Below are 109032 nucleotides of genomic sequence, written 5' to 3'. Positions count from 1 at the left end.
GCGTCCGATCATCGACAATCGCCGCCCCGGACGCGTTGGCGGCCGCTCCTAGCAGTCGGCCCCTTCTATTCCCGGGCAGCACAGACTATATTGGTCCTGTCCGGGTTCGCCCGGACTATGGCGATAAACGCGCTTGTAATAAGCGGACCGGACCCGGGTGCGATTCCCGGCGGCTCCACCATTCCTTCCCCGCGTTATCGGCGGAGCGAGCATGCCGTCCTGGCCCACCGTATCGGGCCATTTTCTAACTGCGAACGATAACTTCGCTGGAGAAGTCCGCCTCGCCGCGTAATGCGGTTCGGTTGATTTCGAACACTTAAGTCCTCAGGGATCAGTTCCTGGGGCGGGGCCGCCAGGGGGCCTGCCAACAGAACCCCTGGCACTTCTCCCGATCCGCGATCAGCCTGCGACAAAATACGGCGCTTTCACCACGTCGCCATCTTTCGCCGGCCCTCCCGCACAGCTATCAGTTCGCCCGAACCCTTGAGGCGACCCATGGCCGACGAAACACCTCCAGTCGACGAGATGCACTACGAGCAGCTTGCGCAGGACGCCCTGCGCGGCGTTGTGCGGTCGGCGCTGGAGCGCGCGGCCCTGCCCGAGGGCATCCCCGGCGCGCACCATTTCTATGTCACCTTCAAAACGCGGGCGCCCGGCGTCAGCGTGCCGCCCGACATCATGGCCAAATATCCTGACGAGATGACGGTCGTGCTCCAGCATCAGTACTGGGACCTGAAAGTCGAGCCGACGCGGTTCTCGGTGATGCTGAAATTCGGCGGCATGCCCAAGGTGCTGTCCATGCCCTATACGGCCGTGACCCGCTTCTACGACCCGTCCGTGCAGTTCCTGCTACAATTCGAGGCTCCGGCCACGGTCGACGAGATCGCCGCGGAAGTCGCCGCCGCCGAACCGCCCCGTACTGATCCGGTCGACACCGGCGACGACGGCCCCAAGGTCGTTTCGCTGGACCAGTTCCGCAAGAAGTAGCCTCTTCCCCTTCCCGCAACGTCGGATAACCTCGGGCTGTTCGGAGCCCGGGGGAAACGGTCATGGGACGGGTGTTTGTCATCGTACTGGCGATGTGGATCGCCCTCGCCTCGCCGGCCGCGGCCCAAGCCGGGCGAATTCCGTCCAGCCGGTTCGAAGGCTGGACCTCGGCGATTATCGCCGCCGACTGGCGAGACGGCCGCGGCCGCCCCATCGAGGCCTTTGACAATGCGCGCCGCGACCTGGTGAAGGGGTTTCTGGGCGCCGGCTTCCCCCGCGCGACCATGGTCGACTACAGCCTGAGGCCGGACGCGCCGACCCCGGCGACACCCCAGATCGTGCTGGACGGCCTGTATGATGCGGCGACGCGCGGAAGCGCCGGCTGTCTGCTGTATTTCACCTCGCACGGCGTGCCGACCGCCATGGTGTTCGGCGACGCCCCGCGCATGACGCCCGACATGATGGTCAACATCGTCCGCCGGGCGTGCGGCGCCCGGCCCACCGTGGTGATCGTCTCGGCCTGCTATTCCGGCATTTTCGTGAACACCCTGTCGGCGCCGAACCGGATGGTCCTCACGGCCGCGAGCCGTGAGCGTACGTCGTTCGGATGCGGCGCAGACGAGACCTATCCCTGGTTCGACGGCTGCGTAATCGAGGCCCTGCCGAGCGCGACCGACTTCCTGGCGCTGGCGGCGGGCGCCCGCGCCTGCGTGGCGCGCAAGGAGCAGGAACACGCGGTCGCCCTGCCGTCGGAGCCACAGCTGTTCGTCGGCTCCGAGATGCAACTGCGGCTGCCGACGCTGCGGTTCAACCGTCCGACCGGCTGAGGGGGCTGGCGCTTTCGATCCGGAACATATAAGGAACATCCATCATTCGAGGAGGAGGGTTCCATGCTGTCCGGAGGATGCCACTGCGGCGCTGTGCGCTATCAGATGCCCGAGGAAGTGGGGCATCACGCCCTGTGCCATTGCACCGACTGTCGCAAGGCCAGCGGCGCGCCCGTTGTCGCCTGGGCCCTCGCTCCGACCGACCAGATCACGATCACCGGCAACCCGCACGCCTATGCCTCTTCGGAAAACGGCCGGCGGTATTTCTGCGGCGCGTGCGGGACCGGCCTGTTCTACACCAATGAGGCCATCTTCCCCGGCATGACCGATGTGCAGAGCGCCACGCTGGACGCGCCGGACGCCCTGCCCCTGCAGGCCCAGATCCAGACGGCAGAGCGGATTGGCTGGATGGCCACGGCGCACGACCTGCCGGCGTTCGACCGTTATCCGGGACCGTCTGAGGGCTGACGCGGAAAGGCCCGGATGGTGATCCGTTCGCGCTCGCCCTCGCGGCGTTCGACCAGCAGGCGCGCGACCTGGGCGTCATCGTGGAACAGATAGCCCTTGATGGCGTCCAGCAGGGCCTTGGCGAGGTTGTCGAGGTCCATCCACGGCGGATCGCCGACGTGCTCCATCAGGATCTCGACGGTGTAGTCGCCGTATGAGGGCCGCGACGACCACTCCTTGCGCATGAACTCATAGACCAATGGCTTGTAGTATTTGGCCTGGGTGGTCAGGCCGTCGATGGTGATCTCGACGGCGTCGCCGACCTCGCGGGCGCGGACCTTTCCGATGCCAATCCAGCCAGCGGTCATTCAGCGTCCTCATCCGAGCGCCTTGTTCGCTCGCGGCCCCGTGCTACACCGCCGCGCATTCTCCCGCCACGCCTGACGAGCTTGCCCCATGACGAACCGCACCGAAACCGACACCTTCGGCCCCATCGAGGTCGCTTCCGACCGCTACTGGGGCGCACAGGCGCAACGGAGCCTCGGCAACTTCAGGATCGGCTGGGAGAAGCAGCCTCTGCCCATCGTGCGCGCGCTCGGCATCGTCAAACGCGCCGCGGCAGAAACCAATATGGCGCTGGGCAAGCTGGACCCGACGATCGGGAACACGATCGTCGCGGCGGCCAACGAGGTCATCGAGGGGAAGCTGAACGACCACTTCCCGCTGGTGGTCTGGCAGACCGGCTCGGGCACCCAGTCGAACATGAACACAAACGAGGTGATCTCGAACCGGGCCATCGAGATGCTGGGCGGCGAGATGGGCTCCAAGAAGCCGGTCCACCCCAACGACCACGTCAACATGAGCCAGTCGTCAAACGACACCTATCCGACGGCCATGCACGTCGCCTGCGCCGAACAGGTGGTCAACGATCTGCTGCCGGCGCTGAAGCATCTGCACGCGGCGCTGGACGCCAAGGCGAAGGCCTGGGCCCACATCATCAAGATCGGCCGCACCCACACCCAGGACGCGACGCCCCTGACGCTGGGTCAGGAGTTCGGCGGCTATGCGCAGCAGGTCGCCAACGGCATCGAGCGGATCGAACTGACCCTGCCGAAACTGATGGAGCTGGCCCAGGGCGGCACCGCCGTCGGCACCGGGCTGAACGCCCCGATCCGTTTCGCCGAACAGGTGGCCGAGCGGATCGCCGCCATCACCGGCCTGCCCTTCGTCACGGCGCCCAACAAGTTCGAGGCCCTGGCCGCCCACGACGCCATGGTGTTCAGCCACGGCGCGATCAACACGGTCGCCGCCAGCCTGTTCAAGATCGCCAACGACATCCGCTTCCTCGGTTCGGGCCCGCGTTCGGGCCTGGGCGAACTGGCCCTGCCGGAGAACGAGCCGGGTTCGTCGATCATGCCGGGCAAGGTCAACCCGACCCAGTGCGAGGCCCTGACCCAGGTCTGCGTGCAGGTGTTCGGCAACCATGCGGCCGTCACCTTCGCCGGGTCGCAGGGGCATTTCGAGCTGAACGTCTTCAACCCGGTGATGGCCTACAACTTCCTGCAGTCGGTGCGGCTGATGGCCGACGCCGCCATCAGCTTCACCGATAACTGCGTGGTCGGCATTGAGCCGCGCGAGGACAACATCAAGCGCGGCCTCGACAACTCGCTGATGCTGGTCACGGCCCTGAACGGCAAGCTGGGCTACGACGCCTGCGCCAAGATCGCCAAGACGGCGCACAAAAACGGCACCACACTGCGCGAGGAGGCCGTCGGCGGCGGCTATCTCACCGACGCCGAGTTCGACGAGGCGGTGCGGCCCGAGAAGATGATCTCGCCGGGGTGATCAGTCCGGCTTCCGTAAAATAACGCCGGCCTTCCTGCGAAGGCCGGCGTTTTCGATTCAGGGCTTTTCGCGGATCGTGCGGCCAATGGGCGCCAGCGCCAGCTTGGCCAGCTCCAGGTCCTTCAGCGCGAAGGGGATGCCGATGATCGAGATGAACTCGGCGATGGCGATGAGCAGGTGCGACAGGGCGATGTACCAGCCGGCGAAGAGGAACCAGACGACGTTCAGCACCAGACCGACGCCGCCCGTGCCGATGTCATGCTGGCCGGTGAACTCGTCGCGCCAGACGACCTCTCGGCCGAACGGCCAGAAGGAGTAGCTGGCGATTCGCCAGGCGGCGAAGGTCCACGGCAGGCCGACGATGGTCAGGGCCAGGATCGCGCCTCCGAACAACCACAGCAGGCCGGCGAGCCAGCCTCCGAAGATGAACCAAAGCACGTTCAGGATCAGGCGGATCAAGGCGGTCGTCTCCACGCGTCCCGAATCGGACGCCACCTCATAGATATGCAAAGGCCCCGTCGATATCAGCGGGGCCTTCGTGAATTCGCGGTAAGCCGGCGGCCTAGTGTTTCTCGGTCCAGCGCGCCTTCGCGTCGTCCTTCGTCACATTCAGATGGACGTGCTCGTCGACGTGGTCGACCCAGCTGACGGGGATCAGATGGTGTTTGAAGCCGCCGGCGAGATCGAGCTTGGCCAGTTCGATCTGGTCGCCGAGGACGTGATCGACGCGGCCGACGTGTTCTCCGTCCGAGCCCACGACTTCGAGGTGTTCCTTGATCTGAGAGACGTCTACCATGTGAAGCTCCTGTCCTGATGGCGTGGGAAATCAACGCCGTAAGGATCGCCGGGTTTCGTCAGCGGAGGTCATGATGGGTGAAATCGTCAACCTGAACCGGGTCCGGAAGGACCGGGCCAGGGCTGAGGCGAAGGTCGCCGCAAAGGCCAACCGCGCCAGTCACGGACAATCGAAGGCCGACCGTACGGCGGCCGAAAAGGAGCGCGAACGGGCGAACCGGCTTCTGGACGGATCAAAGCTGGAGGACTGAGCCATGGCCGATCCGCGTCAGGACCCGCGCGTCAAACACGGGCTGATCCCCATCCTGGTCGCCATGCGGGTCAAGGCCGAGCGCGAACGGCGCGAGGCTGAAGCGGTGAAGAAGGCGGCGACGCCGGCGAAGAAGAAGCGCGGATGGTTCGGCTAGGCCGCCTTGGGCGCGCGGATCAACAGCGCCTGGCCTGACAGCACCAGCAGCAGGCCGACGAGCGCCGTCCAGCCGAACTGCGCGCCCTCGAACAGCACCGACACCAGCATGGCGATCGGGGGCGTCAGGGCCGAGATATAGCTGGCCATGGCGTAGCCGATGGTCCGGGCGATGGTGAAGTACAGGCCGAAGGCGATCACCGAGCCGAAGATCGAAAGATAGAGCAACGAGCCGACGTAGGTGAAGGTCGGGTCGATGCGGAACTCAACGCCCGTCACGAGTCCGTAGAGCGCCAGCAGGCCGGTGCCATAGGCCATCGCCCAGGCGGTCGAGGGGATGGCCTCGGAGCCGCGGTTCTGGCCGCGCCAGGCGAAATAGTTGCCGAAGGCCGAGGCGGTTGTGGCGATGAAGGCCAGGCCGACGCCGAGGGCCGCCCGCCGGTCGAAGCCCGCGCTCAACACCTCGCCGCCCGACAGCACGGCGACGCCGAACAGGCCGAGGATGGCGCCGCCCCATGCCGCCGCTGCCGCCTTCTGGCCGGCGGCGATGCGGAACAGGACCAGATTGAGGAAGGTCAGGGAGGCGAAGGTGACCGCGACGATGGCCGAGGCCACATGCCCCTCGCTGGCGTAGGTGAAGCTGTAGCTGATCGAGAAGGCGAATGCCCCCTGCCCCAGCGCGGCCAGATGCTGGGCCCGGGTGAGGCGCAGGTTCTGGCGGAAGATCAGGCAGCCGAGGAACAGCAGGGCCGAGGCCAGACCGAACCGCCAGACGATCGAGGCCAGCGGCGGCACCGTCCCCAGCTGCAGGGTGATGGCGTACCAGGTCGTGCCCCAGATCATGGCGCAGATGATCACGCCTCCTACGCCCAGAAGCGTGGCGCGGGACAGGGGCGGGCGACCGGCGGGGGCGGCTTCAGTCGGGGAGGACATGGTTCGCAGATGAACCGCGTCGGGACGGGGCGCAAGCCGGGTTATCGCGGCCCGACATAAGGGAGACTTATGATCCCCGGACGCCGCCCGTCAGGCGCGAAGTTTCAGCCCCGCGCGCACCTCCTGGGGCACGGCGTCATAGACCGTTGCGGGCCGGATGTTCAGCTGCTCGCGCACCTGTTCCAGCGGCTGCTCGAACAGGGCCTCATAATCGAGCCCGGGCAGCCAGCGCGCGGCCTTGCCGTTGCGATAGGCCTGCCAGACCGCGCGCCGCGCAGGCACGGTGCGGACCTCGCGCTGGATTTCCCGGGCCGCGCCCCAACCAATGAAGGCGAAGCCGAGGTTGCGGGTCTGGCCGTAAGAGAAGGACACCACGCAGGCCTCGCCCAGAGCGTCGGTGCCGTACCCGGTCAGCACGTGCCAGATGTCATGGACGTCTCGCAGGCGGCGCGAATACCAGATGACAGGGTGTGGCGCGTCGACCAGCGGCGCGACCTTGCGAGCCTCATCGGCCAGACCCTCGGCGGTGAAGCCGCGGGCTTCCCGAAAGGCCCGGTAGGCCCCGCCGACCGAACCGGCCGGGAACTGCGCCAGCCAGACGGGATCGTCGAGCTTGTGCGCCAGTTCCTCGCGCAGGAAGGCCTGCCGACCGCCTTCCATCGTGGCGAGCATCCGGTTGTAGCCGCGGGCGATCGAGCCGCCCGACAGCGCGCGCATGATCTCGAAGACCTGGGCGGTGTCCTCCTTGTTCCGGACAAGGCGCCGGAAGGCGCGGAGCGCCGTGATCGGCTCGAGCTTCGGGGGATCGAAACGGCTGGAGGTCTGGAAGTCGGCGGTGGCGGTCATGGCGGATCCTGTCCCTGGCATGATCATACCGCGATCCTTCCAGCAGGTGAACGTCGTTCACGTCGCATCCCGCGCGGCCGTGTGCCAAGGTTCCGGCATGCTAAAGAAGCGCTCCATCTCCCTGTCCGGCCACGCCACCTCCGTGGCGCTGGAGCCCGCATTCTGGGCCGTGCTGGATGAGGTCGCGGTCGCGTCAGGGCTCTCGCAGGCCGGGCTGATGAAGCGGATCGACGAAAGGCGCGGGCGCACCCCCCTCGCCTCGGCCTGCCGGTTGCTGGCCCTCGCCTGGGCCGGCGGCGACCGGTCTTTCGCCGAACAGGGATCGGCGGATTGACAGCAGCCAAGGTTGGCGCATCCTCCGAAGCGGAGAGCGTCCCATGGCCAATGAAAAACTCATCCCTGCGCTGGTGTTCGGCGGGCTGATCGCCGCTGGATTGGTCGGGAGCGGCGCCCTGATCGGGCAAGGGGTGGTCAACGCCCGCGTCGGGGACCGCTCTGTCAGCGTCCGCGGCCTGGCCGAGCGCAATGTGAAGGCCGATCTGGCCGTCCTGCCGCTGCGCTTCACCGCGTCGGGCGATGTGCTGTCAGACGTTCAGGCCCGGGTGGATGGCGATCTGGCCATCGTGCGCAGCTTCCTGACCGCGCAGGGCTATCCCGCCAATGCAGTGTCGCTGGGACGGCTGGAAGTGGCGGACACCCAGTCCCGCGAATACGCCAACCAGAACGGCGGCCCGCGCTTCATCCTGGCCCAGACCGTCATCGTCCGCACGACCGACGTGGACCGCGTTCAGGCCACGACCCGCGCCCTCAACGACCTCGTGCGGCAAGGCGTGGTCCTGCAGGACTTCACCGGCCCCACCTATGTTTTCACCAAGCTCAACGCCGTCCGGCCGGCCATGATCGCCGAGGCGACGGCCGCCGCCCGGACCGGCGCCGAGCGGTTCGCGCAGGATTCCGGCGCGCCGCTCGGTCCGATACGTCAGGCGACGCAGGGGTCGTTCGAAATCCTCGCGCGCGACGAGATCGGCGACGAGAGCCAGTCCCCGGACAAGAAGGTCCGGGTCGTGACCACCATCAGCTATCGCCTGCGCTGACGATCAGGCCTGCGGCTCGGGCGACGGAGTCGGCACCGACGGCGGCTCGACCGACGGCACATCGGGCAGGTCCGGCATCTTCGGGGCGTCGGGCATGGTCGGACGCGGCAGGTCGACGTCGATGTCGACATTGGTGTCCTTGGCTCCGCCCATACCGCCGCCGTTCGTGAAGACCACGAAGGCGATGATCAGCACCACCACGACCAGACCGCCGACCAGAAGGCCGATCCAGCTGCCGCCGCCACTGCGGGCCGGCGGGTTGTTGATGGTGGTATGATGGACCTCGGTCCGCGGCGTCGGCTCGACGGGCGGGGGAATGTTGGGGTCTGTCATGGCTCAGTTCGTGCTCGGAACGGCCGGAGCCGAGACTTCGGGCAGATTGACGTCGACGTTGACTTCCTTGGTGTCGGGCGCGCCGCCCCGTGCGAAGACGAAATACGCAACGATCGCCAGAACCACGACGATGGCGCCGACGATGAAGGCGAGGCCCGTGTTGCCGCCGCCGCTGCCGGTGTTGTTGATGTTGTCGGCCATGGAAGACCCCTTCCCTGATTGTGGATGCTGCCGGAACGACGGTCACGCTTGACGGTTCCGCGAGGTCAGGCGCACGCAGCCGCTGACAGATGGCTTCGTGCCCCTTATGTTCCGCCGATGAGTCTGCCTGAAGTCCCCGCTCCACGTATTTCCGACCTCGCCCGCTCGCGCGGCCCAAACGGCGTGGAGGCGGCGCCGGCCAACTATCTGGCCGGCCTGAACCCCGAACAGCGCGAGGCGGTGGAAACTGTCGACGGCCCCGTACTGGTGCTGGCGGGCGCGGGCACGGGCAAGACGCGGGTGCTGACCACCCGGCTGGCGCACATCCTGGCCACGGGCCGCGCCCGGCCGTGGGAGCTTCTGGTCGTCACCTTCACCAACAAGGCCGCGCGCGAGATGCGCGAGCGGATCACCCATCTGATCGGCCCATCGGCCGAAGGGCTGCGCTGGCTGGGCACCTTCCACAGCGTCGCCGCCCAGATCCTGCGCCGGCACGCCGAACTTGTCGGGCTGAAGTCGACCTTCACCATCCTCGACACCGACGATCAGGAGCGGGTCTGCAAACAGCTGCTGGAGGCCGCCAACCTCGACACCAAGCGCTGGACGCCGCGTTCGCTGAGCGGCCTGATCGACCACTGGAAGAACCGCGGGCCTATCAGGCGCGGTTGGTCAGTCTGAACGCCTGCGACTTCGGCGACCTGCTGCTGCATAACCTTACCATCCTGTCGCAGCATGCGGATATCGCTGACGAATATCGCCGTCGCTTCCGCTACATCTTGGTCGACGAATATCAGGACACCAACGTCGCCCAGTATCTGTGGCTGCGGCTGCTGACCTCCTCGACCGGGAACGTCTGCTGCGTGGGCGACGACGATCAATCCATCTACGGCTGGCGCGGCGCCGAGGTGGACAACATCCTGCGCTTCGAACGCGACTTCCCCGGAGCCAAGGTCGTAAGACTGGAGCGTAACTATCGCTCTACGCAGCATATTCTCGGGGCGGCGTCGGGTCTGATCGCCTCCAACCGCGACCGTTTGGGCAAGACGCTCTGGACCGAGGATCTGAGCGGCGAGAAGGTCCGGGTGCGCGGCGTCTGGGACGGCGAGGCCGAGGCCCGGCTGATCGCCGACGAGATCGAGACCGCCCGCCGGTCCGGTGTCGCCTACAAGGACATGGCCGTTCTGGTCCGCGCCTCGTTCCAGATGCGGGCGTTCGAGGAGCGGTTCGTCCTGCTGGCCGTCCCCTACACCGTCATCGGCGGCCCGCGCTTCTTCGAACGGGCCGAGATCCGCGACGCCCACGCCTATCTGCGGCTGATCCTCTCCGAGGGCGACGACCTGGCCTTCGAGCGGATCGTCAACGTGCCCAAGCGCGGCATCGGCGACACCAGCGTGCAGAAGGTGCTGCAGATCGCCCGCCTGTCCGGCGTCTCGGCCATGAGCGCCGTGCGCGACCTGATCACCTCGGACGAACTTCAGGCGCGGACCCGCACCGCCCTGTCCAACTTCGTGCGCGACATCGACCGCTGGCGCGCTCTGGCCCAGACCACGACGCATTGGGAGCTGACCGAGGCCGTGCTCGAGGAGAGCGGCTACACCGATATGCAGAAGGCCGACCGCGCCACCGGTCAGACGCGACTGGATAACCTCAAGGAGCTGACGCAGTCGATGCAGCAGTTCGAGACCCTGACCGCCTATCTGGAGCACGTCTCGCTGGTCATGGATCTCGATCGCGGCGGTTCGGACGACGCCGTCCAGATCATGACCCTGCACGGCGCCAAGGGGCTCGAGTTCCCGCTGGTCTTCCTGCCGGGCTGGGAGGAAGGGGTCTTCCCCAGCCAGCGCAGCATCGACGAGAAGGGTGAAAAGGGCCTCGAGGAGGAACGCCGCCTCGCCTATGTCGGCGTGACCCGGGCCAAGTCGGATGCGCGCATCTCGTTCGCCGCCAACCGGCTGGTCTACGGCCGCTGGACCTCACAACTGCCCAGCCGCTTCGTCGACGAACTGCCCATCGCCCACGTCGAGGCCGAGAGCGACACCGGCTACTACGGCGTCACGCCCGGCATGAAGGACGCCAAGAGCCGCTGGGACGACATGCCGACGTTCGGCTCGGGCTATTCCTCGCCGGGCTGGAAACGGGCCCAGTCCTTTACCGCGGGCCGTTCACCGGATGCGCGCCCTGCCCGCCACGCCCTGATCGAGGGTGACGGCCGGCTGGTCGCCACAGCGGACCCGAAGGCGGGCTCCAACTGGTCGAAGGGCGAGCGCGTCTTCCACCAGAAATTCGGCTACGGCCTGATCACCGGCATCGAGGGCAACAAGCTGCTGGTCGAGTTCGAGAAGGCCGGCGAGAAGAAGGTGATCGACAGCTTCGTGGAGAAGGCCTGAGCCGACACGTCAGTGGCCGACTTCGGTGTCCACCGGCGACCGGTGTCTGACCAAGGTCTCCCAGGCGCCCACGCCGACCAGCACCGCAGTGGCGCAGATGGCAAGCCCGAGCGGCGTCAGCACCGGCACCGCAAAGGTAAGCGCACCGAGCGCCGCGATCCCGCTGAGCCGTGACGGCGACCACAGGCCGAACGCCGCCAGCTTGAACACCTGAGCCCCGATCAGGAACAGCATCGGCCCGCCGATCAGGACCGCAGCCATGGGAAAGTCAATGACGCCGCCCGGATGGCTGAGAGACATCTCGTCCCCCACCGCGGTTACGACGATGCCGGCGACGACGAGGATCGGCGCATAGGTGTAGGCGCGTCGGGCGACGCGGCCCGTGTCGCTGGAGTGCTCGATAACCGCCGATGCGGCGTCATGGGCCTTGCTGAACCATATCCACCACATGGCGAGAGTTCCGACGAAGGCCGCAGCGAACGCGCCCACGACCGAAGGCGTCCAGTCCAGTCCGGCGAACGTTGCGCCGGTCACCAGAATGGATTCGCCCAGGCAGATGATGATGAAGAGGCCGACGCGCTCCGCCAGATGGGCGCCCTCGACCTCCCAATCGGCCGTATGCGAGCGGCCCAGCCCGGGCACCCAGAAATAACAGGCGGGCGCCGCGAACGCGATGAGCACCGCGACCAGCCACAGGGCCAGACGAGCCTGCCCCTCGAGAAATCCGCCTGCGATCCAGAGAACGCCGCCGCCGATGGCCCAGAGACTGATGCGCTGGAAGTTGGGGCGAAGCACCTCGTGCGCCCGCACCGCCCACAGTGTGAACAGGCTGCGCCCGACCTGCAGCGCCGCGAATGCGCAGGCGAAGATCAGACCTTTCTCGCCGAACGCCTCCGGCAGCGAGGTCGACATGACCAGTCCCGCGCCCATCAGAAGGAACAGCAGGGCGCGGACCGGCGCATGATCCGGATCGAGCCAGTTGGTGATCCAGCTGGTGTCGATCCAGGCCCACCACAGGGCGCCCAGCAGGATGGTCGCCTGCAGCACGCCGATCCACGTCAGATGGGCCAGCAAGCTATGCGAAAGCTGGGTGATGGCGAAGACGAAGACCAGGTCGAAGAACAGTTCGACGAAGCCGACCCGGGCGTGGGCCCCGTCCCGGGTCCTCAGAAGATCGCCCGCCATCCGATTCCAACCCTTCGTTAAGCCTGAGGCCTGACCCTGCATGGGTGCATGAGTCCCGTCCAGAAGCGGTCCTGACCGAACCGGTTCCCAGCCTGTGGGAACGGGCGATCTCGATCGGGATCATCGCCATGCTGACCGGCGCCCTGATCGGACCCGTCTTCGCGCCCCTGCAGGAAGAGACGCCGGTGCTGCGGCTGGTCTGGCTGCCGGCCTATGCGGCCATCTTCGGCATGGCGGCGTACCGGATCGACCGGCTGTGGCGCGCCTGGCCGGCGGCGCTGGCCATGGTCGCGGTTGTCGGCCTGGCCTTCGCCTCGAAATACTGGTCGATCGACTATGGCGTGACGAGCCGCCGGGTCATCGCTCTCGCCATCAGTTGCGTCTTCGCCCTGTATCTCGGCGCGGTGTTCCGCGGGCCGCACCTGCCGCGCCTGCTGATGCACGCCGCCCTGCTGATGGCGGTGGGCAGTCTGGTGATGGTCTTCGCCTTCCCCTCCATCGGCGTCCACCAGTACGACAACGCCGGCCTGTGGCGCGGCCTCTGGTACGAGAAGAACCAGATGGGGGCCGTCATGGTGATCGGCGCCACCGCCTCGGCCGCCTGCCTCGCCTCGCCGGACCCGCGTCGCCTGCTGCCCGCCATCGCCCTGGGCCTTGCGTCGATCCTCGTGCTGGCCACCCAGTCCAAGACCTCGTTGCTGTGCCTGATCGTCGGCCTCGGCCTCGTCGGCGCCTTCTGGTCGATGAAGCGCGGCGGCCCGGCCTTCAGCGTCGCGGCTATCTGGATCCTGATGGTGTTGGCCGGGCTCGGCATCTGGACGTGGGAAACCCACTCGGTCGCCGTGCTCGAGGCGCTCGGCAAGGATCCGTCCCTGACCGGCCGGACCGAGATCTGGGACAGTCTGATGCGCAAGGTCGCCGACCGTCCGTGGACGGGCTACGGCTACGGCGCCTTCTGGGGCCGGGCGGGCGAATCCATCCCCGCCGACTGGGTGCGCAAGGAGACCGGCTGGAGCGTCCCGAGCGCCCACAACGGCTGGATCGACCTGCTGGTGCAGCTGGGTTGGCCGGGCGCGGTGCTGGTCGGCGTTCTGATGGCGACCACGGGCCTGATTACAGTCCTCCGGTCCATGGGATCCGGCGCACGCGAAGGCTGGTGGGCGCTGGGATTCCTCGCCGCCTTCTTCGTTCTGAGCCTGTCGGAGAGCATTCTGGTGCAGCACCAGAGCCTGCCCTGGGTGCTGTTCCTGGCGGTCCTGACCCGCGCCGTCCTGCCGTCTCCCGCCCCGGTCGCCGTTCCGCTTGTGGAGAAGCGCCGCGGGGCCTACCAGACCCCCTCCCGAATCGCCGCACAGTATCCGCATGGGCCAGTCCGCCGACCTCCTTTCGCTGTTCGATGAAGAGCCGACGCAACCGCGTCCCGCCGATCTCGTCGCCACGCCTGAACCCGCGCCCGAGCCGGCGCTGACGCAGCAGGCCGCCGCGCCGAAGCCGGCCGCCGAGCCCGTCCGGGCGCCCTCGCCCGCTGAGCCTTCAAGCCCGCCGGTCGCCGGAAATTATTCCGCCTCGTCGATCGAGGTGCTGGAAGGGCTGGAACCCGTCCGCAAACGCCCCGGCATGTACATCGGCGGCACCGATGAGCGGGCGCTGCACCACCTGTTCGCCGAAGTTCTCGACAACGCCATGGACGAGGCCGTGGCCCGCCACGCCCGGCTGATCACCGTCGATCTCGACGCCGAGGGCTGGCTGTCCGTCCGCGACGACGGCCGCGGCATCCCCGTCGACCCGCACCCGAAGCATCCGGGCAAGTCGGCGCTGGAAGTGGTCATGACCGTCCTCCACTCGGGCGGCAAGTTCTCGGGCAAGGCCTATGAAACCTCAGGCGGTTTGCACGGCGTCGGCGTCAGCGTCGTCAACGCCCTGAGCGAACAGCTGGACGTCACCGTCTGGCGCGACGGCCATGAGTGGAAGCAGTCGTTCAGCCGCGGCCTGCCGCTCGGCTCCATCGTGCAGGGTCAGCCATCGAAGAAGAAGGGCACCCTGATCCGGTTCAAACCGGACGAGGAAATCTTCGGCGTCGGTGCGGCCTTCAAGCCCGCCCGCCTGTTCCGCATGGCCCGGTCCAAGGCCTATCTGTTCCGCGGCGTCGAGATCCGCTGGACCTGCGCCGCCGAGCGGATCACCGACCACACGCCGACCGAGGCCGTCTTCCACTTCCCCAACGGTCTGGCCGACGCCCTGGCCGAGCGGATCGGCACGCTGGAGACTGTCACCCCGACCTTCGCCGGCCGCGTCGAGCGCAAGGGCGAGGCCGGAGCCGTCGAATGGGCCGTGACCTGGTCCCCGATCGGCTTCGGCGAGGCCGACGGCTTCGTCTCCTCCTACTGCAACACCGTCTCCACGCCCGACGGCGGCACCCACGAGGCCGGCTTCCGCGCCGCGCTGGTGAAGGGTCTCAAAGCCTATGGCGAACTGACCAACGAGAAGCGCGCCAACCTGATCACGGCCGAGGACGTCATCGCCAACGCCGGCGCGATGATTTCCGTCTTCATCCGCAATCCCGAGTTCCAGGGCCAGACCAAGGACCGCCTCTCCTCCCCCGACGCCCAGCGTCTGGTCGAGCAGTTGATGCGCGACCCGCTCGACCATTGGCTGACTGAAAGTCCCAAGCAAGCCAACACCTTGCTGGGCTTTGTTATCGAACGGGCCGAGGATCGTCTGAAGCGGCGCAAAGATAAGGAAGTCCAGCGCGCCCAGGCCACGCGCAAGCTGCGCCTGCCCGGCAAGCTGTCGGATTGCTCGCGCCAGTCGGCCAACGGGACCGAACTGTTCATTGTCGAGGGCGACTCAGCCGGCGGCTCGGCCAAACAGGCGCGCGACCGCACCACCCAGGCCATCCTGCCCCTGCGCGGCAAGATCCTGAACGTCGCCTCGGCCACGGCCGACAAGCTGCGCGCCAATATCGAACTGTCGGATCTGGCGCTGGCGCTGGGCGTCCAGCCCGGCAGCCGGTTCAACATCGACGACCTGCGCTACGAGCGGATCGTCATCATGACCGACGCCGACGTGGACGGGGCCCACATCGCCGCTCTGCTGATCACCTTCTTCTACCGCTCCATGCCCGAGACGATCCGTCAGGGTCGGGTCTATATGGCCCTGCCCCCGCTCTACCGGATCAGCGCCGGGCCGCTGTCCGAATACGCGCGCGACGACGCGCACCGCGACGAGCTTCTGGCCACCGTGTTCAAGGGGAAGAAGACCGAGATCGGCCGGTTCAAGGGTCTGGGCGAGATGATGGCCTCCCAGCTCAAGGAGACCACCATGGACCCGAAGAAGCGCACCCTCGCGCGGGTCACGGTGCCGGAGTCCGAGGACGAGATCGAGGATCTGGTCGAGCGCCTGATGGGTCGCAAGCCCGAGGCGCGCTTCCAGTTCATCCAGGAAAACGCGCGCTTCGCTGTGGCTGATCTGGACGTCTAGCTCAGGGGCAGGTCGTCGGCGCGCCGTAGCGGGTGACCTGGCCATGGGCGGCGTCGCCCATAAGGTGCAGCATCGTCATGCGGTCGTATTCGCACTCGGGCATGTCGGCCGCCTCTGCATAACCCAGCGCGCGCGCGATCAGCGGAATGGTGTTGCTGTGGCCGACCACCAGCACGACCGCGTCGTCCGGCAGGGCGCGAACGCGTTCGGCGATCGACGCCACGTGTGCCGCCGCGCCGCCGTCGAAGCCGACCGGCTCGATCGTCACCGAATGGAGGGCCGCTGTCGGCTCGGCCGTCAGACGGGTCCGTTGCAGCGGGCTGGTGAAGATATGGCCGGGATGAGCGTCGGCCATCGCGAGCATCAGCGCACCCGCCCGGGCCTGTCCGGCTTCGGACAGCACGGGATCGGCGCTGGCGTCGGCCTTCTCGGCGTGACGCACGAGATAGACCGTCTGGGCCATGGCGGAGGTGGCGGCGAGCAGCGAGACGGCGGCTGCGAGCAGAAGGCGTTTCATCATCTCAAATCCCCGATTTCGTTCGAGATTGACCGCGCCGCGACCGCCTGTCGAGAGGCAGGTCTCAGTGGGCCTTCAGTTCACCGGGCTGGGCGAAGGCCGTCTCGCCGCTGACCTCGGCATAGACCGAGCTGAGATCCTCGAAGACCCGGTTCCAGGCGAAGCGTTCGACCGTCCGCACCCGGGCGGCCGCGCCGATGGCCTCGATGTCGCGTGCGAACAGCGCCTCGACGGCGGCGGCGTACTGGATCGGATTGGCGCTCTTCGCCAGCTGGCCCACGGTGTCGTCGACGGTTTCCTTGACCCCGCCGGCGTTGACCCCGACGACGGGTCGGCCGCAAGCCATGGCCTCGAGCACGATCAGGCCGAACGGTTCCTTGTCGTTGGCGTGAACGAAGGCGTCACAGGAGGCGATGATCTTGGCCACCGCCTTGGGGTTGGCTTCGTATGGCAGGGAGATGACCCGCTCTTCCGCCGGCATGCCCGCGCCCGCGCCCACGAGGACGAGATAGTAGGGATCACCCAGCTTCTGGACCGCCTCGATCAGGACATCGATGTTCTTTTCCCGGGCGGGACGGCCGGCGAAGCACAACAACCGCGCCGACGCGGGCAGGCCCAGCTTCTTCAGCAGCCAGTCGCGATCGCCGCGGTCGGGGCGGAAGGTGTCGATTTCCACGCCCAGCGGCCGGATGACGATATTGCCCACGCCGGCCTCCTCCAGACGACGGGCGATGAACCGGCTTGGCGAAACCACCTTGTCGAACTGGCCGAACAGCCGGGCCCAGCGCTTCTCGACGGGCTTCTTGGCCCATTCGCCGAAATGGAGGGCGGCGAGGCCCGCGGGATCGGAGTGGCAGAAGCCGACGACGGGGCAGCCCGCCCGTTGACCGGCCTCAAGCGCGCCCTGCCCCGGCGTATAGGGATCGCCGGCCTCGATGATCGACGGGTTCAGCGACGCCACCCAGGCGCCCCAGCGCCGCACCGAGGTCGGCCAGCGATAGCCGTCGCCGAATGGCAGCTTGGTGGCGTGCAACTGGACGATGCCGTCGTCGCCCGCCTTGTGGTGCGCGCCCGGCACGACCAGCGAGTGGGTCACGCCCGGACGGTTGGCCTCAAGCCAGGCCTTCTTGGACAGCAGATAGCGCTTCACCCCGCCTGAGCGGGGCGCGTACAGCATGGTGGTGTCGACCAGACGCGGCCGGCCGTCTTCTCCCGCGGCCTTGGTGGCGGCCAGGGTCTCGGAGACTTCCTCGTCCCAGCCGGGGATCAGGCGCAGTTCGCCTTCCTGCACCTCCAGCCCGGCCAGACTCACCAGTTCGCGTTCCGCCTCGCTGATGCTGGCGGCGCCGCGCGCGATCCGTTTCTGGATGCGGCGGGCCTTGCGAACCTTCGACATATGCGACTTGACCATCCGCCGCCCGTAGCGCCGCTGGCAGCCAAGCTCAAGCGTCGTCCGCTTGCGGAGGGTCCTCGGACGGCGTGACCCCCCGGCGATGCAGGGCTTCGCGCAGGAGGGTTTCGAGCTGGGCGTTGACCGAGCGCAGCTCGGCGGCGGCCAATCGCTCGACCGCCGCCATCACGCCCGGGGACGCGCGCATCAGGAAAGGCTTACGCGGACGCGCCATGAATCAACCGTACAGGGTTCCGGTGTTTACGACCGGCTGGGCCTCCCGGTCGGCGCAGAGGACGACCAGCAGGTTGGACACCATGGCCGCCTTGCGGTCCTCGTCCAGTTCGACCACGCCGCGCTCGTTGAGATCGGCCAGGGCGTTCTCGACCATGCCGACCGCGCCGCGGACGATCAGGCGGCGGGCGGACAGGACCGCCTCGGCCTGCTGACGCTTCAGCATGGCTCCGGCGATCTCGGGGGCATAGGCCAGGTGAGCCAGGCGGGCTTCGTCGATAGCTACGCCCGCGACGCTGACCCGGCCGACCAGTTCGTCTCGCAGGCGGCCGGCGACGTCCTCGGCGTCGGCGCGCAGGGTCATTTCCGGCTCGTCCGTCTCATCGCCGTGGTCGTAGGCGTAGTGCGAGGCGATGTCGCGCAGGGCCGTATCGACCTGGATGTTCACAAACGCCTGATAATCATCGACATCGAACAGGGCCATGGCCGAGTCCTCGACGCGCCATACGACGTTGGCCGCGATCTCGATCGGGCTGCCGCGTTTGTCGTTCACCTTCAGCTTGTCCGAGGTCAGGTTGCGGACGCGCAGGCTGACTTTTTTCCGGCTGTACCACGGCAGAACCCAACGCAGACCGGTCTTGCGGTCCGTGCCGCGATAGTCACCGAACAGCAGGATCGCCATCCCCTCGTTCGGTTGCAGCGAGTAGAGACCGCAAAGCAGCAGCAGGCCCAGAACCGCGGCGGTGATGCCGGCCACGACCCGCAGGGCGGTGTCCGGATCCTGCGCGATACTCACCGGGCCGAGAATCAGCAGCGCCAGGCCGATCAGAAGCACGATCACGCCATTGGCGGTCTTCGCGGGACGTTCGACGGATCTCGAATGGGTGGTTGCGGTCATGGGAGCCCTCCTCAAGCAATATGAAAGTGATATCACTTTGATGCCACATTAGGCAATAGCCCCGCTTGATGTGTGGCCTCGAATACCGGCTTCGGCCTTGCATTCGCCTCAAATTCGAGAAACTTGAGGCAGGCTGGCGTGGTCCCTGTTAGAGGATCGCCCGCGTCTCTGGCGTATCGTCCACAGGGGTTTCTACCGAATGCGTATTCTACTCGCGACCGCGGTTGCGATCGCTCCCGTGATTTCGACCGCCCGCACCACGGCGATCACGACGTCGAACCCGGCCGGCGCCGGGCCTGATGACATTCGCATCGCCAGCGGCGGCGCGATCAACGTTTCCTCCGGCGCGGCCGTCACTGTCGACGCCAGCGAAAACCTTACCGTGGATGCGAGCGGCGCGATCAGCATGACCGCGGCCGCCGACGGCGCGACCGGCGTGCTGGTCAACCCGGGCCTGACCTCAACCCTGACGATCAACGGCTCCATCAATGTGGTCGACAGCATCGGCGCCTACCCCGACACCGACAATGACGGCGACCTGGATGGCCCGTGGGCGACAGGGACCGGCCGTTACGGCGTCCGCTACGCGGCAGGCGCGCCCGTAACCGGCGACCTGATCATCGGTTCAGCCGGCGTCATCAGCGTCGATGGCAACAACTCCTACGGCATCTCGATTGAATCGGGCCTGAACGGAAAACTGCAGAGCCAGGGCGCGGTCCGGGTGTTCGGCGACAATTCCATCGCGATCCGCACCCAGGGGACCATCACCGGTCCGGTCACACTGATCGGCGCCGTCAGCGCACGCGGCGCCAACGCATCTGCGGTCTCCATCGGCGGCAACGTCGGCGGGCGTCTCTCGCTGCAGGGCGAAATCAGCGCCTCGGGCTACCGCTACACATCGCTCGGCAGCGACGCTTTCGAAGGTCGACTCGACGCCGAGGACAAGTTGCAGGGCGGACCCGCGGTGATCGTGGCCGCCAATGTAGCCGGCGGCGTGGTCGTCGATCGCCCTCCCGTCGACGCGGACACCGCGAATGCGGACGAGGACGCCGACGGGATTCCGGACGCCAACGAATCCACGGGCGCGATCACCAGCTTTGGCGCCGCTCCGGCCATCGCGATCGGCTCGGCGACGAGTTCGATCTCGCTCGGCGCCGCAGGCACGGGCGCCAGCGCCTATGGTTTCATCAACCGCGGAACGATCGGCGGCCAGGGCGTTTATTCCGGCGTCAACGCCAACGGCGTCCTGTTCGGCGGCAATGCCGGACAGACGGTGACGGTGGCGGGGGGCGTCCGCAACGAGGGAACCGTGTCGGCCCTTGCCCGGGACGCGAACGCTACGGCGATCGGGATCGGGGCCGGAACCACGGCTCCCGAGATCTTCAACTCCGGCAACATCACGGGCGCCGTCTCCAGCGAACTGGCCGGGACTTCGGCCACCGCGATCCGGATCGACGCCGGCGCCACGGTCAACAGCCTGGTCAACAACAACTCGATCCTGGCCTCGGCCGGGGGCGGCGCGGCGACGGTCACCGGCATTCTTGATCTCAGCGGCACTCTGACCTCGATCACCAACACCCGGTCGCTCCAGGCGACGCTCAGCGCGAATGACGACGGCGACCCGATCACGGGCACCACGACCGCCATTGACGTCAGCGCCAACACGACCGGCGTCACCCTCCTGCAGAACGGTGTGGCCGCCACGCCGACGGCGGCCAATCCCGACACGGACGGCGACGGCGTGCCGAACGAGAACGAACCCCGGATCATCGGGGCCATCAAGCTGGGCTCCGGCGCTGATACCGTCGACATCCGCAACGGCGACGTTCTGGGCGACATCAGCTTCGGCGCCGGCGCTGACCGTCTGGCTATCACGGGCGGCGCGTCCGTTCGCGGAGCCCTGTCTGACAGCGGCGGCGATCTGACCATCGACGTGACGAACGGCACGCTCGATGCGCGCCAGACCTCGCGGATGAATATCACCAGCCTGAACGTTGGCGGTGACGGCAATCTGATCGTTACCCTGGATCCGGCCAACAACGCCGGCGGCGGCTTCAATGTTTCCGGCACGGCGACGCTGGCCAACGGCGCAGGTCTCGGCGTGCGCTTCGCATCACTGCTCACGACGCCGAGCCGGTTCACGCTGATCGACGCCGCGACGCTGAACTTCGGCGCCATCGACCTGGACTCGATCGAAACCAACTCCCCCTACCTCTTCAAGGTCGACGCGGGAGCCAACGTCCCGGCCGGCGAGGTCTTCGTCGACGTCCGCCAGAGGACCGCCGAGGAAGCCGAACTGATCCCGGTCGAAGCCGAGATGTACGACGCCTTCTACACCTCGCTCGGCGACCCCGACGCGGTGGAAATGCGCAACGCCTTCCTGGCCCAGAACGACCGCGAAGGCTTCATCAACCTGTACGAACAGCTCCTGCCCGAACACTCGGGCGGTCCGCTGCTGTCGCTGGCGTCGGGCGTCGACGCCGTGACGCGCGCCCTGACGGGCCGCAACGCCTCGGCCGCGCCGGGCGAGACCAGCGCCTGGGTGCAGGAGATCACCTTCTACGCCGACAAGGACAAGACCGACACCTACGGCTTCCGCTCGGAAGGCTTCGGCGTCGCCGGCGGCGTCGAGCGCGGCACCGGCTTCGGCAATATCGGCATCACGGCGGCCTTCACGTCCTCGGACCTCGAAGACCCCGAGGCCGAGGCAGAGGAAGTGCTGTCGGCCAACCTGTTCGAACTGGGCCTCTACTGGCGCGCCCAGGGTCAGTACTGGACGACCTGGGCTCGCGCTGCGGCCGGCTATGCGACCTTCAACTCGGAACGCCGGTTCGTCGGCGGCGGTCAGAACCTGACCAACACGTCTGACTGGAGCGGCTTCAGCCTGGCCGCGGCCGGGGGCGCCTCGTACGAGCGCACCTACGGACGCTTCAACATCCGCCCCGAAGTCTACGCCGAGTATTTCGGCCTGAGCGAGGACGGCCACGTCGAAGAAGGCGGGGGCGACGGCTTCGATCTGGAGATCGACGACCGCGAAGGTCACCTGTTCTCCGCCACCGCCGCGATCAACATCGGCATGGCGATGGGCGAGAACAGCTGGATGCGTCCCGAGCTGCGCGTCGGCTGGCGCCAGAACATCTCGGTCGATCCGGGCGAGACCATCGCCCGCTTCCGTTCGGGCGGTCCGGACTTCACCCTCGACGGCGGCACGATCGAAGGCGGCGGGCCGCTGGTCGGCTTCCGCCTCAACATCGGCAACGAACTGGGCATGCTGTCCATCAGCGCCGACGCCGAGATGATCGAGGACTATGTCCGCTACATGCTGTTCCTGCGGGCCAGCTTCCGGTTCTAGGTCAGGCGCGAAGGGTCAGGGCGGCTAGCTCAGCTGGTCAGAGCACCTCGTTTACACCGAGGGGGTCGGGGGTTCGAACCCCTCGCCGCCCACCACGCCCCATCATGTCCTCAATGCCCGGTCAGGATGCGTTCACGTCTGCGGGTTAACCCTGACGGTCAGGAGAGATTCGCATGTCCATGTCCCCTACCCGCGTCGCCGCGCTTTCAGGCGTCATTGGTTGCGCCATGATGCTGCAAGGCTGTCTGGTGGGCGCGGTTGTGGGCACGGCGGGCGCGGTCGTCGGCGGCGCGGCCCAGGTCACGGGCGCCGTGGTCGGGGCAGGTGTCGATGCGGTCACGACCTCGGACGAGGAGACCAGGGCCAAACGCGAGCGTGAACAGCGCGAGTACGAACGCGAACAGCGCCGCTGCGAACAGCGTCAGCGCCAGGGCCGCGACTGCTAGAACAGGCGTTCCATGGCGTAGTTGTGGATCGGCACGCCGCCGATCTCGAAGTCCCGACGCTCGACGACCGTATAGCCGCGCTTCACGAAGAACCGCTTAGCCGGCTCGCTGGCTTCCACATACAGGCGTGACAGACCGCTTGCGCGCGCGGCCTGCTCAAGAACCTCGAGCAACACCGTCGTAACGCCCTGCCCCGCCACATCGGGGTCGGCGAACAGGAAATCGATGTGTCCGTCGGGTTCCAGATCGGCAAAGGCCGTCACGCGATCCGTTGCGTCCACCGTCACCCAGCAGCGGCGGCCATCCGCCATCTTGTCGCGAAAGCGCGCTTCGCGTGGCTCACGGCCGATCCAGGCCTCGATCTGGGCCGGCGCATAGTCGCGTGACGCGATACCCCGCACCGCCCGCTCGAACACGGCGGCCAGAGCCGGGGCGTCGCCGTCGCGGTAGGGGCGGACCGAATTCACAGGCTCAGCGTACAGCGCTCGTGGATGGTGGGTCGCGCCACCGTAATCCGGCTCAGCCCCGGCCATTCCGGCTTCAGCCGCTCCGCGAACCACAGGCACAGGTGTTCCAGCGTCGGAAGTTCCAGCCCCGGCTTGTCGTTCAGCAGACCGTGATCCAGCTCTTCCGCAGCGTCCTTCAGCGCACGGTCCAGCGCGCCGAGGTCTGCAACCCAGCCATGGCCGTCAAGCGCCTCGCCCCGCACCGTGGCCTCCACGGAGAACGAATGGCCATGCATGCGCCGGTACGGGCTGCCGTCGGGCTCGTTCGGAAAATGGTGGGCCGCGTCGAAGGTGGCCGCCTTGGTGATCTCGAAAACGCTCATCTTACGCCGATGTATTTGTGGGTCTGGACGCTGAGCCGCCACTTGGGATGGGTCAGGCAATAGTCGATGGCCGCCGCCGTATTGGCCGCCTGATCAGGGCCATCCATCGGCTGCAGCCAGAATCGTTCGAAGGCCAGATGCTCGAACCGGTCGGGCATGGCCTTCGCCTGCGGAAAGACCAGCTTCAGCTCCTGACCGGAGGTCTGCTCGACCGGCGCATCGGCCTTGGGGCTGACGCAGATCCAGTCGATCCCCGCCGGCGCCGCCAGCGTGCCGTTGGTTTCGATCGCGATTTCGAACCCGCGCGCATGCAGGGCGTGGATCAGGGGCGTATCCAGCTGCAGCAACGGTTCGCCGCCGGTGCAGACGACCAGCTTCGGATCCCCTGCCCGCCCCCGCCACCTCGCATCGATATGATCGGCCAGGGCCCCGGCGCTGGCGAACTTCCCGCCGCCATCGCCGTCCACGCCCACGAAATCCGTATCGCAGAAGGTGCAGACCGCCGTCGCCCTGTCGCGCTCCAGCCCGTTCCACAGATTGCAGCCGGCGAAACGCAGGAAGACGGCCGGTCGCCCGGCCTGTCCGCCCTCGCCCTGAACAGTCAGAAACACTTCCTTGGCGGAATAGGTCATGCGCCCGCCCATTCCGAATGTCCCGCCGCCCGCAGCTCGCAGGCCGGGCAGTCGCCGCAGCCATAGCCCCATGCGTGCCGATGGTCCCGGTCGCCGCGGTAGCAGGTGTGGGACGCCTCGATGATGAGCTCGACCAGCGGCGCGCCGCCGATCCGGTCCGCCAACGCCCAGGTCTCCGCCTTGGTCAGGGCCATCAGCGGCGTCTCGATCACGACCGGCTTGTCCAGCCCGAGGCTGAGCGCCGTCGCCATGGCGTCGATCGTGTCGCGGCGGCAGTCGGGGTAGCCCGAGAAATCCGTCTCGCACATGCCGCCGACCAGGACGTCCAGCCCCCGCCGATCCGCCAGAGCGGCCGCACAGGTCAGGAACACCAGATTCCGCCCGGGGACGAAGGTGGTGGGCAGGCCCCGCGCATCCAATTCGATAGCCCGGTCCGCCGTCAGGGCGCTCTCGGCGATCCGACCGTAGCCCGTCAGGTCGACAACATGGTCGGGACCCAGACGACCGGCCCACTGCGGCAGGACGGCCTGCATCCCCTCGCGCACCTTCAGGCGTGCTTCCATCTCGACGGCATGGCGCTGGCCGTAGTCGAAACCCACGGTCTCGACGCGCGAAAACCGCTCCAGCGCCCAGGCCAGGCAGGTGGCGCTGTCCTGCCCGCCCGAGAACAGTGGCCGCGCGCATAAACAAGGGGATGGGCCGCCTCGAGTGGCGGGCGGGCCTTCTACACCAGCGCAGGACGCAGGGCAAAGACGGCCCAAAAACGGCGGTTACTGACCTTAACGCTTCTGCAAAGGCTTGTCGGGCAAAGGTGCCCACGTCGCAGTGGAGTTATGGCCGGATATGCCGACCATCGAAGTCTTGACCGAGCGCGCCGAGGCGGTTTCGCCCCAGACGTTGGGCAGCGCTGTTTTCCAGCGCTTCGAGCGCGAACCCGACACCCTCGTCATTCCCGTCGTCGACGCCGGCAAACCGGTCGGCCTGATCGAGCGGAACGCCTTCCTGCTGAAGATCGCCGCCCCGTTCGGCCATGCCCTCTACGCGGGCCGGCCAGTCCTGCATCTGATGGATGATGAACCGGCGGTGGTCGAAGCCGGCGTCGCCATCGACGCCTTCTGCGACGTCCTGTTGAAAAGCGGTCCCGGCGCCCTGATGCGCGGATTCATCGTCACGCGGCAGGGCAAATACCTCGGGATCGGCACCGCCGTGTCCCTGCTGCAAGCCGTCAACGACCGGCAGCGTCGTCACAATGAGGAGCTGGCCGAACAGACCCGCGTCCTCGGCGACGCCCGCACCCAGGCTCTCGCCGCCGCACGCGCCAAGAGCCAGTTTCTCGCCATCATGAGCCACGAGCTGCGCACGCCGATGAACGGCGTACTCGCCGTCGCAGAACTGCTGCGCCGTCAGCCGCTGAACGCGCAGGCCCACGCTCACGTCACCACCATCGTGGATTCCTCCGAGACCCTGCTGCGCATCCTGCAGGACGCCCTGGACCTGTCGCGCGCCGAGGCGGGCGAACTGGAGCTGCACGCCGCACCCACACCCCTGCGGGGCCTGATGGACGACGTCCAGTCCCTGTGGGAGCCCCGCGCCTCGCAAGACAACGTCACCCTGATGGTGAGCTACGAGGGCGACACCGATCTGACGGCTGTTATCGACGGCGTACGAGTCAAACAGCTGTTCAACAACCTGATCGGCAACGCGCTGAAATTCGCCCGCAACGGCGTTGTCGAGGCGGGACTGAAGGCCGTCGCGAACGGCGGCCGGATCCAGCTCGAGGCGCGGGTTCGCGACGACGGACCGGGCGTCGACCCTGATCGTGTCGATGAGATTTTCGATCCGTTCGTTCATGGCTCCGGTCCTGACGGGGCCGGTCTGGGCCTGGCGATCTGCCGGCAGATCGTGGAACGGATGGACGGGCGCATCTGGGCGGAAAACAATCGCGGGCCGGGCGCGACCTTCGCCTTCGACGTCGATGTCCCCCGCGCCCAGGCCGAAACGGTCGCGCCTTCCAATGTCGAAAGCATCGGCGATGGCGAACTGCTGTCCAACCCTCACATCCTGATCGTGGACGACAACGCCACCAACCGCGTGGTCGCCCAGGCGCTGTGCGAGATGTTCGGCTGCACGTCCGAAACCGCCGAGGACGGCGTCGAGGCGCTGGAAGCCGTGCAGGAACGCCGGTTCGATCTGGTCCTGATGGACATCAAGATGCCCCGCATGGACGGGGTTCAGGCGACGATGGCCATTCGAGCCCTTGACGGTCCCGCCTCCACCCTGCCGATCGTGGCCCTGACCGCGAACGCCGATCCTGACGACGCCCGGAAATACGTTGAGATCGGCATGGCCGCCGTGGTCGAGAAGCCGATCAAGCCCGAGCGCCTGCGCATGGCGATGAATCTGGCCCTCGAACAGGCCACCGCGACGGCCCGAGCCGAGGCCAATCCAGCGACAGGGCCAGCCCGTTCGGTCGCCTAGCTGACCGCTTCATCTGCCGATCCCGCCTCGTCGTCCTCTTCCTCATAGCCGACCAGCCGAAGAGCCCTCGCCGTCTGGCCGTTCAGCTCGCACCAGCGCAGCAGGCCCTCCTCCCGACCGTGAGTGATCCAGACCTCCTCGGGCTTCAACTCCGTGAAGGTGGCGACCAGTTCGGGCCAGTCCGCGTGGTCCGACAGCACCAGCGGCAGTTCCACGCCTCGCTGGCGCGCCCGCGCCCTGACCAGCATCCAGCCTGAAGCGAACGCCAGCACCGGGTCGGCGAACCGACGCGCCCAGCGGTCCTGTGTCGCCGAAGGCGGCGCGATCACAACCTCCCCGCCCAGCGCGTTCGGTTTCAGGCCGGTTGCGGGCAGGATCGGGCCCAGATCGACGCCTTCCCGTTCGTAAAGCCTGTTCAGGCGCTCCAGCGCGCCATGGACGTACACCGGACGATCCCATCCTGCCTCGCGCAGCAGCCGGATGACCCGCTGCGCCTTGCCGAGGGCGTAGGCTCCAACCAGATGGGCCCGGTCCGGAAACTGGCGCAGGGACTGCACCAGCCGGGCGATCTCTTCGCTGTCGGGCGGGTGGGTGAAGACCGGCAGGCCGAAGGTCGCCTCCGAGATGAAAACGTTGCACGGCACGGGCTCGAAAGCCTGACAGGTCGGGTCGCGCCGGCGCTTGTAGTCACCGGAGACGACCATGGTGATCCCCTTCCAGCGGATCACAGCCTGGGCCGAGCCGAGTACATGACCCGCCGGCGCCATGCCGATCTCGACGCCGTTGTGGACCATCGTCTCGCCATAGCCCACGGACTGCCGCTGACCGGTGAATTCTTCCCCATACCGCTCGGCCATGATGGCCAGGGTCTGGGGTGTGGCCAGCACTGTTCCATGGCCCGACCGCGCATGATCGGCATGGCCGTGCGTAATCACGGCGCGATCCACCGGCTGGACCGGATCGACGTAGAAGTCGCCGGGCGGGCAATACAGGCCTGCCGGCGTGGGCCTGAGCAGGTCTTCAAAGCGGATCATGGAGGGCATATGGCGGTCATGGCGCAGCAGACAACGCGCGGGGCGGGCTTGCGCTCATTTCCCGTCCGAACCAGAAGCGCATCATGACTTCCGCCATCCTCGACCTGTTGCCCCAACTGGCCAGCGGCGCGGCTCACACCCATGCGCTCGGCTTCGTCTTCGACGGCGTGGAGGGAGACCGCGTCCGCATCCGCGTGCCGTGGCGGGAGGATCTGGTCGGCGACCCCGAAACCGGCGTCCTGTCCGGAGGGTTGGTCACCACCCTGCTGGACCATGTCGGCGGGCTGGCGACCTGGGTGGCGCTGGGCCGGTTCGAACCCCTCGCGACCCTCGACCTCCGCGTAGACTACATGCGCGCGGCGGCGCCCCGCCGGGACCTGATCGCCGAAGCGCGCTGTTACCGACTGACCCGGTCTGTCGGCTTCGTCCGCGCCTGGGCCTTCGAGGATACGGCCGAAGACCCCGTCGCAGCCGCCCAGATGGCCTATATGCTGGGTTCCGGCGAGGGTCGCGGCGCCGGCGTCAACCTGCGCGCGGGCGGAGCGGCGGCATGACCGATCTTCTCCACCGCCTGCCCTACGCCCGCTTCCTCGGCCTCCTGACCGAGGCCGACGGCGACAATCTGACAGTGACCATGCCCTTCGCCGACAGGCTGATCGGCAACCCGGTCCTGCCCGCGCTCCACGGCGGCGCCACCGCGGCCCTGCTTGAGCTGACGGCGGTGGCCCAGGTGGCGGCCCTGTATCCGCGTCTGCGCCTGCCCCGGCCGATCAACGTCAATGTGGCCTACCTGCGGTCGGGCCGGCCCGTGGATGTCCACGCCAGCGCGCGAATCAGCCGGGCCGGTCGCCGTGTCGCCCACGTCCTGGCGGAAGCCTGGCAAGACGACCGCGCCCAGCCGATCGCCGCCCTGACCGCACACTTCCTACTTGCGGTAGGCGACCTGGAGTAGCGTTCTAGTAGCACGCATGCTCGGCTCCTCCTGTGACGCTTGGTCACCGGAGGAAGAGCATGACGAGACAATCCATCGGCGAAAACCTCGCCGCCCGGCTCTATGCAGCCGAGACCGCAATCGACCTCGCCCTGATAGAGACGGCCATGCTGGCGGCCGAGCTCCCGGCCGCCCGCGCTGACGCCTATCTTTCGGCTGTCACTGGACAGCGGGCCTTCGACGGCGCCGCGGGGGCCCTGAGCGCCCTCTCCACCGCACGATCCCAGATGGTTCAGACCCACACCGCCCTCGCCGCCCTGGCGCGCAAGCTCGGCCTCGACGCCCTGGCGATGGGTCCCGTCGACAAACCCGGCGACACGCCCCCGGTCGGTGGCGGCGGCGGGGACGGTCCCGGGATCCGGGCAAACATGGTCAATGAGACCCTACCAAACGCGGTCAACAAAACCCTACCGTACACAACGGAACCGTGTTAAAGGCTCGTTCACCTAGTTTTCTCAGTGGGAGGCTTTTCGTGACCAAGAACGAAGTGATCAACAGCGTCGCTGACGACCTGAACGCAACCGAGCAGGCCGTTGACGCTGCTATCGCCCGCGCCACCTCGCTGGTTCAGGCGATGATCGGCGCCCGCGCGTCGCTTAACCTTTCGCCGGTGCTCGGCGCTGACGCCCAGACCAAGGCTCTGGAAGCGATCGCGGGCCTGAGCGCCGCCCGCCAGGCCATGGTCTCCTGCCATGCCGAACTGGCCAAGGATCACCGCCGTCTGGGCTGGGGCACCCTGGCTCGTCCGCCGATGGACAAGGGACTGGAGGAAAATCCTCCTGTTACCGGTCGCTTGCGGGCAGTTTAACTCTACGTAATGTCGACCGCCGGACATTTCCCCGGCGATCTACTTCAGGCATGATCGCCCCCGGGCTTGCGGCTCGGGGGCGATTCTGTGTTTGAAACGACGTATTCGCAGATCCTCACGGGGCTCATCGTCCTTGTGGTCAGCTTTGCCCTGATCAAGGGCGACGAGCCTGAACGGATCGGCGGCGCCGCCTATGCCCTGATCATGATCGCCGGCGTGATGACCTGGGAAGGCGGAAACGTGAGTCTTCCGGCGTGGGGGCCGATGGCGCTCGACATGCTGCTGCTGGCGGTCCTGGTGGGGCTGGCCTTTCATAGCCGCCGGGCCTGGCCCGTCTGGGCCGCCGCCTTCCAGGCCCTGATCGTGACAAGCCATGTCATGCTCGCTGTCGACCTGCGGCCGCCTGCGGACGCAGTCGCTGCCGTAAACAACCTCGCCAACTACGGCGTGCTCATCGCTATGGCCGTCGGCACCTTCTGGGCATGGCAGGAGCGTCGTGCGCTTCGCCCCCTGTAGACCTGCTCCCGGTCGTCGTTGAAGGGCCGGGCAGTTGTTTGACACCCTCTACGCCCAGATCGGGACGGCGATATCCCTTGTCGTCGTCGCCTTCGCCTTTCTGAAGGGCGACGAGCCGGAGCGCGTCGGCGGGGGCGCATTCGCCCTGGCGCTGTTGGCGTCGCTGCTGCTTCAGGACGACAGCCGGCTGTCCGGACCCCAATGGGGACTGATGATCGTCGATACGGCGATGCTGTGGGTCTTCGCCGCACTGGCGTGGAAAAGCCGGCGATCGTGGCCCGTGTGGTCCGGCGGGCTTCAGGCCCTGATCGTCATGAGCCACCTGTTGACCGTCGTCGACCTGCGCCCGCCCATGGCGGCCTTCTACGCCGTAATGAACATGGCCAATTACGGGATTCTGCTCACCCTCGCGCTGGGGACTTTTCGATCCTGGCGGGACCGGCGCACAGACGGACTGGAGTAGGCGGATATTCCTAGATAATCTCGATCCGAATCACTTCTCTGGCTCTGCCGAAATCTCATGCCCCTGTCCCATGCCCAGCTGTGGAAGGCGATCGACGGCCTCGCCCGACGCGAAGGCCTGAGCGCCTCGGGTCTGGCGTTGCGGGCCGGCCTTGACGCGACCAGCTTCAATCCCTCCAAACGGTTCGGCGCGGGTGATCCGCCCCGGCCCCGCTGGCCTTCAACCGAGAGCCTGACCCGCATCCTTCAGGCCACCGGGATGTCGCTGGGCGATTTCGCCACCCTGGCCCTGGACGCCCCCGAGCGGCCGGCTACCGCTCCGATGCTGGGCATGGCCCGGGCTGGCGAGGACGGCTTCTTCGACGACGCGGGATTGCCCGCCGGCGACGGATGGGAGCAGACGGAACTGCCTCAGCCCAGGGACACCCTGTTCAGCCTCAGGATCGACGGCGACTCCATGGTCCCCCTGTATCGGGAGGGCGATCGGGTGCTGGTCGACCGCGACGCGACCCGGGTCCGCAAGGGGGACCGCGTCGTCGTCCGAACCACCTCCGGCGAGACCCTCGCCAAGGAGTTGGCCGCGATCACGGCGCGGTCGGTGACATTGGCCTCGATCAATCCGGCCTATGAGCCCCGGACCCTCGCCCGCCGCGACATCGTCTGGATGGGCCGGGTCCTGTGGGTCAGCCAGTAAGCAACAAAAAAGGCCGCCCCTTTCGGAGCGGCCTTCGATGTCTCTATGTCAGTTCGCCCTAGTAGGCGGTGACGTAGTTGGCGTTGACCCAGCCGCCACCGGCGATCTGAACCCATTCACCCTGCGAGCCGATCACCGCGAACGGTTGGCCGGCGCGCAGCGAGCCAGCCTGGCGGTAGCTGGTGCCGGGTCCCGAGCGGATCCGCAGATTCGACGTTGCGCGGTACTGGGCGCCGCTGCTGGCCGTGGACTCGGCCCTGGCGCGCTGCTGGTTACAACCGATGTAGGAACCGGCGGCGGCGCCGGCGCCCGCGCCGGCCACGGCGCCAAGGGTGCGTTCGTTCTTCGAAATCTGGCTGCCGGCCAGACCGCCGATGACTGCGCCGATCAGGGCGCCGGTGCGTTGACGGCCGCCGGGGGCGTCGCAGTTCGTGATGCCGTTAGCCTGCGCCAGGGCGGCGGTGGGAGCGGCGGTGACCAGGGCCGCCAGGGCGGCGGCGGTGGCCAGGGTGGTGTTCATGATCTTCGACATGGCTCTCTCCATTCATCGAGGTTGGTCGATGGCATGCACAATGCGCCACGCTGGATGAAGGCTCCCGGAGGCTCGCCGTTATATTCGGTTCATGTACGTTACCGCACGCGCACCGCCCCGAAGGTCACGCCGAAGCGAGCTCGCCGTTTGCGCCCGCCTCGATCAGCGCGACGGTCTGCGGCAGACCATAGATCGCCGCGAACGAGCCGAACCGCGGTCCCTGCGGCGCCCCCAGCAGCACCTCGTACAGCGCTCCGAACCACCCGCGCAGCGGCTCGAACCCATGCTCCTTGCCCACGGCGTAGACCTCGCCCTGGATCAGTTCGCCGTCGGTCGTGCCGGCCGGCAGGGCCTTGAGCCGCGCCGCCAGATCCAGCAGGGCCGCCTTCTCCTTGTCGTCGGGCAGTCGGTAGGACTTCGTCGGCTTCACGAAGTCCTCGTAATAGTTCAGCGCCCGCTCCATCAGCTGGTCGAGCAGCGGCTCGTTCCGGGGCGTCGCCTCGGGCAGGTATCTGGCGAAATAGGCCCACAGCTGGTCCTTGTTCGACGCATTGGCCACGCCGACCAGGTTCAGCAGCAGGGCGAACGACACCGGCGAGGTATGCGTCGGCGGCGCGCCCGAATGGATCGACCACACGGCGTTGTCGATCTGCTTGGCCGGCTCCTGCGTCTTGAAGGCCTCGATGGCCGCCAGATAGTCGTCGATGGCCCGCGGAATGACGTTGAAATGCAGGCTCTTGGCCGACTTCGGCGACTGGAACATGTACCAGCTCAGCGATTCCGGCGTGCCGTACCGCAGCCATTCGTCCATCGTCAGGCCGTTGCCCTTGGACTTGGAGATCTTCTTGCCCTCGATGTCGAGGAAGAGCTCGAAGTTGAAGCCCTCCGGCGGCGTACCGCCCAGCGCCCGACAGATCTTGCCGCTCTCGCGCACGCTCTCGATCAGGTCCTTGCCGGCCATCTCATAGTCGACGTCCAGCGCCGTCCAGCGCATGGCCCAGTCCGGCTTCCATTGCAGCTTCACATGACCGCCAGTGACCGGAAGCTCTGTGCGCCCGCCCGCCGGATCGTCGAAGGTGATCGTCCCCTTCTCCACGTCGCGGTCAAGCGTCGGCACCTGCAGCACATGGCCGGTGACAGGGCTGACCGGCAGGAAGGGCGAATAGGTAGCGCGCCGTTCCTCGCCCAGCGTCGGCAGCATGATGGCCTGGATGGCGTCGAACCGCTCCAGCAGGGTCAGCAGCGTCGTGTCGAACCGTCCCGATCGGTACTGCTCGGTCGACGACAGGAATTCGTAGTCGAAGCTGAAGCTGTCGAGGAAGGCACGCAGACGGGCGTTGTTATGGGCCCCGAAGCTGTCATGCGTCCCGAAGGGATCGCGCACCACAGTCAGAGGCCTGTGCAGGTCCTCACGCAGCATCTCCGGGTTCGGAATGCCCTCCGGGACCTTGCGCAGCCCATCCATGTCGTCGCTGAAGGCGATCAGGCGCGTCGGCCAGTGGTCGCCTGTCAGGGCGCGGAACGCGTTGCGCACCATGGTCGTGCGCGCGACCTCGCCGAAGGTGCCCATGTGCGGCAGGCCGGAAGGGCCGTAGCCGGTCTCCAGAATGACCGGCCGCTGCAGTTCGGGGAAGGCCGCAAGCGCCTCGTCCGCCTTGCCGGCGTCGAACAGCAGCTTCGCCGCAGTCCGGTCGGCGTCCGACAGCCGCTTCTTCAGCACATGGGCCAGAAGATTGCGGGCCTGTTCGAACGGCCAGGATTTGGCGTCGCGCGCGAGGGTTTCGAGGTTCTGCAGCATGGGGCGCGGTTTGACGCTTCCCGCGCCTCCGGTCAACGCGGCTGCGTTCAGCGCCTGACGGCGTAAGCGACCACGGCGATCCCCGCCGCGACGATCAGGGCGTCCTCGATCAGCCCGCTTCGCGTCTGGCCGATCTCATCCATCGCCCGCTTGCGACCCGCCAGTGTCAGATACGCCATCGGCACGGCTGTCCCGACGGCCAGCCCCGCCCCTTCCCGCTCGCGCCCTCGCGGCGCCAAGGCTGCGCCGGCGATGCCCGCGCTCATGATCCGCGCCAAGAGCCCCAGGAACACCGTGCGATCCGGCGCCGACTTCATCTTGTCGCCCAGCAACTCGCCGACGCCCATGGCCAGCGCGCCCGCCGTGAACAGCGGATGTCCCAGCAGGACCAGTCGCCCGGGCGTCCTGCGTCCTGCCAGATGGGCGCGCGCGAGCGCCGCCATGGGAGTCATGGACCGGGCGCTGGCCACGGCGCCGATGAGGACGGATGGGAGGAGACCAGAAATGCGCATCCCCCATCGAACCCGTTCCCGCCTACGGGGTTCAACGCCGTGTGCAACCTCGTATCGCGTGGACGGTTGTTCGGGTCACAGTGGAGAACCCCATGCCCGATCAAACGACCTTCAGCCTCGACGAAGCCATCAAGGCCCAGCGCAGCCTCCGTCAGGCCCTCGGGCTGGGCGAGGAGCGCTTTGAAGTCTCCGAATTCGTCGAGATGATCAGCGACGAGATCGAGCAGATGCGCGATGCGGGCAAGACCAACGACGACATCGCCGCCATCGTCGCTGAAGCCACCGGTCAGCGGATGGACCCGGCCGACCTCGACCGCCATTACGTCGCGCCGGAGGACCGGCACGGCGGCCAGGGCGAAGCCTAGCCCTCTTCGGCGGCCGGTTGTTCGATGCCGGGAATAGCAATGCAGCGCTGACGCGTGCCGCCTTCGGGCGACGGCTCGACGCGCGGCGCGATCGAACTGACCGTGCGCCCGTCGGCGGCGTAGGTGCCCAGGAACTGACATCCGGTCTGCAGATCGGTCAGAACATAGACTCCCGCCTGATCGGTAGCGGTCCGCGTAAACGTCGCCCCGATGGCGCCGCGCATCGCCCCGACGGGATCGTCGATGGCCTGCTGCACCTCGGCCGAGCGCGCGTTCAGTTCAGAGGCGGTCGAATGGGCCTTGGCCGCTGCGTCTTCGAGATCCTTCAGCGCTGAAGTGTCAATGGGATCGCACGCCGCGATGGCGACGGTCGACAGGGCGAGGGTGACGGCGACGAGATGGTTCATCGTCAGGGCTTGCCCGAAACCGGCCTCCCGGTCGCCGGGACACAAGGTCTCACAGCCTGCCCGCCCCCGCCGACTTGACCCCGCCCCGCCCCCGTGGCCTTTGCGCCGCCTGATGAAGACCGCCGATTTCGACTTCGATCTGCCCGACGACCGCATCGCGCTTCGCCCCGCGGAACCGCGTGATTCCGCGCGCCTGCTGATCGTGAAGGACGACGCGCTCGAAGATCGCATCATCCGCGACCTGCCCGGCTTTCTCGAGCCCGGCGACGCCCTGGTCTTCAATGACACGCGCGTCATTCCCGCCCGCCTGTCCGGCGTCCGCCAGCGAGTCGGGCCCGAGAGCGAAACCCTGACGGTCGCCGTCGAGGCCACCCTGCATCATCGCGACGCGCCCGACGTCTGGTCCGCCTTCATGAAACCGGGCAAGCGGATCAAGGCTGGTGACCGCATTCGTTTCGGCGCCCATGGCGACGGAGCCTGCGAGCTCGGTCGTCTCGACGCGACTGTCGTCGACAAGGGCGAGGACGGGCTTGTCACCCTGCGCTTCGACCTCGCCGGCCCCATGCTGGACGAGGCCATTCGCGCCGTGGGCGTCATGCCCCTGCCGCCCTACATCGCCGCCAAGCGGGCCGAGGACGACCGCGACCGGTCGGACTATCAGACCATGTTCGCGCAACTGGACGGCTCGGTCGCCGCCCCGACCGCGGGGCTGCACTTCACCCCTGCCCTGCTGGCCGCCATCCGCGCCCGCGGCGTCTCGACCCACGCCCTGACCCTGCACGTGGGCGCCGGCACCTTCCTGCCGGTCAAGGCCGACGACACCGCCGACCACAGGATGCACTCCGAATGGGGTGAGGTTTCCGCCGGAACCGCCGCCGCCCTGAACGCCGTCCGCGCTGCGGGCGGCCGCATTGTCTGCGTTGGCACCACGAGCCTGCGCCTGCTGGAAAGCGCCACGACCGAGGACGGTGAGGTGCGGCCCTTCCACGGGGACACGGCCATCTTCATCACCCCGGGCTACCGCTTCCGCGCCGCAGACGTGCTGATGACGAACTTCCACCTGCCGAAATCGACCCTGTTCATGCTGGTCTCGGCCTTCGCGGGCTTGGAGACGATGAAGGCGGCCTACGCCCATGCAGTGCAGGACGGCTACCGCTTCTATTCCTACGGAGATGGCAGCCTGCTATTCCGCGCCCGCTGATGCCCTTCCCCTTCGACATCTCCGCCACAGAAGGCCGCGCCCGCACCGGCGTCCTCAGGACCCCGCGCGGCGACATCCGCACGCCTGCCTTCATGCCCGTCGGCACCGCCGCCACGGTCAAGGCCATGACGGTGGATCAGGTCGTCCAGACGGGCGCCGACATCATTCTGGGCAACACCTACCACCTGATGCTGCGCCCCGGCCCCGAGCGGATGGAGCGGCTGGGCGGTCTGCACAAATTCATGGGCTGGACCAAGCCTATCCTGACCGACAGCGGCGGCTTCCAGGTCATGTCGCTGGCCGGCATTTCGAAGGTGAAGGAGGAGGCCGTGACCTTCTCCAGCCATATCGACGGCTCGAAATACGTCCTGACCCCCGAACGCTCGATCGAGATCCAGGCCGACCGTATCGGCGCCGACATCTCCATGCAGCTGGACCAGTGCGTCGCCTGGCCGGCGGAGGAACCCGCCGCCCGCGCCGCCATGGAACTGTCGGTCCGCTGGGGCGCTCGCTCGAAAGCCGCGTTCGGCGCGCGCGAGACCCAGGCCCTGTTCGGCATCCAGCAGGGATCGACCTTCCAGAACCTGCGCCGCGAGTCCTCGGATCGGCTGCAGGAGATCGGCTTTGACGGATACGCCATCGGCGGCCTGGCCGTCGGCGAGGGCCATCAGGCGATGTGCGATGTGCTGGACTACGCGCCCGAGATGCTGCCTGCGGACCGCCCGCGCTATCTGATGGGCGTCGGCAAGCCGGTCGATCTGGTCGAGGCGGTGTGGCGCGGCGTCGACATGTTCGACTGCGTCCTGCCCACCCGCGCCGGCCGCCACGGTCAGGCCTGGACGTGGGAGGGGCCGATCAACCTCAAGAACGCCCGGTTCGCCGAGGATCAGGACCCGCTGGACGCTACGATCGCCTGCCCGGCTTCGTCTCAATATTCAAAGGCTTACCTGCATCACCTGATCCGCGCCGACGAGATTCTCGGCAAGGTGCTGCTCAGCTGGCACAACATCGCCTTCTTCCAGACCCTGACCGCGGCGATGCGGGCGGCGATCGCCGAGGGCCGGTTCGAGGCTTTCCGCCGCGACTTCCACGCCCGACACACCTCGAACTAGGCGCCAGAACGGAGCACCCGACGTGAGAATAGAAAGGTCCGGGTTCCACGCCTACAACACCTATCTCGAGGAGCCATCCCGACCGCCAAGCCAGGGCGGCAACGCGACGGCGCTCCATCGCCATGTCATCATCATAGGCGGCGACAAGTATTCGTTTTTCGCACCCTGGTCCGGGAAGTTTGCCTACAAAGGCGAACTGATCTCTTTTGACTGGGACTGGGACAAAACCGGGACATTTCGGAATATCGACAAGCAGTCCTTCGAAGCTTTCACCAAGGACGGCGACCGCGAAATCAGAGGCGACCGCAACGACAAGGTCCGCCGTACGGCTGGCGCGAGACCGCCCGGCCGTCGAAGCGAATGACGTGACTAGCCTCGGAATGAGTTGGCTGACTGGTCACCAGGTTTACCTCTGACTCCGGCCCCGCGGCCGGAACCAGCCCGGGGCGGCTGGAGGGGCGCAGTTCCGCTGCATCCCCGTCCCCTTGAGGAAGGCCCGCCGCAGCCGTCCCGCCTCGATGGCCGACTGGACATGTCGACTGTGCTGCTCGGCGCCCGACAGGACACGGATCCAGCTCCGCCCCGGGATGAAGTCGGTCGTGGCGTCCCGGATGGCGTCCAGCGCGGCCTTCGCCGCCGCATCCGCCGCCCGCTCGCTCAGGAATGAGCCATCCGGCGCGGTCGGCTCGTCGCTGTCGGGGCCGAGCGCCTCGTTCAGCCGCGCGATCTCCGCCCCGATGGTCGAGCAGTGGTTCAGATTGCGCAGGTCATACGGATTGGCCTCGGCCTGCAGCAGGACAGTCGGAATATGCTGACGGCGCAGATTGAGATCATCCAGCGGCGCCGTCGCCGCGGCCCCGACCCCCGCGCCGAATTGTCGGGCTCCGTCCATCGCCGAACCGCCGGCGTGGCACCCCGCCAGGGCGGCGGCGATCAGAAGGGAAAACACGATCCTGCGCATCAGTTCTTCAACCATGCCCCACCAGCAGGTGAAAGCGCTTCCCGGGGAAGCAAATCCCGTTAAGGTCCGCCGCATGTTTCAGTTTTTCACATCCTGGCTCGCCCAACTGCGTTGCCAGCACGACTTCAAATACAGCCGCACCAAGCCGGGCACGCTGGTTTGCAAGAAATGCCGCGCCCGCAAGCCGAAGCCGCACTGACGCCAGGAAATTGAAAGAAAAAGGGGTGGTACGTCCTCTCGGGCTCGAACCGAGGACCCTCTGATTAAAAGTCAGATGCTCTAACCAACTGAGCTAAGGACGCACACCTGTCGGGACGCGCTTGCGACCCGGCGACGCGCCTTCTGTTGCAATCCGGCCCCCGGGTCAAGCGTCGGGTCGACGGAATGCGGGCGCCGGGCTAGGCATTTCGCATGAAACCGCTGTCCGGACTGCGCATCCTCGAGTTTGACGGCCTCGGCCCGGTGACCTTCGCCGGCATGGTCCTGGCCGATCTCGGGGCCGAGGTGCTGCGTCTGACCCGCAGCGCCGACGCCGGCGCACCGGTGTTCAGCGACGTGGGCGGAGAGGTTCTGCATCGCGGGCGTTCGTCGGTCGCCGTCAATCTGAAGGACCCGGACGACCGGGCCCGCATCCTCGATCTGATTGATGCGGCTGACGGTCTGATCGAGGGCTTCCGACCCGGCGTCATGGAACGGCTGGGCCTGGGACCCGAAGTTTGCGCCGCACGCAACCCCCGGCTGGTCTACGGTCGCGTCACCGGCTGGGGCCAGACGGGGCCCAAGGCGGCCGAGGTCGGCCACGACATCAACTACATCGCCCTCAGCGGCGCCCTGCACGCCATGGGAGAGCCCGACCGGCCGCCGCGCGCGCCGCTGAACCTCGTCGGCGACTATGGCGGCGGCGCCATGATGCTGGTCACCGGAGTGCTGGCCGGCCTGATCGAAGCCCAACGGACCGGCGCCGGGCGTGTCGTGGACGCCGCCATGACCGACGGGTCGGCCCTGCTGATGAGCCTGTTCCACGCCCTTGCGGCTCGCGGCCTCTGGCGCGAGGCGCGCGGCGGGAACCTGCTCGACGGCGGCGCGCCCTTCTACCGCTGCTTCACCTGCCGCGACGGCCGGTTCGTGGCCGTGGGAGCGCTGGAGCCGCAGTTCTACAGCGCGCTTCTGTCGGGACTTGGCATGAGCCACGACGAAGCCCCGCAGTACGACATGGCGAATTGGCCTGCCCTCCACGCACGTCTCGAGGCGATCTTCGCCACGCGAGACCGTGACGACTGGGCGGCCCTGTTCGAGGGCACGGACGCCTGCGTCACGCCGGTGCTGACGCTCGCCGAGGCCCCGGTCCACCCCCACAACGCCGCTCGAAATACCTTCATTGCAGGCGGGACGCCCCAGCCCTCCCCAGCCCCGCGATTCGCCGGTTCAGACGGCCCGCCCAGCGCCGAGCGACCCGTGGTTACGGTCACAGAGGCCCTGGCGCTCTGGCGGTGAGGGATCGGCCCGATGGACTCCGTCGAAGGCCGATCGCAAAATCTCGTCCCCACCCCCTCTGGCGTGGTGACCGTTCGCGCGTTCAAGGCTATGGAACGGGCGAACCGGTCGCGCGTTGGAAGGCCGATCCGGGGGAGACGCCATCCATGAAACGACTGATTGCCTGTCTGGTCCTGACCAGCGCCCTGACCGCCGCCGCCTGCGACGATCCCCAAGCCTCGAACGAGCCTGAAACCGCCGATGTCGCGATGGAGGCGCCCGTCGCGCCCGCCGCCGAGGATGCCGGCGTGCCCGTCGCCGAGCCCAGCGCGGTCGACGCCCCGCCTGTGGATTCGACCACCCTGCCGCCCGAAAAGCGGTCCTCCGAAGAGTCGGTCAAACCCGAAAGCGAAACCCTCTTCTACTGATCTGCCTGATGATTGGCGGCGGCTCGCCGTCCTGACGAAAGTTCCAGTTTGACGCCACGGCTCGCCCTGTTTCTCGTCAGCACGGCGGGTCTCGCTTTTCTCGCGTCCGCCGCCCATGCAGACCCGCGCGCCCAGATACGCGGGGAGATGGACGCCGAGTTGCGCGAACAGCTGACCCGGGCCGTGGGCGAGGTCGATGCGCCGCCCTCAAACCGCTTCGAGGCGAGACGGCGTGCCCGCGGGGCGATGGAAGCCGCAGAAGCCCTTCTTAGATCCGAGGGCTATTATCAGCCCGTGCTGGAGGACATCGTCGAGGGCGAGGAAACCCCCGTCGCCATCGTTCAGGTCACGCCGGGCCGGCGGTTCATGCTCAGCGATCCGCGCGTCCAGTGGACCGCTCCGGCGCCCGATCCCGCTTCGGAGGCGGCTGCTCTGGGCGAGGTCGCGGTCAAGGCGGAACAGGCGGGCCGCGCCGGCGACGTCATCGCCGCCGAGGGGCGCGCCGTCGCGGTCCTGAACCGTCGCGGCTACGCGGACGCGGCGGCCCAACCCCGGCGGGTCGTCGTCGACCACGCGACCTTCACCGTCCAGCCCAACTATCGTATCTCATCCGGCGCGCTCGTGCGTCTGAACGGCGTCCGGCTCGAAACACGCGGCCCCACCAACGCCGCATGGGTGGCCGGCCTGGCGCCCTGGTCGGAAGGCGATGTCTACGATCCCGAGGATGTCGCCGAGCTGGAACGCCGGCTGCTCGAGACCGGCGTCTATGACGGCGTCGGCGTGGCGCTCGCGCCTGCGGACCAGACGCTGGCCAACGGCAACCGGCCCATCGTCGTCACCCTGACGGATCGCCCTCGCCGGATCCTTGAGGCTGGCGCCACCTTCTCGACGTCTGACGGTTCCGGCGTGGACCTGCTCTGGACCTGGCACAACCGGTTCGGACGGGCAGACACGCTCGTCTGGCAGGCCCGCGCGGCCGACATCGACAGCCGGATCGGCGGCACGCTCAGCCTGCCGCACTGGCGGCGACCGGGCGAGACGCTGAAACTCTCCGCCGCCGTCGTGAACGAGGACACTGACGCCTATATCCGGACAGCCCTCGCCCTCTCCGCCGACCTGCAGCAGCGCATCGGCAAGACCTCCTACATCAGCTACGGCGTCGGCTTCGACGCCGGCCAGTACGAGGAAAGCCGCTTCGATCCGGTCACCCAGCTGCCGGTCGTCCTCGACCGGGACCTGATGATCCTGACGGGCCGCGCCAGCGCCTATCTGGACCGGTCCAACGACCCGCTGAATCCGACGACCGGCTGGCGTCTGTCGATCTGGGCCCAGCCCACGGGCGTGAGCGGGGACGATTCGCTGGCCTTCCTCCGCGCGGAGACCCAGATCTCCGCCTATCTGCCCTTGCAGGACGGCGCCAGGACGGTTCTGGCCGGGCGTTTCCGGCTGGGTTCCATCGTGGGCGGCGACGAACTGGCCATCCCGTCCGACCGCCTGTTCTACTCTGGCGGCGGCGGCTCGGTTCGCGGCTACGAGTATCAGGGCGTGGGCCCGCGCCTGCCGGACAATACGCCGCGCGGCGGCCTGAGCCTGGTCGAGGCCGCGATCGAGATCCGCCGCGATGTCTGGCGCAGTTTCCAGGCGGTCGCCTTCATCGACGCGGGCGCCATCGGCTTTCAGGAGACGCCGAACTTCAACAACCTTCGCTACGGCGCGGGGGTCGGCGTGCGGTACATGCTGCCGTTTGGACCGATCCGGGCCGACATCGCGGTCCCGCTGGACAAGCGTGAAGGCGACGCCGACTTCCAGCTCTACGTCAGCATCGGACAGGCGTTTTGATCGCCGCCTCGCCGCCTCCGGAGACGCCCGACACGCCGGCTGAAGCGGCGAAGAAGAAGCGCACGCGCCTGCAGGCCCTTGCCTTCTTCGGCGGCATCGGCGCGGCCATCCTCGCCGCCATCCTGATCGTCGCCCTGGTTGGCGGGCGCATGTACCTGCTGTCCGGCCCGGGCCGCGAACTGGTCACCAGCTTCGTCGCCGGCAAGAAGATCGGCCGCTACGGCCGCATCAATGTCGAGGGCGTGCGCGGGGACCTGTTCGACGACTTCACCATCGACCGCGTCACCGTCACCGACGCCAAGGGCGTCTGGCTGGAAGCCCGCAAGGTGCGCGTCGACTGGGACTGGTGGCCGCTGATGGCGCGCGAGTTCCACGCGACCAATGTGGAAGCCCAGGTCGTTCGCCTGATCCGCCGCCCGGAGGTCGAAGCCTCGACCACCCCGCCCGGACCACAGCCCCTCTCGGTCGATATCGATCGCTTCTCGGCCGACATCGAACTGCTGGAAGGCTTCAGCCAGGAGTATGGCCGCTGGCGTCTGACCGGCGAGGCCGATGTGCCGCGCGCGGGTCCGAAGAAGGCGATCCTCAACGCCGCCAGCAACAGCCGACCGGGCGACTACCTGCGCATTAACGCCACGCTCGGAGCGAAGATCACCGATCTGCGCCTGAACATGCGCGCCAACGAGGCCCAGGGCGGCCCCATAGCGGGCGCGCTCGGCTACTCTCCCGACCGGCCCTTCTTCGCGACCGCCGTCGTCAACGGCTCGGTCGTCGACGCCGTGGTGCGCACCGGCGACTTCGTCCCGCTGGTGATCAAGGGCCGCTACGGCGACGACCGCACCCGCATCGCCGGCTTCGCCGACTTCTCGGGCTCGGACCTGCTGGCTCCGTTCGCCCAGCGCGTCGGCCGCACAGCGCGGTTCGGGTTCGCCACCTCGCCCGACAGCGACAAGGACGGTCTTCACGGCGTGGGCTGGCGGCTGATTGCGGACAATCTGAACGCCAGCGCCAGCGGCGACATCCGCCTCAGTGACCGCAGTAGCCCGGACGGCATTACCCTCGATATTTCGACCCCGTCGCTGACCCGACTGGTCGGCCAGCGCGCCGCAGGCCCCGCGGCCTACAAGGGCGTGTTCAAAGGCGACCCCTCGACCTGGACGCTCACCGGATCGGCCGATCTGCTGGGCGTCGAGGTTTCGAGCTATCGGGCGCAACGTATCCGCGGTCCCCTGAACGCCAGCATGAAGCTGGGGCGGCTGGACCTCGACGGCGACATCCGGGCCGCTGGAGGCTCCAGCGCCGGGATCGTCGGCGGACTTCTCGGAAGCCAGCCCCGCGTCACCTTCGAAGCGGCCCGACTGGCTGACGGCGCGATTCTGCTGGAGCGGGTTCAGGCGACCGGTCAGGCGCTGACCCTGTCCGGGTCGGGCGGGCGCAACCTGCTGGGCGGACTGGGTTTCCGCGGCGAGGCCCGGATCACCGACGTCTCCCGTTTGCGCAAGGGCGCCCGCGGCGCGTTCGGCGGTCCGATCACCGCCTCCATGGCGCGGGCGGGTCAACCATGGCGGCTCAGCTTCGACGCGCGCGGACGCGGGCTGGCCACCGGCATGGCCGAGCTGGATCGCCTGCTCGGCCCCACGCCGCGGCTGCAGGCGACCGGCGCCCTTAATGGCGGACGAATCGAGATCGAACGGGCGGCGCTGACCGGCGCCCAGGGAACTGCGGGAGCGCGCGGCCTGATCGAAGGCGACGGCCGGATGCGGCTCGCCCTGAACTGGAACGCCAACGGCCCGTTTGGCGTCGGCCCGGTGGCCATCGATGGGGTAATGAGCGGCAACGGCGCCCTGACCGGCACGCTGGCGCGGCCGCGCGCCGATCTTACGGCGAAGTTCGGCAAGCTCAGCGCAGGCGCCCTGGTCCTGACCGATGCGGACATGATCCTGAGCTTCCGCCGCGGCGCGGACGCGTCCGACGGGCGCATCGCCCTGACGGCCGGATCGAACTATGGCCCCGCGCGGGCGAGCGGGAACTTCTTCCTCGGCGGCGACCGCATCCGTTTGACGGACGTCGACCTGAATGCGGGTGGCGTCACGGCCCAGGGCGCGGTCGCCCTGTCCAACAGTTTCCCGTCCAGCGCCGACCTGACCTTCACCGCGCGGCCCGGCGCCTTCCTCGCCTCCGGAACCGCCGACGGCCGCGTTCGCCTGACTGACGGCGACGGCGCCGAGACGGCGATCCTGGACGTGACGGGCCGCAATGTTCGCCTCACCGGATCCACCTGGGTCATCCGCACCCTCGACCTCAACGGTCGGGGAACCCTGTCCCGCCTGCCCTTCACGCTCAAGACGGACATCGGCGGCGCGACGCCGGTCTCGTTCGACGGAACAGGCGTCTATTCGCGCGACGGCGCCGCCCAGTCGGTCGTGCTTGAAGGAAGCGGGCGCGTCCGCGAGATCGCCTTCACGACCCGCAATCCGGCCGTCATAGCCCTGGCGGGCGACGGACGCGTGGCCCGCGTCGATCTCGGCATCGGCGGGGGCGTCCTGCTCGGCGAGTTGCGTCAGGATTCCCGCGCGTCCGTCATCGAGGCCAATCTGACCAGCGTCGATCTGGGTACTGTGGTCCGCGACATGCGGGGATCTGTGACCGGCCGCCTGTCCTTGCGCGGCGCCGGCGACGATCTCTCGGGCTCGGCCAATCTGACGGCCCAGGACATCCGCAGCGTCGATGCGCCGCGTGGCCTCGCCGTCGATGGAACCCTCAACGCTGTTCTGGTCAACGACAGCCTGCGGATTCAGGCCCAGGCCAATGACGGCGACGCCGTCCGGGCGACGGCCGACCTGACCCTGCCTGTCGAGGCGTCGGCGGCGCCGCTTCGGCTGGCCATCGTGCGGACCCGCGAAATGTCCGGCGACATCTCCATCCAGGGCCAGATCCAGCCCATCTGGGACCTGCTGGCCGGCGGCGAGCGGTCGCTGACCGGTCAGGTCAACGCCCGCGCCAGCGTGGCGGGATCGCTGGCAGAGCCGCGCATCAACGGACGGCTGGATCTGCAGCAGGGCTCGTTCCGCGACAGCGCCACTGGCGTCCGGCTCGAGAACGTCACTCTGGCCAGTCGTTTCGACGACACCACGGGCCTGGTCGAAACCTTCAGCGCGGTCGACGGCGCCGGCGGGTCCGTTTCCGGCAACGGCCGTATCGGCCTGCGTCAGGGATCGGGCTCCAGCTTCCAGCTTCTGTTGAACCGGTTCCGGATCATCGACAACGACATCGCCGAGGCCAAGGCCTCCGGCCCGCTGACCGTCACCCGCGGCGAGGACGGCAACATCACCCTGAGCGGCGAGATGGATATTGACGAGGCCCGGATCGAGGCCAACCCGCCGGGATCGACCGGCATCGTCCGCATGGACGTGGTCGAGATCAACAAGCCGGGCGGCGACATTCCGGAAGAGGACCAGAACCGTCAGCGGGGCCTTCAGTTCGGCCTCAACATCGGTCTGCGCTCGCCGGGCGGCGACGTGCGCGTGGTCGGCCGCGGCCTGAATGTCGAGATGAACGTCAACGCCCGCGTCACGGGCACGATCAGCCGCCCGATCCTCAGCGGTACGGCCCGGGTCGTGCGCGGCGACTACGATTTCGCCGGCAAGCGGTTCGTCTTCGACCAGCGCGGCTCTGTCAGCCTGTCGACCAATCCCGAACTGATCCGGCTCGACCTGTCAGCGACGCGCGACGACCCGGCCCTGACGGCCACAATCCGCGTCACGGGCACGGCGGCGCGGCCGGAAATCGCGCTCACCTCGACGCCTTCCCTGCCCCAGGACGAAATCCTGTCGCAGGTGCTGTTCGGCCGGTCGGCCTCGCAATTGTCCGGGTTTGAGGCGGCGCAGCTCGCCGCCGGCGTCGCGGCCCTGGCGGGCGGTGGCGGGTTCGACGTCATCGGCAATCTGCGCGAACTGGCCGGCCTCGACCGGCTGTCGTTCGGCGGCGAGGCCTCCGGCCTGACCGTCGCGGGCGGCCGCTACATCAGCGACGATGTCTATCTGGAAATCATCGGCGGCGGCGAAAGCGGCGCGGCCGTGAACGTCGAATGGCAGGTGCGTCGCAACCTGACCATCAGCTCGAAAGTGAGCGGGACGGGCGACGCCAGCCTGTCGATCCGCTGGCGCCGCCAGTCGCGGCAACCGGGCGCCGGCCGCGAGGACCGACGCCCGAATCGTTAGCGCCTAGTAGTTCTGCGCTGCGGCCATCCGCAGCTTGTCCAGCTTGCTGGCGCCACGGATGCCCGTGATGTGCAGCAGCAGTTCGATCGCCATGATGATGAAGCTCCCCCAGATCTGCCACATCGGCGTCTGGGCGGCTTCAGGCATGCCCTCCTGGCCCGCCATCATCTGACCCAGCACCCCCGAAACGAGTCCGAAGGCGACCAGAATCGCGAAGATGATCGGGATGACGATGTTGGGCTTGCTCCATTGGACGAAACCCAGGATCGCCTGGATCACGACGAAGCCGACCGACATCCACAGCGCCGTTTGCGCCATCATGCCCGCCATGCCTGCGGCGTCCGGGTTCTGGGCCGTGGCCTGGGCGACGGCGGCGTCCATGACCGCCTGACCGGCCGTCATCAGATAGATAACCCCGACAACGCCCCACAGGACGCCGAGGAAGATGGCGATGGCGCTGGCCCTCGCCGCGGCGACGGCCTCGGCTTCGGTCGTTATCGGCGCCGTCGGATTCAGCGCTCTCTTAAGGTCGATCATTTGGGGTCCCTCCCGTTGCGGTAAGGCGAGCCTAGCGCGCGCGCCCGGCGGTGGAAACGGGCAAGCGGTCGCCTTCACCTTTGCCGTCCGCCCGGCTAGGGTTCGCGCGCATGCGAATTCAGCCCTCCGACCAGCTCGTGCTCAACCATGTCGCGGCGCGTGAAGACATCATCGTCGGCCGCGCGATCGACTGGGCCGGCGTCAACTCGGGCAGCCGCAACACCGGGGGTCTGGCGATCATGCTGGACCGGCTTGAAGCCGAAGCCCGCTATCTTCCCGCCGTCGTCGAGCGGGTCCCCACGGGCGCCTCAACCTCGGCGGGCGACGACGGCGTGGTGCGCACCGAGGTCCACGCCGACGCCCTGAGAATCACTGCCAGACCGCTGGCGCCGATCCAGATCGTCCTCACGGGCCACTACGACACCGTCTTTCCCGCCGACAGCAGCTTCCAGACCGTATCGACCCGCCCCGACGGCGCGTTGAACGGGCCGGGCATCGCCGACATGAAGGGCGGGATCAGCGTCATGCTGGCCGCGCTGGAAGCCTTCGAAACCCATCCTGATCGCGAGCAGGTCGGCTGGACGGTCCTGCTGTCCCCCGACGAGGAAATCGGCTCGCCCGCCTCCGCCCCCCTGCTGGCGGAACTCGGCGCGCGCGGCCACATCGGCATGACCTATGAGCCTGCGCTGGCGGACGGCACCCTGGCCGGTGCGCGCAAGGGCAGCGGCAACTACCATCTGATCGTCAGCGGCAAGGCGGCCCACGCCGGCCGCGCTTTCCATGAGGGCGCCAACGCCGTCGCCGGCGCCGCCATCCTGGCTACGCGACTGCATGCACTGAACGGCCAGCGCGAGGGCGTCACCGTCAACGTCGCCAAAATCAGCGGCGGCGGCGCGCTCAATGTGGTCGCCGACAACGCCATCGTTCGTTTCAATGTCCGCGTCCCCGACAAGGCGGCGTCGGACTGGATCGAGGCGGCGGTTCGGGACATCGCCTCCGACCTCCCCTTCCCCGGTCTGGTTCTGCATCTTCTCGGCGGCATGACCCGCGCGCCCAAGCCCATGGACGCGTCCCAGACCGCCCTGTTCGAGGCCGTGCGCGACACCGGCGCCCTGCTGGGCCAGACCATCGCGTGGAAGCCCTCGGGCGGCGTCTGCGAGGGCAATAACCTGCACGCCGCCGGCCTGCCCAATATCGACACCCTCGGCGTCCTGGGCGGTGATATCCATTCGGGTCAGGAGTTCGCCTGGCCCGCCAGCTTCGTCGAACGCGCCCAGCTGTCCGCCCTGATCCTGTGCAAGATCGCGTCGAGCGAGATCGACGCCCTGAAACTGAAGTCCCTGCGTCTGGAGACGATGTAACCCCATGCTCGTCGTCCGACCCGCCGCGCCCGCCGATCTCGACCACCTGCTGGAACTGGCCATCCTCAGCGGCCCCGGCTTCACCAGCCTGCCGGAGGATCCGGATCAACTGGCGGAACGGCTGGAGGTCAGCCGCGACAGCTTCTCCGCCAAGCTGGCACCGGAAGAGCGCTGGTACACCCTGATGCTCGAGGAATCCGAGACTGGCGACGTCGACGGCATCGGCTCGGTCAAGGCGGCCGTCGGTCTGCACCGCCCGTTCTTCTCGTTCCGGGTGGTGACCAACACCCAGTCCTCGCCTTCGCTGGGCATCCGGCTGGAACAGAAGACGCTCGTTCTGGTCAATGAATGCACCGGCTGGACCGAGGTCGGGTCCCTGTTCCTCAAGGCGGACCGGCGCAAGGGCGGCGCGGGCCGGCTGCTCAGCCAGTCGCGCTACATGCTCATCGGCGCCGAGCCGGAACTGTTCAACGAGAACGTCCTGGCCGAGCTTCGCGGCGTCTTCACGCCTGACGGCGCCTGCCCCTTCTGGGACCACGTGGCGCACAAATTCTTTCCGATGGAGTTTGACGAGGCCGATCGCATGACGGGATCGACCGACAAGCAGTTCATCGTCGACCTGGCCCCGCGCCATCCGATCTACATCGACCTGCTTCCCGAGCCCGCGCGCGCCGTGATCGGCAAGGTGCATCCGCAGGGCGTGCCCGCCATGGCCCTGCTCGAGAGCGAAGGTTTCCGGCCCAACGGCCTGATCGACATCTTCGACGCCGGCCCCACGGTCGCCTGCGGCCGCGACAACATCCGCACCGTCCGCGACGCCCGCCGACTGACCGTCGCCGTCGCCGCCGAGGTCGAGGCCGAACTGCCCGCCCTGATCTCGACCGACAGCGTTTCCGCCTTCCGCGCCGTCCGCCAGCGCGCCCACATCGAAGGCGACACGGCCACCCTGAACGCCGAAACCGCCGACGCGCTGAAGGTCAGCGCCGGCGACACCGTGCGCCTGAAGGCCTGAGCGACCATCTGATGACCATGACCCCGTTCAAATCCATCGACCCCGCCACCGGCGAAACCGTCTGGGAGGGCGCCGCCGCCTCGCCCGCCGAGGTCCAGGCCGCCGCCGACCGCGCCCGCACCGCCTTCCCCGACTGGGCCGACCGCCCGCGTCAGGAGCGCATCGACGCCGTCAAACGCTATCAGGCCGTGCTCAAGGAGCGCGCCCCGCAGATGGCCGAGGCCATCAGCCGCGAGACCGGCAAGGCCCTGTGGGAGACCACGACCGAACTCGCCGCAATGGCGGGCAAGGTCGACATCTCGATCCGCGCCTATGACGAGCGCACCGGCGAGCGCACCGCCGACACCGCTTTCGGACACGCGACCCTGCGCCACCGTCCGCATGGCGTGGCCGCCGTGCTCGGACCGTTCAACTTCCCCGGCCACCTGCCCAACGGCCACATCGTCCCGGCCCTGCTGGCCGGCGACACCGTCGTGTTCAAGCCGTCGGAAGAGACGCCCCTCATCGGCCAGCTGATGGCCGAGGCGTTCGAGGCCGCCGATCTGCCGTCGGGCGTGGTCAATGTCGTTCAGGGCGGGCGCGACACCGGCGCGGCCCTGCTGGACGCCGGGATCGACGCCCTGATGTTCACCGGCTCCGGCGCGGCCGGCGCCCATTTCCGGCGCAAATTCGCCGACGATCCGCACGTCATCCTCGCGCTTGAGCTGGGCGGCAACAATCCGCTCGTCGTCTGGGACGCCGCAGACGCCGAGGCGGTCGCGGGCATCGTGGTCCAGTCCGCCTTCGTCACCACGGGCCAGCGCTGCTCCTGCGCCCGCCGCCTGATCGTGCCGGAAGGCCCACAGGGCGACGCCATCGTCGAGGCCGTCGCCGCCTTTGTCGACCGCCTGATCCTTGCGCCGTGGAACTCGACGCCCGAGCCCTATGCGGGTCCCCTGATCTCGCAGAAGGCCGCCGAGGCAGCGCTGCAGGCGCTACAGGACCGCATCGCGATGGGCGCGCAGATCATCCGCGCCTCCGGTCCCGTCGACAACCTGCCCGGGGCCTTCGTGAAGCCCGCCATCATCGACGTCACCGGCGTGGCCGTCCCGGACGAGGAGATGTTCGCCCCCTTCCTGTCCGTCACCCGCGTCGCCAGCTTCGACGCCGCCATCGCCGAGGCCAACGCCACCCGCTACGGCCTGTCCGCCGGTCTGGTCAGCGAGGATCCCGCCAACTGGGGCCGCTTCATTCGCAGGATTCGCGCCGGCGTGGTCAACTTCAACCGCCCGACCACCGGCGCCGCCGGCGACATGCCCTTCGGCGGCCTCGGCACCAGCGGCAATCATCGGCCGAGCGCCTACTATGCGGCGGACTACTGCGCCTATCCCGTGGCCAGTTTTGAAGCGGGATCGGTGAAAAACATCGAGAGTGAAATCAAGGGCCTGAGGCCGTGACCTCGGCGGTCGAGGCAAATGCTGACGGCCTGATCGGGCCGACCCACTCCTACGCCGGCCTGTCGCCCGGCAACCTCGCTTCAAGCCTCAACGCCGGCGAGGCGTCCAACCCGCGCGCGGCGGTTTTGCAGGGCCTCGACAAGATGAAGCGGCTGGCCGACCTCGGCCTGCCCCAGTTCGTTCTGCCGCCGCATGAGCGGCCCGACATCTCCTTCCTGCGAACGCTCGGCTTCACCGGCTCCGACGCCACCGTGCTGGAGGCCGCGTGGAAGTCCGCGCCCGCCTTCGCCGCCGCCGCCTGCTCCGCCTCGCCGATGTGGGCCGCCAACGCCGCCACGGTGACGCCGTCCGCCGACGCGGCAGACGGCCGGGTACACTTCACCCCCGCCAATCTCGTCACCAACCTGCACCGCTCGCTGGAGCACCAGCAGACGAAGCGCGCATTGGACGCCCTCTTCCCCGACCCCGCCCGCTTCGCCGTCCACGACGCCCTTCCCTCCGTCGGCCACCTCGCCGATGAGGGCGCCGCCAACCACGTTCGCCTGTGCGCCGACCACGGCGAGCCCGGGGTCAACATCCTCGTCTGGGGCCGCGAGGCCTATGAGCCATGGTCCGGCGCCTTCCCTGCCCGCCAGACCCGCGAGGCCTCCGAAGCCGTCGCCCGCCGCCACGGCGCCGCCCGCGCCGTCTTCCCGCGCCAGTCCCGCGCCGCCATCGCCAGCGGCACCTTCCACAACGACGTCGTCTGCGTCGGCGCGCTGAACACCCTGTTCTTCCACGAGCTCGCCTTCGAAGACACCGACGGCGCCAAGGTCGGTATCCGCGCCGGGGCCGAGGGCCTGTTCGAGCCCCTGTTCGTCGAGGTGTCGTCCGCCGACCTGCCCCTGGCCGACGCCATCTCCAGCTATCTGTTCAACTCCATGCTGGTGCGGATCCCGGGTGAGGACCGCCTGACGCTGATCTGCCCCACGGAGACCCGCGACAACCCGCGCAGCCACGCCGTCGCCGAGCGGCTGGCTTCGTCGAACGGCCCTATCGGCCGGGTCGAATACGTCGATGTGCGCCAGTCGATGCGGAACGGCGGGGGCCCCGCCTGCCTGCGTTTGCGCGTGGTCCTGACCGAGGCCGAGCTGGCCGCGACCAACCCCGCCATGCGGATGACCGACGAACTTCACGCGCGCCTGTCGATCTGGGCCGCCGCCTGGTACCGCGACACGCTGAAACCGCGCGATCTCGCCGATCCTGCGCTGCTGGACGAGAGCCGCGGCGCACTCGACGCCCTGACGGACATCCTCGGCCTCGGCGGCGACTTCTATCCCTTCCAGCGGGTCTGAGCCGGTGTCGGCCTTCTCCCTCCGTATCGCGACCGAGGCCGACATCCCCGCGCTGGTCGCGCTGATGGACCGGTCCATCTCCGGCCCGCTCGCCGCTTTTCTGACGCCGGAGCAGATCGCCGCCAGCCGCAAGCTGATGGGACTGGACAGCCAGCTGCTGGCCGACCGCACCTATTTCATCGTCGAGATCGACGGCGTCATGGCCGGCTGCGGCGGCTGGAGCCGGCGCATTACCACCTACGGCGGCGACCACACGCCAGGCCGCGAGCCCGCCCTGCTACACCCCGGTACCGACGCGGCCCGCGTCCGCGCCATGTACACGGCGCCCGAGTTCGTCCGTCGGGGCGTCGGCCGGCTGATCCTGCAGGTGTGCGAGGACGCCGCCCGCGCCGAGGGCTACGACCGCGTCGAACTGGTCGCCACCATGGGCGGCGAACCCCTGTACCTGGCCAACGGCTATCGCGAAATCGAGCGCTTCGACGACGACCGCGGCGGCGCGCCCGTGCCGCTGGTCAGAATGGGCAAAGCGCTCTAGCCCTTCCCGAGGGACGCGGAGGGGAAGCCGATGAGAGACGCAGCGATGAGCCCGGCCCGGCGCCTGCGCAACATCATCGGCGGCTCGGCAGGCAATCTGGTCGAGTGGTTCGACTGGTACGCCTATGCGGCCTTCACCCTGTATTTCGCCCCGGTCTTCTTCCCCAAGGGCGACTCCACCGCCCAGCTTCTCAGCACGGCCGCCATCTTCGCCGTCGGGTTCTTCATGCGTCCCGTCGGAGCATGGGTCATGGGCGTCTATTCCGACCGCAAGGGGCGCAAGGCCGGCCTGACCCTGTCCGTGACCCTGATGTGCACCGGCAGCCTGATCATCGCCTGCACGCCCGGCTATGCCAGCATCGGCGTCGCGGCCCCGGCCCTGCTGCTGTTCGCCCGCATGCTGCAGGGCCTCAGCGTCGGCGGCGAATACGGCTCGTCGGCCACCTATCTGGCCGAAATGGCCACGGCGAAACACCGCGGCTTCTGGTCCAGCTTCCAGTACGTCACCCTGATCTCGGGCCAGCTTCTGGCCCTGCTGCTGCTGATCCTGCTGCAAAGCACGATGGACGAGGCCGACCTCAAGGCCTGGGGCTGGCGCATCCCCTTCTTCGTCGGCGCGGCCCTGGCCGTGGTCGTCTTCTGGCTTCGCCGCCGCCTCGACGAGACCCGCGCCTTCGCAGGCGATATCTCCGGCGCCCCAAAATCCAGCGCCCTGCTGCTGATCATGAAGCATCCGCGAGAGGCGCTTCTGGTGCTGGGCCTGACCGCCGGCGGCACGCTCGCCTTCTACGCCTACACGACCTACCTGCAGAAATTCCTCGTCAATACGACGGGCTTCTCCAAGGACGCCGCCACCCAGATCAGCGCCGCCGCCCTGTTCGTCTTTATGCTGCTACAGCCCGCCGTCGGCGCCCTGTCCGACCGGATCGGACGCAAGCCGGTGATGATCGCCTTCGGGGTCTCGGGCGTCCTGCTGACGGTGCCGATCATGACCGCCCTGGCCACGGCCGACAGCCCGTTCATCGCCTTCCTGCTGGCCATGACCTCGCTGGTGATCGTCAGCGGTTACACAGCCATCAACGCCGTGGTGAAGGCCGAGTTGTTCCCGGCCCACATCCGCGCCCTGGGCGTCGCCCTGCCCTACGCCGTCGCCAACGCGGCCTTCGGCGGCACGGCGGAATACGTCGCCCTGTGGTTCAAGTCAGAGGGGATCGAGAGCGCCTTCTTCTGGTACGTGACCGGCATGATCGGCGTATCGCTGCTGGTCTATCTGTTCATGCGCGACACCAAACACCGCAGCCTGATCGTCCACGAGGACTAGGCCGCGAACCGGCCGCCCTTGTTTGCATAACCTTGGGTGCCGCGGGTGAAGACGCGGTCGGTCGGCAGCACGGCCTCGATGGCGATGTCGTCCGCGCCTTTCAGCCGGTCGTAGATCGGGCCGAAATCCTTCAGCGTCTCGGCCTTCAGCTGTTCGATCGAGTCGATGACGAAATAGACCTGCTGGAAGTCGTCGATCCGGTACAGCGTGCGCATCACCCGCTCCAGATCGAAGCCCAGCCGATTCGGCGACGGGTCCTCCAGCGAGAAGACGCTTTCGGTCGCCGACGACACGATCCCGGCTCCGTAGATCCGCAAGCCGCCCGCGTCCTGCATCAGGCCGAACTCGACCGTGTACCAGTACAGCCGCGCCAGATTCTTCAGCATGCCCAGCGAGGCGGCGCGCTGTCCGCCCTTGCCGTAGGCCTCCATGTAGTCGGCGAAATCGGGATCGCTCAGCATCGGCACATGGCCGAAGACGTCGTGGAAGATGTCGGGCTCCTGAAGATAGTCCAGCTGGTCCGGCTTGCGGATAAACTGGCCCGACGGGAAGCGGCGGTTGGCCAGATGGTCGAAGAAGACCTCGTCCGGCACCAGTCCGGGCACGCAGACCACGGTCCACCCTGTCAGCGCCTGCAGCTTCGGGTTCATCACCGCGAAATCGGGAATACCGCCGGTGTTCAGGTCCAGCGCCGTCAGCCCCTTGAGGAACACGTCAGCCGCGCGACCGGGAAGGATCTTCATCTGCCGGGCGTACAGGGTGTCCCAGGTCCGGTGCTCGACCTCGGTGTAGGACGCCCAGTCCTGCGGGATGGTCCAGTCAGAGGCCGCGCCCTCGGGCGGCTTGTCGAAGACGTGCTCGAAATCTGACATGGAGGCCTCCTGACACATGGGCTCTGACCGGCCCTTGTCGGGCAATCTAGGCTCGCCGCCGCCCCCGCGCCAGCCGCCGTCAGTGAATGGCGTGCGCCAACGGCGCGTGACGACCCTGGGCGTCGACCGTGAACCAGCGTTGCTCCGCTTCCCGGCTCAACGCTGACAGCTCCGGATCGTGCTCCAGCACATTCTCGGCGGCATAGGCGATAAAGCCGCCGCCGGGACCGATGGCCAAGACCTTGTAGTAGGGCTGGTCGGGCATGACCTCGCTCGTCCTCGTCGGATCGCCCGCATAGGTGGGGTCGATATCGATCACCACGCCGCGGAAGGCCGCGTCGCGTTGACGTACGATCTGGCCGAGGCCGAATTTCGCAACGGATTGCTGGGTCATGACCGCAGAATGCCGGAGCCAACCTGAGCCTTGGGGCGCCAGACCCGTTCATTTTCGCGTCAGCCGCTTGGCGACTGCCGTTCGCCAGTCCTAAGGTGTTCGGGACGGGCGCCGTTTCGGACCGCCCACCTTGAAAGTTTCGGCCCATGCCGGAGACCGACGGCGCGCCAAGGCGCGACCAGCGGTCCCAGCCCCGAAAGCCCGATCGGCAGCGCGCCCGCGGCGGCGCGGCCAACGGATCCGGGGCGTCAGGTCGCGAGGCGCCCCTGTATGGCGCGCTCGATCTGGGGACCAATAATTGCAGGCTGCTAATTGCAAAGCCTGCGCGCGACGGCTTTCGCGTCGTCGATTCCTTCAGCCGTATCGTCCGTCTGGGCGAAGGCCTGTCACGCACGGGCCGGCTGGACGATGCCGCCATGGACCGCGCCTATGACGCTCTCGTCCTGTGCGGCGAGCGCGTCGCCAAAAAGGGCGTCGACGCCAGTCGCCTGATGGCCGTGGCGACCCAGGCTTGCCGCCAGGCCGACAATGGCGAGGCCTTCATCGAGCGGGTTCGCGTGGGCACGGGGCTGAAGCTGCGCATCATCGACCCGGTCGAGGAAGCCCGGCTGGCGGTCGAAGGCTGCCTCAACCTGTTCGACAACTCGTCCGAGGCTGTCCTTGTCGTCGACGTCGGCGGAGGGTCGACGGAGCTCAGCTGGCTGAGGCGTCAGGGGCGCGAGAATTTCGTGCTCGAAGGCTGGATGTCGGCGCCCGTCGGCGTGGTCACCCTCGCCGAGCGCCACCCCGAGCCAGGCGCCGATCTGGACGCATGGTACGAGGCCATGGTCGCGGACATGGGTCGGGCCATCGCCGCCGCGCCGGTCAGCTCCGACCTGCGAAGCATCTTTACCGGCGGCCGCGGGCACATGATTGGAACGTCCGGCGCCATCACCAGTCTGGCGGGGATCCATCTGGGCCTGCGCCGCTATCAGCGAAATCTGGTCGACGGCCTCTGGATGACCAGCGGCGACTGCGAGCGCGCGGCGGAAAAGCTCATGGCCATGGGGCCAGCCGGCCGGGCGGCGGAGTCCTGCATCGGACCGGACCGGGCCGACCTGGTCCTTGCTGGAGCCGCGATCATGGAGGCGGTCCAGCGCGCCTGGCCGTCCGAGCGCGTGCGCGTGGCGGACCGCGGCCTGCGGGAGGGCCTTCTGCTTCAGCAGATGCGCAACGCCCGCACCACCACCCGACGCAGGCGCCGGGGCCGTGGATCGGGCTCTGCGCCGCAACCCGCCGGCTAGTTGGTCACCTGCACCGGCAGGACGACGTCGCACACCGAGAAGTCCGCGCCGCGCGCCGCGCGGGTTTCCTCAACCAGCGCCCGGAAGCGCGGCGAATCCGTCGCCAGTATCTGCACCGACGGCCGTTCGGCCTCCGGTATGTCGGCGGCGACCCGCACCCGGGTCATCCGGTCCGGCTGGGCTTCGGTCATCATGCCGTTGTCGCCGTCGCCGACCTGCAGCGACCGCACCACGTCCAGCCCCGACACCGTCGTTCCCCAGATGGTGTAGCGCTTGTCCAGCGCGGGATAGGCCTGCCGCATGATGAAGAACTGGCTGTTGGCGGTGTCGTTGCCCTCGTCCCGGGCCATGCCCGCGACGCCGGGGCAGTACAGCCCCCAGGCGTGGACCTTGCCATCGGCCGTCAATGCGAAGGCGGAATCGGGCTGGGTCTGCACCGGCAGCGAATGGAAGAAGCCCACCCGCGCGCCCGCAGGCTCAGCCACGGCGGCGAACGGCATGGTGGCCTCGCGGCGGAAGGTGAACTCGGCCTTCAGATCAGGATAGGGGCTCTGGCCCTCGCCATTACCCAGCGGATCGCCGGTCTGGGCCATGAACCAGTCGATCACGCGGTGCCACGGCACGCCGTCGTAGAAGCCGCGCCGCGCCAGCAGCTTGACCCGCTCCACATGCAGCGGGGCCACCTCGGGCGTGAGTTCGATGAGGATCCGTCCCTTGGTGGTGTCGATCACCAGCAGGTTCTCGGCCGTCGCGGTCCGCCACTCGGGCGCGACGATCGTCGTTGCGGGAGTGGGTGGCGGCGGCGGGGGCGGCGTGCCGCCCGAATCCTGCGCATTGGCGGCCCCCGCCGTCATGACGGCCAGGGCCGCGAGACCGAGAAACTTCCGCATCGTCTTCCCCCTCATTCCGGAACTCAGCCGCCGGTTACTTCAGCGACCGGCTGAACGTCACACACCGTAAAGCGCGCGCCCAGTTCGGCGCGCTTCTGTTCGACCAGGGCCGTGAAGGCCGGGCTGCGCGTGGTCATCACACGCGCCGAAGGCCGCTGGCCCTCCGGCATGGCCGCCGCCGTCCGGGCGCCCGTCATGATGTCGGGGTCCGTCACGGCGCCATTCCCGGCTTCCGTGCCGGCCTTCAGGGCCTTGACCACGTCCAGCCCCGACAGAACCCGTCCGAAGGGCGTGTACAGGCCGTTCAGCGCGTCATTCGGTCCGGTCATCAGGAAGAACTGGCTGTTGGCGCTGTTCGGGTCCTGGGCGCGGGCCATGCCGGCTACGCCGGGACAGAAGAGGCCCTGGGCGGCCGTCTTGAAGTCCGCCGTGACCATCATCTGCGCGTCAGGCTGGGTGAAGACCGGCATGGACCCGGCGACCCCCAGCAGTCCCTCAGGCGCATTGACGAGATTGACGAAGCCGAGATCCCGACCGCGGCGGAACTGGAACTCGCCGGGGACGTCCGGCAGTTCGCTGCCGCCCTCGCCGGTGCCCAGCGGGTCGCCCGTCTGGGCCATGAAGCCCGGCAGTACGCGGTGGAATTTCAGTCCGTCGTAAAAGCCCTGGTCGGCCAGGGTCCGGACCCGCGCGACCGACAGCGGCGCGACCGCCGGGTCCAGCTCGACGACGATCCGGCCCTTGGCCGTGTCGATGACCAGCAGGTTTTCCGGCGCCACGGCGCGCCAGTCGGCGGCCGGCGCCTGGGCCGCGGCGGGCAGGCCGGCGGCGAGAAGCGCCATCGAGAATGCGCCGATGGTTGCGATACGAAGGCTCATACTATCCCTTGACCTTGTCCCGGACCGCCTTGGCGACGGCGGGGCTGACGAAACTGTCGATCGCGCCGTCCAGACGGGCGATCTCCTTGACCAGCCGCGAGGCGATCGCCTGATGCCGCGGGTCGGCCATCAGGAAGACCCCGCACGATGATGCTGGCGTCCAGTTCCTCGGCGAAATGCATCAGCAGGGTGGAAAACGCCCTGACTTCGACCTTGTCTCCCAGATGGGCGACCTCGGCCCGGACCATGTCGACGCGCTCATCCGTCTTGAACAGCGGTCCCTTGTCGTCGTTGCGGGCGACGCCGATGACCAGCTTGTCGACCAGCTTCACCGCACGGCCGATGATGTCCATATGCCCGTTGGTCACGGGATCGAACGTGCCCGGATACAGGCCGATGCGCATGCAGTCCTCCCCGCTTTCCAGCGGTTTAGCAGCCCCCGCCGCCACAGCCTAGATCGGTTGAACGGGGTTCGACGTCCATGCGGACTGAAGGCGATCGATCCTCGCCGGGGATGCCGCGAACGCATGCTCGCCGATTGAGGCGACGGCGCAGGCCGGCGTGGCGCTGTTGCAGATGAAGGCGCCGTCGAAACCGGCAAGATCGTCCAGATGAACCGGAGCCGTCCTGCCCGTCAGCCCGGAGTGAGCAAGGCCGCGCTGCACCAGCGCCTGGGCGACCCCTGCCAGCATCGGCGCCTGCGGCCAGACCACCTCTCCTTCGTAGATAAACCCGATGTTCCAGAGGCTTCCCTCAGAAACATAACCGTCTGCATCCACAAAAAGCGCATCATCAAAGCCCGCGCCGTGGGCCAGCCGTCGCGCGCGGATCAGGCCGAACGTCGCCACATGCTTGAGATGCGGCGCCTCGCGGCCATAGGTCTGAACCTGCAGACGCACGCTGTCAGCCAGCGGCGGAGGCGGCGGCGAAGCCGCGATCAGCACCTTGGGCCGACCGCTCCAGGCCGGCGTGCGCGGCCCGATCTCCGGCGAGAACAGGCTCACCCGCAGCCAGCAGTCCTCGCGCTCCGCGGCGGCCGCCCGCATCAGCTCGCGCAGACGCGCCTCGCCCACGGGTTCGCCGAACAGTTCGACCGCCTCGGCCTCAAGCCGCGCCAGATGCAGGTCCAGCCCGCGCACCCCACCCTGCTCCACAAGAAACGAGGTGTAGGCGCCGTAGTTGACCAGAGCCACATGGGTCAGATCAGCCGGGGTGGCGAGGGCGCCGTCGACGCTCAGTTCAACGGTGCCCGCCATGGATCAGCTTTCGCCGCCCTCGCCGTCCGCTTCGACCTCGGCCGCCTCGTCATCGCCGCCGCCGCTGTCGGGCAGCCGTTCGACCGACACGACCCGCTCGCCCTCGGCGGTGCGGAAGATGGTCACGCCCTGGCTGGAACGTCCGACAATGCGGACCTGACTCACCGGCGTGCGGATCATCTGACCGCCCGAGGTGACCAGAAGCAGTTCGTCGCCGTCCTCGACCGGGAAGGACGCCGCCAGGCGCGTGCCCGCGCGGCCGCCCAGGCCGTGGGCCGTCAGCCCCTGCCCGCCCCGGCCCGTGCGCCGGTACTCGTAGGCGGAGGACCGCTTGCCGAAGCCGGTGTCCGTGACGGTCAGGATGTACTGCTCGGCCGCGCCCAGTTCGGCGATGCGCTCGACGCTCAGCGCGGCGTCGCCGGTGGCTTCATCGTCGGCGTCGACCGTCGGCGTTTCGTCCTCGCCCTCGCCCGTCGCCCGGCGCATGGCCGAGGCGTGTTTGACATAGGCGGCCCGCTCGTCCGGCGTCGCATCGACGCGGCCCAGCACGGCCATGGAGATGACCTCGTCGCCCTTCTGCAGACGCACGCCGCGCACGCCGGTCGAATCACGGCCCTTGAACACGCGCACGTCGTCGGCCTTGAAGCGGATGGCGCGGCCCAGTGCGGTCGTCAGCATGACGTCGTCCTCGGCGGTGCACAGGGCGACGCCGACCATGTGGTCGCCGTCTTCCAGCTTCATCGCGATCTTGCCGGCCCGGTTGACGGTGGCGAAGTCGCTCAGCTTGTTCCGGCGCACGTCGCCCGAACGCGTGGCGAACATGATGTCGAGGTTGCCCCACTCCGCCTCGTCCTCGGGCAGCGGCAGGACGTTCATGATCGAATCGCCCGGCTCGATCGGCAGCAGGTTGACGAAGGCCTTGCCGCGCGACTGCGGATTGCCCAGCGGCAGGCGCCAGGTCTTCAGCTTGTAGGCCTTGCCGTTGGTGGCGAAGAACAGCACCGGCGTGTGGGTCGAGGCCGAGAACACGCCGACGACGGCNGTCGAGGTTGCCCCACTCCGCCTCGTCCTCGGGCAGCGGCAGGACGTTCATGATCGAATCGCCCGGCTCGATCGGCAGCAGGTTGACGAAGGCCTTGCCGCGCGACTGCGGATTGCCCAGCGGCAGGCGCCAGGTCTTCAGCTTGTAGGCCTTGCCGTTGGTGGCGAAGAACAGCACCGGCGTATGGGTCGAGGCCGAGAAGACGCCGACGACGGCGTCGTCCTCCTTCATCGCCACGCCGGAACGGCCCTTGCCGCCGCGATGCTGGGTCCGGTACGCGTTCAGCGCCACGCGCTTGACGTAGCCGCCGTGGGTGACCGTCACCACCATATCCTCGCGCGGGATCAGGTCCTCGTCTTCCAGCTCGAAATCGCCCTCGCCGATGATGGTCCGGCGCGGAACGGCGAACTCCTCCTTCACCAGCAGCAGATCCTCGCGGATCACGGCCAGGATGTTGGCGCGGTCGCTCAGCAGGGTCAGGTGGCCCTGGATGGTGTCGGCAAGGCCGCGCGCCTCGCCGAAGATGTCGTCGCGGCCCAGACCGGTCAGGCGGCTCAGGGTCAGGCCGAGGATGGCCCGCGCCTGTTCGTCCGTCAGGTTCAGCTTGTCGCCGTCGACCAGCATGCGCGCCTCGGCCGGATCGGCCGAGCTGCGGATGATGTGGATGACCTCGTCGATATTGGCCACGGCCACGGCCAGACCGACCAGCACGTGACCGCGGTCGCGGGCCTTGGCCAGTTCGAACTTGATGCGGCGGACGACCACTTCTTCCCGGAACTCCAGGAAGGCTTCCAGCAGCTGGCGCAGGCCCATCTGCTCCGGGCGGCCGTGGTTCAGCGCCAGCATGTTGACGCCGAACGAGCTCTGCATCGCCGTAAAGCGCCACAGCTGGTTCAGCACCACGTCGCCGGACGCGTCGCGCTTCAGCTCGATCACCATCCGCATGCCGTCGCGGTCGGATTCGTCGCGGACGTCGGAAATSCCCTCGATCCGCTTCTCGCGGACCATTTCGACGATGCGCTCGATCAGGGTCTGTTTGTTGACCTGATAGGGCAGCTGGGTGACGACGATGGCCTCGCGGTCCTTGCGGATCGTCTCGATCGTCGCCTGACCGCGCACCATGACCGAGCCGCGGCCGTCGCGCAGGGCGTTGCGRGGSGCSGTGCGGCCCATGATCTCGCCGCCGGTCGGGAAGTCGGGACCGGGCACGATGTCCAGCAGGGCGTCGTCGCTGACGTTCGGATCGTCCAGCAGGGCCACGCAGGCGTCGATGATCTCGCCCAGATTATGCGGCGGGATGTTGGTCGCCATGCCGACGGCGATGCCGCCCGCGCCGTTGACCAGCAGGTTCGGAATCCGCGCCGGGAGGACGACAGGCTCCAGCTCCTTCTCGTCGTAGTTCGGCTGGAAATCGACGGTGTCCTTGTCGATGTCGGTCAGCAGGGCCGAAGCGGCCGGGGCCATCCGGGCCTCGGTGTACCGCATCGAGGCCGGCATATCGCCGTCGACCGAGCCGAAATTGCCCTGGCCGTCGACCAGCATCAGACCCATCGAGAACGGCTGGGCCATGCGCACCAGCGCCATATAGACCGAGGCGTCGCCGTGCGGGTGGAACCGGCCCAGCACGTCGCCCACGACCCGCGCTTCAGCCCGTCGCGCGCGTCCGGCAGGGCGCGGCTCACGATCACGCTCATGGCGTAGTCGAGATACGAGCGCCTCAGCTCGTCTTCGATGGTGATGGTGGAGATGTCGCCGCCGCCGCCGCCCGAAACCGGAGGAAGCGCGTCGTTATAGCTGTCGTCAGTCAAGGAAATCAGGCTTTAAATGGCCGGAATCGGAACGTGATCCGCGAACAGGTTTTCTAGCATCCGGGAACCCCCGTGGCAAAGCCGGGCGGCCCGGAAACCCGCCGTCCAGACAAGGATTCCAGACCATGCGTCTCGCCCGCCTCTCCGCCCTCGCCGCCCTGCCCCTGATTGCCGCCCTCGGGGCCTGCGTCAGCGTCACGGCGAATGACTATTCGGACGGCCCGGACCGGGCCGCGATCGGCGATTTCGGCGAGGCGACGCTCATGAACGGTTCCGGCGCGCGCGTCGGCCGCGCCATCCTGACGCAAGGCGCGACCGGCCTGCTGATCCGCATCGAGGCCGAGGGCCTGACCCCGGGCTGGCACGGCGTCCACATCCACGCCACGGGCCAGTGCGCGGCGCCCTTCACCTCGGCGGGCGCTCATATCAATCACGGCGAGCCCAAGGCGCCCCACGGCCTGCTCAACGCCGGCGGTCCCGACGACGGCGACCTGCCCAATGTCTTCGCGGACGCCCAGGGACGGGTGAACGCGGAGGTCTTCACCACCCGCGCCCGAATCGCCCGCAACGGGCCCGGCCAGTGGCTGTGGGACGCCGACGGCTCGTCCCTGGTGATCCACGCCAACATGGATGACCAAACCAGCCAGCCCATCGGCGGCGCCGGCGATCGCGTCGTCTGCGGCGTGATGGCGGCGGGCTAGTCCGCCACCGGCCGGGTCAGATCGAACTCGACCCGGAAATGGCGGTTCGCACGCCGAAGTTCGTAGGCGAACGTCTGTCCCGGATTCACCTCGACCGCCCAGACGTTGGTGGTCGAGACCGGGGCATCGCCCGCTGTGAACAGCTCCTTCGAAAACGCATCGACCGGGAACGCCTGACGTTCGGCCGTACCCGCCGAGACGGCGTCGCCGCCGTACCAGTGGAAGCCGTCGGGCTTCCCGGCGGGGTCACGGTGGTCGTGCTTCAGCGTCAGGCCGCCCTCGTCATTCCGGCTGATGACCCAGGTCCGGGATTTGTCGTCGCCGACGTGGAAGGGAATGCGAACCTCGTCCGCCGAACAGTCGCGGACGTGCATCACCAGCCGTGACCGGGCGAAATCGGCGTCGGCGGCGTCCGTGGTCACGACGCGTCCCACGAATCGCTGCCCGCAGAGGGCGTTCAGGTTGGCCATGAAGGCGTCCTGCTGCAGCGCCCGCGCGCCCGGGAGCGAAGCGCAGGCGGACAGGGCCATGGCGGCGGCGAAAACGGCGATCTGTTTCATGGGCTCAGGTTGGCACGACCCGCCCCCCCGGCCTAACCTTCACGCATGGCCGACACCGTGACGCTTCGCCTCACCATCGACGATCCGGTTCCCGGAGTGCGCTACAGCCTCCAGAAGGAAGACCTGCCGTTCGAGCCCGTTACCGCAGGCGACGCACCTATCTCGTTCGACGTCCCGATCACCCTGCACCCCGACGGCCGGATGACCGGCCCGTTCGTGCGCCGCGAAGGTCCGCAGCGTCGCTTCGTCTACATTCGCATCGGCACGTCGGCAGGCGACCACGCCGGCATCTGGAGCCGCCGCGCCAAGATCGACATCCACGACATCCCGCCCGTCCTGCTGAGGCCTGGCGCCGTTCTGGAAGTCCACCTGCCAGGCCGGGGCAATGACGGTTCTCCCGCCTGCGCCACCGTCAGACGCCTCGGCGAATGGTGCAACGCAAGTGGCCGTTGACTTCCGGCCGCGCCTGAGTATGTTCCGCGCCTCTTATTTCCAGCGGCTTTCGCCGTCGCAAAGGTAATTCCCGATGGCCAAGCCCGCCTCTATCAAAATCCGCCTGAACTCCACGGCCGACACCGGCTTCTTCTACGTCACCAAGAAGAACGCTCGTACGATGACCGAGAAAATGGTCGTCAAGAAGTACGACCCCGTCGTGCGCAAGCACGTCGAGTTCAAGGAAGGCAAGATCAAGTAAGGGCCACGCCCTGCTGGATTTGATGACGCCCGGTGGAAACGCCGGGCGTTTTTCTTTGGCGTGTTAGGATGCCGGAATGAGTGACCCGACCGACGACCCCCAGATTCCCGACACGCCGGCCGAGAGTCCCGTCCAGCGGGCGCTCCGTCTCAAGACGGCGGCGATCGAGGCGCGGGAGAAGCCCCCGCGCGGCGGTCGGTTCCAGCGCGAACAGGCCGCGCGCATCGCGACCGGCAAGTCCAAGCCGTGGATGAGCCGCTGAAGACCCCTAGGCGGCCCGCGCGATGACCTGGTTCCGGCCGTGGGCCTTGGCCTCGTAGACCCCCTCGTCGGCCCGCTTCAGCAGGGCCTCCGGCGTATCGCCATTGCCGTCACTGGACGCCACGCCGACGGAGACGGTGATCGTCAGCCCCTCGGCGCCGTTCATGATCGGGAACGGCTGTGACGCCACATCGCGCCGGATGCGGTCAGCGACGCGCACGGCGTCCTCCATGCTGGCGCCCGGCATGACCACGACGAACTCCTCGCCTCCCAGACGGCACGGCAGGTCGATGGCCCGAACATTGGTCGCCAGACGCACCGCGAACTCGCGCAGAACCTCGTCGCCGGCGTCATGACCGAAGCCATCGTTGACCAGCTTGAAGTGGTCGATGTCCATCACAAGCACAGCGACGCTCTCGCCCCCCTGCCCGGCGCGATTCATCAGCCCCTGAAGTTGCCCGGCCATGTAGCGGCGGTTGTGCAGGCCCGTCAGGGCGTCGGTGACCGCCATCTCGAGACTGTAATCCAGCTTCTGCTTCAGGAAGTCGGCATAGCGTTTGCGCTTGATCTGGGTCAGCGTCCGCGCCGCCAGCTCCTCGGGATCCACCGGTCGCGGCAGGATGTCGTTGACGCCCAGCTCCAGCGCCTTCAGCAGGCGCGGCCGGTCCGCCTGGTCAACGACGGCCAGGATGGGCAGTCGGCGCGAGGCCTCGGTCGAACGGATCTGGGCCACGAACCGCAGGCCGTCGAACTCCGAGCTCGACACATTGACGATCATGAGGTCGACCGGTCCGCGCGCCGCGATCAGCGCCGCGGCGGGATCGGATTCCACCGTCGGCCGGTGCTCGCCGGCCAGGTGTTCGACCATCTTCTCTGCCTGGCGCACATTGTCGTCGACGATCAGCACCCGTCCGCCCGAGCCCCGAAGCCGGCCCGCGCCATCCGTGTCGACGCCCAGTTTGCGCCCGCTTTCCTCGCGCTCGCGCAATTCGTCCATGACGGACTTCAGGCGCACCAGCGACTTCACGCGGGCGAACAGGATGACGTCGTCGATCGGCTTGGTGACGAAGTCGTCGGCTCCCGCGTCCAGCCCCTTGATCTTGTCCTCGCGCCCGTCCAGCGCCGTCACCAGCACGACGGGGATGTGGCGGGTCACCGGGTCAGCCTTCAGCCGCCGGCAGGTCTCGAACCCGTCCATGCCGGGCATCATGACATCCAGCAGGATGATGTCGGGCCGCTCGTCCGATGCGATCTGCAGCGCCGTCGCGCCGTCGCAGGCGGTCAGCACCTCATAGTATTCGAGCGTCAGCTTGGCCTCGAGCAGGCGGACGTTCGGCTCGACGTCGTCAACGACAAGAATGCGCGCCGTCATCGGTCCCTACCCCAGATGTTTCCGAACCACGTCGAGGAAGTGCATCACCGAGATCGGCTTGGAGATGTAAGCCTCGCACCCGCCCTGGCGGATGCGTTCCTCGTCGCCCTTCATGGCGAAGGCGGTGACGGCGACGACGGGGATGTGGCTCAGTTCCTCATCGTCCTTGAGCCATTTGGTCACTTCCAGGCCGCTNTGCTGATTCTGGGCAGCCTGCCCGGAGAAGCCTCGCACCCGCCCTGGCGGATGCGTTCCTCGTCGCCCTTCATGGCGAAGGCGGTGACGGCGACGACGGGGATGTGGCTCAGTTCCTCATCGTCCTTGAGCCATTTGGTCACTTCCAGGCCGCTGATTTCCGGCAGCTGGATGTCCATCAGGATCAGGTCGGGCTTGTGCAGGCGCGCCAGGGCCAGAGCCTGCAGCCCTTCGCGGGTCTGCAGGGTCTCGTAGCCCTGGGAATCAAGCAGATCATGAAAGAGCTTCATGTTCAGCTCGTTATCCTCGACGATGAGGACTTTCTTGGACATCATCACCTGGCCTGTCGCCTCACGGAGTGCGGCTGCTCGGAGGCTTGTCGCCTTCTCCGTGCACTGTGGCCCAACGGGTCTTAAGTTGGCGTGAAGCGACGCTACAGGGCCTGAAACGTGCCGATCCGCGCCATCTGCCGCGACTGCCTCTGGACCGGCGACCACAAGGTCGACCGGTGCCCGAACTGCGATTCGCGCCGCATGGTCTGCCATGACGAGCTGGCCCAGCTGACCATCGCCCATCTGGACTGCGATGCCTTCTACGCTTCAGTGGAGAAGCGCGACCGGCCCGAACTGCGCGACAAGCCGGTGATCGTGGGTGGCGGCAAGCGCGGCGTTGTCTCGACCTGCTGCTACGTCGCCCGCCAGTACGGCGTCCATTCGGCCATGCCGATGTTCAAGGCGCTGAAGGCCTGCCCCGAGGCCGTGGTCATCAAGCCCGACTTCCGCAAATACATCGCCGCCAGCGAGGCCATCTTCGGCGCCGTCGGCAAGCTGACGCCGCTCGTCCAGACCCTGTCGCTGGACGAGGCCTGGATCGGCCTGGCCGGCACCGAACGCCTGAACGGCGGCCCGCCGGCATTCCAGCTGATCCGCCTTCAGAAGCAGATCGAGCAGGAGACCGGTCTGACGGTTTCGATCGGCCTCGCTCCCAACCGGTTCCTCGCCAAGGTGGCCTCCGAGCTGGACAAGCCGCGCGGCTTCTCCGTGCTCGGCTCCGAGGCGAAGGACGTTCTGGCGCCCAAACCCATCCGCATCCTGCCCGGCGTCGGCCCCGTCTTCGCGAAGACCCTCAACAGCGACGGCTACGCCACCGTCGGCGATCTGGCCGCCGCCGACGTGCGCGATCTGGTCAAACGCTATGGCGAGACCGGCCTGCGCCTGCACGACCTGGCCCACGGCCGGGACGCCCGGCTGGTCAATCCCACCCACGACCGCAAGGGCATGAGCGCCGAGACCACCTTCAACGAGGACCTGACCACGGCCGAGGATCTGGAGGCCGAACTCTGGCCCCTGTGCGAGAAACTGGCGTCCAAGGCCCGCCGCGACGGCGTGGCCAGCCGGGTCATCGTGCTCAAACTGCGCCGCACGGACTTCAAGATCGTCACCCGCCGCATATCCTTGCCGGAACCCGTCCAGACCGCCCGCGCCCTCTTCGCCGCCGGGCGCACCCTGATGGCCCCGGAACTGGGCCGGCCCTACCGACTGATCGGCATCTGCATGGGAGAGGTGGTGGACGCGGTCGATGTCCCCGCCCTTTTCGACACCCCGGAAACCCGCACCCTGAAAACCGAAACCGCCATCGACGCCCTGCGTGCGAAATTCGGCGCCCGGGCAGTGGTCGCAGGACGAGCGCTCAAGGACTGATATTCGTCTCCGGGTCGTCACAGAACCATGATGACCACGACGTCCTGCCCCGCCATAAGCAGCACGATTGTGTCCGGAGTCTTGTATGCGCCCCCATCGTCGTGAGTTGTTCGCCGGTTCCGCCGCAGCCCTCGCCTTCACCGGTTTCGCCCGGCACGCACAGGCCCAAACCCAGACCCCTCCGGTCGAAACCTACGTCAACGATGTCGAGGGCTACGGGCCGCTGAAGCCCGACCCCAACGGCGTCCTCGACCTGCCGGAAGGCTTCTCGTACCGCATCATCTCGCAGGGCGGCGAGACGATGGACGACGGCCTTCTGGTCCCCCAGAATTTCGACGGCATGGGCTGCTTCCCCCTCGACGGCACGAAGGTCGCCCTCGTCCGCAACCACGAACTCAAGGCCTCCCGCGCCACGCAGCGCAACTGGGGTCCCGCCGGCTTTCATCAGGAGCGCGCCGGCCTTATCGACACGTCCCGCGCCTATGACGTCACTGCCGACGGTCGCGTGATCCCCGGCGGCACCACCACCCTGGTCTACGATCTCGCCACCGGCCGCACGGTCCGCCAGCACCTCAGCCTGATCGGCACCTCGACCAACTGCTGCGGCGGCCACACGCCCTGGGGCAGCTGGCTGACGTGCGAAGAGACCGAGGAGATGCCGGGAACCCATGATGTCGGCAAACCCCACGGTTTCGTCTTCGAAGTTCCGGCCAACGCCACGGGCCTCGTCGAGGCCGTCCCGCTGAAGGCTATGGGGCGCTTCGAGCATGAGGCGGTCTGCGTCGATCCCCGCACCGGCATCGTCTATCTGACCGAGGACAAGGTCGACGGCCTGTTCTACCGCTTCATCCCGACGACGCCCGGAAAACTGATCGACGGCGGCCGCCTGCAGGCCATGGGCTTCAAGGGCAAGCCCGGCGCCGATTCCACCAACCATGACGTCCGCGAATGGTCGACCGGCGACTGGCGCGAGGTCGTATGGATCGACATGGAGGACGTCGAAAGCCCCAACGCCGACCTGCGTTTCCGCGGCCATGCGGCCGGCGCCGTCCGGGTCGCGCGCGGCGAAGGCGTCTTCTGGACCGGTACGGAAATGTTCATGACCGCCACCTCGGGCGGCCCCATGAAGCGCGGCCAGATCCTGCGCTACGTCCCGTCGCGCGACGAGGGCAAACCCGGCGAGCGCCGTCGTCCGGGCCGCGTCCAGCTGTTCGTCGAAAGCGCCGACCTGCGCACCCTCAACATGGCCGACAACATCTGCGTCGCGCCGTGGGGTCATCTGGTCGTCTGCGAGGACAACTACTCCGCCGACGCCCGCAACCACGTGAAGGGGGTGACCCCGGACGGCAAGGTCTACGCCATCGCCCGCAACGTTTTCACCGGCAACAGCGAGTTCGCGGGCGGCGTCTTCTCGCCGGACGGGTCTGTGCTGTTCGTCAACCTCTACTACCCGGGGCTGACCTTCGCGATCACAGGCCCCTGGACCTCGGTCCGGACGTAAACAGCCGCGCCTGCGACCGGCGGACCAGCCACAGGTTCACCGTCGCCGTCGTCAGCACCAGCACCGCCCCTGCCTGGTGCAGGGCGCCGAGCCACAGCGGCACGGCGTGGATCAGGGTGGCGACGCCAAGCACCGCCTGCAGCCACAGGACAGCCGCCACCACAAAGGCGGAAACACCCAGTCCCTCGGCCAGCCGCCAGCGCCAGGCCTGCACCGCATAGACCGTGCCGCCGGCCAGCAGGACATAGGCCCAAATCCGGTGATTGAACTGCACCAGCGCCTGATCGTGCAGGAAGGCCAGCGCCCCCTTGCTCCACTCCACCGGCGGCAGCACCGCCCCGTTCATCATCGGCCAGTCGGTGTAGACGAACCCCGCCTTCGCTCCGGCCACCAGCCCGCCCAGCAGGCACTGTACGAAGATCGCGCCCAGCAGGATCGCGGCGCCCCGGCTCCATCCCTGCGGCGCCCGCGAATGCGCCTCGCCGTTCCACGCCTCAAGCCCGGTCCAGATCAGACCCATGAAGATCAGCAGCGCCAGACCCAGATGCGTCGCCAGCCGTTCCGGCGCCACGTCCACCCGTTCTGACAGGCCGCTGGACACCATCCACCAGCCGATGAACCCCTGCAGCCCGCCCAGAGCCAGCAGCACCGCGCACCGCACGATCAACCGCCGCGGCATCCGGCGCAGGATCAGGAAGACGACGAACGGCAGGAAGAAGACCGCCCCGATCAGCCGCCCCAGCAGACGGTGCGCCCATTCCCACCAGAAGATGCCCTGGAACTCGCCCATGCTCATGCCGGCGTTGACCTGGGCATATTGCGGGATGGCCCGGTATTTCTCGAACGCTTCGCTCCAGTCGGCCGCATTCATGGGCGGCAGCGCCCCCATGATCGGCTTCCACTCGGTGATCGACAGGCCGGAGCCCGTCAGGCGGGTCACGCCCCCGACCACCACCATGGCGAACACCAGCACGGCGCAGGCGAACAGCCAGATGGCTACAGCCCGGCTCTGATCGCCCCCGATGAAACGCTTCATTCGACGCCCGCCGTCCCGACCGTTACAGTGCCGGCGCGTCACTGGTCCGACGCCGGACTGAGCGGTATGCCCGCCCTGTGCGGCGAGATCGAGTCGCTTTTCGGCGTCGCATCGCCACACGTCAGGAGAGGTTCTTGCAGTACGCCGACATCGCCGCCGCCGTTCTGGGCGCCTTCGCCCTCGCCTGGCTTGCCGACCTGTTCACCGGCCGTCGCGGTCTGTTCGCTACCTCGCTGGTGTCGGGCGTCGCGGCCGTTGCCGGCTGGTTTCTGGCCATCCGCGTGTTCGGCGTCAGCACCATGGACGAATGGGACTGGGTCCTCTGGTCGCTCGCCGCCTCGGCCCTGGCGCTGGGCGGCTTCTTCCTGTTCCGCAGCAAGCGCTGACCATGGGACCGCGCACGCGCCGATTCGTCGCCATGCTCGGCGTCATCGTCTTCCTCGTCGTCTGGATCTGGGGCGCGATCGCCATCCGGGGCATGCTGCCCGCCTCGCCGCTGATCGACCTGCTGGTCTACGCCATCGCTGGCATCGGCTGGGGCGTGCCCCTGTATCCGCTGTTCCGCTGGGCCGAAGGCGGAAAGAAGTAGCCGGAATTGCAAAGGGGCCGCCCTGAGGCGACCCCTTCAACCAACCGTCTTCTTTGAGGAAGATGGTCGGAGCGACAGGATTCGAACCTGCGACCCCTTGACCCCCAGTCAAGTGCGCTACCAGGCTGCGCCACGCTCCGAGAGGCGCTCCTATAGACGGGGTTCGCCGCGTCGCAAACCGAAAAAGCAGCCCTCAGGCGCTTCTCGACAGGACAGCTTCCAGACGGGCCCGCGCGCCCTCCAGTTCGGCCAGCACCTGCCGCAGGCGGACGGACGACGGCGCGCTGGCGACCGGACTCGGGGCCGGAGCCGAAACCTCGGCAGGCGCAGCCCCTTCAGGCTCGAACGTCACCGTCCCGTCAGGGTCGCCATAGTGGGCCAGACGCTTCAGCCCCTGCTCCTTGTGCAGCCGCTGGACGCCCTTGATGGTCAGGCCTTCCTCGTGCAGCAGCCGTTTGACGGCCTTGAGCACCACGATGTCCTGCGGGCGATAGAAACGCCGTCCCCCGGCCCGCTTGAGCGGTGTGAGGAACGGAAATTTGGTCTCCCAGAAGCGCAGCACATGCTGGGGCGCGCCGACCTCGTCAGAGGCTTCTGAAATGGTCCGGAAGGCGTTGGGGCTCTTGGCCACGATCAGGCGGGCACGACAGCGTCGTGAACCCGGCCCTTCATGATCTGCGAGGCGCGGAAGCTGATGACCCGGCGTGGATGGATGGCGGCCGGCTGACCGGTCTTGGGATTACGACCCATCCGGGCGCGCTTCTCGCGCACCTGAAAGACGCCGAAGCCCGAAAGCTTGACCGTTTCGCCCCGCTCAAGCGACTCGATGATGAGTTCCAGCGTGCGTTCGACCAGCGACGAACACTCCTGGCGGGAGAGTCCGACTTCCTCGTGCACCGCTTCACACAGGTCGGCGCGCGTCAGGGTCTGGTGTTCGGCCAAGGTCCGCTCCCCTCCAAAGGTCGGTTGCCGACATAAAAGGGCAAGCGTCGTCAAATGGAAAGCCGGAAAAACTCCCTACAGACGAAACGCGCAGGCGCCCCATGTCAGGCCGCCGCCCATGGCCTCCAGCAGCACCAGATCGCCGCGCTTTATGCGCCCGTCGTGAATCGCCGCATCGAGCGCCAGCGGGATCGACGCTGCCGATGTGTTTGCGTGCATGGCGACGGTCGAGATCACCTTGTGCTCGTCCAGCCCCAACCGGTCGCCGACGCCCTTGATGATGCGCTGGTTGGCCTGGTGCGGTACGAACCAGTCGACGTCCGCGATCTCGATGTTCGAGGCGGCGCAACAGGCGGTGATGGCCTCTGCGATATTCACCACGGCGTGCCGGAAAACCTGGTTTCCGGCCATGCGCAGGTGACCGACCGTGCCTGTCGTGGCCGGTCCGCCGTCGACGTACAGCAGGTCCGTCTTGGTCCCGTCACTGCGCAGGGCGAAGCCCAGCAGTCCCTTGTCTTCCTTGGTCCCCTGCCCTTCGCACGGCTCGACGACGACCGCTCCGGCCCCGTCCCCGAACAGGACGCACGTCGACCGGTCGGTCCAGTCCATCAGGCGGGTCATCTCCTCGGCGCCGATGACCAGGGCGCATTTCGACAGGCCCCGCGCCACGAAGCCGTCGGCGACGCTCAGCGCATAGACGAAGCCCGAGCAAACGGCCTGAACGTCGAAGGCGATGCAGGTCGGCGCCCCGATCTTGCGCTGCACAATCGAGGCGACCGACGGGAAGGTCATGTCGGGCGTGGTCGTGGCGACGATGATCATGTCGACCTCGGCCGCCGTCCGCCCCGCGTCGATCAGGGCCTTCTTCGCGGCCTCAACGGCCAGATCGCTGGTGGGCTGATCGTTGCGGGCCTTGTGCCGCTGACGAATGCCGGTTCGTTCCTGGATCCATTCATCGGACGTGTCGACGAACTGCGCCAGATCGGCGTTGGTCACGACCTGTTCCGGCAGATATGAGCCGACGCCGGTCACGGCGCTGCGAATGACGCTCACTGGGGAGTCTCCATCGCCGGGTCCGCGATCGGCGCGGGCGGCTGTTCGAGTACGGCGGTCAGGCGGCTGAAGCTGTCGCTGACCTTGATCAGATAGTCGCTCCGGGCCAGTTCGACAGCCACGCGGATGGCGGAGCCATAGCCGCCCGGCGTCGCACTGCCATGGCTTTTCACCACGATCCCGTTCAGGCCCAGCAGGGGGCCGCCGTTGTTGGCGTTGGGGTCGATCTTCTGGCTCATGCGCTTCAGCGCCGGCATGGCCAGCAGCGCGCCCGCCTTGGACGTCAGGCTTGAGCTCAGCGCTTCCTTCATCAGCCCGGCGATGAACTTGGCCACGCCCTCGGCCGTCTTCAGCGCAATATTGCCGGTGAAGCCGTCGGTCACGACCACATCCACCGTGCCCTTGGCGATGTCCGTGCCCTCGACGAAGCCGAAATAGTCCAGTCCGAAGCCGCCCTCACGCAGCAGGCGCGCCGCCTCGCGCACCTCCTCATGGCCCTTCATGTCCTCGGAACCGACGTTCAGAATGCCGATGGTCGGCTTCTTTATGTGATGAACCGCGGTCATGAAGGCCTCGCCCATGATGGCGAATTCGACCAGCTGGGCCGCGTCGCTCTCGACGTTGGCCCCGACATCCAGCACCGCAGTGACGCCCCTCGGCGTCGGCCAGCCGGCGACGATGGCCGGTCGTTCCAGCCCCGGCGCAGACATCCGCAGCAGCAGTTTGGAGATGGCCATCAGCGCGCCCGTATTGCCGGCCGACACGACCGCCCCGGCCTCACCAGACTTCACCGCCTCGATCGCGTTCCAGAGGCTGGAGCCCTTGCCGCGGCGCATGGCCTGGGCCGGCTTTTCGTCCATGGCCACGACCTTGTCGGTGTGACGGACGATGCAGACCTCTTCGGTCAGCGCGCATTTGGCCATCTCGGCCCGGATCGCCGTCTCGTCGCCGTGCAGCAGGAAGCGCACGCCCTCGCCGCCGTGGCGTTTGCGGTAGTCACGGACGCCGCCGACCACGACCGAAGGACCGTGGTCTCCGCCCATGGCGTCGAGCGAAATCAGGATCGGGGATGACAAGCCGTTTCGACTCCGTCGCGCCGCCGCTGCGGCGCTTGTCAGTAAGGCGACGATAGCGCCGCAGCGGGGGGATGCAACCGCACCGCCGCTGCGTCAACCTTCCTCGTTGGGCCTGAGTTGCTTCAAGACCGCGAAGGGCGAGATTTCGGCGGGTTCAGGCGGCTGGACGAACTCGGCGCCGGGCTTGCGGGGGAACGGGTCCAGCCGCAGGGCCAGCTGTTCGACCGCATACTGGCCCAGGTCGATCTGGCCGTCCTCGATCAGGTCCGGCGATTCGTCGTCCATGGTGATGATGATCTCGTCGGAATCCTCATCCACGGCCTCGGCCAGTGAAACCGAGAACGGCGCGTCGATCTCGACCGGCAGCGGTTCCAGCGTAATGCCGCAGGTCTGTGCCAGGCTGGCGCGCACCCGCCCGGACAGCCGCCAGCCCGCGTCAGTGGGAGCGAGATCCATCTCGGCGGTGAACGAATCCAGCGAGGCGAGATCCAGCGCTTTCACGATCCGCGCCCGGGCCGCAGCGTCGGGCTCAAGCGTCCGTTTCACGCCGCCGGCGACCTGATGCAGGCGGACAGGCTCGCTGTACGGAAGGCTCGGAACGGTCATTTGGCTATCTCCGCCCAGTCGGGAGCGGCCACGACCGCATTGAAGTCCTGCGCCGCCAGACGGTCCCGGCTGGCGAGGGCGTAGTCGGCGAGCTTCGCACCGGCAACCGCATCCTCGCTCTCATAAATGTTACGCGCCAGCCCCGCCGACAGGGCCGCGGCGTCGCCCTCGCGCAGCGCCGTCTCCCAGGTGGTCATCCGGCCGTACAGGGCCTCGCCCAGCTTGCGCATCTTCTTGCCGACCGAGATGTCGCCCACGCCCAGTTCGCGCAGGGCGTGGTCCAGCGCCGAGACATAGGTGTCGAACAGGTCCTGCCCGGCCTGCGCGCCACGCTCTCCCTCGTCGCGGAGGCGCATGACCAGCAGCAGTACATGCAGGGTGTAGAGCTCGAATCGCGCATCGATGCGGTCGGCGACGCCCAGCTGCGTATAGAAGGCCGGCTTTCGGGCCTGCTGGACCGCCAGTTCATACAGCGGCTGGCCCAGACGCTCTCGGGGACGGGTACGGAACAGATTCTGAAGCATGATCATGCGGCCCCTTTTCCGCCGCGCCGTTGAACTAAGGCTCGGGTCCGGTTAGGTCAAAGACCTTGTTGAAGTCGCCCGGTGATCGGCCAGAACGGCTTCCAGGCCATCGACGCCAAGCCCGCGGACATCGTCGCGGGCACGGACACCAAACAGACCGTGCTCACCAAGCTGGGCACGCCGTCGACCACCTCGACCTTCGAGCGCGACAACGTCTGGTACTACATCAGCCAGGTGACCGAGAAATACACCTACAACCAGGCCCACGTGACCCAGCGGTCGGTGACCGAGATCACCTTCAACGACTCGGGTCAGGTGTCGGCGGTCAACAACCTCGGCCTCGAGGACGGACGCGTCGTGGCCATGAACGGCCGCGAGACCCCGACCCGCGGACGCCAGCTCACGATCCTCGAACAGCTGCTCGGCAACGTCGGCCGCGGCCAGCTGCCCCGCACGGATGAGGACACCCCGGGCCAGCAGCGCCGGGAATAGGGTCTCCACCCTGCCGAACGAAGAAGGCCCCGGAGAGCGATCTCCGGGGCCTCTTTCTTGGCAGGATGGCCGGCCTCTCCGGCGAACCGGAGAGGCCGATGAGACTCAGACGATCTTGCCGCTCGCCAGCACCGCCAGCAGAAGCAGGGCGACGATGTTGGTGATCTTGATCATCGGGTTCACCGCCGGGCCGGAGGTGTCCTTGTAGGGATCGCCGACTGTGTCGCCGGTCACCGCGGCCTTGTGCGCCTCGGAACCCTTGCCGTGGACGACGCCGTTCTTGTCGGTGAAGCCCTCTTCAATGACCTTCTTGGCGTTGTCCCACGCGCCGCCGCCCGAGGTCATCGAGATGGCGACGAACAGGCCGGTGACGATCACGCCCATCAGCATGGCGCCGAGAGCCGCGAACGCATCCGCCTTGTCCGAAAGGAACAGGATGGCCACGAACAGGACGATCGGCGACAGCACCGGCAGCAGCGACGGCACGATCATCTCGCGGATCGCCGCCTTGGTCAGGATGTCGACCGCACGGCCGTACTCGGGCTTGACCGGACTTCTTCCACCACAGACTCAGCGGCCCGGCCCACAGCCATCATCGACATGCCGCCGAACAGGAAGGGCAGCAGCCCCCCGAACAGCAGGCCGACGACGACGTACGGGTTGGTCAGGTCGAAGGCGACCTCGCGCATGTTGGCGAAGAACGGATACAGGTCCGGGTTCGCCGAGAAGTACTGCAGGTCCGACGTATAGGCCGCGAACAGCACAAGCGCGCCGAGACCCGCAGAACCGATCGCATAGCCCTTGGTCACCGCCTTGGTGGTGTTGCCGACGGCGTCGAGGGCGTCGGTCGAGTGCCGGACTTCCGAGGGAAGGCCCGCCATCTCGGCGATGCCGCCGGCGTTGTCGGTGACCGGACCGAAGGCGTCCAGCGCCACGATCATCCCCGCCACCCCCAGCATGGTCGTGGTGGCGATGGCGATACCGAACAGGCCCGCCAGCTGGTAGCTGGCGATGATGCCCACGATGATCGTCAGCGCAGGAAGCGCCGTGGACTCCAGCGAAACGGCCAGACCCTGGATCACATTGGTGCCGTGGCCCGAAACCGAGGCGTTGGCGACCGAGCGGACCGGACGGAAGTTGGAGCCGGTGTAGTATTCGGTGATCACCACGATGGCCGCGGTGACGCCCAGACCGACCAGCCCGGACCAGAACAGGCTCATCGGCTCGATGACCAGACCGCTGGTCGTCGTGACCGGGCCGGTGACCAGCTGGGTGATGACCCACCAGACCGCGCCGACCGACAGCACGCCGGTGACGATCAGGCCCTGATACAGGGCTCCCATGATGTTCTGGCTCTTGCCCAGACGGACGAAGAAGCTGCCGATGATCGAGGTCACTACGCAGATGGCGCAGATGGCCAGCGGCAGCAGCATCATGGTTTCGACATAGGGCTGGTCGCGGAAGAAGATCGCCGCCAGCACCATCGTCGCCACCGTCGTGACCGCATAGGTCTCGAACAGGTCGGCGGCCATGCCGGCGCAGTCGCCGACGTTGTCGCCCACGTTGTCGGCGATGGTCGCGGCGTTGCGGGGGTCATCCTCGGGGATGCCGGCCTCGACCTTGCCCACCATGTCGCCGCCCACGTCGGCGCCCTTGGTGAAGATACCGCCGCCCAGACGGGCGAAGATGGAGATCAGCGAGGCGCCGAAGCCCAGCGCCACCAGACCGTCGATGACCTCGCGGCTGGTGGACTCAAAGCCCGCGCCGGCGGTCAGGAAGGCGTAGTAGCCCGCCACGCCCAGAAGCGCGCCGCCCGCCACGAACATGCCGGTGATGGCGCCCGACCGGAAGGCCAGGTCCAGACCCTTGGCGAGGCTCTCCGACGCCGCCTGCGCGGTGCGGACGTTGGCCCGGACCGAAATCAGCATGCCGGCGAAGCCCGCCAGCCCCGAAAGCACGGCGCCGATGACGAAGCCGATGGCCGCATACGGACCGATCAGCAGCCAGGCCGCGATCAGGATCACGACCCCGACCATGGCGATGGTGGTGTATTGCCGGCGCAGATAGGCCGAGGCCCCTTCCTGGATCGCCGCGGCGATCTCGCGCATCTTGTCGTTGCCGGTGCTGGCCTTCATCAGCGCGGCGGTCTGGACGAGCCCGTACAGGACTCCCAGCGCGCCTGCGGCGATGACCAGCCACAGATAGTTACTCATGGCGTTTCCATACCCTGTGTATCAAGGCGCCCGGTTCCTTGGCGCGGCGGGCGTTATTCGCCTCTGTCCGCCTTCCGGTCCCCCCGTGCGCACCGGACGCATGTCGCGTCCCTCGGGAGATTGCGGCGGAAACGTGCCAAATGCCGGAGGCCGAGGCAACAGCCTTGGTGAACGAAGTTCAGCGGGGGTTTACGCCCGTGCGGCGACGGGGCGCCTGGTTGACCACCTCGACCCGCGTAACCACCCCCCGGCCCACGATCGCGGCGGCCGAACGCATCAGGCTGGCTGACAGGGCGGCGGTGTCGATAAGCGTCCAGTCGTCCTGCACCGTGAACGGCGTCCGGTGTCCCGCGCGCACCAGGGCGTCGCGCAGGAAAGCCTCCTTCGGCCGCATCGATTCGGGGGTCGCAGACCCACCCAGATGCAGACGCAGCGACACGAACACATAGTTCCTCAGCCGTCCGCCGGCGATGATCGGCAGACCCACACCAGGCATGCTGACGCTGGCCCCGCCGGGCGCCGGCCGATCGCTGGCCATCGCTTCGCGCCCGGCGGCGAGAACCGGCAGGGCGGCGGAGGCGGCGATGAGGTCACGACGGCGCATGACGGCACCCTGCCACCCACGCCTTGAGATTTCGTTGTCAGTCGTGGGTGAAACCGGACCTGTCGAACGCCACCGGCTTGCCGCCGAACCGGGCGACGACCCCCTGCCCCGCCGTCACCCGCCCGATCTTCGTCAGGGGCAGATGGCGGCGTTCGGCCTCGCGGCGGATCGCAACCTCGTCCCGCGGTCCGACGGTGAATGCGATCTCATAGTCGTCGCCGCCCGTCACCAGCTTCCCGAGGGCGTCCTGTTGGTCGACACGCCCGTCGAACCAGGCCTGACCCGCCGCCGACAGGGGCACGGGTTCGAGATCGATCTCGATACAGACTCGACTGGCCTCGGCCACATGGCCCAGATCGGCGACAAGGCCGTCCGAGACATCGACCGACGCCGTCGCCATGTCCCGGACCGGGCCGGCGAATTCGATCCGCGGCATGGGCGTCCGATAGTGTTCCGACAGGGCCGCGATCCGTTCAGGGTCGAGCGAAAGCTTGCCCTGCGCCGCCTCCAGCCCCAGCCAGCCGTCGCCGATGAAGCCGGTCACGAACACCAGATCACCGGGCCGCGCGCCTGCGCGTCCGACGGTCTTCCCCTTCGGAATCCATCCCAGCATGGTCATGGAGAAGCTCGCCGGCCCCGGCGTCGCCACCGTGTCCCCGCCCAGCAGCGCCACTCCGAACGCCTTCTGATCGAGCCTCAACCCGTCGCAGAACGCCGTCCGCTCGGGCCAGCCGCAGCGCTGCGACCAGTGGCAGGCCAGCAGATAACCGAACGGCTCGGCCCCCTTGGCCGCCAGATCCGACAGGTTCACCCGCATCAGCTTGCGCGCCACCGTGTCCAGCGGGTCGTCGGGCAGGAAATGCACGCCCTCGACGATGGCGTCCTTGGTCAGAACCAGATCGTGCCCGGCGCGCGAGGGCACGACGGCGACGTCGTCCAGCAGACCCCGCCCCCAATCGGGATGGGCCAGCGGCGCGAACAGGCGGCGGATGGTTTCGAACTCGCCGGCGACGTCGACCGCGGGCATGTCCGCGTCAGCCCTTGGGCCGCGCGTCTCGGGCTACGCCGTCCAGCGCCGCATTGACGAACTTGGCCTCGGCGTCGTCGAAGAAGGCCTTTGCCAGCTCGACGTACTCGTCGATGACGATCTCGCGCGGGACGTCCTGCCGCTCGCGCAGCTCCCACGCCCCGGCGCGCAGCAGGGCGCGCAGGGTCGAATCGAGACGCTCCATCCGCCAGTTGGACGCCAGCCGCGCCTTGACCGCATCGTCGATCTCGCGCTGGCCGCTGACGACTCCGCGCACGATCCCGGCGAAATAGTCCTCGTCGGCCTCGGCCAGGGGTTCGCCCTCGATATCAGCGTCGAAGCGATGGTTCTGGAACTCGGAGATGACGGTGTCCACGCCCTCGCCGGCCAGTTCCATCTGGTACAGGGCCTGCACGGCGGCGAGGCGCGCGACGGTGCGCGCGCGGCGCTGGCGGCTGGTCAGCTGCGGCTCTGCGCGCTCTTTTTCGGCCTCGGCGAGCTGGGCGAGGACGGCTTGGATGCTGGCGGGTTCGGTCACGCGCCCAGTCCTACGCGCAGCCGCTTGCGCAAGGCAATGAGGTCCAGACAGGCGCGCGCCGCGCCGCCGCCCTTGTCGCCCCCAGATTGCGGATCCCGGCCGCCGACTGATCCGAGACGATCTCGAAATGATAGGTCTCGCCGCGGATCACGCAGCCCAGGGCGACATAGCCGTCATAGCGCGGCGCCGTCGGATAGCGGCCGGCCTCGACCGCCAGGGCGATCGCCGTCGGCACTTCCAGAGCGCCCGGAACCGAGACGACGTCGAACTCGACGTCCTGCGCGCGCAGGGCGTCCTTCGCCCCTTCCAGAAGGGCGTCGGCCAGATCGTCGTAGAAGCGCGCCTCCACGATGAGGACGCGAATGGGCTCGCTTACGATTGGTCTTCTCCGTCCATGTCACGCCAGCCGACGATGCGCAGGCCGTAGCCTTCAAGCGCAGCGGGATTGGGGCGGGTCGAGCTCATCACGATCATGTCGCGCACGCCGAGATCCAGCAGGATCTGCGCGCCGACGCCGTAGTTGCGGATCGAGCGGTCGACCGCCACCGGCTTCTCCACCCCCGCCAGCCGTTCGGCCAGCCCGTGCAGGTCCGGGTCGCGCAGGAAGACGGTCACCCCCGCTCCCCCGTGCTCGCTGATCGCCTTGAGGGCCTGCGGAATATAGGACTGCCGCGCCTCGACATGGCCCAGCAGGTCGGCGGCGAAATCGACCTGGTGCATGCGCACCAGCGTCGGCTTGCCCGGCTCGATCTTGCCGTGGACCAGCGCCACATGCTCTGCGCCCTCGATGGTGTTCCGGTACAGCATCAGCCGGAACGGTCCGCCGTGGACGCTCTCGAACGGCGTATCCATCACCCGCTCGACATAGCGTTCGGTGCGGCGGCGATAGGCGATCAGGTCGGCGATGGTGCCGATCTTCAGTCCGTGCAGCTGGGCGAAGGCGACCAGATCGGGCATCCGCGCCATCGATCCGTCGTCGTTCATGATCTCGCAGATCACCCCGGCAGGCGTCAGGCCGGCCATGCGGCTGATGTCGACCGCCGCCTCGGTGTGGCCGGTGCGGACCAGCACGCCGCCGTCACGGGCGACCAGCGGGAAAACGTGGCCCGGCGAAACGATGTCGTCCGCGCCCTTGGTTGGATCCGAGGCGACCTGCACCGTCCGGGCGCGGTCCGCGGCCGAAATGCCCGTCGTCACGCCCTCGCGCGCCTCGATCGACACCGTGAAGGCCGTGCCCATGCTGGTGCGGTTTTCGGCGGCCATCGGCGGCAGGCGCAGCTGTCGCGCGCGTTCGCTGGTGATGGCCAGACAGATCAGGCCGCGCGCGTGGCGGGCCATGAAATTGATCTGGTCCGGCGTGGCGAACTGGGCCGGAATGATGATGTCGCCCTCGTTCTCACGATCCTCGGCGTCGACGAGGATGTAGGGCTTGCCGTTGCGGGCGTCCTCGAGGATGTCCTCGATAGGGCTTATCGGGCTGTCGTTCATGTTCGCGGCNACGATCCTCGGCGTCGACGAGGATGTAGGGCTTGCCGTTGCGGGCGTCCTCGAGGATGTCCTCGATAGGGCTTATCGGGCTGTCGTTCATGTTCGCGGCCAATTGCATCACGCCGTCTCCTGCCACCGCGCGAGGTATCGCGCCAGCATGTCGATCTCGAGATTGACCGCATCGCCCACGGTGAGACCGCCCAGCGTCGTCGCATCCCAGGTGTGCGGGATCAGGTTGACGTCGAAACGCTGGCCCTCGACGCCGTTCACCGTCAGCGACACGCCGTCGACGGTGATCGAGCCCTTGGGCGCGATGAAACGATGCAGCGGCGCCGGAACCTCGATGTGGACGCGATGCGATCCGCCCTCAGGCTCGATGGCCACGACGCGGCCCAGCCCGTCGACATGACCCGACACGACATGGCCGCCCATCTCGTCGCCCAGTTTCGCCGCGCGCTCCAGATTGACCCGATGGCCCTCGGCCCAGTCGCCCAGACTGGTTTTCGACAGGGTTTCGCCCGACACCTCGACCGCAAACCAGCCCGGCCCCTTTTCGGTGACCGTCAGGCAGCAGCCCGCATGGCTGACCGACGCGCCCAGATCGATGCCCGACGTGTCCCAGGCCGTCTCGATCTCATAGCGGCGGTCGCGCTCGGTCTGGCTGACCGAACGGACGCGGCCGATGTCCGTGACAATACCGGTGAACATTCAAACTCTCTCGTAGCGTTCCCACAGGTCGTCACCGCAAGGCTCGACCGCAATGCGCCGGAAGCTGGGGGCGTCAGCCAGTTTCGCAAGAGCGAGGGCCGCCACGCACGGCCTCCCCTCCCCGCCCAGCAGGATCGGCGCCCGGAACCACTCCAGCCGGTCGACCACGCCGGCGCGCAGGAAGCTGGCCGCCACCTGCCCGCCGCCTTCGATCAGCACCGACGACACGCCCCGGCGCTTCAGCGCGGCAAGGCTGGCCGTAACGGTCGGACGACCGTGATCGGCCTCGACGCGTTCGACCACGGCGGTACCGATCGGCGCGGGCTCCACGGCCGTCAGGATCAGGCTGTCGCCGGTCGCGACTCTCGCCGTCGGCGGCGTGCGCAGACGGCTGTCCAGCACCACGCGCAGCGGCTGATCCACCGGACGGCCCGGCAGACGCGCGGTCAGTTCGGGATCGTCGGCGAGAACGGTTTCGATCCCCACCAGAATGGCGTCATGGGCGGCGCGCAGGCGATGGCCTTCCAGCCGCGCCGTCTCGCCGGTGATCCACTGGCTCTCGCCGGTCGCGGTGGCGATCCGTCCGTCGAGGGACGTCGCCAGCTTCAGGGTGACGCGCGGGCGCATCAGCTTTCGTCCAGACCCTCATCGCCCAGGAACCGTGCGAAATCGCCGGTGTGGCGGAAGTCCTTATACACCGAGGCGTAGCGGACGTAGGCGACCTCATCGACCGACTTCAGCGCCTTCATGATGAAGTCGCCGACGGTCGAGGACGGGATTTCCGTCTCGCCGAGGCTTTCCAGCTGCCGGGTGATGCGGCTGACCAGTTGCTCGACCTGTTCGGCCTGCACCGGCCGCTTGCGCAGGGCCACGTTCAGCGACCGCTCCAGCTTGTCGCGGTCGAAGGGGGTGCGGCGGCCGTTGCGCTTCAGGATCATCAGCTCGCGCAGCTGCACCCGCTCGAAGGTGGTGAAACGCCCGCTGCACTGCGGGCAGGACCGCCGACGCCGGATGGCCGCGCCGTCATCCGACGGGCGGCTGTCCTTCACCTGTGTGTCCTGATGTCCGCAGAAGGGGCATTTCATCAGAGGCTTATCCGTAAATCGGGAAGCGACGCGTGAGCTCGCGCACCTCGCCCGCCACGCGTTGCGACACGCCGGCGTCCGCTTCGTCCGTGCCCTTCATCGAGTCGATCACGTCGGCGATCCAGTGACCGACCTGCTGGAACTCGCCGACGCCGAAGCCACGGGTCGTGCCGGCCGGCGTGCCCAGACGGACGCCCGAGGTGATGGTGAAAGGCGCGGTGTCGAACGGCACGCCATTCTTGTTGCAGGTCATCAGGGCGTGTTCGAGAGCGGCTTCCGTCGCCTTGCCCGTCACGCCCTTGGGCCGGAGGTCGACCAGCATCAGGTGGCTGTCGGTGCCGCCCGAGACGATGGCCGCGCCCCGCTCGACCAGCACGGCGGCCAGCGCCTGCGCATTGGTCACCACCTGCTGCGCATACAGCTTGAACTCGGGCTTCAGCGCCTCGCCGAAGGCCACGGCCTTGGCGGCGATGACATGCTCCAGCGGCCCGCCCTGCAGGCCCGGGAACACCGCCGAGTTGATCTTCTTGCCCAGCTCGATGTCGTTCGACAGCACCATGCCGCCGCGCGGCCCGCGCAGGGTCTTGTGGGTCGTGGTCGTGACCACATGGGCGTGCGGCAGCGGGTCGGGATAGACGCCGCCGGCGATCAGCCCCGCATAGTGGGCCATGTCGACCATCAGGTATGCGCCGACGCTGTCCGCGATCTCGCGGAACCGCTTGAAGTCGATGTGACGGCTGTAGGCGCTGGCCCCGGCGAGGATCAGCTTGGGCTTCTCCTTCTCGGCCATTTCCGCGACGTGGTCATAGTCGATCAGGCAGTCGTCCTCGCGGACCTTGTAGGTCACCGGCCGGAACCACTTGCCGGACTGGTTGGCGGGCGAGCCGTGGGTCAGGTGGCCGCCGGCCGCCAGATCCATGCCCAGGAAGGTGTCGCCCGGCGTCAGCAGGGCCTGGAACACCGCCTGGTTGGCCTGGGCGCCCGAGTGCGGCTGGACGTTGGCGAAGGCGCAGCCGAACAGCTGCTTGGCCCGGCTGCGGGCCAGATCCTCGGTCACATCGACGTATTCGCAGCCGCCATAGTAGCGGCGCCCGGGATAGCCCTCGGCGTATTTGTTGGTCAGGACCGAACCCTGCGCCTCCAGCACCGCCTTCGAGACGATGTTCTCGGACGCGATCAGTTCGATCTGTTCCTTCTGCCGGCCCAGTTCGCCCTGGATCCCCCCGAAGATGTCGGGATCGGCCTCGGCGAGGCTCTTCGAGAAATAGTCGGCGTGGGTGAAGGCGGTCACTGGTAATCCCCGAAGCTGGACGGTGACCCATTTAGGCCCGACGCCGGTTTACCACAACATCTTGTGGTCAGCGGGCGGCCAGCGCCCGTTTCAGCTTGCCCAGCGCGATCCGCTCCAGCCCCGCCCGCTCGGTCGCGGGACCGATGGCGGAGGCTTCAACCCCGGTCGCGACATGCACGGCCGAGCATTTCAGATACGGCCCGTTGCGGGTCAGTTCGACGATCACCTCGCCCAGGTCCGCTCCACCGCTCGCCATGGTCACGCAAACCCCCCGCTCATCCCGGCGAAAGCCGGGACCCAGTTCTTTGGGTGAAGGATGGGGGGATCATCTCACCGCAGGCAAGTCCTGAAAGGCCGGCGTCAGGCTGGACAGGACTGGGTCCCGGCTTTCGCCGGGATGAGCGGAAAGATCAGGCGACGGCAGGAAGGCGCGCCACGTTGCAGTGGGTCCACAGGGCGTCCATGGCGCGGACCAGATCGTCCATCATGGCGTCGGTGTGGTTCGGCGACGGCGTGAAGCGCAGCCGCTCGGTGCCCTTGGGCACGGTCGGATAGTTGATCGGCTGGACATAGACGCCGTGCTCGTCCAGCAGCATGTCCGAGATCATTTTCGTGTGCACCGGATCGCCCACGAACACCGGCACGATATGGCTGACCGACTCCATCACCGGAATGCCGGCCGCGGCGAATCGCGCCTTCAGCGTCGCGGCGCGCTCCTGATGAGCCTCGCGCAGCTCGGGATGGGCCTTGAGATGGCGCACCGAGGCCAGAGCCCCGGCCGTCAGGGCCGGCGGCAGGCTGGTTGTGAAGATGAAGCCCGAGGCCCAGCTACGCACGGCGTCGACGATCACGGCGTCCGCCGCGATGTACCCGCCCATGACGCCGATGGCCTTGCCGAGTGTGCATTCGACGATGTCGATGCCGTCCAGAACCCCGTCCCGCTCGGCCACGCCCGCGCCGGTCGCGCCGTACAGGCCGACCGCGTGGACCTCGTCGAGATAGGTCATGGCGCCGTATTTCTTCGCCAGGGCGATGGTCCCGGCCAGGTCGGCGATGTCGCCGTCCATCGAATAGACGCTCTCGAAGGCGATCAGCTTGGGCGCGTCCGCGGGCGCCTCGGCCAGCAGGGCCTCGAGGTGTTCCAGATCGTTATGGGCGTAGATGTGCCGCTCGCAGCCGCCGTTGCGGATGCCGGCGATCATCGAGGCGTGGTTCAGGCTGTCCGAGAAGACGATCAGCCCCGGCAGGATGCGCTGCAGCGTCGTCAGCGTCGCCTCATTGGCCACATAGCCCGAGGTGAACAGGAGCGCCGCTTCCTTCTGGTGCCAGTGCGCCAGCTCGGCTTCCAGATCGACCGCCGACCGCGTCGTGCCCGAGATGTTGCGCGTGCCGCCGGCGCCAGCGCCCACCGCCTCGATCTCGGCCTGCATGGCCTCCAGCACCACCGGATGCTGGCCCATGCCCAGATAGTCGTTCGAACACCAGACGATCACGTCCTGCTCAGACCCGTCCTCCCGGCGGCGGATCGCCTTCGGGAACTGGCCGCGCACGCGCTTCAGGTCGGCGAAGACGCGATAGCGCCCCTCGCCCTTGACCTGCTCCACGGCGGTCTCGAATGCGGCCTTGTAGTCGAACAAACTGACAGCTCTGCTGGCGGCGAAATCCTTGCCGCGTGATGCGCCGATGTGGACGATTTGTCCATGAATCGGGGCGGACAAAACGCCGCAAACCCTTAATTGATAACGGTTCTCAAAAACCCCACCCCTAGTCCTTCGGCAGCTCGTCCAGCTTGCCGCGCAGCATCTGCAGGATGGCCGAGAAGTCGCGGCCGCCGTAGCCCAGACCGTTGAACATCTGGAACAGCGCCTCCGTCTGCGCCCCCAGCGGCGTCGAGGCGCCCGATTTCGCCGCCGCGTCCTGCGCCAGCTTCAGGTCCTTCAGCATCATCGCCGTGGCGAAGCCGCCGTCATAGTTGCGGTTCGACGGCGCCGTCGGCACCGGGCCGGGCCACGGATAATAGGTCGTCACCGACCAGCTCTGGCCCGACGACTTGGCCACGATGTCGAACATCTTGACCGGGTCCAGCCCCAGCTTCTCGGCCAGGCCGATCGCCTCGCAGGTGCCCAGCATGGTGATGCCCAGGATCATGTTGTTGCAGATCTTGGCCGCCTGCCCCGCCCCGTGGTCGCCGGCGCGGAAGGTCGCGCGGCTCATCGGCTCCAGCGCCGCCTCGATGCGCCAGACACCGGCGCGTCGGCGAAGGCGTAGCCCGCCTCCTTGGCCAGCCCCGCCACCTTGCGCGCCGTATCCACGTCGATGGTCGAACAATCCAGCAGAAGGGCCGCCGTCGGGGCGGCGCCGATGATCTGCTCCGAATAGACCTTCAGCACATGCGGCCCGGCCGGCAGCATGGTGATGACCACGTCCGCGTCCTTGACGGCCTCCGCCACAGACGCGACCGGCGTACAGCCCGCAGCGGCGGCGCGATCCAGCGCCGCCTGAGACAGGTCGAAGGCCGCGACGGCGTTTCCGGCCTTTGCCTGATTGGCGGCCATGCCCCCGCCCATGTTGCCGAGGCCGATGAAGGCTATTTTCACAACCGATACTCCGATGATCAGGCGCGGAGAGGTATCGCCTCGGGAGCCGGTTGCACAGAGGCCGCAAACGCCCCGATCGCTTCGTTGTAGATTTCCGCCTGTTCGAGGAAGCCCATGTGATTGACGCCCTCGACCACCTGAAAGCGCGCCTTCGGGACGGTCGTCGCGATCGTCTCGCTGGCTTCCAGCTTGGTGACGATGTCCTTGTCGCCGCCGACGACCAGCACCGGCGTCATGATATTCCGCAGCGCCTCGGTGGCGTCCCACCGGAACATGGCCAGATTGCCCTTCGCCAGCACGCCCGGCGGATTTCGGGTCGCCAGAAGCGTCGTGTGCTCCAGTTGGCTGCGGGTAACGAAGCGCCCGAAGCCCAGGCGGTTGGCCATGTGGGCCGAGCCGCTGAGGTAGCTCTGCCATGCGGCCAGCCACGCCAGCGGCTGCAGCCAGATCGCCAGCCGCATCAACGGCTCCAGCACGGGCCAGCGCAGGGCCTTGACCAGGCCGCTCAGGATCATGGTCTCGAGGGGGTTCGTATAGGTGGTGTTGAGCAGGACGGCGCCGGCCACTTCGCGATTGAAGAACGCAGGCTCATCGCGCGCCAGCGTCTGGATCGTCATGCCGCCGATGCTGTGCCCGACCAGCACGACCGGGCGCCCTCCCGCCAGCCCGATAACGGACTTCAGGTCGCGGGCGAAGCTGCTGAGCGCCACAGCGTCGCGGCCGTCTGCGGTCGAGCAACCGAGGCCGGGCAGATCCCAGACGATGACCCGGAAACGCCGGGCCAGATGCTGCCTCGCGTAATACCAGATGGTGCTGTCCATGCCCCAGCCATGGATTAGCACCAGCGGCGGAGCCGCCGCATCGCCATGGGTTTCCACATAGAGCGAAGCGCCGCCGGCGCCGGCGATCATTTCACCGGCGCCCCGCTCGGGTCGGGTTCGTTCCGTGTCGGACCTCGCGAGCAGCAGCGGAACCAGGAAGCGCCCGAGGAATGACCAGCCGATCAGCGCCACAGCTGCCCAGAGGCGCCAGTCCTCGCGCACCCGCTGGAGAGTCCCGTCCACGTTCTGGACGATATCCCCCTCGAACCAGGTCCACGCCAGATATCCGCCCGAACCGAGCACGGCCAATGAGAACAGCCCGAAACCGAGGCTGGCGAGAAAGGATAACGGCATGGGAATTCCTGCGGCTGCCGTACGGGCAGCGATTGCAGGCCCTAACCGGCCGGAGCGCCCATCGTTCCGTCAGCCCGGCTTTTTGAACCGCAGCATGAACTGGCTGGTGCGACCCCGGATCGACCCGTCGAAGACATTGGCTGTGCGCGGGTCGCCCGCGATGGCCAGCACATCGCTCTCGCCATCCAGCACGAAACCCGCCGCGGTCACCTCGCGCTTGACCGCCTCGATGTCGATCCGGTGCAGGGTGTGCGCGGCCGACAGGTCTGATCCGGCGGCGGCGTGATGGTCGATGATGACATAGCGCCCGCCCGGCTTCAGCGCCGCGAAGGCCGCGGCGTTGACCTTGGCCGCGGTGTCCGTCGGGAACGGCTGCAGATGCAGGTCGTGATAGTTCTGGGCCGTGAAGATCAGGTCCAGCCCCGCCGGAAACTCGGGAGCCCCGATCGGCGAGCGGATGGCGTCCACGTTCGGTAGGGCGTCCGCCGCCGTCAACGCCTCGCCATAGCTGGCCTGGAAGGCGATGAACTCGGCCGGCTGCCACGCGGTGACACGGCCCTCAGGCCCCACGGCCGCCGAGAAGATGCGGGTGAAATAGCCGCCGCCGATGATCATGTCGGCGACCTTCTCGCCCGGCTTCACGCCGGCGAAGTCGAGGGTCTCGACCGCATGCCGCGCCTCGTCGCGCGCGCGGTCCTCGGGCGTCCGGACCGGGTCGGCCAGTACAGACGCATAGCTTTGGGGGAGGAAATCAGCTGCTGGAGCAACCGTCCAGCCGGCGGATGAAAGCGCGACAACCGCCACAGCGGCCATGAACAGGGAACGACGCATGACTGATCCTCCTGCCGCGCTCTGGCGGCGCTGAAGGACAAGCTAGACCGAACGCGGGTTGTCGTCAGCCCGGTTTGCGGAAGCGATAGACGAACTGGTCGCTGCGCCCCCGGATGGCGGGATCGAACACCGACAGGCTGTGGTCGTCCGCCGGATTGGCGACCGCCGTGCTCTCGCCGTCGAAGATGAAGCCTGCGGCCTCCACCTGCGCCCGCAGGGCCGAGGCCTCGATCCGGTGCAGCGTCCCGACCACCGACACGCCCGCGCCCGGCGCCGACTGGTGATCCAGAATGACATACAGCCCGCCGGGCTTCAGCGCCGCATAGACGGCGGCGTTCATCCGCGCGACATCGACGTTGAACCGGGGGATGACGAAGTCGTGGTACTCCTGCCCCATGAAGACCACGTCCAGCGGACGGTCGAAGGCCATCTCCTCCAGCGCCCCGGTCACCCGGCTGACATTGGGATAGGTCGCCGCCATCGCATCGGCGAAGGCGTTCTCGCGCGCCGCCGTCTGGTTCGGCACCACCGCATAGACATGGCCCGTCGGCCCCACCGTCGGCGCGAACAGACGGGTGAAATAGCCCTCTTCCGGTCGAACGTCGGCGATCACGTCGCCCGGCTCCAGCCGCGCGAAGGCCAGCATCTCGGCGGGCTTGCGCAGCGGATCGCGCGCGACCTCCTCGGGCAGACGCCGCGCATCGGCCACCGCCGCCGCATAGCCGGCCTCAAGGTTCGGCCGCACGTCGCTGCCGGAGACCACGACCTCGTCGCCGCTCATCGCACAGCCGCCGATGGCCGCCGAAACCGCCAGCACCAATCCCAAAGTCCTGATCATGACCGACCCTCCTGTTCCCGCAACAAGCTACGCCCCGGAAGCGGCAGGGATGCAAGGCCTCACGGGAGCGGCGACCACTCCCGGTCCGCCGGCAGCGGCGCGAACAGCGCTTCGACCATCGCATCCGTCACGCCTGACAGCTCGGCGGGCGACCAGTTCGGCGTATTGTCCTTGTCGACGATGACCGCCCGCACCCCCTCCTGGAAGTCATGGCTGCGCACCACCCGACCACCCAGCCGGTACTCCATCGCCATATTGTCAGCGAAGCTCGCCAGCCCGGCCCCGGTGCGCAGCTGGCGCAGGGTCACCTTCATCGACTGCGGCGACTTGGTCTTCAGCACCGCCAGCTGGGCCAGCGCCCAGTCCGACCCGTCCGCCTCCAGCGCCGCAAAAATCTCCTCGACCGTGTCGAAGGCGAACAACCGGTCGATGGCCTCCAGATGCGCCTCCACCGGCGCCTCGCCCGGATCGGCCTCCAGCCCGTCGGCCACATCCGCCGGATGGGCCGGGTCCGCCGCCAGAATGGCCTTGAAGGCCTCCACGGCGTCGCTTGGCAGATAGTGGCTGTGGATGCCGAGGAAGACCGTATCCGCCGCCTTCAGCCGCGCACCGGTCAGGGCCAGCCAGACGCCCGTCTGCCCCGGCAGCCGCGACAGGAACCAGCCGCCGCCCACGTCGGGGAACAGGCCGATGCCCGTCTCGGGCATGGCGTAGGTCGTACGCTCGGTAGCGATCCGCACCTCGGCCGGCTCCGAAATGCCGACCCCGCCGCCCATGACGATCCCGTCGACGATCGCGGTGATCGGCTTGGGGTATTCGAACATCAGATGGTTCAGCCGGTATTCGCTGAGGAAGAAGGCCTTGGCCTCCGACGCGTCCCCCGCCCCGCTCTCGGCAATCATCCGGATGTCGCCGCCAGCGCAGAAGCCGCGCTCGCCCGAATGGTCGATCAGGACGGACTTCACCGTCTCGTCCGCGCGCCACGCCAGCAAAGCCGCAGTCATCGCCTCGCACATGTCGCGGTTCAGCGCATGCAGCGCCTTGGGCCGGTTCAGGGTAATGCGACCCACGCCGGATTCGACACGGGTCAGGACTTCGGATTCGTTCATGCGCTGCCTCTACGAAGCGCCGCCGTCACGGTCCAGCCTACTGCCGCATCATTTCCCGCGCCGTGATCACCCGCATGATCTCATTGGTGCCTTCCAGAATCCGGTGCACCCGCAGGTCGCGCACGATCCGCTCCAGCGGATAGTCCTTCAGATAGCCGTAGCCGCCGTGCAGCTGCAGGGCCTCGTCGCCGATCTGGAAACAGACGTCGGTCGTCATCCGCTTGGCCATGGCGCACCATTTGGTCTTCTCGGGATGGTTGGTGTCCATCGCCCAGGCCCCGCGCAGCACCATCAGCCGGCAGGCGTCCAGCTGGGTGGCCATGTCGGCCAGTTTGAACTGGGTGTTCTGGAAGTCGCCAATGGGCTTGCCGAACTGTTTGCGGGTTTTGACGTATTCCAGCGTCGTTTCGAGCGCCAGCCGCGCCCCGCCCAGCGAACAGGCCGCGATGTTCAGCCGGCCGCCGTCCAGACCCATCATGGCGTAGCGGAAGCCGTCGCCTTCCTTGCCCAGCAGGTTGGCGACAGGGATGCGGCAATCGTCGAACGAGACGATGGCCGTAGGCTGGCTGTTCCAGCCCATCTTCTTCTCCTGGGCGCCGAAGCTGAGGCCCGGCGCGCCCAGATCGACGACGAAGGCCGAAATGCCCTTGGGGCCAGCCTCCCCGGTCCGCGCCATCACCACATAGACGTCGCTGGTCCCCGCGCCCGAGATGAAGGCCTTGGAGCCGTTCAGCACCCATTCGTCGCCGTCGCGCGTCGCGGTCGTTCGCATCGCTGCGGCGTCCGACCCCGAACCCGGCTCGGTCAGGCAGTAGCTGGCGATCTTCTCCATCGTCACCAGCGACGGCACATAGCGGCCGCGCAGGTCGTCCGACCCGAACTTGTCGATCATCCACGTCGCCATGTTGTGGATGCTGATGAAGGCCGCCGTCGACACGTCGCCGCGCGACAACTCCTCGAAGATCACCGCCGCCTCGACGCGGCCCAGCGCCATCCCGCCGTGCTCCTCGCCCGTATAGATGCCGCAGAAGCCCATCTCCGCCGCGTGACGCATGACGTCGACGGGGAAGTGTTTGGTTTCGTCCCACTCGGCGCTGTGCGGGGCCAGCTCCGCCTCCGCGAACTGCCGGGCGGCGTCCTGGATGGCGCGCTGGTCGTCGTTGAGGGCGAAATCCATGGGAACTCCTGGGTCGGGGGCGGCCTCTGCCGGGCCGTTTCGCCGTGCTTCTATCCAACCCCTGCCGCGGCGTCACCCTCAGCCTGCGTCCGTTTCTGACGCAGGGCCGTGCCAGATTGCCTGCAAGGGCGCCCGTCTGCCCGGCGAGGGAATTACCGGATGAGACTCATGAGACTCTTGAGACTGTTTTTTTCGACCCGCTCGGGACGCACGCTTTGCGTCGGATCTTCGCTCCAGCCCCTTCAAACGCTCCGGCCCCTGTTTTCCCCGGCCGCCAAGCCGCCTATGACGCCAGCATGACCCAGCCGTTCGCGCCCGCCGCCTTCCCCTACGCCCGCCCCCGCCGCCTGCGCTCGAGCCCGTGGTTGCGACGGCTTGTGGCCGAGACGACGCTGACCCCGGCGGACCTGATCTGGCCCCTGATCGTCCACGACGGCGCCGAGGACCGGCAGCCGGTCGCCTCCATGCCCGGCGTCTTCCGCCTGTCGCCGAAAGCCGCCGCGGCCGCCGCCGTCGAGGCCCGCGATCTGGGCATCCCGGTCGTTGCCCTGTTCCCCAACGTCGACGGCGCCATAAAGGACGGCGTCGGCACGGGCGCGACCGACCCCGACGGCCTGATCCCGGCCTGCATCAAGGCCATCAAGGACGCCGCGCCCGAGATCGGCGTCATGACCGACGTGGCGCTGGACTGCTACACCGACCACGGCCACGACGGCGTGGTCGAGAACGGCCGCATCCTCAACGACGCCAGCCTCGAACGGCTCGCCGAACAGGCCTTCATCCAGGCCCATGCCGGCGCCGACATCGTGGCCCCCTCCGACATGATGGACGGGCGGGTGCAGGCCATTCGCGAGGCGCTGGAGGCCAACGGCTTCTCCGACACCCTGATCCTGTCCTACGCGGCCAAATTCGCCTCGGCCTTCTACGGCCCGTACCGCGACGCCGTCGGTTCGGCGAAACAGCTGACCGGCGACAAGAAGACCTACCAGATGGACTACGCCAATTCTGACGAGGCCCTGCGCGAGGTCGCCATGGACATCGCCGAGGGCGCCGATGCTGTCATGGTCAAGCCGGGAATGCCATATCTCGATATCGTTCAACGGGTTGTCGAGACCTTCAAAGTACCGACATTCGCCTATCAGGTGTCCGGCGAATACGCGATGATGCAGGCCTCCATCGCCAACGGCTGGCTCGACGAGGACCGCGCCATCCTGGAAACCCTGCATGGCTTCAAGCGCGCGGGCTGCGCCGGCGTGCTCAGCTATTTCGCGCCGAAGGCGGCGCGGCTGCTGGGATGACCCTCGACGACTTCACGCGCGTCGCCCTCAGCCTCCCCGAGGCCGTCGAGGGCGCGCACATGGGTCGCACCGACTTCCGCGTCGGCAACCGCATCTTCGCCAGCCTCCACTCCGACAAGGACGCCGGAATGGTGATCCTCAAGCCCGAGGAACAGGCCATGCTGGTGGAAGCCGAGCCGGCGATGTTCTCCCCGGTCCCCGGCGGCTGGGGCAAGAGCGGCTCCACCCTCGTCCACATGGCGGCCATCGACGAGCCGACCCTCCGCGACGCCCTGATCCGCGCCTGGCGGCATCGGGCCCCGCCCTCGGCGATAGCCGCCCTCTAGCGCTCGGACCGCGCCAGCAGATCGATGAGGTCGTCCTTCCAGAACACAGCCCAGGTATGCGTTCCGTGTCCCTTGCCGCCCACGCTGTTGGGGATCAGCCGATATCGGACATCAGCGATGCGGGGCGTGAACTGCTCCGACAGGCCCAGCTCCGGCGGATTGATGAAGTCGTCCGCCGAGTTGATCCAGGTCAACGGCGCCTTGATCCGCTCCAGCCCGCCCGAGGGATCATAGTCGTGCGAGGCATTGACCTGATACCAGAGGTCGTTGGCGTCCAGCGTCGGCATTCGTCGCGCCTGCTGGGCCGCCGCATACGCGTCCACCGCCTCCTGCGTCGCCAGATCCTGCTGCAGCGGCATCGCCGCCCCGCCGGCCAGCACCAGCAGGTCCACGGCCTCGCGCAAGCCTTCGCGGGGCTGTTCCGCATAGTCCCCGCCCCGCCACGCCGGATCGCTGCGGATCGCATTCTTCAGCATGGTCCGCCACAGCCGGTTGCGCCCCACGATCGCCGTCGGCTGGCAGGCCAGCGGCATCAGGGCGTCAGCGAAGTCGGGATAGGCCTCGCCCCAGACAAAGGCGTGCATACAGCCCATCGAGGTGCCGAGGATCAGCCGCAACCGGTCCACGCCCAGCCCCTCGGTCAGCAGCCGGCGCTGCGCCTCCACCATGTCGGCATAGCCGTACTCGGGGAACCGCGCCCTCAACCCGTCCGAAGGCTTCGAGGACCCGCCATGGCCGAGGTTGTCGGGCATGATGATGAAGTAGCGCGCCGCATCCAGCGGCTGCCCCGGTCCGAACAGCTCGCCCGCAAACTGCGGCGACAGGAACTGCGCCCCGGTCCCGCCGGTGCCATGCAGCAGCAGGACCGCGTTCTCGACCCGCCCGTCCGCACCCCGGCGAGGCTCTCCGAGCGTACGGTAGTGCAGGCGCAACTCGTCAAGCCGCTGTCCGCCGGTCAGGACGAAATCTGCGGTCCTGAAATCCCCTTCCGTCGGAACGGGCTGAGCGAGGACGGCCGATGACAGGGCCAGCACGGCGAGGCCGCAAACAGCGGACAGCAGACGTCTCATATCCCTGGAGCTCCATCCAACGGCAGCTTCGCCGACCAGCCGTCGAAGGCCACATCAACGTGGGCGGGCACGGCAGCCTTGAGGGCGTTGTAGTCCAGATCGATATGCAGATTGGTCAGCACCGCCCGCCTGACCCCCGCCCGTGCGATCCAGTCCAGCGTCCTCTCGACGTGGGCGTGGGTCGGATGCGGCGTCCAGCGCAGAGCGTCGACGATCCAGAGATCGCAGCCGCGCACCGCCTCGAGCGCCGCCTCGTCCAGATCGGATACGTCGCTGGAATAGGCTACCGGGCCGATGCGATAGCCGACCGACCGGATCGGGCCATGCGCCTGATCGAAGGTCACGACCGGAACATCGCCCCCCGCCCCCTCGATCGCCCAAGGCTGCCCGTGCGGCGGGATTATCTTCTCGTCCAGAATGGCCGGATAGCCCTCCTGGCTTTTGAAAATGTAAGGAAAGCGGCCCGTCAGCGCCCTTTGCGTCGCCGTATCCATCCATGCCGGAACGCGTCGGCGCGTTCGCATCGCGAAGACCCGCAGGTCGTCGATTCCATGCACCTGATCGGCGTGGTCGTGGGTGTAGAGCACGGCGTCGACATGCCGGACCTCCGCCGCCAGCATTTGCGCGCGAAGGTCCGGCGAGGTGTCGATCAGCACGCTGGTCACCCCGTCCTGGCCATGCCGCCGCACCAGGGCCGAACAGCGGGTGCGGTAGTTCTTCGGCTCGGCCGGATCGCAGTCGCCCCAGTCGCCGTCGCCCCGCGGAACCCCGCCCGAAGAGCCGCAGCCCAGGATGACGATCTCCAGCTCTCCGGTCATGCCCCTTCCGGCCTCGGGATGCGATCGAACAGGGCGAAGAAGGCGTCCGTCGTCCGCGACTCCGCCTCCGCGCGCGTCCAGCCGCGAATGTCCGCCAGGACATCCAGCACGTGACCGACATACGCTGGCTCATTGCGCCGCCCGCGATGCGGCACAGGCGCCAGATAGGGGCAGTCCGTCTCGATGATGATGCGATCGGCCGGCATGGCGCGGATCACCTCCCTGACGTCTCCGGCCGCCTTGAAGGTCGCGATGCCCGACACCGAAAACCACGCCCCCAGTTCGGCCGCCTTTTCCGCCAGTTCCGGTCCGCTGGTGTAGCAGTGCATCAGGAACTTGAAGGGCGCAGCGGCCTGTTCCTCCGTCAGGATCGCCGCCATCACGTCATCGGCCTCGCGGGTATGGACCACCAGCGGCAGGCCGGTCAGCCGCGCGGCCTCGATATGCTGCCGGAACACCGCGGCCTGAATGTCGCGGGGGCTGAGATCATAATGGAAATCCAGCCCGCATTCCCCGATCCCCACCACCCGGTCGCGGCCAGCCAGCTCGGCCAGCCGCGCGGCGGTCAGATCCGCGTAGTCCTTCGCCTCGTGCGGATGGACGCCGACCGTGCACCAGATGTCTTCATGAGCCATGGCCAGGCCATGCGTGGCCTCGAAAGTCGACAGCTTGTCCGAAATCTCGACCATGAGGCCGACGCCCGCCGCCCGAGCCCGGGCAATGACGTCATCGCGGTCCTCGTCGAACTGCGGGGCGTGCAGATTGACGTGGCTGTCGATCAGCATCAGGCGCCCGCCTTGGTGCGCTGCAGGTCCGCCAGCGCGCCTGCCAGCACGTCGCCCCGGTCCAGATTGATGGCGGCGGTCCGATCAGGCAGTTCGGACAGGCGGCTCCACAACTCGGCCCAGCGCGCGCCCGACGCCCCCTCCTCCAGCGCCCGCACCTTAACGGCGGCGATCAGCCGGTCCATCAGCGTCTCGAACCGCTCCTGCCCTTCAGCGCCCCGGAACCTGTCGGCGATGGCCATGGCCTCGGCGCGATCAACCACGGGCGCGGCGACCCATGCCTGGGCCAGCTGGTCGGCTTCCAGCGTCGCGCCCGACGCCAGCGCCAGAGCCTGTCCGGGCGACCCGGCGGCCATGTTCGCGATCCGCGCCGCCTCGCCGGACGACACGCCCGTCTGGTTCCGCACCAGATCCTCCAGCGCATGCAGCGGCCATACGGGGAAGGCCAGCCGGCGGCACCGCGAGCGAATCGTCGACAGCAGCCGCCCCGGCGCGTGGGTCACAAGAAACAGCACGCCCCGCTCCGGCGGCTCCTCCAGAACCTTCAGCAAGGCATTGGCGGCGTTGAGATTCAGGTCGTCCGCTGCATCGATGATGGCGACGCGATACCGGGCCTGCGACGGGCTCTTGGAAAAGAACTCCGGCAGATCGCGGGCTTGGTCGACCGAGATCGACTTCTTTGTCTTCCCACCCTCAACGGCGCGTTCCAGCACCAGCAGGTCGGGATGGGACTGGGCCGTGACCAGCCGGGCCACCGGGTCATCGGGCCGCGTTCCCAGCAGCCCCCGCGATGGATCGGACGCCGCCCCGAGCAGCCGTCGCGCTGCGCGATAGGCGAAGGTGGACTTTCCTGACCCCTCGACACCGCACAGCAGCCAGGCGTGATGCAGCCGCCCCTTGTCGAAGGCGTCGAGGAACGACGCCTCGGCTGCGGCGTCCGGGATCAGGTCAAACCGGTCGCGCGGGTGCTCGCTCACAGCAGCCGCGCCTCTATCGCGGCCCAGACGCGCGCCTCGACGGTGTCCTGGTCTCCCTCGGCGTCAATGACGACGCAGCGCTGCGGGTGGCGCGCCGCGATCTCAAGGAAGCCGCGCCGAAGTCGCTCATGGAACTCCAGCCCCTTGGACTCGAAGCGGGTTTCGAACAGCCCACGGCCGAAGGCGCGCTCCAGCCCGACGCTCACAGGCAGGTCGAAGACCAGGGTCAGATCCGGCTGTGTCTCGCCCACGATGGCGGCGTCCAGCGCCTCGATGAACGGCGCGGGCGTCCCGCCGCCGACGCCCTGATAGGCGCGGCTGGAATCGGCGAACCGATCACACACCACCCAGCGCCCGGCTTCCAGCGCAGGCCGGATCGCCCGTTCCAGATGGTCGCTGCGGGCGGCGAACATCAGCATCGTCTCGGTCATCGGCGACCAGCGGCCGGCGTCGCCGTTCAGAGCGATTTTGCGAATATCCTCGGCGCCGGCGGATCCGCCCGGTTCGCGAGTCTGTAGGACCTCAAGGTCACGTGCGCGCAGGCGCTCGACCAGCCGTGCGACCTGGGTCGACTTGCCGGTCCCCTCGCCGCCTTCGAATGTAATGAATCTGCCTTGGGTCACCGGCGCACAATGGCGGCGCCGGCCCGGTTCGCAAGGGTCTAGCCGCCGGAAATCGTCGTGGCTTCGGGATAACCCCGCGAGATCACGGCGCGGCGCGAGCGCTCGGCGGCTTCGGTATCCGGCCATGGCCCGACGAGCACGCGAAACTGACCTGACGCCGCCTCGTTCACCGTCGCCCCGCCGCCCAGATGGGAGGCCGCCCGGCGGGCCTGACGGGCGTCATCCCACATCCCCGCCTGAACCCACACGGCAGCCGGCCCGGGTTCCGGCGCAGCAGCGGCGATGGCCGGGGCAGACGCGAGGTAGGGGACCGGGCCTGAGGCAGCCTCTGCCGAAGCGGCAGGCCGCCGTGTTTCATCAGCGTATTGCAGGGCCGCCCCGCCGCCCGAACGCGGCGCACGACCAAGATAGCGCACCCGCACCTCTCCGGTCCCGGCTCTCCGCAGGTCCAGGGCATCGGCCGCGCCGCGCGACAGGTCAATGATCCGGCCCTCGACGAACGGGCCCCTGTCGTTGATCCGTGCAACGATGCGGCGACCATTGGCGAGGTTGGTCACCTCGACCAGACCCGGCAGCGGCAACGTTCTGTGGGCCGCCGTCACGGCGTTCATATCAAATCGCTCGCCCGTGGCGGTCGGGCGGCCGTGAAACTGGTCGCCGTACCATGACGCCATCCCGGTCTCGTCATAGCGGGGCTGTTCTTCGGGTTGGTACCAGCGCCCACGCACCTTGTAAGGCCGCATCGTGCCGGCGACGATTGGAGCGGGATCGGTGACCACCGCCGCCCGGCCCGCGTCGGCAGAGGGACCTCCCGCGCAGGCAGCCAGAAATGACAGCAGCGCAAGCGCAAATGCGCCCTTGGCGAATGTATTGAATTCTGTAGCCATGGCCCGTTCCCGAAGGCCCGAAGCATGACGATAGACATTTCCGCTTTGGTTAACGGGGCGTTTAGCGCTATGCGGCCATTCCGCTCAACAGGCACGGACAGGTGGCCGAGTGGTTTAAGGCAGCGGTCTTGAAAACCGCCGTAGGTGTGAGCCTACCGTGGGTTCGAATCCCACCCTGTCCGCCACACTACAAGGCCGGCATAAACTCCCCGGAATTCCCGAGCCGCAAGCAGACTGCCTCGCCTCCTGATCGAGGTCTGTCGCCCTGGAGGCTAGCGAACAGCCGCATATGTCGTAGCAGCCTCCCGATAGCGGGCGTGCTCGCGCGCGGTCATGCAGCGCGGCGCGGTCCAGGCCGGGTCTGAAGACCGGACCGACAGCGCCTCGCGGGCAGTGACGAACACCGGCGCGGCGCCGTGTTCGCGGGTGAAGGCGCGGCGGGTCGCGGCGTCTGTGGCGCAGATCAGCACGGGCCGGGCGTTCGACCGTGCGGAAGGCTGCCCGGCCTCGCCGGCGCTCACCAGTCCGGCAGGAAGAATCGCCGCCGCGGCCAAAGCCGCCAGGCCGACAACCGGGGTGAAAGCGCGCATTTCGATCTCTCCAAAGGCCCGAAACGGTCAGGACCCGGAAGAATTATGCGCGCTTTTCTGCGATTGTAAAGATTATGCGACGGTTGAATGTATGAAGTTTGACACTTGGCCCGCCTGCGGACGTTTTCAGCCCGCGCAGACGCCGGACGCCACGGCCCCTTCCACATTCAGGGTGGCGTCGGCGTTCTCGACCACGCCGAGGCTGCACACGGTCAGGCGATGATCCGCTTCCAGGGCCGCCAGCCAAGCGAACAGCGGCCCCGACCGGGCCCGCGAGAGCTGGAACCCCAGCTTTCCTGAAGGGCTCATGGCCGTAACGACCTCCAGACCGGCGGCTTCGGCGGACCGCCGTATCAGCGGCTCCAGTCCTTCAACCGGAGCCTTCGCCGCGGGTCGCGCCGCCCCCAGGGCGGCGACCGAGGCGCGAACCTCGGCGAGCGCGACGGCGGCGGCTTCGGCCCGATCCGCTGCGGCGGCCCTCCAGCCCAGAACAGGCCGCACCACCGCAAGCCAGACGACAACGGCCAGCAGCAGCGCCGCCATGACCATCAGCATGCGTTGTTCGCGCAGGGTGCGGCTGCTGAACCAGAGTTCCATCGGGGCGAGATACCGGTTCATCGAACACTCCCGATCGTGATGTCACTGACGATCCGGCCCCGGTCGTCGAGGGTGCCGGTTTCGGTCACCTGCAGGCCGTTGGCGCGCATGGCCCGGGAGATGAGCTGCATATCCTCATAGTCCGCATGGGTGACGCTGGCCTTCATGCCCACGGCGGGATCCACGATCAGCAGGTCCAGTTCAGCGCCCTGGACGCCTTCGACGGCAGCGAACAGGGCGGCGGTCGCAGCGATGGCCCCTCCGGCCGGCGGCGCAGCGCGGACGCGCTGGCGCAGGGCCTCGACCGGATCAGGCCGGTCCGCGAGGTCGGGAGCGGCGCGGGCGATCTCGGCGCGAGCGCGGCCGGCGTCCGCGCGAGCGCTCATATCGTCGCGAGCGGCGGCGGCGGCGACCAGAACGAGGGGCGAGACAAGCAGCAGGCCGCCGAGCGCCGCGGCCAGACCCCAGCTCCGGCGCGAGACTCCCCGGACGCGCTCCTGCGTCGACAGAAGGTTGACCGGCGGCGACAGGGCGGCGTCGATCAGCGACTGCTCCACGGCGTCGCCGTCCTCGATCGGCGTGACCCTGCGCGACCCCGCCAGCAGGTCGACCAGGTCCGGCTGGGCGCTGGCCGCGAACCCCCTGCCCCGCAAGGCCATGGCGGGACCGAAGGCGACGGCGTTCAGCCGGTCATCGTCCTCCGGTTCCGGCACCGTAAGGGCGTCAGGCACGATGGCGTCCGCTCGCACCCCCAAGGCGTCCAGATAGTCGGTCCAGGCCTGCAACAGGGACAGACCGACGACGGCGACCAACCGGGGTTGACCGGCAGCCGGTACGGGCCCCAGCGCCACGGCGAGCCGGTCGGCCGGGGCCGCCAGCGAATCCTTGAGCATCCACAAGGCGGCGGCGCGTTGCTGGGCCGGACCGCCGGGCGGCAGGTCGAGCCAGCGGATGGTCACGTCGGCGCCCGGCGCGACCGCCACCGTGCGCATCAGCTCGGGCCGTTCGACGGCGTCCAGCGCCAGCATGCCGCGCTCACGCACCCCGCCATCCGCGATCACCAGAAAGGGCGCGGGCTCGCTTCCAAGACCCGGAATCAGAATCAGGCGTGTGGGTTTCATTCTTCGGGGGTCCAGCGTTGGATCACGGTGCGCACGCGGCCGTCGGCGCCGGCCTCCAGCAGCGCGGTGCGGACGGCGTGGGAGCCGCCCAGTTCGACATCGACCCGCAGGTCGAAGAAGCGGGTCAGGACAGTGATCTGCTCTCGCGCTTCCGGCTGGACCTGAACCCCAGCCAGGGCCGGCTGGGCCCAGAAGGCGGCGGCGTCGGGCCAGCCGTCGCGCGGACGAGCGGCGATCAAGGCCTTGGCGCGCTGGGGCGCAAGGACGCCGCCGGTCAGCATGGTCAGCAGCGGCGCCTGCTCGGGGGTCAGGGTATTCACATTCAGCGGCGACAGGCGGGTGGTCGGCAAGGCGCAAACGTACGGGCGCAGGCGGCGGTACGTCTCGGCGTCCACGCCCTTCACGGCGCGCAGCTCGCTGACCTCGGCCAGCATGACCCCCCCGGTGCGATAGGGTTTGGCGAGCCCCGCATAGGCCCCGTCCTCGGCCCCCAAAGGCAGGGCCGTAGCGTCGGCGTCCAGCCAGTCCGTCAGGGCGTCGGCAATGGCCTGCATCCGGCTGTCGGGCGCGCCGACCGCCCGGCCGAGCGCCCGGAATTGGGCCGCGCCCAGCGGACGGGCGGTCAGATCCTCGCCGAAGCCGAAGACGAGGCTATTCAGGTTGAAACAGGCCTGTCCGTCGGTCACAGCGGCGGTGATCGTCCCCCCGTCGATGGGGAAGCTCATTGTCCGGCCATTCCATGCCGGCTCCAGCGGCGTGCGCGCGGGGCCAGCGTCCAGCAGCCGGTCGATCTGGCCGCGGGCGAGGGTTTCGGCGCCGGCCGCGTACCACTGGGCCTGGCTCTGGGTCTCCAGATTGGTCGCGCGACGCACCGAGAAGCGCACGTCGTCGAGGATGGCCACGGCCACCACAGACATGACGGCCACCAGCAGCAGCACCGTCAGCAGGGCCATGCCCTCTCGATCCCGGCGCGACCGCTTCATCGGCCGCTTCCGACGAGAAACAGCTGGTCGATCCGGCCGTAGCCCTCGACCGTCATGCCGATACGCACGGCGTCCGGGAGCGGGCGGTCGATGCTCGAGATGAACGACGGCGCCGCCTCGCCGTCACGAACGAAGGCGACCGTGAGGTCGCGCACGCCGCGGTACAGCACCTGCGGCGCTCCGGATCGGGCGCCGTCCAGATGGCTGGAGACGCGCCGTTCCAGCCGATCCTCGACCAGCCGGTATTCGACCCGTTGCAGCGACGGGCGCGCCTGTTCGCCGGGATTGCTCCAGCCCGCGCGGGTCAGGGTCAGGACCGGATCACCGGGCGCCGCCGCGCCGACGATGGGCTGGGGTATGGGTCGGCCCGTGGTCCCCCGCGAGCGACGGGCGGTCGCCTGGCCGAGATCGGCGCGCATCAGGCTGCGCATGCGCTGCAGATCGCCGACCCGGTCGCTGGCGGCCTTGACCGCGAAACGGTTGTCGATGGTCACGCCCAGCACCGCCGCGCCCGCCGCCGCGACCATGGCGAAGATCATCAGCGAGATCAGAACCTCGACCAAGGTGAAGCCCGCGCGCCGCATCATGCGTCTTGCGCCCTGAACAGGACCCGTTCGGCGGCCTGACCTTCTGCGTCGTTCACCCGCACGTCGATGCGCAGCATGCCGGGTACATCGGTCTCGACGACCGCGCGGCTCCAGTTCCACTGCCGGCCCGCCAGCTCGACCTGACCCGAGGAGGTCCCTTCCCCGATCACCGCCATGGTCGCGGCCTCGACGGCGAGGTTTTCGGCCACGATCCCGCCCAGGGTGCGGGTCTCGACCCGTGCGGCCGAGCGGGTGTTCTCACCCGACAGGTTCACCAAGGCCATGGCCGCCAGGCCGAACACGGCGAGTGCGACAAGCATTTCGATCAGTGTGAAGCCCGACCGATCAGTCATCGATCCGCACCTCTCCGGCGCCGTCGACGGACACCGTGCGGCGCTTGCCTTCGCGGGCGAGCGTCAGGACGACAGGCTCGGCGACGCCCGTGGGATCGAAGACGAAGCGAGCGCCCTCCTCCGGCCCGACAGCGGTTTCCGCCTGCCAGACTTCCGGCCCGAACGGACCGTCCGAAAGGGCCGACCAGACACGGCCGTCAAAAACGGTGAAAGCGTAGCCGGTCGGCGTAACCTCGACGGCGATCGGGCGGTTGGAAAGCACCGCTTCCTCTCGTGCGCGCGACAGACGGGCGGCGAACCGCTCCGCCTCGGCGCCGACGGCCGGGCGCGGGTCCGGGACCGCAAGCACGACAGCGCCGGCGGCCAGGCCCAGAATGGCGACCACCATCAACAGCTCCACCAGGGTAAAGCCTGCCCGCATTTTTTTGGCGCTATCGCTCGCCGCGTGGCGGCTCGCTGCTTGAGCGCCGCGCGGCTCAAGCCTGCCAGTTGCCCAGATCGGCGTCATTGCCCTCGCCCCCTTCCTTGCCGTCGGCGCCCCGCGAAAAGACGTCGAACTGGCCGCCATGCGTGCTCGGGCGGCGATAGCCGTAGGCGTTGCCCCACGGGTCCTCGGGCAGACGACGGATATAGCCGCCCTGACGATAGCGTTCCGGATTGGTCAGACCCGTCGGAGCGGCGACCAGCGCCTGCAGGTCAGTCGGGAAGTCGAGGTTGTCGAGCCGGTAGGTCTCGATGGCCTGCTCGAGGGTGGAGATGTCGGCCCTTGCCTTGCCGACCATGGCGCGGTCCTGGCTGGGCAGAACGTTGATCGCCACTACCGTAGCCAGCAAGCCGATGATGACGATGACCACCATCAGCTCGACGAGCGTAAAGCCGGCGCGCTTGCGGCGCTCTTCTGTTTTACGTTCATTTTCAGCGGTCATGACTAAACTCCTCACCCCATAGCGAGGGTGTTGATCTGCAAAATGGGAAGAAGGATCGACAGGACGATCAGGGCGACCACGCCGCCCATGACCACGATGATCGCCGGCTCAAGCAGGCTGAGCATCACCGCGGTGAAGGTCGAGAATTCGCGCTCCAGATAGTCGGCGGCTCGCTCCAGCATCGGCTCCAGCCGACCGCTGCTCTCGCCCGAAGCGGTCATGTAAACGAGGATCGGCGGGAAGACGTCGGCGCGGCGCATGGCGGCCGACAGACCCCCGCCCTCGCGCACGGCGTCGGCCATGGTCTCCGTCGCCAGGCGCAGGCGGCGGTTGGAGACGGTGCGGGCCGTGATGGTCAGGCCTTCCAGCACCGGCAGGCCCGCCGCGATCATGGTCGAGAGGGTGCGCGCCATTTTGGCGCCGTGCAGGTCGCGGGTCAGTCGGCCGACCAGCGGGAGCTTCAACAAGGCCGTGTCCGCACGCAGCCGGATCTCCGGATTGCGCAACAGGACCGCGCTGATCAGCCCGCCGGCAACGATTGCCAGCGCCAGCAGCCAGCCCCAGTCGCGCATCAGATGCGACACGCCGATGACCAGCCGCGTCAACAGCGGCAGGGTCTGGTTCATGCTGTCGAACTGATCGACCACCTTGGGCACGACGAAGGTCATCATCGCGGTGATGACGCCCAGCGCCACGACCGCCAGCACGATCGGATAGACCAGGGCGGTGATCACCTTGCCGCGCACGACCTGATCCCGCTCCAGTCCGTCGGCCAGCCGCTCGAGGATCGGCTCCAGCGAGCCCGAGGTCTCCCCGGCCGAAACCATCGCCCGGTACAGCGGCGGAAAGGCCTGTCCCTGCAGCGCCATGGCGTCGGACAGGCGGCGGCCTTCCATGACGCCGGCATGGACGCCGTCCAGAACGAGTCGGACGGCAGGACGATCGGCCTGAAGCGCGATGGTGCGCAGCGCCTCCTCGATCGGGGCAACCGACACGAGGGTCGATAGCTGGCGGGTGGTCAGGGCCAGGGTCTTGGCGCCCAGCTTCGTCGCCTTGCGGGACCGGATCTGTTCGGTGCGTCCGGCAGCGCCGCGCGCGCCCGTGACCTCCAGCGCCATCAGCCGCCGCCGCGCAAGGACGGCGCGCACCGCGGCCTCGTCGGCGGCGGTCACAGCCCCGGTGACGGTCCGCCCGCCGGCGTCGACCGCCACATAGTCGAACGCCGCCATCAGGCGGCGACCCCGGGATCGGAGGCTTCGCCCTCGACCTCAGCGGTTTCCTGACGGGCGACACGGACCGCCTCCTCGACCGAGGTGACGCCTTCCAACACAAGGGTGCGGGCGCTCTGAATCAGCGTGTCGGCGCCGGCCTTTCCGAAGGCCGCGGCATTGATCGCCTCCTCGTCGGCCTCGGCGGCGATCAGGCGGCGCACGCGGTCGTCGACGCGGATGACTTCATACAGGCCGACGCGGCCGACATAGCCCGTGTTCTGGCAGTGGGCGCAGCCCTGCGGCCGCCAGATGCGGGCGCCGCGCACGATCCCGGCCAGCTTCGCCGTCGCCGCGTCCGCCGTCTCGGGTCGTCGGCATTCGCCGCACAGTCGCCGAACCAGCCGCTGGGCCACGATCAGCCGCAGGGTCGAGGCCAGCAGGAAGGGCTCGACGCCCATGTCGCGCAGCCGGGTGACCGCGCCCGCCGCGTCATTGGTGTGAACGGTCGAGAGAACGAGGTGGCCGGTCAGCGAGGCCTGGACCGCGATCCGGGCGGTCTCGACGTCGCGAATCTCGCCCACCATGACCACGTCCGGGTCCTGCCGCAGGATGGCGCGCAGGCCGGCGGCAAAGGTCATGCCGACCTTGGGATTGACCTGTGTCTGGCCGACGCCGTCGATCGCGTATTCGACCGGGTCCTCGACCGTCAGGATGTTGCGCGTGGCGTCGTTCAGCAGCGACAGGCCGGCGTACAGCGAGGTGGTCTTGCCTGAGCCCGTCGGGCCCGTGACCAGAATGATGCCATTCGGCTCCTTCAGCGCGCCGCGGAAGGCGTCCAGCGCGTCGGGCGACATGCCCAGCCGGTCCAGCGTCAGCCCCGCCTGATCCTTGTCCAGGATGCGCAGCACCACCCGCTCGCCTGCCCGCGACGGCAGGGTCGAGACGCGCACGTCAAGCGTCTTGCCGCCGAGCGTCAGGGGGATGCGCCCGTCCTGCGGCACGCGCTTCTCGGCGATGTCGAGCCGAGCCATGACCTTGATGCGCGACACCAGCAGCGGCGTGATCCGGGGGTTCAGCGACAACGCCTCGCGCAGCACCCCGTCGACCCGCATGCGCACGGTCAGGGTCGTCTCGAACGGTTCCAGATGGATGTCGGAGGCGCCGGTGCGCACGGCCTCGGCTATGATGCCGTTGATCAGGCGGATCACGGGAGCATCGTCGGCGGTGTCGAGCAGGTCGGCCGCGGCGGGGATGTCGTCGATCAGGCTTTCCAGACCCGACGGCATGTCCAGATCGTCGCCGTCAGCGGCGTTCAGATGGTCGCCCGCATAGACTTCAGACAGCTGGCGATCGAAGGCCGCCTGTCCCAGCGGCTCGACGCGCAGGGGTCGGCCGAGCGCCCGTCGCGTCTCGATCAGCGCCGACGGGTCGGCGCCCTCGCGCAAGCCGACCACGGCGATGTCGCCGGCCTCGAGCAGGATCACGCCGTGCCGCTTGGCGAAGCCGTAGGGCAGCGTCGGATTGATCAGGGTGATCATCGCGGCATCAGCCTCCGGCGGCCGGCTGGGCGGGCGGCAGCGGGCCGATGACCACCTCGGCCACGGGCGCGGTCACACCGGGCGCGACCGGCGGCTGGGTGCGCATATAGTCGCGCAGCATCGCGTCGAGGCTGGGCTCCACGTCCGGCGCATTGTTCACCTGCTGCTGGCGCATATAGCCCCAGCGGTCGGCGGCAAGGGTCTGGGCGTCAGCGGGGCTGCGGATGATCGTCGGGCGGATGAAGACCATCAGATTGGTCCGCCCGCGCTGACGGCTGGTCGAGCGGAACAGGGCCCCGACATAGGGGATGTCGCCCAGCCCCGGCACCTTGTCGACCGACAGCTGGTCGTTCTGGTCCAGCAGGCCGCCGGCCACGGCGATGTCGCCGTCGTCGACCACAAGGGTGGTCTCCAGCTCGCGCTTGTTCAGCACCAGATCGCTGGCCGACCGGGTCAAAGGGCCGTTGATGGTGGACACCTCCTGCCGCATGAACAGGGTGATCGAGCCGCCGGCGTTGATCTGGGGCCGCACGATCAGCTTGACGCCGATATCCTGACGCTCGGTCGTGCGGAAGGGGTTCGAGTTGCCGTCCAGCAAGGCCTCGCCGGTCGTGATCGGCACCTCCTGACCCACGAGGATGGTCGCCTCCTCATTGTCCAGCGTCATCAGCGACGGCGTCTGCAGCAGGTTGGAGCCCGCGTCCGTCTTGGCCGCATTGATGATGAACCCGAACAGGCCGTTGCCGATGCTGACGCCCGCGCCGCCGATGAATCCATTGGCGCCCAGCAGCGTGTTGACGGCCAGATTCTGCAGCTGTTCCTTCAGCGGGTCGTCGTCCTCGAGCCCGTCGGCCGCCCCGCCGCCGAGCAAGGGAATAAGGGGCGTGGCGTTGTCGTTGTAGTTGGTCAAGCCGACGGGATTGCCGTCCTCGCCCGCCAGCAGCCACTGGACGCCGAGTTCTTTGACCGCATTATCCGACAGCTCGACCACGATGGCTTCGATCAGCACCTGCTGGCGGCGCTGGTCCAGCTGGCGGATGACCTCCGCCAGCATCCGCTGTGTGTCGGCCGAGGCCGAGATCACAAGGGCGTTGGCGCCGGGGAAACGGGCGATGGTGGCGCGCTGCCCCGGCAGGGGTGCGGCGGCGGCTGTGCTGGCAGGGATGACTGCGGCGGCGGCCGTGGCCGGCACGCCCCTCGAGCCGGCCGGCTCGGCGTTTGCGCTGGCGGCGGTGACCTGCTGGCCGACGATCTGCTGAAGCACGGGCAGCAACGCCTCGGCGTTGGCGTGCTGCAGGAAGATGACCTTGACGTCGTCAGCGGACTCGGCGCGGCGGTCCAGATCCTCGATCAACGGGCGGATGCGGGCCATGGCCGACGGGTCGCCGCGCAGGACGATGGAATTTGAGCTCTCCACCGGCGTCACCGACACCATCCCCTGCCCCGGCTGGCCGCCCGGAGGAGCCAGAACCGACTGCAGCACCGCCGCGATCTCGCGCGCCGAGGAGTTCTGCAGGGTCACGACCTCGAAGCCGGTGCGGTCCACGTCGATGCGGCCGATCAGGGCGCGGATGCGGGCGAGGTTGTCCGCGAAATCGGCCACGACGACGCTGTTGGCGCCGGGATTGGCCAGCACCTGTCCCTGCGGACCGACCAGCGGGCGGATGGTCTCGGCCGCCGAGGCGGCGTCTATATTGCGCAGCTGGAAGACCTCGGTCGAGAAACGCTCCGACCCGACCGTCGACGGCCCCTGCGCGGCCCCCTGCGCCGGGCTGATGCGATAGGCGCCCGAGGAGGTCGGCGTCACCACCAGACCGTTGGCGCGCAGGGTCGACAGGAAGACCTCGAACAGCTGGGCGCGGGTCAGGGCGCGTTCGCTCGTCACCGTCACCGTGCCGGTCACCGCCGGGTCGACGATGAAGGTGCGGCCCGTCGAGCGGGCCACGTCCTGGATGAAGGCGCGAATGTCGGCGCCCTGCACGTTCAGCGTCTGGCGCTCGCCCGACTGGGCCAGCACCGGCGTCGCCGCCAGAGGTCCCTGCGCGGCCAGGACAGCGGCCAGAACGGCGCCGACGACACTGCGGTTCGATCGCTTCAACGGCCTGTCCTTATGGTGGTGGTCTGCACGGCGCCGCCGCGTTCAAAGCGGATCTCGGCGCTGGTGCTGTTCGAGAGCTGGCTGCGCAGGCCTGCGATGCGGTCCAGGCTGTCCAGGGATGTGCCGTTGACGGCCAGGATCACGTCCCCGGACTGGAGGCCGGCGGCCTTGAGCGCAGCGCCGTCGCCGGTGGCGGAGACGGTGAAGCCGTTGACCCGGATGCCCTGCATGCGCGGCCGCAGGGACGCCTGGGCCATCAATCGCGCGGGATCGACGCGGGGGGTGTTCGCGGCTGCGGCGGCGGGACCGATGGGCGGCGCGGGCACAACCGGGTCAGGGTCGGGGCCCATCGTCTGCGGACCTGCCGGCGGCGGCGGCGGCGGGGCGGCGCCGACCGGGACCTCGCTG

120 protein-coding genes, 4 tRNA genes, 1 other RNA gene and 7 pseudogenes (2 of these 132 only partly in view) are annotated in these 109032 nt (G+C 68.1%); 52 read left to right on the top strand and 80 right to left on the bottom strand.

Annotation, left to right across the window (positions count from 1 at the left end):
• From ASD25_RS30085 to ASD25_RS02125, 5 genes are all read left to right on the top strand, one after another.
• Nucleotides 1-52 carry the 3' portion of a hypothetical protein gene (locus ASD25_RS30085; protein WP_156389160.1) on the top strand. Its footprint begins 200 nt before the window's first position, so the window shows 52 of its 252 coding nt (coding positions 201-252); its start codon lies beyond the left edge, outside the window; it ends in the stop codon at nucleotides 50-52.
• 7 nt (nucleotides 53-59) lie between these two features.
• Nucleotides 60-384, top strand: a transfer-messenger RNA (tmRNA) gene (gene ssrA / locus ASD25_RS29060).
• A 111-nt stretch (nucleotides 385-495) separates the two neighbouring features.
• A complete protein-coding gene (locus ASD25_RS02135) occupies nucleotides 496-987 on the top strand; it encodes an SspB family protein (RefSeq protein ID WP_056614618.1) in 492 nt (163 codons plus the stop codon).
• A 62-nt stretch (nucleotides 988-1049) separates the two neighbouring features.
• Entirely contained in the window at nucleotides 1050-1814 is a 765-nt protein-coding gene (locus tag ASD25_RS02130; protein WP_056614616.1) for a C13 family peptidase, read from the top strand.
• Nucleotides 1815-1877: 63 nt separating this feature from the next.
• A complete protein-coding gene (locus ASD25_RS02125; protein WP_056614612.1) occupies nucleotides 1878-2282 on the top strand; it encodes a GFA family protein in 405 nt (134 codons plus the stop codon).
• On the opposite strand, the gene ASD25_RS02120 is transcribed toward ASD25_RS02125, so the two are convergent.
• Nucleotides 2258-2629: a RusA family crossover junction endodeoxyribonuclease gene (locus tag ASD25_RS02120; RefSeq protein ID WP_056614609.1), complete on the bottom strand. Its 372-nt coding sequence runs from the start codon at nucleotides 2627-2629 to the stop codon at nucleotides 2258-2260. The genes ASD25_RS02125 and ASD25_RS02120 overlap by 25 nt on opposite strands.
• An 88-nt stretch (nucleotides 2630-2717) precedes the next feature.
• Between ASD25_RS02120 and fumC the strand changes: the two genes are divergently transcribed.
• Complete coding sequence (gene fumC, locus ASD25_RS02115) at nucleotides 2718-4106, top strand: class II fumarate hydratase (protein ID WP_056614606.1); 1389 nt, start codon at nucleotides 2718-2720, stop codon at nucleotides 4104-4106.
• Between the two features lie 57 nt (nucleotides 4107-4163).
• Here the strand turns inward: fumC and ASD25_RS02110 are convergent, their stop codons facing one another.
• Both ASD25_RS02110 and ASD25_RS02105 read right to left on the bottom strand, forming a co-directional pair.
• A complete protein-coding gene (locus tag ASD25_RS02110; protein WP_056614917.1) occupies nucleotides 4164-4565 on the bottom strand; it encodes a YccF domain-containing protein in 402 nt (133 codons plus the stop codon).
• A 103-nt stretch (nucleotides 4566-4668) separates the two neighbouring features.
• The gene (locus ASD25_RS02105) at nucleotides 4669-4902 is read right to left on the bottom strand and encodes a DUF2171 domain-containing protein (RefSeq protein ID WP_056614603.1); all 234 of its coding nucleotides are present in this window, start codon (nucleotides 4900-4902) and stop codon (nucleotides 4669-4671) included.
• A gap of 73 nt (nucleotides 4903-4975) precedes the next feature.
• On the opposite strand from ASD25_RS02105, the gene ASD25_RS29055 reads away from it, so the two are divergent.
• Entirely contained in the window at nucleotides 4976-5152 is a 177-nt protein-coding gene (locus ASD25_RS29055) for a DUF4169 family protein (protein WP_082572146.1), read from the top strand.
• Nucleotides 5153-5155: 3 nt separating this feature from the next.
• Nucleotides 5156-5308 (top strand): hypothetical protein, encoded by a 153-nt coding sequence (locus tag ASD25_RS30080; protein WP_156389159.1) that lies wholly within the window; start codon nucleotides 5156-5158, stop codon nucleotides 5306-5308.
• Here ASD25_RS30080 and ASD25_RS02100 read toward each other — a convergent pair.
• Both ASD25_RS02100 and ASD25_RS02095 read right to left on the bottom strand, forming a co-directional pair.
• Nucleotides 5305-6240, bottom strand: a complete 936-nt coding sequence (locus ASD25_RS02100) for a DMT family transporter (protein ID WP_056614600.1) — start codon at nucleotides 6238-6240, stop codon at nucleotides 5305-5307. The two genes, ASD25_RS30080 and ASD25_RS02100, sit on opposite strands and share 4 nt — an antisense overlap.
• A gap of 90 nt (nucleotides 6241-6330) precedes the next feature.
• Entirely contained in the window at nucleotides 6331-7086 is a 756-nt protein-coding gene (locus ASD25_RS02095) for a Coq4 family protein (RefSeq protein ID WP_056614597.1), read from the bottom strand.
• 97 nt (nucleotides 7087-7183) lie between these two features.
• Here ASD25_RS02095 and ASD25_RS02090 point away from each other — a divergent pair, with 97 nt between their 5' ends.
• Nucleotides 7184-7420 (top strand): ribbon-helix-helix domain-containing protein, encoded by a 237-nt coding sequence (locus ASD25_RS02090; protein WP_056614915.1) that lies wholly within the window; start codon nucleotides 7184-7186, stop codon nucleotides 7418-7420.
• A 43-nt stretch (nucleotides 7421-7463) separates the two neighbouring features.
• Entirely contained in the window at nucleotides 7464-8180 is a 717-nt protein-coding gene (locus ASD25_RS02085) for an SIMPL domain-containing protein (protein WP_056614595.1), read from the top strand.
• Nucleotides 8181-8183: 3 nt separating this feature from the next.
• Here the strand turns inward: ASD25_RS02085 and ASD25_RS02080 are convergent, their stop codons facing one another.
• Together ASD25_RS02080 and ASD25_RS02075 are read right to left on the bottom strand one after the other, a co-directional pair.
• On the bottom strand, nucleotides 8184-8513 hold the full coding sequence (locus ASD25_RS02080) for a hypothetical protein (RefSeq protein WP_056614581.1): 330 nt from the start codon (nucleotides 8511-8513) through the stop codon (nucleotides 8184-8186).
• Nucleotides 8514-8516: 3 nt separating this feature from the next.
• Nucleotides 8517-8714 (bottom strand): hypothetical protein, encoded by a 198-nt coding sequence (locus tag ASD25_RS02075; RefSeq protein ID WP_056614579.1) that lies wholly within the window; start codon nucleotides 8712-8714, stop codon nucleotides 8517-8519.
• Nucleotides 8715-8831: 117 nt separating this feature from the next.
• On the opposite strand from ASD25_RS02075, the pseudogene ASD25_RS02070 reads away from it, so the two are divergent.
• Nucleotides 8832-11101, top strand: a pseudogene (locus ASD25_RS02070) (ATP-dependent helicase).
• Nucleotides 11102-11110: 9 nt separating this feature from the next.
• On the opposite strand, the gene ASD25_RS02065 reads toward ASD25_RS02070, so the two are convergent.
• Complete coding sequence (locus ASD25_RS02065; RefSeq protein ID WP_056614575.1) at nucleotides 11111-12286, bottom strand: low temperature requirement protein A; 1176 nt, start codon at nucleotides 12284-12286, stop codon at nucleotides 11111-11113.
• Between the two features lie 44 nt (nucleotides 12287-12330).
• Between ASD25_RS02065 and ASD25_RS02060 the strand changes: the two genes are divergently transcribed.
• Together ASD25_RS02060 and parE are read left to right on the top strand one after the other, a co-directional pair.
• Nucleotides 12331-13686: an O-antigen ligase gene (locus ASD25_RS02060; RefSeq protein ID WP_235562556.1), complete on the top strand. Its 1356-nt coding sequence runs from the start codon at nucleotides 12331-12333 to the stop codon at nucleotides 13684-13686.
• On the top strand, nucleotides 13649-15766 hold the full coding sequence (parE, locus tag ASD25_RS02055; protein ID WP_056614572.1) for a DNA topoisomerase IV subunit B: 2118 nt from the start codon (nucleotides 13649-13651) through the stop codon (nucleotides 15764-15766). Before ASD25_RS02060 ends, parE begins: the two co-directional genes overlap by 38 nt.
• A 1-nt stretch (nucleotide 15767) precedes the next feature.
• On the opposite strand, the gene ASD25_RS02050 is transcribed toward parE, so the two are convergent.
• From ASD25_RS02050 to ASD25_RS02035, 4 genes are all read right to left on the bottom strand, one after another.
• Nucleotides 15768-16283 carry a histidine phosphatase family protein gene (locus ASD25_RS02050; protein WP_162252050.1) on the bottom strand — a complete coding sequence of 172 codons (516 nt, stop codon included), beginning with the start codon at nucleotides 16281-16283 and terminating at the stop codon, nucleotides 15768-15770.
• Between the two features lie 64 nt (nucleotides 16284-16347).
• A complete protein-coding gene (locus tag ASD25_RS02045; protein ID WP_369816532.1) occupies nucleotides 16348-17694 on the bottom strand; it encodes a glycosyltransferase in 1347 nt (448 codons plus the stop codon).
• A 31-nt stretch (nucleotides 17695-17725) separates the two neighbouring features.
• Nucleotides 17726-17881, bottom strand: coding sequence for a hypothetical protein (locus tag ASD25_RS02040; protein WP_235562555.1), 156 nt, complete (start codon nucleotides 17879-17881; stop codon nucleotides 17726-17728).
• 30 nt (nucleotides 17882-17911) lie between these two features.
• Nucleotides 17912-18805: an SPFH domain-containing protein gene (locus tag ASD25_RS02035; RefSeq protein WP_056614563.1), complete on the bottom strand. Its 894-nt coding sequence runs from the start codon at nucleotides 18803-18805 to the stop codon at nucleotides 17912-17914.
• A gap of 199 nt (nucleotides 18806-19004) precedes the next feature.
• On the opposite strand from ASD25_RS02035, the gene ASD25_RS02030 reads away from it, so the two are divergent.
• The 3 genes from ASD25_RS02030 to ASD25_RS02020 all read left to right on the top strand — a co-directional run bounded on the left by ASD25_RS02030 (nucleotide 19005) and on the right by ASD25_RS02020 (nucleotide 22603).
• A complete protein-coding gene (locus tag ASD25_RS02030) occupies nucleotides 19005-22157 on the top strand; it encodes an autotransporter outer membrane beta-barrel domain-containing protein (RefSeq protein WP_056614561.1) in 3153 nt (1050 codons plus the stop codon).
• An 18-nt stretch (nucleotides 22158-22175) separates the two neighbouring features.
• Nucleotides 22176-22252, top strand: a tRNA-Val gene (locus ASD25_RS02025).
• Nucleotides 22253-22330: 78 nt separating this feature from the next.
• Nucleotides 22331-22603 (top strand): hypothetical protein, encoded by a 273-nt coding sequence (locus ASD25_RS02020; protein ID WP_056614557.1) that lies wholly within the window; start codon nucleotides 22331-22333, stop codon nucleotides 22601-22603.
• Here the strand turns inward: ASD25_RS02020 and ASD25_RS02015 are convergent.
• From ASD25_RS02015 to queC, 4 genes are read right to left on the bottom strand one after another with little or no spacing between them, the layout of a single operon-like run.
• Nucleotides 22600-23070, bottom strand: a complete 471-nt coding sequence (locus tag ASD25_RS02015) for a GNAT family N-acetyltransferase (RefSeq protein ID WP_200943497.1) — start codon at nucleotides 23068-23070, stop codon at nucleotides 22600-22602. The genes ASD25_RS02020 and ASD25_RS02015 overlap by 4 nt on opposite strands.
• Nucleotides 23067-23432, bottom strand: a complete 366-nt coding sequence (locus ASD25_RS02010) for a 6-carboxytetrahydropterin synthase (RefSeq protein WP_056614555.1) — start codon at nucleotides 23430-23432, stop codon at nucleotides 23067-23069. Before ASD25_RS02010 ends, ASD25_RS02015 begins: the two co-directional genes overlap by 4 nt.
• A complete protein-coding gene (gene queE, locus ASD25_RS02005) occupies nucleotides 23429-24064 on the bottom strand; it encodes a 7-carboxy-7-deazaguanine synthase (RefSeq protein WP_056614892.1) in 636 nt (211 codons plus the stop codon). Before queE ends, ASD25_RS02010 begins: the two co-directional genes overlap by 4 nt.
• The gene (queC, locus tag ASD25_RS02000; protein ID WP_056614889.1) at nucleotides 24061-24735 is read right to left on the bottom strand and encodes a 7-cyano-7-deazaguanine synthase QueC; all 675 of its coding nucleotides are present in this window, start codon (nucleotides 24733-24735) and stop codon (nucleotides 24061-24063) included. Before queC ends, queE begins: the two co-directional genes overlap by 4 nt.
• Nucleotides 24736-24907: 172 nt before the next feature.
• Here queC and ASD25_RS01995 point away from each other — a divergent pair, with 172 nt between their 5' ends.
• The gene (locus ASD25_RS01995; RefSeq protein WP_056614553.1) at nucleotides 24908-26542 is read left to right on the top strand and encodes a response regulator; all 1635 of its coding nucleotides are present in this window, start codon (nucleotides 24908-24910) and stop codon (nucleotides 26540-26542) included.
• Here the strand turns inward: ASD25_RS01995 and ASD25_RS01990 are convergent.
• Nucleotides 26539-27576 (bottom strand): ligase-associated DNA damage response exonuclease, encoded by a 1038-nt coding sequence (locus ASD25_RS01990; protein ID WP_056614887.1) that lies wholly within the window; start codon nucleotides 27574-27576, stop codon nucleotides 26539-26541. The genes ASD25_RS01995 and ASD25_RS01990 overlap by 4 nt on opposite strands.
• Nucleotides 27577-27659: 83 nt before the next feature.
• Here ASD25_RS01990 and ASD25_RS01985 point away from each other — a divergent pair, with 83 nt between their 5' ends.
• The 7 genes from ASD25_RS01985 to ASD25_RS01955 all read left to right on the top strand — a co-directional run bounded on the left by ASD25_RS01985 (nucleotide 27660) and on the right by ASD25_RS01955 (nucleotide 31047).
• Nucleotides 27660-28130 carry a PaaI family thioesterase gene (locus ASD25_RS01985; protein ID WP_056614550.1) on the top strand — a complete coding sequence of 157 codons (471 nt, stop codon included), beginning with the start codon at nucleotides 27660-27662 and terminating at the stop codon, nucleotides 28128-28130.
• The gene (locus tag ASD25_RS01980) at nucleotides 28127-28528 is read left to right on the top strand and encodes a PaaI family thioesterase (protein ID WP_056614546.1); all 402 of its coding nucleotides are present in this window, start codon (nucleotides 28127-28129) and stop codon (nucleotides 28526-28528) included. The genes ASD25_RS01985 and ASD25_RS01980 overlap by 4 nt, the downstream gene beginning before the upstream one ends.
• 59 nt (nucleotides 28529-28587) lie before the next feature.
• On the top strand, nucleotides 28588-29001 hold the full coding sequence (locus tag ASD25_RS01975; protein ID WP_056614543.1) for a hypothetical protein: 414 nt from the start codon (nucleotides 28588-28590) through the stop codon (nucleotides 28999-29001).
• 38 nt (nucleotides 29002-29039) lie between these two features.
• Nucleotides 29040-29375, top strand: a complete 336-nt coding sequence (locus tag ASD25_RS01970; protein ID WP_056614540.1) for a hypothetical protein — start codon at nucleotides 29040-29042, stop codon at nucleotides 29373-29375.
• Nucleotides 29376-29462: 87 nt separating this feature from the next.
• Complete coding sequence (locus ASD25_RS01965) at nucleotides 29463-29891, top strand: hypothetical protein (RefSeq protein WP_056614537.1); 429 nt, start codon at nucleotides 29463-29465, stop codon at nucleotides 29889-29891.
• 34 nt (nucleotides 29892-29925) lie between these two features.
• Entirely contained in the window at nucleotides 29926-30354 is a 429-nt protein-coding gene (locus ASD25_RS01960) for a hypothetical protein (RefSeq protein ID WP_056614534.1), read from the top strand.
• 57 nt (nucleotides 30355-30411) lie between these two features.
• On the top strand, nucleotides 30412-31047 hold the full coding sequence (locus tag ASD25_RS01955; RefSeq protein WP_056614531.1) for a helix-turn-helix transcriptional regulator: 636 nt from the start codon (nucleotides 30412-30414) through the stop codon (nucleotides 31045-31047).
• Between the two features lie 58 nt (nucleotides 31048-31105).
• Here the strand turns inward: ASD25_RS01955 and ASD25_RS01950 are convergent, their stop codons facing one another.
• From ASD25_RS01950 to ASD25_RS01940, 3 genes are all read right to left on the bottom strand, one after another.
• The gene (locus ASD25_RS01950) at nucleotides 31106-31579 is read right to left on the bottom strand and encodes an SH3 domain-containing protein (protein ID WP_056614528.1); all 474 of its coding nucleotides are present in this window, start codon (nucleotides 31577-31579) and stop codon (nucleotides 31106-31108) included.
• A 124-nt stretch (nucleotides 31580-31703) separates the two neighbouring features.
• Nucleotides 31704-33377, bottom strand: coding sequence for a lysine--tRNA ligase (locus ASD25_RS01945; RefSeq protein WP_056614525.1), 1674 nt, complete (start codon nucleotides 33375-33377; stop codon nucleotides 31704-31706).
• A gap of 47 nt (nucleotides 33378-33424) precedes the next feature.
• The gene (locus tag ASD25_RS01940; RefSeq protein ID WP_235562554.1) at nucleotides 33425-33829 is read right to left on the bottom strand and encodes a hypothetical protein; all 405 of its coding nucleotides are present in this window, start codon (nucleotides 33827-33829) and stop codon (nucleotides 33425-33427) included.
• A gap of 152 nt (nucleotides 33830-33981) precedes the next feature.
• Between ASD25_RS01940 and ASD25_RS01935 the strand changes: the two genes are divergently transcribed.
• Entirely contained in the window at nucleotides 33982-34254 is a 273-nt protein-coding gene (locus ASD25_RS01935) for a hypothetical protein (protein WP_056614523.1), read from the top strand.
• Here the strand turns inward: ASD25_RS01935 and ASD25_RS01930 are convergent.
• Nucleotides 34251-34661, bottom strand: coding sequence for a hypothetical protein (locus tag ASD25_RS01930; RefSeq protein WP_156389158.1), 411 nt, complete (start codon nucleotides 34659-34661; stop codon nucleotides 34251-34253). The genes ASD25_RS01935 and ASD25_RS01930 overlap by 4 nt on opposite strands.
• 112 nt (nucleotides 34662-34773) lie before the next feature.
• Between ASD25_RS01930 and queA the strand changes: the two genes are divergently transcribed.
• The 3 genes from queA to ASD25_RS01915 are packed head-to-tail and all read left to right on the top strand — an operon-like array spanning nucleotide 34774 to nucleotide 37338.
• The gene (queA, locus tag ASD25_RS01925) at nucleotides 34774-35862 is read left to right on the top strand and encodes a tRNA preQ1(34) S-adenosylmethionine ribosyltransferase-isomerase QueA (RefSeq protein WP_056614884.1); all 1089 of its coding nucleotides are present in this window, start codon (nucleotides 34774-34776) and stop codon (nucleotides 35860-35862) included.
• Complete coding sequence (gene tgt, locus ASD25_RS01920; RefSeq protein ID WP_156389157.1) at nucleotides 35859-36974, top strand: tRNA guanosine(34) transglycosylase Tgt; 1116 nt, start codon at nucleotides 35859-35861, stop codon at nucleotides 36972-36974. Before queA ends, tgt begins: the two co-directional genes overlap by 4 nt.
• A 22-nt stretch (nucleotides 36975-36996) precedes the next feature.
• The gene (locus tag ASD25_RS01915; protein ID WP_056614515.1) at nucleotides 36997-37338 is read left to right on the top strand and encodes a hypothetical protein; all 342 of its coding nucleotides are present in this window, start codon (nucleotides 36997-36999) and stop codon (nucleotides 37336-37338) included.
• A gap of 42 nt (nucleotides 37339-37380) precedes the next feature.
• Here the strand turns inward: ASD25_RS01915 and ASD25_RS01910 are convergent, their stop codons facing one another.
• Complete coding sequence (locus ASD25_RS01910) at nucleotides 37381-37950, bottom strand: hypothetical protein (RefSeq protein WP_235562553.1); 570 nt, start codon at nucleotides 37948-37950, stop codon at nucleotides 37381-37383.
• Nucleotides 37951-38008: 58 nt separating this feature from the next.
• Between ASD25_RS01910 and ASD25_RS32775 the strand changes: the two genes are divergently transcribed.
• Nucleotides 38009-38134, top strand: a complete 126-nt coding sequence (locus ASD25_RS32775) for a hypothetical protein (protein WP_255356125.1) — start codon at nucleotides 38009-38011, stop codon at nucleotides 38132-38134.
• 26 nt (nucleotides 38135-38160) lie between these two features.
• On the opposite strand, the gene ASD25_RS01905 is transcribed toward ASD25_RS32775, so the two are convergent.
• A tRNA-Lys gene (locus ASD25_RS01905) sits at nucleotides 38161-38237 on the bottom strand.
• 109 nt (nucleotides 38238-38346) lie between these two features.
• Here ASD25_RS01905 and ASD25_RS01900 point away from each other — a divergent pair.
• The 4 genes from ASD25_RS01900 to ASD25_RS01885 all read left to right on the top strand — a co-directional run bounded on the left by ASD25_RS01900 (nucleotide 38347) and on the right by ASD25_RS01885 (nucleotide 45895).
• Complete coding sequence (locus tag ASD25_RS01900) at nucleotides 38347-39429, top strand: CaiB/BaiF CoA-transferase family protein (RefSeq protein ID WP_056614512.1); 1083 nt, start codon at nucleotides 38347-38349, stop codon at nucleotides 39427-39429.
• A 146-nt stretch (nucleotides 39430-39575) separates the two neighbouring features.
• Nucleotides 39576-39836, top strand: coding sequence for a hypothetical protein (locus tag ASD25_RS01895; RefSeq protein WP_056614509.1), 261 nt, complete (start codon nucleotides 39576-39578; stop codon nucleotides 39834-39836).
• Nucleotides 39837-39884: 48 nt separating this feature from the next.
• The gene (locus ASD25_RS01890; protein ID WP_056614506.1) at nucleotides 39885-41675 is read left to right on the top strand and encodes an autotransporter assembly complex family protein; all 1791 of its coding nucleotides are present in this window, start codon (nucleotides 39885-39887) and stop codon (nucleotides 41673-41675) included.
• Nucleotides 41672-45895: a translocation/assembly module TamB domain-containing protein gene (locus tag ASD25_RS01885; protein ID WP_235562551.1), complete on the top strand. Its 4224-nt coding sequence runs from the start codon at nucleotides 41672-41674 to the stop codon at nucleotides 45893-45895. The genes ASD25_RS01890 and ASD25_RS01885 overlap by 4 nt, the downstream gene beginning before the upstream one ends.
• A gap of 3 nt (nucleotides 45896-45898) precedes the next feature.
• Here the strand turns inward: ASD25_RS01885 and ASD25_RS01880 are convergent, their stop codons facing one another.
• Entirely contained in the window at nucleotides 45899-46432 is a 534-nt protein-coding gene (locus ASD25_RS01880; RefSeq protein WP_056614503.1) for a hypothetical protein, read from the bottom strand.
• Nucleotides 46433-46542: 110 nt separating this feature from the next.
• Between ASD25_RS01880 and ASD25_RS01875 the strand changes: the two genes are divergently transcribed.
• The 6 genes from ASD25_RS01875 (at nucleotide 46543) to ASD25_RS01850 (ending at nucleotide 53430) form a co-directional block, all read left to right on the top strand.
• On the top strand, nucleotides 46543-47793 hold the full coding sequence (locus tag ASD25_RS01875) for a hydrolase (RefSeq protein ID WP_056614875.1): 1251 nt from the start codon (nucleotides 46543-46545) through the stop codon (nucleotides 47791-47793).
• 4 nt (nucleotides 47794-47797) lie between these two features.
• Complete coding sequence (locus ASD25_RS01870; RefSeq protein WP_056614499.1) at nucleotides 47798-48805, top strand: arginine N-succinyltransferase; 1008 nt, start codon at nucleotides 47798-47800, stop codon at nucleotides 48803-48805.
• A 17-nt stretch (nucleotides 48806-48822) separates the two neighbouring features.
• On the top strand, nucleotides 48823-50241 hold the full coding sequence (astD, locus tag ASD25_RS01865; protein WP_056614858.1) for a succinylglutamate-semialdehyde dehydrogenase: 1419 nt from the start codon (nucleotides 48823-48825) through the stop codon (nucleotides 50239-50241).
• A complete protein-coding gene (gene astB / locus ASD25_RS01860) occupies nucleotides 50238-51575 on the top strand; it encodes an N-succinylarginine dihydrolase (protein WP_056614496.1) in 1338 nt (445 codons plus the stop codon). Before astD ends, astB begins: the two co-directional genes overlap by 4 nt.
• A gap of 64 nt (nucleotides 51576-51639) precedes the next feature.
• The gene (locus tag ASD25_RS01855; RefSeq protein ID WP_082572164.1) at nucleotides 51640-52110 is read left to right on the top strand and encodes a GNAT family N-acetyltransferase; all 471 of its coding nucleotides are present in this window, start codon (nucleotides 51640-51642) and stop codon (nucleotides 52108-52110) included.
• Between the two features lie 30 nt (nucleotides 52111-52140).
• Complete coding sequence (locus ASD25_RS01850) at nucleotides 52141-53430, top strand: MFS transporter (RefSeq protein WP_056614489.1); 1290 nt, start codon at nucleotides 52141-52143, stop codon at nucleotides 53428-53430.
• On the opposite strand, the gene phhA is transcribed toward ASD25_RS01850, so the two are convergent.
• The gene (gene phhA / locus ASD25_RS01845; RefSeq protein ID WP_056614855.1) at nucleotides 53427-54302 is read right to left on the bottom strand and encodes a phenylalanine 4-monooxygenase; all 876 of its coding nucleotides are present in this window, start codon (nucleotides 54300-54302) and stop codon (nucleotides 53427-53429) included. The two genes, ASD25_RS01850 and phhA, sit on opposite strands and share 4 nt — an antisense overlap.
• Before the next feature lie 79 nt (nucleotides 54303-54381).
• Complete coding sequence (gene hspQ / locus ASD25_RS01840; protein ID WP_056614486.1) at nucleotides 54382-54696, bottom strand: heat shock protein HspQ; 315 nt, start codon at nucleotides 54694-54696, stop codon at nucleotides 54382-54384.
• Nucleotides 54697-54842: 146 nt separating this feature from the next.
• Between hspQ and ASD25_RS01835 the strand changes: the two genes are divergently transcribed.
• Nucleotides 54843-55979: a Ppx/GppA phosphatase family protein gene (locus ASD25_RS01835; protein ID WP_056614484.1), complete on the top strand. Its 1137-nt coding sequence runs from the start codon at nucleotides 54843-54845 to the stop codon at nucleotides 55977-55979.
• On the opposite strand, the gene ASD25_RS01830 is transcribed toward ASD25_RS01835, so the two are convergent.
• The 6 genes and pseudogenes from ASD25_RS01830 to ASD25_RS01805 form a co-directional block, all read right to left on the bottom strand.
• Nucleotides 55976-56869, bottom strand: coding sequence for a peptidylprolyl isomerase (locus ASD25_RS01830; RefSeq protein WP_056614483.1), 894 nt, complete (start codon nucleotides 56867-56869; stop codon nucleotides 55976-55978). The two genes, ASD25_RS01835 and ASD25_RS01830, sit on opposite strands and share 4 nt — an antisense overlap.
• Nucleotides 56870-56892: 23 nt before the next feature.
• Nucleotides 56893-57747 (bottom strand): peptidylprolyl isomerase, encoded by an 855-nt coding sequence (locus ASD25_RS01825; protein WP_056614482.1) that lies wholly within the window; start codon nucleotides 57745-57747, stop codon nucleotides 56893-56895.
• Between the two features lies 1 nt (nucleotide 57748).
• Nucleotides 57749-58151: pseudogene (locus ASD25_RS01820) on the bottom strand (pantetheine-phosphate adenylyltransferase).
• Between the two features lie 48 nt (nucleotides 58152-58199).
• Nucleotides 58200-59003 (bottom strand): aminotransferase class IV, encoded by an 804-nt coding sequence (locus ASD25_RS01815; protein WP_056614481.1) that lies wholly within the window; start codon nucleotides 59001-59003, stop codon nucleotides 58200-58202.
• Nucleotides 59004-59006: 3 nt separating this feature from the next.
• A complete protein-coding gene (locus ASD25_RS01810; RefSeq protein WP_369816536.1) occupies nucleotides 59007-59825 on the bottom strand; it encodes a DNA gyrase C-terminal beta-propeller domain-containing protein in 819 nt (272 codons plus the stop codon).
• 220 nt (nucleotides 59826-60045) lie between these two features.
• Nucleotides 60046-61853 (bottom strand): annotated as a pseudogene (locus tag ASD25_RS01805) (DNA gyrase subunit A); the annotation flags it as partial.
• 125 nt (nucleotides 61854-61978) lie between these two features.
• Here ASD25_RS01805 and ASD25_RS01800 point away from each other — a divergent pair.
• A complete protein-coding gene (locus ASD25_RS01800) occupies nucleotides 61979-62554 on the top strand; it encodes a superoxide dismutase family protein (protein ID WP_056614479.1) in 576 nt (191 codons plus the stop codon).
• Here ASD25_RS01800 and ASD25_RS01795 read toward each other — a convergent pair.
• A complete protein-coding gene (locus ASD25_RS01795; RefSeq protein ID WP_056614477.1) occupies nucleotides 62551-63114 on the bottom strand; it encodes a hypothetical protein in 564 nt (187 codons plus the stop codon). The two genes, ASD25_RS01800 and ASD25_RS01795, sit on opposite strands and share 4 nt — an antisense overlap.
• A 45-nt stretch (nucleotides 63115-63159) precedes the next feature.
• On the opposite strand from ASD25_RS01795, the gene ASD25_RS01790 reads away from it, so the two are divergent.
• The 3 genes from ASD25_RS01790 to ASD25_RS01780 all read left to right on the top strand — a co-directional run bounded on the left by ASD25_RS01790 (nucleotide 63160) and on the right by ASD25_RS01780 (nucleotide 64070).
• Nucleotides 63160-63567 carry a DUF5990 family protein gene (locus ASD25_RS01790; RefSeq protein ID WP_056614475.1) on the top strand — a complete coding sequence of 136 codons (408 nt, stop codon included), beginning with the start codon at nucleotides 63160-63162 and terminating at the stop codon, nucleotides 63565-63567.
• Between the two features lie 73 nt (nucleotides 63568-63640).
• A complete protein-coding gene (gene rpmG / locus ASD25_RS01785; protein WP_003164451.1) occupies nucleotides 63641-63808 on the top strand; it encodes a 50S ribosomal protein L33 in 168 nt (55 codons plus the stop codon).
• 76 nt (nucleotides 63809-63884) lie between these two features.
• Nucleotides 63885-64070, top strand: a complete 186-nt coding sequence (locus ASD25_RS01780) for a hypothetical protein (protein WP_056614473.1) — start codon at nucleotides 63885-63887, stop codon at nucleotides 64068-64070.
• Between the two features lie 6 nt (nucleotides 64071-64076).
• Here ASD25_RS01780 and ASD25_RS01775 read toward each other — a convergent pair whose 3' ends face one another.
• The 3 genes and pseudogenes from ASD25_RS01775 to ASD25_RS01765 all read right to left on the bottom strand — a co-directional run.
• Nucleotides 64077-65441 (bottom strand): PleD family two-component system response regulator, encoded by a 1365-nt coding sequence (locus ASD25_RS01775; protein WP_056614471.1) that lies wholly within the window; start codon nucleotides 65439-65441, stop codon nucleotides 64077-64079.
• A gap of 6 nt (nucleotides 65442-65447) precedes the next feature.
• Nucleotides 65448-65636 (bottom strand): annotated as a pseudogene (locus tag ASD25_RS01770) (two-component system response regulator); the annotation flags it as partial.
• 1 nt (nucleotide 65637) lies between these two features.
• On the bottom strand, nucleotides 65638-65968 hold a 331-nt coding region (locus ASD25_RS01765; protein WP_235562549.1), incomplete at its 3' end, for a response regulator.
• Between the two features lie 117 nt (nucleotides 65969-66085).
• Here ASD25_RS01765 and ASD25_RS01760 point away from each other — a divergent pair.
• Both ASD25_RS01760 and ASD25_RS01755 read left to right on the top strand, forming a co-directional pair.
• Nucleotides 66086-67336 (top strand): DNA polymerase IV, encoded by a 1251-nt coding sequence (locus ASD25_RS01760; RefSeq protein WP_082572137.1) that lies wholly within the window; start codon nucleotides 66086-66088, stop codon nucleotides 67334-67336.
• An 85-nt stretch (nucleotides 67337-67421) separates the two neighbouring features.
• The gene (locus ASD25_RS01755) at nucleotides 67422-68837 is read left to right on the top strand and encodes an alkaline phosphatase PhoX (protein WP_056614469.1); all 1416 of its coding nucleotides are present in this window, start codon (nucleotides 67422-67424) and stop codon (nucleotides 68835-68837) included.
• Here the strand turns inward: ASD25_RS01755 and ASD25_RS01750 are convergent.
• Nucleotides 68806-69873 carry a COX15/CtaA family protein gene (locus tag ASD25_RS01750; protein WP_056614467.1) on the bottom strand — a complete coding sequence of 356 codons (1068 nt, stop codon included), beginning with the start codon at nucleotides 69871-69873 and terminating at the stop codon, nucleotides 68806-68808. The genes ASD25_RS01755 and ASD25_RS01750 overlap by 32 nt on opposite strands.
• A 134-nt stretch (nucleotides 69874-70007) precedes the next feature.
• Here ASD25_RS01750 and ASD25_RS01745 point away from each other — a divergent pair, with 134 nt between their 5' ends.
• Nucleotides 70008-70259 carry a hypothetical protein gene (locus ASD25_RS01745; RefSeq protein WP_056614465.1) on the top strand — a complete coding sequence of 84 codons (252 nt, stop codon included), beginning with the start codon at nucleotides 70008-70010 and terminating at the stop codon, nucleotides 70257-70259.
• 2 nt (nucleotides 70260-70261) lie between these two features.
• On the top strand, nucleotides 70262-70462 hold the full coding sequence (locus ASD25_RS01740) for a DUF2842 domain-containing protein (protein ID WP_056614462.1): 201 nt from the start codon (nucleotides 70262-70264) through the stop codon (nucleotides 70460-70462).
• Between the two features lie 63 nt (nucleotides 70463-70525).
• Here the strand turns inward: ASD25_RS01740 and ASD25_RS01735 are convergent.
• From ASD25_RS01735 to ASD25_RS01705, 7 genes are all read right to left on the bottom strand, one after another.
• Nucleotides 70526-70602 (bottom strand) — tRNA-Pro (locus ASD25_RS01735).
• A gap of 53 nt (nucleotides 70603-70655) precedes the next feature.
• On the bottom strand, nucleotides 70656-71093 hold the full coding sequence (locus ASD25_RS01730) for a MerR family transcriptional regulator (protein WP_056614461.1): 438 nt from the start codon (nucleotides 71091-71093) through the stop codon (nucleotides 70656-70658).
• Nucleotides 71094-71095: 2 nt separating this feature from the next.
• Complete coding sequence (locus tag ASD25_RS01725; protein WP_056614459.1) at nucleotides 71096-71404, bottom strand: integration host factor subunit alpha; 309 nt, start codon at nucleotides 71402-71404, stop codon at nucleotides 71096-71098.
• Between the two features lie 75 nt (nucleotides 71405-71479).
• The gene (locus ASD25_RS01720; protein ID WP_056614458.1) at nucleotides 71480-72457 is read right to left on the bottom strand and encodes a beta-ketoacyl-ACP synthase III; all 978 of its coding nucleotides are present in this window, start codon (nucleotides 72455-72457) and stop codon (nucleotides 71480-71482) included.
• Nucleotides 72454-73500: a phosphate acyltransferase PlsX gene (gene plsX / locus ASD25_RS01715; protein ID WP_056614846.1), complete on the bottom strand. Its 1047-nt coding sequence runs from the start codon at nucleotides 73498-73500 to the stop codon at nucleotides 72454-72456. The genes ASD25_RS01720 and plsX overlap by 4 nt, the downstream gene beginning before the upstream one ends.
• Before the next feature lie 126 nt (nucleotides 73501-73626).
• Nucleotides 73627-74139: a DUF177 domain-containing protein gene (locus tag ASD25_RS01710; protein WP_056614456.1), complete on the bottom strand. Its 513-nt coding sequence runs from the start codon at nucleotides 74137-74139 to the stop codon at nucleotides 73627-73629.
• Nucleotides 74136-74669, bottom strand: a complete 534-nt coding sequence (locus tag ASD25_RS01705; RefSeq protein WP_235562547.1) for a ubiquinol-cytochrome C chaperone family protein — start codon at nucleotides 74667-74669, stop codon at nucleotides 74136-74138. The genes ASD25_RS01710 and ASD25_RS01705 overlap by 4 nt, the downstream gene beginning before the upstream one ends.
• Nucleotides 74670-74744: 75 nt before the next feature.
• Here ASD25_RS01705 and ASD25_RS01700 point away from each other — a divergent pair, with 75 nt between their 5' ends.
• A complete protein-coding gene (locus tag ASD25_RS01700) occupies nucleotides 74745-75155 on the top strand; it encodes an outer membrane protein assembly factor BamE (RefSeq protein ID WP_082572133.1) in 411 nt (136 codons plus the stop codon).
• A 105-nt stretch (nucleotides 75156-75260) separates the two neighbouring features.
• Here the strand turns inward: ASD25_RS01700 and ASD25_RS01695 are convergent.
• The 18 genes and pseudogenes from ASD25_RS01695 to ASD25_RS01610 all read right to left on the bottom strand — a co-directional run bounded on the left by ASD25_RS01695 (nucleotide 75261) and on the right by ASD25_RS01610 (nucleotide 91836).
• Nucleotides 75261-77368 (bottom strand): annotated as a pseudogene (locus tag ASD25_RS01695) (sodium-translocating pyrophosphatase).
• Between the two features lie 178 nt (nucleotides 77369-77546).
• Nucleotides 77547-77972: a hypothetical protein gene (locus ASD25_RS01690; protein WP_056614453.1), complete on the bottom strand. Its 426-nt coding sequence runs from the start codon at nucleotides 77970-77972 to the stop codon at nucleotides 77547-77549.
• A 37-nt stretch (nucleotides 77973-78009) separates the two neighbouring features.
• Complete coding sequence (gene thiL / locus ASD25_RS01685; RefSeq protein ID WP_056614450.1) at nucleotides 78010-78999, bottom strand: thiamine-phosphate kinase; 990 nt, start codon at nucleotides 78997-78999, stop codon at nucleotides 78010-78012.
• A gap of 7 nt (nucleotides 79000-79006) precedes the next feature.
• Nucleotides 79007-79537, bottom strand: a complete 531-nt coding sequence (gene nusB, locus ASD25_RS01680; RefSeq protein ID WP_056614447.1) for a transcription antitermination factor NusB — start codon at nucleotides 79535-79537, stop codon at nucleotides 79007-79009.
• A pseudogene (locus ASD25_RS01675) lies at nucleotides 79534-79916 on the bottom strand (6,7-dimethyl-8-ribityllumazine synthase). Before ASD25_RS01675 ends, nusB begins: the two are co-directional and overlap by 4 nt.
• Complete coding sequence (gene ribB / locus ASD25_RS01670; RefSeq protein ID WP_056614437.1) at nucleotides 79910-81025, bottom strand: 3,4-dihydroxy-2-butanone-4-phosphate synthase; 1116 nt, start codon at nucleotides 81023-81025, stop codon at nucleotides 79910-79912. The pseudogene ASD25_RS01675 and the gene ribB overlap by 7 nt, the downstream one beginning before the upstream one ends.
• Before the next feature lie 117 nt (nucleotides 81026-81142).
• Nucleotides 81143-81733: a riboflavin synthase gene (locus tag ASD25_RS01665; protein WP_056614434.1), complete on the bottom strand. Its 591-nt coding sequence runs from the start codon at nucleotides 81731-81733 to the stop codon at nucleotides 81143-81145.
• Nucleotides 81734-82360: a RibD family protein gene (locus tag ASD25_RS01660; protein ID WP_056614427.1), complete on the bottom strand. Its 627-nt coding sequence runs from the start codon at nucleotides 82358-82360 to the stop codon at nucleotides 81734-81736.
• Nucleotides 82360-82818 carry a transcriptional regulator NrdR gene (gene nrdR, locus ASD25_RS01655; protein ID WP_056614424.1) on the bottom strand — a complete coding sequence of 153 codons (459 nt, stop codon included), beginning with the start codon at nucleotides 82816-82818 and terminating at the stop codon, nucleotides 82360-82362. Before nrdR ends, ASD25_RS01660 begins: the two co-directional genes overlap by 1 nt.
• 7 nt (nucleotides 82819-82825) lie before the next feature.
• A complete protein-coding gene (gene glyA / locus ASD25_RS01650; RefSeq protein ID WP_056614422.1) occupies nucleotides 82826-84109 on the bottom strand; it encodes a serine hydroxymethyltransferase in 1284 nt (427 codons plus the stop codon).
• Between the two features lie 67 nt (nucleotides 84110-84176).
• Nucleotides 84177-84365, bottom strand: a complete 189-nt coding sequence (locus ASD25_RS01645; RefSeq protein ID WP_056614415.1) for a hypothetical protein — start codon at nucleotides 84363-84365, stop codon at nucleotides 84177-84179.
• Nucleotides 84366-84519: 154 nt separating this feature from the next.
• Nucleotides 84520-85746, bottom strand: a complete 1227-nt coding sequence (gene hemA / locus ASD25_RS01640; protein ID WP_056614841.1) for a 5-aminolevulinate synthase — start codon at nucleotides 85744-85746, stop codon at nucleotides 84520-84522.
• 127 nt (nucleotides 85747-85873) lie between these two features.
• Nucleotides 85874-86676, bottom strand: a pseudogene (locus ASD25_RS01635) (NAD-binding protein).
• Nucleotides 86677-86723: 47 nt separating this feature from the next.
• Nucleotides 86724-87881 carry an alpha/beta fold hydrolase gene (locus ASD25_RS01630; protein WP_056614412.1) on the bottom strand — a complete coding sequence of 386 codons (1158 nt, stop codon included), beginning with the start codon at nucleotides 87879-87881 and terminating at the stop codon, nucleotides 86724-86726.
• Nucleotides 87882-87950: 69 nt separating this feature from the next.
• Nucleotides 87951-88712, bottom strand: coding sequence for a class I SAM-dependent methyltransferase (locus ASD25_RS01625; RefSeq protein WP_056614409.1), 762 nt, complete (start codon nucleotides 88710-88712; stop codon nucleotides 87951-87953).
• A gap of 64 nt (nucleotides 88713-88776) precedes the next feature.
• Nucleotides 88777-89550, bottom strand: coding sequence for a class I SAM-dependent methyltransferase (locus tag ASD25_RS01620; RefSeq protein WP_056614408.1), 774 nt, complete (start codon nucleotides 89548-89550; stop codon nucleotides 88777-88779).
• A 59-nt stretch (nucleotides 89551-89609) separates the two neighbouring features.
• Nucleotides 89610-90659, bottom strand: coding sequence for an enoyl-CoA hydratase/isomerase family protein (locus tag ASD25_RS01615; RefSeq protein ID WP_056614407.1), 1050 nt, complete (start codon nucleotides 90657-90659; stop codon nucleotides 89610-89612).
• A 37-nt stretch (nucleotides 90660-90696) separates the two neighbouring features.
• Nucleotides 90697-91836 (bottom strand): isobutyryl-CoA dehydrogenase, encoded by a 1140-nt coding sequence (locus tag ASD25_RS01610; protein ID WP_056614404.1) that lies wholly within the window; start codon nucleotides 91834-91836, stop codon nucleotides 90697-90699.
• Between the two features lie 296 nt (nucleotides 91837-92132).
• Here ASD25_RS01610 and hemB point away from each other — a divergent pair, with 296 nt between their 5' ends.
• Nucleotides 92133-93134, top strand: coding sequence for a porphobilinogen synthase (hemB, locus tag ASD25_RS01605; protein ID WP_056614401.1), 1002 nt, complete (start codon nucleotides 92133-92135; stop codon nucleotides 93132-93134).
• Nucleotides 93131-93460, top strand: coding sequence for an MmcQ/YjbR family DNA-binding protein (locus ASD25_RS01600; protein WP_056614400.1), 330 nt, complete (start codon nucleotides 93131-93133; stop codon nucleotides 93458-93460). The genes hemB and ASD25_RS01600 overlap by 4 nt, the downstream gene beginning before the upstream one ends.
• Here ASD25_RS01600 and ASD25_RS01595 read toward each other — a convergent pair.
• Genes ASD25_RS01595 through ASD25_RS01570 form a run of 6 tightly spaced genes read right to left on the bottom strand, consistent with a single transcriptional unit; the run spans nucleotide 93457 to nucleotide 98620 of the window.
• The gene (locus ASD25_RS01595) at nucleotides 93457-94530 is read right to left on the bottom strand and encodes an alpha/beta fold hydrolase (protein ID WP_056614399.1); all 1074 of its coding nucleotides are present in this window, start codon (nucleotides 94528-94530) and stop codon (nucleotides 93457-93459) included. The genes ASD25_RS01600 and ASD25_RS01595 overlap by 4 nt on opposite strands.
• Nucleotides 94527-95348, bottom strand: coding sequence for an MBL fold metallo-hydrolase (locus ASD25_RS01590; RefSeq protein ID WP_056614398.1), 822 nt, complete (start codon nucleotides 95346-95348; stop codon nucleotides 94527-94529). The genes ASD25_RS01595 and ASD25_RS01590 overlap by 4 nt, the downstream gene beginning before the upstream one ends.
• Complete coding sequence (locus tag ASD25_RS01585) at nucleotides 95345-96133, bottom strand: TatD family hydrolase (RefSeq protein ID WP_056614395.1); 789 nt, start codon at nucleotides 96131-96133, stop codon at nucleotides 95345-95347. Before ASD25_RS01585 ends, ASD25_RS01590 begins: the two co-directional genes overlap by 4 nt.
• Nucleotides 96133-97110 carry a DNA polymerase III subunit delta' gene (locus ASD25_RS01580; RefSeq protein ID WP_056614392.1) on the bottom strand — a complete coding sequence of 326 codons (978 nt, stop codon included), beginning with the start codon at nucleotides 97108-97110 and terminating at the stop codon, nucleotides 96133-96135. Before ASD25_RS01580 ends, ASD25_RS01585 begins: the two co-directional genes overlap by 1 nt.
• On the bottom strand, nucleotides 97107-97733 hold the full coding sequence (tmk, locus tag ASD25_RS01575) for a dTMP kinase (RefSeq protein ID WP_056614390.1): 627 nt from the start codon (nucleotides 97731-97733) through the stop codon (nucleotides 97107-97109). The genes ASD25_RS01580 and tmk overlap by 4 nt, the downstream gene beginning before the upstream one ends.
• Before the next feature lie 38 nt (nucleotides 97734-97771).
• Nucleotides 97772-98620 (bottom strand): septal ring lytic transglycosylase RlpA family protein, encoded by an 849-nt coding sequence (locus ASD25_RS01570; RefSeq protein WP_056614389.1) that lies wholly within the window; start codon nucleotides 98618-98620, stop codon nucleotides 97772-97774.
• Nucleotides 98621-98715: 95 nt separating this feature from the next.
• On the opposite strand from ASD25_RS01570, the gene ASD25_RS01565 reads away from it, so the two are divergent.
• Nucleotides 98716-98805: transfer RNA gene (locus ASD25_RS01565), tRNA-Ser, on the top strand.
• 87 nt (nucleotides 98806-98892) lie between these two features.
• On the opposite strand, the gene ASD25_RS01560 is transcribed toward ASD25_RS01565, so the two are convergent.
• The 12 genes from ASD25_RS01560 to ASD25_RS01505 all read right to left on the bottom strand — a co-directional run.
• Entirely contained in the window at nucleotides 98893-99210 is a 318-nt protein-coding gene (locus tag ASD25_RS01560) for a hypothetical protein (protein ID WP_056614388.1), read from the bottom strand.
• Between the two features lie 126 nt (nucleotides 99211-99336).
• Nucleotides 99337-99828: a type II secretion system protein GspM gene (gspM, locus tag ASD25_RS01555; RefSeq protein ID WP_056614387.1), complete on the bottom strand. Its 492-nt coding sequence runs from the start codon at nucleotides 99826-99828 to the stop codon at nucleotides 99337-99339.
• On the bottom strand, nucleotides 99825-100928 hold the full coding sequence (gene gspL, locus ASD25_RS01550) for a type II secretion system protein GspL (RefSeq protein ID WP_056614385.1): 1104 nt from the start codon (nucleotides 100926-100928) through the stop codon (nucleotides 99825-99827). Before gspL ends, gspM begins: the two co-directional genes overlap by 4 nt.
• Nucleotides 100925-101911, bottom strand: a complete 987-nt coding sequence (gene gspK, locus ASD25_RS01545) for a type II secretion system minor pseudopilin GspK (RefSeq protein ID WP_056614383.1) — start codon at nucleotides 101909-101911, stop codon at nucleotides 100925-100927. Before gspK ends, gspL begins: the two co-directional genes overlap by 4 nt.
• Nucleotides 101908-102495 (bottom strand): type II secretion system minor pseudopilin GspJ, encoded by a 588-nt coding sequence (gspJ, locus tag ASD25_RS01540; RefSeq protein WP_235562545.1) that lies wholly within the window; start codon nucleotides 102493-102495, stop codon nucleotides 101908-101910. Before gspJ ends, gspK begins: the two co-directional genes overlap by 4 nt.
• Nucleotides 102495-102851 carry a type II secretion system minor pseudopilin GspI gene (gspI, locus tag ASD25_RS01535; RefSeq protein ID WP_056614381.1) on the bottom strand — a complete coding sequence of 119 codons (357 nt, stop codon included), beginning with the start codon at nucleotides 102849-102851 and terminating at the stop codon, nucleotides 102495-102497. Before gspI ends, gspJ begins: the two co-directional genes overlap by 1 nt.
• Nucleotides 102844-103359 (bottom strand): GspH/FimT family pseudopilin, encoded by a 516-nt coding sequence (locus ASD25_RS01530; RefSeq protein WP_235562542.1) that lies wholly within the window; start codon nucleotides 103357-103359, stop codon nucleotides 102844-102846. Before ASD25_RS01530 ends, gspI begins: the two co-directional genes overlap by 8 nt.
• A complete protein-coding gene (gene gspG / locus ASD25_RS01525) occupies nucleotides 103328-103777 on the bottom strand; it encodes a type II secretion system major pseudopilin GspG (RefSeq protein WP_056614376.1) in 450 nt (149 codons plus the stop codon). Before gspG ends, ASD25_RS01530 begins: the two co-directional genes overlap by 32 nt.
• A gap of 11 nt (nucleotides 103778-103788) precedes the next feature.
• Nucleotides 103789-105006 (bottom strand): type II secretion system inner membrane protein GspF, encoded by a 1218-nt coding sequence (gene gspF / locus ASD25_RS01520; protein ID WP_056614371.1) that lies wholly within the window; start codon nucleotides 105004-105006, stop codon nucleotides 103789-103791.
• Nucleotides 105006-106526 carry a type II secretion system ATPase GspE gene (gene gspE / locus ASD25_RS01515; RefSeq protein ID WP_056614368.1) on the bottom strand — a complete coding sequence of 507 codons (1521 nt, stop codon included), beginning with the start codon at nucleotides 106524-106526 and terminating at the stop codon, nucleotides 105006-105008. The genes gspF and gspE overlap by 1 nt, the downstream gene beginning before the upstream one ends.
• Nucleotides 106527-106533: 7 nt before the next feature.
• On the bottom strand, nucleotides 106534-108624 hold the full coding sequence (gene gspD, locus ASD25_RS01510) for a type II secretion system secretin GspD (RefSeq protein ID WP_056614367.1): 2091 nt from the start codon (nucleotides 108622-108624) through the stop codon (nucleotides 106534-106536).
• A protein-coding gene (locus ASD25_RS01505) for a type II secretion system protein N (protein WP_235562540.1) crosses the window boundary here: on the bottom strand, nucleotides 108621-109032 show its 3' end. The gene runs 485 nt beyond the window's last position; the window shows 412 of its 897 coding nt (coding positions 486-897); the start codon falls outside the window, past its right edge — the gene reads right to left on this strand; its stop codon occupies nucleotides 108621-108623. The genes gspD and ASD25_RS01505 overlap by 4 nt, the downstream gene beginning before the upstream one ends.

The sequence above is a fragment of the Brevundimonas sp. Root1423 genome, from assembly GCF_001426805.1.
Note: the sequence above shows the minus strand (reverse complement) of the source record. Positions and strands in the feature narration are given on the sequence as shown.

Bases quoted from the DNA above. Each gene is read 5' to 3' on its own strand.
- ASD25_RS02135 (WP_056614618.1), top strand. From the start codon at position 496: ATGGCCGACGAAACACCTCCAGTCGACGAGATGCACTACGAGCAGCTT.
- ASD25_RS02130 (WP_056614616.1), top strand. From the start codon at position 1,050: ATGGGACGGGTGTTTGTCATCGTACTGGCGATGTGGATCGCCCTCGCC.
- ASD25_RS02125 (WP_056614612.1), top strand. From the start codon at position 1,878: ATGCTGTCCGGAGGATGCCACTGCGGCGCTGTGCGCTATCAGATGCCC.
- ASD25_RS02120 (WP_056614609.1), bottom strand. From the start codon at position 2,629: ATGACCGCTGGCTGGATTGGCATCGGAAAGGTCCGCGCCCGCGAGGTC.
- fumC (WP_056614606.1), top strand. From the start codon at position 2,718: ATGACGAACCGCACCGAAACCGACACCTTCGGCCCCATCGAGGTCGCT.
- ASD25_RS02105 (WP_056614603.1), bottom strand. From the start codon at position 4,902: ATGGTAGACGTCTCTCAGATCAAGGAACACCTCGAAGTCGTGGGCTCG.
- ASD25_RS29055 (WP_082572146.1), top strand. From the start codon at position 4,976: ATGGGTGAAATCGTCAACCTGAACCGGGTCCGGAAGGACCGGGCCAGG.
- ASD25_RS30080 (WP_156389159.1), top strand. From the start codon at position 5,156: ATGGCCGATCCGCGTCAGGACCCGCGCGTCAAACACGGGCTGATCCCC.
- ASD25_RS02100 (WP_056614600.1), bottom strand. From the start codon at position 6,240: ATGTCCTCCCCGACTGAAGCCGCCCCCGCCGGTCGCCCGCCCCTGTCC.
- ASD25_RS02095 (WP_056614597.1), bottom strand. From the start codon at position 7,086: ATGACCGCCACCGCCGACTTCCAGACCTCCAGCCGTTTCGATCCCCCG.
- ASD25_RS02090 (WP_056614915.1), top strand. From the start codon at position 7,184: ATGCTAAAGAAGCGCTCCATCTCCCTGTCCGGCCACGCCACCTCCGTG.
- ASD25_RS02085 (WP_056614595.1), top strand. From the start codon at position 7,464: ATGGCCAATGAAAAACTCATCCCTGCGCTGGTGTTCGGCGGGCTGATC.
- ASD25_RS02080 (WP_056614581.1), bottom strand. From the start codon at position 8,513: ATGACAGACCCCAACATTCCCCCGCCCGTCGAGCCGACGCCGCGGACC.
- ASD25_RS02075 (WP_056614579.1), bottom strand. From the start codon at position 8,714: ATGGCCGACAACATCAACAACACCGGCAGCGGCGGCGGCAACACGGGC.
- ASD25_RS02065 (WP_056614575.1), bottom strand. From the start codon at position 12,286: ATGGCGGGCGATCTTCTGAGGACCCGGGACGGGGCCCACGCCCGGGTC.
- parE (WP_056614572.1), top strand. From the start codon at position 13,649: ATGGGCCAGTCCGCCGACCTCCTTTCGCTGTTCGATGAAGAGCCGACG.
- ASD25_RS02050 (WP_162252050.1), bottom strand. From the start codon at position 16,283: ATGAAACGCCTTCTGCTCGCAGCCGCCGTCTCGCTGCTCGCCGCCACC.
- ASD25_RS02045 (WP_369816532.1), bottom strand. From the start codon at position 17,694: ATGGTCAAGTCGCATATGTCGAAGGTTCGCAAGGCCCGCCGCATCCAG.
- ASD25_RS02040 (WP_235562555.1), bottom strand. From the start codon at position 17,881: ATGCGCGCGTCCCCGGGCGTGATGGCGGCGGTCGAGCGATTGGCCGCC.
- ASD25_RS02035 (WP_056614563.1), bottom strand. From the start codon at position 18,805: ATGACCGCAACCACCCATTCGAGATCCGTCGAACGTCCCGCGAAGACC.
- ASD25_RS02030 (WP_056614561.1), top strand. From the start codon at position 19,005: ATGCGTATTCTACTCGCGACCGCGGTTGCGATCGCTCCCGTGATTTCG.
- ASD25_RS02020 (WP_056614557.1), top strand. From the start codon at position 22,331: ATGTCCATGTCCCCTACCCGCGTCGCCGCGCTTTCAGGCGTCATTGGT.
- ASD25_RS02010 (WP_056614555.1), bottom strand. From the start codon at position 23,432: ATGAGCGTTTTCGAGATCACCAAGGCGGCCACCTTCGACGCGGCCCAC.
- queE (WP_056614892.1), bottom strand. From the start codon at position 24,064: ATGACCTATTCCGCCAAGGAAGTGTTTCTGACTGTTCAGGGCGAGGGC.
- ASD25_RS01995 (WP_056614553.1), top strand. From the start codon at position 24,908: ATGCCGACCATCGAAGTCTTGACCGAGCGCGCCGAGGCGGTTTCGCCC.
- ASD25_RS01990 (WP_056614887.1), bottom strand. From the start codon at position 27,576: ATGATCCGCTTTGAAGACCTGCTCAGGCCCACGCCGGCAGGCCTGTAT.
- ASD25_RS01985 (WP_056614550.1), top strand. From the start codon at position 27,660: ATGACTTCCGCCATCCTCGACCTGTTGCCCCAACTGGCCAGCGGCGCG.
- ASD25_RS01980 (WP_056614546.1), top strand. From the start codon at position 28,127: ATGACCGATCTTCTCCACCGCCTGCCCTACGCCCGCTTCCTCGGCCTC.
- ASD25_RS01975 (WP_056614543.1), top strand. From the start codon at position 28,588: ATGACGAGACAATCCATCGGCGAAAACCTCGCCGCCCGGCTCTATGCA.
- ASD25_RS01955 (WP_056614531.1), top strand. From the start codon at position 30,412: ATGCCCCTGTCCCATGCCCAGCTGTGGAAGGCGATCGACGGCCTCGCC.
- ASD25_RS01950 (WP_056614528.1), bottom strand. From the start codon at position 31,579: ATGTCGAAGATCATGAACACCACCCTGGCCACCGCCGCCGCCCTGGCG.
- ASD25_RS01945 (WP_056614525.1), bottom strand. From the start codon at position 33,377: ATGCTGCAGAACCTCGAAACCCTCGCGCGCGACGCCAAATCCTGGCCG.
- ASD25_RS01940 (WP_235562554.1), bottom strand. From the start codon at position 33,829: ATGACTCCCATGGCGGCGCTCGCGCGCGCCCATCTGGCAGGACGCAGG.
- ASD25_RS01935 (WP_056614523.1), top strand. From the start codon at position 33,982: ATGCCCGATCAAACGACCTTCAGCCTCGACGAAGCCATCAAGGCCCAG.
- ASD25_RS01930 (WP_156389158.1), bottom strand. From the start codon at position 34,661: ATGAACCATCTCGTCGCCGTCACCCTCGCCCTGTCGACCGTCGCCATC.
- queA (WP_056614884.1), top strand. From the start codon at position 34,774: ATGAAGACCGCCGATTTCGACTTCGATCTGCCCGACGACCGCATCGCG.
- ASD25_RS01910 (WP_235562553.1), bottom strand. From the start codon at position 37,950: ATGGTTGAAGAACTGATGCGCAGGATCGTGTTTTCCCTTCTGATCGCC.
- ASD25_RS32775 (WP_255356125.1), top strand. From the start codon at position 38,009: ATGTTTCAGTTTTTCACATCCTGGCTCGCCCAACTGCGTTGCCAGCAC.
- ASD25_RS01900 (WP_056614512.1), top strand. From the start codon at position 38,347: ATGAAACCGCTGTCCGGACTGCGCATCCTCGAGTTTGACGGCCTCGGC.
- ASD25_RS01895 (WP_056614509.1), top strand. From the start codon at position 39,576: ATGAAACGACTGATTGCCTGTCTGGTCCTGACCAGCGCCCTGACCGCC.
- ASD25_RS01880 (WP_056614503.1), bottom strand. From the start codon at position 46,432: ATGATCGACCTTAAGAGAGCGCTGAATCCGACGGCGCCGATAACGACC.
- ASD25_RS01875 (WP_056614875.1), top strand. From the start codon at position 46,543: ATGCGAATTCAGCCCTCCGACCAGCTCGTGCTCAACCATGTCGCGGCG.
- ASD25_RS01870 (WP_056614499.1), top strand. From the start codon at position 47,798: ATGCTCGTCGTCCGACCCGCCGCGCCCGCCGATCTCGACCACCTGCTG.
- astD (WP_056614858.1), top strand. From the start codon at position 48,823: ATGACCCCGTTCAAATCCATCGACCCCGCCACCGGCGAAACCGTCTGG.
- ASD25_RS01855 (WP_082572164.1), top strand. From the start codon at position 51,640: ATGGACCGGTCCATCTCCGGCCCGCTCGCCGCTTTTCTGACGCCGGAG.
- ASD25_RS01850 (WP_056614489.1), top strand. From the start codon at position 52,141: ATGAGAGACGCAGCGATGAGCCCGGCCCGGCGCCTGCGCAACATCATC.
- phhA (WP_056614855.1), bottom strand. From the start codon at position 54,302: ATGTCAGATTTCGAGCACGTCTTCGACAAGCCGCCCGAGGGCGCGGCC.
- hspQ (WP_056614486.1), bottom strand. From the start codon at position 54,696: ATGACCCAGCAATCCGTTGCGAAATTCGGCCTCGGCCAGATCGTACGT.
- ASD25_RS01835 (WP_056614484.1), top strand. From the start codon at position 54,843: ATGCCGGAGACCGACGGCGCGCCAAGGCGCGACCAGCGGTCCCAGCCC.
- ASD25_RS01830 (WP_056614483.1), bottom strand. From the start codon at position 56,869: ATGCGGAAGTTTCTCGGTCTCGCGGCCCTGGCCGTCATGACGGCGGGG.
- ASD25_RS01825 (WP_056614482.1), bottom strand. From the start codon at position 57,747: ATGAGCCTTCGTATCGCAACCATCGGCGCATTCTCGATGGCGCTTCTC.
- ASD25_RS01815 (WP_056614481.1), bottom strand. From the start codon at position 59,003: ATGGCGGGCACCGTTGAACTGAGCGTCGACGGCGCCCTCGCCACCCCG.
- ASD25_RS01810 (WP_369816536.1), bottom strand. From the start codon at position 59,825: ATGTTCGCCACGCGTTCGGGCGACGTGCGCCGGAACAAGCTGAGCGAC.
- ASD25_RS01800 (WP_056614479.1), top strand. From the start codon at position 61,979: ATGCGTCTCGCCCGCCTCTCCGCCCTCGCCGCCCTGCCCCTGATTGCC.
- ASD25_RS01795 (WP_056614477.1), bottom strand. From the start codon at position 63,114: ATGAAACAGATCGCCGTTTTCGCCGCCGCCATGGCCCTGTCCGCCTGC.
- ASD25_RS01790 (WP_056614475.1), top strand. From the start codon at position 63,160: ATGGCCGACACCGTGACGCTTCGCCTCACCATCGACGATCCGGTTCCC.
- rpmG (WP_003164451.1), top strand. From the start codon at position 63,641: ATGGCCAAGCCCGCCTCTATCAAAATCCGCCTGAACTCCACGGCCGAC.
- ASD25_RS01780 (WP_056614473.1), top strand. From the start codon at position 63,885: ATGAGTGACCCGACCGACGACCCCCAGATTCCCGACACGCCGGCCGAG.
- ASD25_RS01775 (WP_056614471.1), bottom strand. From the start codon at position 65,441: ATGACGGCGCGCATTCTTGTCGTTGACGACGTCGAGCCGAACGTCCGC.
- ASD25_RS01755 (WP_056614469.1), top strand. From the start codon at position 67,422: ATGCGCCCCCATCGTCGTGAGTTGTTCGCCGGTTCCGCCGCAGCCCTC.
- ASD25_RS01750 (WP_056614467.1), bottom strand. From the start codon at position 69,873: ATGAAGCGTTTCATCGGGGGCGATCAGAGCCGGGCTGTAGCCATCTGG.
- ASD25_RS01740 (WP_056614462.1), top strand. From the start codon at position 70,262: ATGGGACCGCGCACGCGCCGATTCGTCGCCATGCTCGGCGTCATCGTC.
- plsX (WP_056614846.1), bottom strand. From the start codon at position 73,500: ATGGGCGGAGACCACGGTCCTTCGGTCGTGGTCGGCGGCGTCCGTGAC.
- ASD25_RS01710 (WP_056614456.1), bottom strand. From the start codon at position 74,139: ATGACCGTTCCGAGCCTTCCGTACAGCGAGCCTGTCCGCCTGCATCAG.
- ASD25_RS01705 (WP_235562547.1), bottom strand. From the start codon at position 74,669: ATGATCATGCTTCAGAATCTGTTCCGTACCCGTCCCCGAGAGCGTCTG.
- ASD25_RS01690 (WP_056614453.1), bottom strand. From the start codon at position 77,972: ATGCGCCGTCGTGACCTCATCGCCGCCTCCGCCGCCCTGCCGGTTCTC.
- thiL (WP_056614450.1), bottom strand. From the start codon at position 78,999: ATGCCCGCGGTCGACGTCGCCGGCGAGTTCGAAACCATCCGCCGCCTG.
- ribB (WP_056614437.1), bottom strand. From the start codon at position 81,025: ATGAACGACAGCCCGATAAGCCCTATCGAGGACATCCTCGAGGACGCC.
- ASD25_RS01665 (WP_056614434.1), bottom strand. From the start codon at position 81,733: ATGTTCACCGGTATTGTCACGGACATCGGCCGCGTCCGTTCGGTCAGC.
- ASD25_RS01660 (WP_056614427.1), bottom strand. From the start codon at position 82,360: ATGCGCCCGCGCGTCACCCTGAAGCTGGCGACGTCCCTCGACGGACGG.
- nrdR (WP_056614424.1), bottom strand. From the start codon at position 82,818: ATGAAATGCCCCTTCTGCGGACATCAGGACACACAGGTGAAGGACAGC.
- ASD25_RS01645 (WP_056614415.1), bottom strand. From the start codon at position 84,365: ATGGCGAGCGGTGGAGCGGACCTGGGCGAGGTGATCGTCGAACTGACC.
- ASD25_RS01630 (WP_056614412.1), bottom strand. From the start codon at position 87,881: ATGCCGTTATCCTTTCTCGCCAGCCTCGGTTTCGGGCTGTTCTCATTG.
- ASD25_RS01625 (WP_056614409.1), bottom strand. From the start codon at position 88,712: ATGCGTCGTTCCCTGTTCATGGCCGCTGTGGCGGTTGTCGCGCTTTCA.
- ASD25_RS01620 (WP_056614408.1), bottom strand. From the start codon at position 89,550: ATGATCAGGACTTTGGGATTGGTGCTGGCGGTTTCGGCGGCCATCGGC.
- ASD25_RS01615 (WP_056614407.1), bottom strand. From the start codon at position 90,659: ATGAACGAATCCGAAGTCCTGACCCGTGTCGAATCCGGCGTGGGTCGC.
- ASD25_RS01610 (WP_056614404.1), bottom strand. From the start codon at position 91,836: ATGGATTTCGCCCTCAACGACGACCAGCGCGCCATCCAGGACGCCGCC.
- hemB (WP_056614401.1), top strand. From the start codon at position 92,133: ATGACCCAGCCGTTCGCGCCCGCCGCCTTCCCCTACGCCCGCCCCCGC.
- ASD25_RS01600 (WP_056614400.1), top strand. From the start codon at position 93,131: ATGACCCTCGACGACTTCACGCGCGTCGCCCTCAGCCTCCCCGAGGCC.
- ASD25_RS01595 (WP_056614399.1), bottom strand. From the start codon at position 94,530: ATGAGACGTCTGCTGTCCGCTGTTTGCGGCCTCGCCGTGCTGGCCCTG.
- ASD25_RS01590 (WP_056614398.1), bottom strand. From the start codon at position 95,348: ATGACCGGAGAGCTGGAGATCGTCATCCTGGGCTGCGGCTCTTCGGGC.
- ASD25_RS01585 (WP_056614395.1), bottom strand. From the start codon at position 96,133: ATGCTGATCGACAGCCACGTCAATCTGCACGCCCCGCAGTTCGACGAG.
- ASD25_RS01570 (WP_056614389.1), bottom strand. From the start codon at position 98,620: ATGGCTACAGAATTCAATACATTCGCCAAGGGCGCATTTGCGCTTGCG.
- ASD25_RS01560 (WP_056614388.1), bottom strand. From the start codon at position 99,210: ATGCGCGCTTTCACCCCGGTTGTCGGCCTGGCGGCTTTGGCCGCGGCG.
- gspM (WP_056614387.1), bottom strand. From the start codon at position 99,828: ATGAACCGGTATCTCGCCCCGATGGAACTCTGGTTCAGCAGCCGCACC.
- gspL (WP_056614385.1), bottom strand. From the start codon at position 100,928: ATGAAACCCACACGCCTGATTCTGATTCCGGGTCTTGGAAGCGAGCCC.
- gspK (WP_056614383.1), bottom strand. From the start codon at position 101,911: ATGAAGCGGTCGCGCCGGGATCGAGAGGGCATGGCCCTGCTGACGGTG.
- gspJ (WP_235562545.1), bottom strand. From the start codon at position 102,495: ATGCGGCGCGCGGGCTTCACCTTGGTCGAGGTTCTGATCTCGCTGATG.
- gspI (WP_056614381.1), bottom strand. From the start codon at position 102,851: ATGACTGATCGGTCGGGCTTCACACTGATCGAAATGCTTGTCGCACTC.
- ASD25_RS01530 (WP_235562542.1), bottom strand. From the start codon at position 103,359: ATGACGCCGATCTGGGCAACTGGCAGGCTTGAGCCGCGCGGCGCTCAA.
- gspG (WP_056614376.1), bottom strand. From the start codon at position 103,777: ATGACCGCTGAAAATGAACGTAAAACAGAAGAGCGCCGCAAGCGCGCC.
- gspF (WP_056614371.1), bottom strand. From the start codon at position 105,006: ATGGCGGCGTTCGACTATGTGGCGGTCGACGCCGGCGGGCGGACCGTC.
- gspE (WP_056614368.1), bottom strand. From the start codon at position 106,526: ATGATCACCCTGATCAATCCGACGCTGCCCTACGGCTTCGCCAAGCGG.